Genomic DNA, 112,483 nt, shown 5'->3' with positions numbered 1-112,483 from the left:
AGCCGGCCCAGGACCCGTCCAACAACGCGCCGTTCTCCACCCGTCGGCTGCTGGAGTGCTACACGGTCGGCGCCCGCGAGTTCGGCTGGCAGCGCCGCAAACCGAAACCGCGCTCCACGCGGGACGGCGACTGGCTGATCGGCATGGGCATGGCCTCGGGCGTGTACCACACGGCAGTCTCCCCGGCCCAGTCCCGGGCCCGCCTCGACGCCGACGGCACGGCGGTGATCGAGTGCGCCACCAGCGACATGGGCCCGGGCACGTACACCTCACAGACCCAGGTCGCCGCCGACGCGCTCGGGCTGGCCGTGCGCGCGGTCGACTTCCGGCTCGGCGACTCCCGCTACCCGCCGACCCCGCCGCACGGCGGTTCCCAGACCATGGCCAGCGTCGGCTCCGCCACCCTCGACGTCTGCAACCAGCTCCGGCGGCAGGCGATCCGGCTGGCCGTCGAGGACGAGGAGTCCCCGCTGTACGGGGTGTCGCCCGACGACATCGTGGTCCGGGGCGGCCGCCTGCACGTGCAGGGGAACCCGGCGCGCGGCGAGTCGTACCAGCGGCTGCTGACCCGCAACGGCCGCGCCCGCCTCGAAGCGGACACCTCCTTCACCCCGCCGAGGGGCGAGCGGTTCTCCATCAGCGGCTACAGCGCGACCTTCACCGAGGTGGCGGTGGACGCGACGCTGGGTCTGGTACGGGTGCGGCGGATGCTCTCCGTGTACGACGCGGGCCGCATCATCAGCCCCAAGCTGGCGGACAGCCAGGCCATCGGCGGCATGGTGGGCGGCATCGGCCAGGCGCTGCTGGAGCACACGGTCACCGACCACCGTGACGGACGGGTCGTCAACGCCAACCTCGCCGACTACCTCGTCCCGGTCAACGCCGACATCCCCGACCTCAGGGCGATCTACCTCGACGGGGAGGACTACGACGCCGACCCGCTCGGCGTGAAGGGCCTTGCCGAGCTGGTGATCTGCGGCGTCGCGCCCGCCATCGCCAACGCGGTCTTCAACGCCACCGGCCGCCGCGTCCGCGAACTGCCCATCACGGCAGAGGCGTTGCTCTGAGGGGCAGGGAGAAAGGCCCATGCTGAACATCGCGGACACACTGCACCGTTGGTGCCGCGAAGCTCGTCCCTTCGCGTTGGCCACCGTCGTCGACGTCACCGGCAGCGCACCGCTGCCGGCCGGCACGTCGGTCGCGGTGGACGAGGACGGCAACGCGGCCGGCAGCATCTCCGGCGGCTGCGTCGAGGGCGCGGTCTACGAGCTGTGCCGACAGGTGCTCCACGACCGGGGAGCTCCCCAGCGCGCCCGGTTCGGCTACTCCGACGACGACGCCTTCGCCGTAGGCCTGACCTGCGGCGGCGAACTCGACGTCCTCGTCCAGCGCGTCGACCCCGCGACGCACCCGCACCTCGCCACCGCCCTCGCCGAGGTCGTGGAGGGCCGTTCCGCCGCCGTCGCCCAGGTCGTCGAGGGCCCGGAGGAACTGCTCGGCGGGATGCTGCACGTCGACGCGGCGGGAGGCGTCCGGCACGGCACACGGCACAGCCCGCTGACCGGAGCACTGCGCCGGGAGATCGGCGCACAGGCGCGGACGCTGCTGCGGGCCGGACGCACGGCCCGGGCGGAGATCGGCGGGGACGCCGGCACCTGCCCGGAACGACTCTCGGTGCTGGTCCACGTCCACGCCTCCCGCCCCCGCCTGCTGGTCTTCGGCGCGATCGACTTCGCCGCCGCCCTGAGCCGGACCGGGGCCTTCCTCGGCTACCGGGTCACCGTGTGCGACGCCCGCCCCGTCTTCGCCACCCCCGCCCGCTTCCCGCACGCCGACGAGATCGTCGTCGACTGGCCCCACCGCTACCTGGAGAACACAGAAGTCGACGCCCGCACCGCGATCTGCGTCCTCACCCATGACGCCAGGTTCGACATCCCCCTGCTGCGCCTGGCCCTCGGCCTGCCCGTCGGCTACGTCGGCGCGATGGGTTCCCGGCGCACCCACGACGAACGCCTGCGCCTCCTGACCGAGGCAGGCGTGACCGAGGAGCGGCTGGCCAGGCTGCGCTCCCCGATCGGCCTCGACCTCGGCGCCCGCACGCCCGAGGAGACGGCGATCTCCATCACCGCGGAGATCGTCGCCCACACCAACCAGGGAACGGGCCTGCCCTTGTCCCACCTGTCCGGCCCGATCCACCGGGACCGGGCGCTCGTGCCCTGATACGGCTCACAGCCGGTTCGCAGCCGTTTCCCGCCCGCGGAGGGCCCCGGGGCAGGCGGCCGAATAGGATGTGGACTCATGTCGAACCCTGATGAGCTGCTCGTCGCCATTTCCGCCGCGGTGGAATCCGAGCGAAGCAATCAGATGTCACTGACCGTGGTCGTCGGCGGTGCCGTCATCACCGGCCGGCTGGCTCCCGAGGCCGTGTGGAGGGAGCGGGTGGCGGAGGTCCTGAAGGACTCGGACCACCTCGGCCCGTTCTCCGACGTCTTCACCCGCGGCCCGCGCCAGAACCGGCCCGGCCACGGCGAGACCCCCACGCACCTGCACTTCCACCTCGCCCGAATCCTCCAGGGCAGCCTCGGCATCCCCGAGACGGGTGGCATGTACCGGGTCGCGATCAAGGACGTCAGCGCGTGGACCGTGGGCGATTTCAGCTACGACCAGTGAGTCGCGGCACTCGCCCCCTTGCTCGACCGGGAGTTTCCCGGCGGATGCTCATCGCGCGAGAGCCGGGACCGGCGGGCTGAGCGGAACCCGGGGTCCCGGCAGCGGCTGCGGTTGTTCACACACGTAACCGGCCAGGTCCGGCCAGTGTGCCGTGAGGTAGAAGTGGTCGCCGCCGGGGAAGACCCGCAGCCGGAAGGGGCCACGCGTGTGCCGCTCCCAGGCGGCCGCCTCGGGGACGTCGACGACGGGGTCGGCGTCGCCCACCAGAGCGGTGACCGGCGCGGTCAGGGGCCGGCCGGGGCGGTGGCGGTAGGTCTCCAGGGCCGTGTAGTCGCTGCGCAGGACCGGCAGGGCCATCGCCAGGACGTCGGGGTGGCGCAGCAGCCGGGGGTCGGTGCCCCGGGTGCTGCGCAGTTCCTCGACGAGGCCGTCGTCGTCCCGGAGCCGGACGGCGCGGTCGCGTACCCGGTCGGGGGCCCAGGCACCGGAGACGATCAGGTGGGCCGGGCCGGTACCGGCGTCCTCCAGACGCCGGGCCACCTCGTAGGCCACCACCGCGCCCATGCTGTGGCCCAGCAGGGTCAGCGGCCGGTCCGCGAGCGGGAGGACCGCCCGGAACGCGCGTTCGGCCAGCTCCGCCAGGTCCTCCACGCGTTCCTCGTGGATGCGTTCCTGACGGCCGGGGTACTGGACGGCGAGCATCTCGTAGGGCCCGGTGCGGTGGGTGCGCGTCGCGTCGGCCAGGGCGGCGGCCAGCGGCCGGTAGGCGCCGGCGCCGCCGCCCGCGTGCGGGAAGCACACGAGGCGGGCGGCGGGCTGCGCCGGCTCCGGGCCGAGCCGGCGCAGCCAGGGCTGTGGCGTGTGCCTCGCTTGTCGGCGGGCCAGGGTGGCCGTCACCGTTCCGGCGTCACATTCCACGGGTGTAGCCTCCATCGATCGTCAGGCTCTGCGCGGTGATCGCGCCGGCCCGGTCCGACACCAGGAAGCCGACGAGGTCGGCGGCCTCGCGTGCCTCGACGAGCCGCCGCAGCGGGATGGACTTGCGGGCCTGGCGCAGCATGCGTTCGGGGTCCGCGCCGATCTCGTCCGCCTGGGCGGCGATCTCCCGGCGCAGCATGGGTGTGTCGGTCCAGCCCGGCAGTACGGCGTTGACCGTGATGTTGCGGGAGGCGAGGTCCAGGGCCAGGCCCTTGGTGTAGCCGATCAGGCCGTGCTTGGAGGCGCAGTAGGCGGTGTTGCGCATCTTGCCGGCCTTGCCGAGGATCGAGGACACGTTGACGATCCGGCCGCCCGCCGCCAGGTGCTCCAGGCAGGCGGCGGTGACGGCGAAGGTGCCGTGCAGGTTGATGTCCAGCACCCGCAGCCAGGTGTCCTCGTCGTCGGGTGCGTTCTCGTCGGCGACGCCGGCGCTGTTGACCAGGATGTCCAGGCGGCCCAGGGACCGCAGGGCGGCGCGCAGTTCCGCGCGGACGCGGTCGCGGTCGCGCAGGTCCACGGCCAGTGCGGTGGCCTGTGCCCCGAGGTCGCGTACCTCCTTGGCGACCGTCTCCAGCCCGTGGGCGTCCCGGTCGAGCAGGACGAGGTGCGCGGCACCGGATTCGGCGAGGACGAGGGCCACCTCACGGCCGATGCCTCCGGCGGAGCCGGTGACGACGGCGGTCCTGCCCGCCAGGTCGCCCGGTGCGGGGCGCCGGCCGAGCGGGGGAGTGTCGATGTCGTTCATGTGCCGGTCCCCTTTCACGCCATCTTCAGGCCGCCGTCGATGTGCAGCACCTCGCCGGTGGTGTAGGTGTTGCGCGGGGAGGCGAGGTAGGCCACGGCGTCGGCGATCGTCTCGGGCTCGGCGTAGCTCTTCACCAGCAGCCGGCCCATGATCTCGTCCTCGGCGCGGCCGCGGATGGTCTCCGTCATGTCGGTCCGGATCACGCCCGGGGCGACGGCGTTGACGAGGATGTTGCGGGAGGCGAGCTCCACGGCCATCGCTTTGGTGAACGACTCGAGCCCGCCCTTGGCCGCCGCGTAGTTGGACTGGCCGCGACCGGGCTTGGAGGCGGCCGCGGAGGAGAGGTTGACGATCCGTCCGTAGCGTTGGCGCAGCATCACGCCCGCCGCCGCCTGGACCATGAGCATGGGGCCGACGAGGTTGGTGTCCACGACGTCCCGGATGTCTTTCAGGCTCTGGTTGACCAGGAGTTCGTCTCGGGTGATGCCGGCGTTGTTGACGAGTACGTCGAGCCGGCCGAAGGCGGCGCGGACGCCGGAGACGACTTGGCGCGGTACGTCCGGGTCGGAGACGTCGCCCTGGATCAGCTCGACCCTGCGGCCGAGCTTCGCTATCCGTTCGGCGACCTGTCGCGCCTCGTCGGTCGCGCTGCGGTAGTTGAGCGCGATGTCGCATCCCTCTTCGGCGAGCTTGACGGCGATGGCCCGTCCGATGCCGCGGCTGCCGCCGGTCACCAGTGCCACCTGGCCCACGAATTGCATGTCGCTGATGTCCTCTCGAGTCGGGCTCACACCGAGTGCGCGCTCTTGTAGTCGGCCAGCCGCAGCCCGTGCGCGTCGGCCAGCGCGGCGATGTCGATGACCTGCCGGCGGGTGATGTTCCCGTAGGAGTAGTGCCGGTCGAGCCCGGCCAGACCCATCAGCGCGGTCTCCGCCATGCAGGCGAACAGCTGGCCCGCCCGCAGGAAGGCGCGTGCCGAGGGGTGCAGGCTCTCCCCGCCCGGGGTGGCGACGATGCCGCCGAGCATGTACGCCAGGTCGGGGCGCTGCTCGGTCAGCTCCGGGACGGCGTTGTTGGGCACCGCGATGTCGCAGACCACGGCGTCGGGGGCGAAGTGCTCGCCGGTCAGGAACGGTTCGGGGCTGTTCGAGGCGGCCAGCACCAGCCGGGCCTCGCGCACCGCGTCCGTGCTCTGGCTGATGGTCAGGAACGGGTCCTCGCCGTACCGTTCCTCCAGGTACTGCGCGATGGCCCGGCCCCGCTCGGTCTCGGCGGGCGGCTCCTCGGCGAGCCACTTGGTGATCAGCGGCTCCTCCGCCAGCCGGGCCGGGACACCGGTCAGTTCACCGCCCTCGGCGATCCGCGACCAGCACTCCCCGTAGATGCCGTACACGGTGTTGCGCAGTCGCCGTACCGAGCCGTCGCGGCCGCTGCCGACCAGGACGATCCTGTGCAGCCGCTCGGCGAACAGCTGGCTGTAGACGGACGCGATGTTGCCGGCCGCGCCGACCACCGCCAGCGTGGTGTCGGCGAGGGCGAAGCCGCGGTCGCGCGCGCCGCGCTCCATGGCCTGGACGCCCATCGCGACGGTCAGCGCGTTGCCGGAGGTCAGCGCGATGCCGGGGACCTTCAGCGAGGTGCAGTTGTTGGTCACGATGGAGGTGTACATGCCGAGGCCGGCGACCTCGCAGCCGTCCTCGCGGGCCGCCCGTACGCGCTCCTCGACGTCCGCGCGGATCCCGGTGACGTCCCCGGAGGCCAGGTAGCGGCCCATCTGCTCGGAGCCGACCATGAGCGGGTAGAGCGCGAAGTCCACGGCGCTGCCCAGCGGCGAGGTGATCCGCACCGCCGGGTAGGGCGCCGCCTGTTTCACCGGCTCCATGCCCAGGACGAAGGAGCGCAGCGCCGTGTCGCCGAGGTCGGCGAGCGCCGGGTCGACCTGCCGCAGATGGGCCGGTGTGATCAGGTGGTTGACGAAGGCCACCTTGCGCACGGGCCCGCTCACCGGCCGCGGCTCGCCCTGCTCGTAGGGGGCCACCGCGCCCCGGAAGTCGCGGATCTCGGCGCGCGGCTTGGGGATCGTACGGTCGGTCGCGGGGTGGACGAGGTGGAGCGTGTCCTCGTAGCGCAGGATGCGGCACAGCCGCTCCAGGGCACCGCGCAGCCACTCGATCTCCTCGTCCGTGAGGTACGCCGACGGCTGGATGCGCAGGACGTTGCCGGCGCTGCCGGTCGGCGCGATGCGGATGCGCTCCTCGCGCAGCAGATAGCCGGAGAGCAGATAGCCGAGCGCCCCGGTGTAGGCGCCGCCGCGCAGCACCATCGAGCGGGCCTCGCCCTGGTCGCGCAGCTGGAGGCCGATGAACAGCCCCTTGCCGCGGACCTCCTCGATGACGTCCGGGTACTGCGCCCTGAGGTCCTCCAGCATCCGGGTCAGCCGTTCGCCCCGCTCGGTGACCTGCCGGTACACGCGGCCGTCGTCGGCCTCCAGCATTTCGACGACCTTGCGGGCGACGGACGAGGAGAAGTCGTCCATCGCGAAGGTCGAGCTGTGGATCAGGTCGAACTCGCCCTGGTAGAGCGACTTCCGGACGAGCATGGCGGAGATCTTGGCGAGTCCGCCGCCCAGTGACTTCGACAGGGTGTAGTAGTCGCCGCGCAGCCCGATCAGGGAGCTGGCGAGGAAGGCGCCGCAGCGGCCCATGCCGCTCTGCACCTCGTCGATGATCAGCGCCGTGCCGACGCGGTTGCAGAACAGCCGTACGGCCCGCCCCTGTTCGGTGGTCAGCGCGTGGATGCCGCCCTCGCCCTGCACGGGCTCCAGCAGGAAGGCGGTGACGACCGGCAGGTCCCGCTCGACCAGGCGCACCCGGTCGTCCACGACCTCGGCGTCGAGCAGTGTGACCCGCTCGTCCTCGGCGATCCGCTCCAGGGTCTCCGGCCGGCCGAGTTCGTCCATGGGCACGAACCGGACCCGGGTGCCCAGGTTCTGGAAGGGCGCCCGGAAGCCCGCGTTGTAGGTGAGCTGCACGCTGCCGACGAGCTTGCCGTGGAAGGAGCGCTCCAGGGCGAGGAACAGCGGCCGGGTCGCCAGGGCGGCCGTGTTGTGGGCGCCGACGGCGGCCAGCAGCCCGTCGATCCCGTCGGCGGGGGTGGCCCGCCCGCGCACGCCGGGCTGCTCGAAGGCGTCGGCGTCGATGCGCGCCTCGCCCCGGCGGACGGCCTGACGGGCTTGTTCGGCGTGCGCCGCGACCTCGTCGGCGAGCACCGTCGCCCGGCGCACCCGGACCAGCTCGGCGTGCTTGACGGCCGCCTCGACGGCCTCCGCCCCGCTGTTGCCGAAGGTGGCCACGTAGGGCTCCTTGGCCGAGGTCTCCCGGCGAACGACGTCGCTGAGCGCGGCGCCGAGCCGGCCCGCCTCCTCACGCAGCGAGAACTGGGCGTGCACGGCGCGGTTGCCGTCCAGCAGCGCCTTGGCGTGCGCGACGAGCTCGGGGTGGTTGTGCCCGAGGATCAGCGAGCCGTAGCCGCCCATCAGGTCCAGGACGGGCACCAGCTCCCCCCGCTCGTCGCGGTGGTACATGGTGTTGCCCTCGGCGCGTTCGTACTCGACGTCCAGTCCCAGGGCGGTGAACACCCGGCCCATCCGGGGCTGCACGTAGTCGGTGAACTGTGACATGGCTGGTGTGCCCCCTCAGATGGTGTGCGGCCGCTTGGCGAGCAGGGCCCCCGCGAACCCGTTGAACGTGCTGTGCAGGCTCAGGACGGAGTCGATCCGCCGCTTCCGGGCGCTGCCGGTGACGAAGTCGGTGCCCTCGTCCGGGGAAGTGCTCAGGTGCGCGATCGGCGGCAGCTCGCCTGCTGCGAACAGGTCGGGTGCCAGGGCGAGTTCGGCGAGCGGACCGGCCGCGCCCAGGGTGCCGACGATCGGGCGTACGGAGCTGACCGGGACCCGGCTGTCCTTCAGCAGGGTGCGCAGCAGCTCGATCTCCGCCGTGTCGTGGTGCACGGTGCCCTTGCCGTCGGCCAGGACGGCGCCCAGCATGTCGGGCGTCATGCCGTGCGCGGCCAGCAGCGTCCGGGCGCTCTCCGCGAGGTCGGCCGGGCCGACGCCGCCGTCGAGTGCCGGCCGCAGCCGGGTGCCGACGACCTCGACGAGCGGACGGGCACCGCGGGCGACGGCGTCCTCGGCGCGTTCCAGCACGAGCGCCACCGCGCCCTCCCCGACGACCGTGCCGTCCCGGTCGGGAGCGAAGCTGCGCAGCGAGTCACGGCCGTGGCCGCCCGCGCTGAGCTGCCCGGCGCGGTACAGCCCGGCCAGCTTCAGCGCCTCGTTGTAGCTGCCCGCGCCGACCACCACGGCGGTGTCGCAGTGCCCGTTGCGCAGGCTGAACTGGGCCCGCTGGAGGGCGCTCAGGGCCGCGCCGGCGTCCTGGACGAAGGCCGCGCAGTCGCCGCGGAACCGCTCGGCGATGCTGACCAGGGCGAGGGTGTTGTTGTTCAGGGCACGGATGACGGTGAACGGGTTGAAGGTCGCCGCGTTGCCGAACGCCTCCGCCACCACGCGCTGGAGGTCGGCACCCACCTGCGCGGAGGCGTCCGTCCGTGCCTTGTCGAGGGCCTTGGTGAAGGCGGCGGCGCTCAGGTCGGTGGAGTCGTCCTGGGCGACGTACAGTCCACGCCGTTCCTCGGGGATCGCCTCCCAGCTCTTCCCCGCCTGCCGCTGGGCGTCCTGAACGGCGAGCACGGCGTTGAAGGTGAACGGTGTGCCGAACTTGCGCAGCTTGTGCGGCACGCTGTCCCGGCCCTGTTTCTGGAGCTCGTCCGGGACGTGCCCGAAGTGGGTGATCCTGCGGGAGCGGACGTACGGGTCGCGGTAGGGCGAGAGCGCCGGCCGCGCCTCGCGCCAGGCCGTCCACAGGGCCTCGGGACCGCGCCCGGTGGGCAGGACGGCACCGATGCCGGTGACGACGATCGCGTCGGGAATGTCAGTGCTCATGACCACGCACCACCAGACTGGCGTTGAGGCCGCCGAAGCCGAAGGAATTGCTCACTGCCACCGACACCTCCCGGTACCGCGCCTTGTCCGGCACGTAGTCCAGGTCGCAGGCCGGGTCCGGGTTCTCCAGGTTCAGCGTCGGGGGGACGACGCCGTCGCGCACGGACAGCACGGTGGCGATCAGCTCGGGAGCGCCGGCGGCCGCGATGAGGTGCCCGAGCATCGTCTTGTTGGCGGTGACCGCCAGCTTCCGGTAGTGCTCGCCCGAGGCGAACACGTCCTTGATCGCGCGGGTCTCGATCGGGTCGTTGAGCGGGGTGGAGGTGCCGTGGGCGTTGACGCAGTCCACCTGCTCCGGGGCCACCCCGGCGTCCGCCAGCGCCCGGCTCATGGCCAGGGCGGCGCCCTTGCCCTCGGGATGCGGGGCGGTCACCTGGTGGGCGTCCAGCGAGCTGCCGAACCCGGCCAGCTCGGCGTACACACGCGCCCCGCGCCTCCTGGCGCTCTCCTCGCTCTCCAGCACCAGCATGGCCGCGCCCTCGGCGGCGACCAGCCCGCTGCGGTCCCGGTCGAAGGCCCGGCACAGCCGGTCCCCGAACAGCTCGGAGGTGGAGGGCGCGCCGAGCAGGTGCAGCCCGGTCATGGTCGGCAGGTTCAGCACCGAGTCGGCCCCGCCGACCAGCATCGCGTCCACCTCTCCGCGGCGGATCATGCGCAGGCCGTGGCCGATGGCGTGGGCGGCGCCCGCGCAGGCGGTGGAGAAGTTCAGCGCCGGGCCGCGCAGCCGGTGGCGTCGGGCGATGGAGACGGCCAGCGCGTCGTTGGTGCACAGCAGACCGCCGGCCGGGTCGAGCCCGGCGCGCCGTGCGTACAGCGTCTGCCAGCTGGGTTCGCCGTCCTCGCTCACGGCGTGCAGGAGTTCGTGGGCATCCCGCTCGGGAACACCCGAACCGACGGCCGTACCGACGCGGCCCGGTGAGCCGGACGCGTCGAATCCGGCGTCGGCCAGCGCCTGACCGGCGGCCGCCAGCCCGAACCGGGCCCGGCGCTCCATGGGCCGGTTCAGCTCCTCGTCGGCGCCGTAGCGCTCGGCGAACGCCTCGTCGTCGACCGGTGCCGCGTAACGCACCGGGAAGTCGTCGACGCCGGGCAGCCGCCAGGCGCGGATCGCCGAACGGCCCTGGCACAGTCCGTCCCACATGGTCTGCCAGTCGAGGCCCAGTCCGCAGACGGCGCCCAGTCCGGTCACCACGACGCGGCGCGTCATGTCCCCACCCCTTCCAGTACGACGGCGCACGCCTGACCGCGCACACCGCAGGCCAGCACCAGCGCCCGCGGAACCGGCAGCTCCTCCTCGCGTACGGTGCCGCCCTCGGCGGCCAGCCTGCGGCCGGTGGCCAGTCCGGTCAGCGCCAGCACCGTGTGGGCCAGCGGGTGCGCGGGGCCGAGCACGCCGGTGGCGCGCGCGCTGGTGCACACCACGGGCGGGTGGGCGGCCTGTGCGAAGACCCGGTCCAGCGCCGCCTTCTGCGCCCGCTCGGCGGACGTGGCCCACGCGGCGTCGGGCAGTACCCAGCCGATGCCGTCGGCGTCCGTGCCGGCCATCTCCAGCGCCGCCTGGACGGCTTCGGCGATCGCGTCCGCGCGGTCGTCCTCTCCGGCGTTCGCACCGTCCTCACCGGCGCCGAAGGCCCGGCCGTAGCCGGCCGGACGGACACCGGGCGCCGCGTCCCCGGCGCGGCGGGCGAGCAGGAAGGCCGAACCCTCCCCCGGGACCGCCCCGTTCCACCCGAGGTGCTCGTACTGCGCGAAGAGCAGCGGGTGCACCTTGGGGCTGACCGCGCCGATGACCGCCGCCTCGTTCTCGCCCTCGGCGACCGACAGCACACCGTCGATGAGGGCCTGGAGCCCGGCGTCGGAGAACGGGGAGTACGCGGCCATCGCGCCCATCAGCCCGAAGGCCGCCGAGATGTGCGCGGCCGCGGTGCTGTTGAGGTGGGAGAGCCCGCTGAACGGGGGGACCTCCCGGCCGAAGAGGGCGGCCACCTCGCCCGGCTGCCCGGCGACCTTGTGCAGGCGCTCCAGCGCGTCGAACCGCAGCAACTCCTCGTCCACCGTGGGCAGTCCGAGGTACAGCCCCCAGTCGGGGCCACCCACGGGCCCGTCGGCCGCCGGTCCGGCCAGCGCCAGCCGGGCGCCGTACAGGGCCATCCGGGCCTGCTTCTCGGACGTGCGCAGCACCCTGCGGTGCACGCCGAGCGTGGCCGCGTCCGGGTCGTCCACGAGGAAGGCGTTGCGGAACGGGGGCCAGGGTCCGGCGAGGTGCTCGCAGGGGCTGCTGGTGTCCTTGCCCGCCACCAGGGCCTCCCACAGGGTCGCGGGGTCCGTGCCGGCCGCCGTGTACACGGCGGGTGCGCTCAGGCGCACCGTGTCCAGAGGCGTCATGGCCGCGCTCACCCCGCCTTCGTCAGGACCAGGGAGCAGTTCTGGCCGCCGAAGCCGAAGGAGTTCGACAGGACCGCGCTCACCGGTGCGTCGCGTCGTTCGGTGACGATGTCGAGCCCGCGGGTCACCTCGTCCGGCTCGGTGAAGTTCAGCGTGGGCAGGAGGGTCTGCCGCTGGATGCTGAGGACGGACAGCACCGCCTCCACCGCTCCGCTGTTGGCCAGGGAATGGCCCATGGCCGACTTGTTGCCGGTGATCGGGACCCGGTCGGCCCGGTCCGCGAACACGGTGTGCAGGGCGGCCGCCTCGCAGGCGTCGTTGGCCTGCGTCGAGGTGCCGTGAGCGTTCACGTGGTCGATGTCGCCCGGGGTGAGTCCCGCGTCGGCGAGAGCGGCCCGGATGCACGCGGCGTAGTCCGAGCCGTCCCGTGAGCTGGCCGTCATCTGGACGGCCTCGGTGACGCCCGCGTATCCGGCGATCCTGGCCAGGACACGGGCCCCGCGCGCTTCGGCGTGGGCGCGCGACTCCAGGACGAGGAAGGCGGCACCGTCGCCGATCACGAAGCCGGTGCGGTCCTTGTCGAACGGGCGGCTGATGCGCGCGGGTTGCTGACCCTTCGCCGGGGCGAGCGCGCCGACCTGGTAGAACGCGGTGACGGCGGCGAGCGTCGTGAGGCTCTCGGCGCCACCCACGAGCGCCACGTCGAGGGCGCCGGTGCGGATGTGGCGGTACGCGCTGCCGATCGCCATGCCGCCGGCGGCGCACGCGTCCGCGCGGGTCTCCAGGGCGCCGGTGGCGCCGAAGTAGTCGGCGAGGGCGGCGGTGGCGGTGTCGGGCTGGATCCGGGTGTAGCGGTGCGGGTCGGGTCCGCCGTCGGCGTCGAGGTAGGCGTCCAGGTCGAGGGTGCCGGTCTCGTGGTCCACGTGGGCGGCCACGTCGACGAGTTCGTCCGGCTCCATCAGCATGCGGTTGCAGGCGAGGAAGACGCCGCCGCGTTCGCTGTCCAGCCGCCGGGGCAGTCCGCTGTGTTCCCAGGCCTGGGCGGCGGCGTGCCAGGCGAGGACTCCGGCCGGTCCGAGGGATCCGGCCTCGTCGGGCAGGGCGTCGTGCAGGGCCCGGTGGACGCCGGGGTCGATGTGGGCCGAGACGGCGCAGGGGACGCCCCACTCCGCGTGGCGGGGGTGTTCGGTGATGAGGCTGCGTCCGTCGGCGAGATGGTCGAACAGCGCCTCCGGGTCTGTCAGAGGGCCGGCGACCAGTCCTAATCCGGTCACCACGACCTCATGGTCGGCCGCGGTGGCTGTGGGGGGAGTCACTTGCGTTCCTTTCGGGGGAGGAGCGACGACGTACCGTCAGCCGACGGGCTGGGCGTTCTCGATCTCCTTCAGGGCCACACGGACTCCCTCGGCCAGGACCTCGTCGCCGGTGGCCGCCTCCACCGCCGCGCCGCAGCCCGCGCACACGGCCCGGCCGGAGACGGCGATCTCCGTCTCGCCGGCGCCGCACTCGGTGCAGGTCTCGGGCAGGCGGTCGAAGATGGCGTGGGTGAAGGAGGCCCAGTGGGCGCTGGTGGCCGCGGCGGCGACCTCGTAGGGCCGCATGCCGGCGTGCACCTGCTCCTCGGTGTAGCCGAAGGCGCTGCGGCGCAGCACCTCGGCGGCCAGCTCGGTGATGCCGCCGCGCTCGTCGTACAGCCGCTCGGAGCTGCCGAGTGCGGTCGCGAGCTCGTCGAGCACATTCGACTTGGGCAGCGCCACGCCGAGCCTGGTCTCCATTTCGTAGCGGAACTCGACCAGGTCGAGGGATTCGGCGCCGAGATCGGCGACGAGTGTGGCGTCGCCCGTGATCTCGCTGACAGGGGTGCCCAGGACCTGGGCCAGACCCTCGCGCACTATGTCGTGGATCTGCTCTTTCTCGAAGGGATTCCGCATGGCTATCTCCTTTGTTCCGGGTGTTTCCCAATACCGTGATCAGGCCGTTCAACGGCAGAAAAATCTCCAGGAGAACGGCAGCTGAACTATTGTTTCGGGTGCGCGGAGGGCAAAAGGGAATGCGAGATCGGCTGTTGGGTCGAGAGCGCCCGACGGCATGCCGACATGCCGCCACAGGGGCGAAGAAGTGGTTCCAGGGAAGAAGAATCACCTGGTCATGGGCGCGAGAAGGCGCTACTCAGGCATACATCGCAAAGGTCAACCCCCCGATGCCGACACACGCGAGAACAGGCGCGCTGCCGCCGCCGGCCACGCTGCCAGGCGTATACGGAAAGCCCGCCCCGCCTCTCCGTGAGGCGCTTCAAAACGCTATCAGATATCTGGCGGGCAGTCATTCGTGTGTGCGATAGGTCACGCGACCGAGTGACTGCGAAATGAGGGCCACCGATAAGGTGCCCGTATAGCTGAGAATTAACTCGCCGGTAAGGATGGGATTCACGCCACCGATTAGCAGATTTCAGCCACGGAAGGCTGCTCCTGGAGCCTCCTGGCATAGACGGCCAGCAGCCGGCCCTGGTTCACACTCACGGCGCCGACCAACCGGCCTTCCCGGTAGTGCGCCTCCATCACCGCGTCCGTGGCCGGGTCCCCGGCCTCCACGGCCACCCGGTCGCCGGTCCCCGGCAGGCCGACCGACCTGATCCGCAGCCCGAACGCCGAGGTCCAGAAGGACGGCACGTGCGCGTACGGCTGTGCCGTGCGTGGACCGGCCAGCAGGTTGCGTCCCGCCAGCTCACCCTGCGCGGCCGCGTTGCTCCAGTGTTCCAGCGGCACCGGGCCGTCCGCCGAGCGCACCGCGTCGCACCGGGCCACGTCGCCGGCCACCACGATCCGCGGATCGCTCTCCCCGGCCGCCCCCGGTCTGCGGGCGAACAGCCGCTCGTCACAGCGGACGCGCCCGGACGGCAGCGCGAGTCCCGAGCCCCGCAGCCACTCGGTGGCCGGCACCATCCCGATGGCGACCACCACCAGCCGCGCGGGCAGCACGGACCCGTCGGCCAGCTCGACGCCGCGAACCCGCTCACCCTCCGCCTGAAAACGGCGCACGCCCGTGCCCGTGCGCAGCCGCACCCCGGCGCGCCGGGCCGCCTCGGCCACCAGGCCGGGGACCGATCCGCCCAGGGCCCTGAGCGGCGGTCCGAACGGCTCCACCAGCGTCACCCGCACGCCCAGCGCGGCCAGCGACGACGCCAGTTCGACCCCCACGAATCCCGCGCCGACGACGGCCACCTCGCGAGCTCCGCCGGCCAGGCCCGCCCGCAGCCGACGCACATCGGCCAGCCCACGCACGGTCAGCACACCTTCGGGCGGCACCTTCCCGGGCCAGGACCGGGCCCGCGCCCCGGTCGCCAGGACCAGCCCGTCGTACGGCAGTTCCCCGCCGTCGGCCAACCGGACCCGGCGCCGCTCCCGGTCCAGTCCGGCGGCCGCGACACCCCGGATCCAGCGGGCGTCGAGCTCCGCCGCGCCCGGCAGCCGGATGTCGGCCTCCGTGAGGGTGCCGGCCACCAGCTGTTTGGTCAGCGGTGGCCGGTCGTAGGGCGGTTCGGGCTCGTCCGACACCAGGGTCAGCGTCCCGGAGAACCCCTGCGCGCGCAGTGCCTCGGCGGCGCGCACGCCGGCCAGGCCCGCCCCCACCACGACGACCTCGCGCACGGTTTCAGGCCCCTTCGACCGATATCGCCCGCACCGGGCAGGCACGCGCGGCGGCGGTCACCTTCGCAGCGAGTTCCGGCGCCGGGTCCGGCGCGACCTCCAGCCGCTCGTCGTCGTTCAGCTCGAACACCTCGGGCGCGACCAGGGCGCACTGTCCCAGCGCGTCGCACAGCCCGTGATCCACCGTGATCCGCACAGCCGATCCCCCTTGCTCCTTGCGTGTCCGTGATGGCCCGGTCCAGTCGGTGATGGCCCGGTCGTGTCGGTGATGATCCGGTCCGTCTCAGCGCGCGTACCGCAGCGGCAGTTCCTCCAGGCCGCGGATCGCGTCCGAGGCCAGCCACCGCACCTTGTCCTCGGGCACCGCCAGCTCCAGCGTGGGGAAGCGGTCCAGGATCTCGGTCAGCGCGATCGTCGCCTCCTGGCGCGCCAGCCGCTGGCCGAGGCAGAAGTGCGGCCCCATCCCGAAGGCGACGTGCTGCATGGTGGCCCGTCGGATGTCGAAGGTGTGGGGGTCCGCCCGCAGTTCCGCGTCGCGGTTCGCGGCGTTCAGCAGGAACCGCACCAGTTCCCCCCTGCGTATCGTGACGCCGCCGGCCTCGATGTCCTCCAGCGCCACCCGGTTGACCGTGGTCATCGCCGAGCCCCGGAACCGTAGGGCCTCCTCCACGGCGTCGCCGACCAGCGACGCGTCCTGGCGCAGGGCGGCCAGCTGCTCGGGGTGCGTGAGCAGGTCGTAGAGCGCGTTGGCGAGCAGGTTCGTCACGGTGTCGTGGCCGGCGATCAGCAGCACCGCGGCGAACGAGGACAGTTCCTCGTCCGTGAGTCCGGTCCCGTCCTCGAAGCGGGCCGCGATCAGTTCGCTGAGCAGGTCCTCGGTGGGCTGCCGCCGTTTGGCGCCGATCAGCCGGATGCAGTAGGCGAACAGCTCGGCCGCGGCCGTCTGCATCGCCTCCGCCGACGGCGCGGCCGAGATGTCCATGGCCCACTTGCGGAACGGCTCCCGCTCCTCGTCCGGCACACCCAGCAGGTCGCAGATGACCTCCAGCGGCATCGGATAGGTGAACGCGCCGACGAAGTCAGCCGTTCCGCTGTCCCCGAGGTCGTCCAGCAGCCGCCGGGTCGTCGCCACGATGCGCGGCTCCAGCTCCCGCACGGCCCGCGAGGCGAAGGCCGCGGTCACCAGGCGGCGGTAGCGGGAGTGGTCCGGGTCGTCCTGTTCGAGGAGCATCACGGACATCCCCGGGACCAGCGCCCCGTGCGGGGCGTGGGTGTGGACGTCGTTGGACAACCGTGGATCGCTCAGCAGCTGACGGGTCGGTGCCGCGCCGAGCACCGTCCAGGTCTCCTGCCCGTTGAGCTGTCGCGTGCGGATGATGCCGTGGCTCCTGGCGAGCCGGTCCAGCTCCTGCTCGAGATCCGCGGTCGCCGCGAGTTCGGCGAGATCCCGCACCTCGGACATGAGGCAACTCCCCCTGACGATAGGAAACTTCGGGTACGCCGGCCCGCACCGTCACACGCGGGCCGGTCTCTCCCGTGAAAACCCCACCCGGACGCCGGCCGGCCCGTCGGCCGGCCGGCGTCCGTCAATCGCTGAGCATCCGTACGGCCTGCCGGGCGAGCTCGGCGTCCATCGCCGCCGACCGGGTGCCGGCGATCCCCGACCGCAGCAGGGCGGCCCCCTCGACCAGTGCCACGAACGTCTCCGCCCGGGCCCGGCAGAAGTCGGCCGGCCATTCGGCCCGGTTGAGCTGGACGAGGGCCGCCACGTGGGTGACGTACTTCTGGTAGAACTCCCGGACGACCTGGGCGGTGTCTTCGTCCCTGGCCGCCAGTGCCCACACCTCGACGTAGAGCCGGACCAGCCGTGGATCGTCCTGCTCGGCCAGGACCACCGCCACGACGTCGGCGGTGTCCGCCCGGCCCTGCGGGGGCTGGATGTCCGACGGCGCGTCCGGGGTCACCCGCAGTCCCGTCGCGTCGGCCAGCCGCTCCAGCGAACGGTCCAGCGCGCGCTCCAGCACGGCCTTGATCAGATCGGCCCGGGTCGGGAAATAGTGCTGGAGATGCCCGATCCGGATGCCCGCCGCGTCGGCGATGGTCCGCAGCGACGCGCTCGCGTTGCCCTTGGCGACCAGCACCGTCTCGGCGGCGTCCAGCAGGCTCGTACGCCGGATGCTGCCCTGCTGGGTCAGCTGCGGCTTGCCGCCCGCGGCCTTCTCGCCTTTGACGGGACCGCTCATGACACCGTCACCTCGACGCCCGCCTTCTCCAGGGCGGGGATGACCTCCCGGGGTGCCGGCGTCTGCTCCGCGAAGACCACGCCCTCCGGTGCCGGGGAACCGTCCTCGCCGAGCACCCGGCGCAGCCCCAGCAGCCCGCCGAGCGCGGTGAGGTGGGCTTGCCCCGCGGTGTCCCGGACCATCGCGGTACGACGGCCGCCGTCCCGGCCGCGCACGTCGATCCGCAGCAGGGCCTCGCCGCCCTCGCCCGGCGAGTACAGCAGCGACCGCCGTACCGACTCCAGCCGGTCGCCGCGGCCCCAGCGGAAGAAGCCGGTCTTCTTCAGGGCCAGCAGGGCGGACGTCGAGGAGTTCGCGCTGAAGCCGATCCGCGTGACCGCCGTGTCGACGCCCAGCGTCAGGGGCAGCGTGAACTGTTCCGGGGTGTCGATTCGGGCGACCTTCGTCCGGTGTGGGCCGATGGTGACGTACCCGGCGCCGCTCAGCGGCATGATCATCCGCCGCTGTCCGTCCTCCATCACCTCGAAGTCCAGGCCCAGGCGGTCCATGAACTCCACCGAGTCGGTGCCCGCTCGGTCCTTCAGGTCGTACCGGATGGCGACGTCCACCGCCGCCGCCCCGCCGAGGTCGGCCGCCAGGGCCGCGGCGACCAGCGCGCTGACCCCGCCCATCCAACTGGACGACAGCAGCACCGGAGCCTTCGGCGGCGTCAGCGCGGTGATCGCGGCGGCCCGCTGCAGCCGCGCCGTCCACCGCGTGATGTCCACGTACGGCACACCGCCGCGCAGTGCGGCGCGCAGCACTCGGTCGTCCGGGTCGTTCACCGCGCTGATCACGGCCCGGACCCGCGCAGAGAACGGCTCCGGGTCGCCCAGGTCCCAGCGCCGCACCGACGCCCCGACCTCTTCGGCCAGCGCCCGGCCGCGCTCCGGGCTGCGCCCGGTGAGCAGCAGCGGCCAGGAGGGTGCGGCGAGCCGGGCCAGATCGCCGCCGACTGTGCCGTAACCGCCGACCACGAGTACGGGTCCGGTCACATCAAGCTGGATGTCATCGTCCACGCCGGGGATACTAGGTCACGCGACCTAGAAACTCAAACAGCCGCAGAGGCACGGAACTTTGGCCCCGGAACCGCCAACGAACCTGAAATGAAGGAGAGTTGAACCACGACATGCTCATCGAACGCCTCCTGCCGCCGACCGCCGTCGGCGAGGATGCGCACGGCGACCCGCCACCCGCCGCAGGACAGCAGGCGCTGTTCCCCGCCGAGGAGCGGGAGATCGCCGGCGCGGGCGACAAGCGCCGCCGGGAGTTCACCACCGCCCGCCGATGCGCCCGGCGCGCCCTGACCCGGCTGGGCCTGGCCCCGGTCCCGATACCCACCGGTTCCACCGGAGCCCCCGCCTGGCCGGCCGGCGTCACCGGCAGCATCACCCACTGCGACGGCTACCGCGCCGCGGCCGTGGCCCGCACCGCCGACCTCACCGGCCTCGGGATCGACGCCGAGCCCCACGCCCCCGTGTCCCCCGCCGTCCGGCGTGGGATCACCTCCCCGTCCGAACGCGCCCACCTCGACCGCCTGCATGCCGTCCGCCCCGGCATCCACTGGGACCGCCTGCTCTTCAGTGCCAAGGAGTCCGTCTACAAGGCCTGTTCGTCCAGCACGCCCCGCGCCCTCCGTTTCGAGGACGCCGAGGTCACGTTCTCCCCGGAGACCGGCACGTTCACGGCGCACCTGGCGGCCGAGCCCCTGGTCCTCACGGGGCGCTGGCTGGTCTGCGGCGGCATCCTGCTCACCGCGACGGCACTCCCGGCGACCGTCGCAATCCCGACCTCATAGCATCTTCTGATTCGCGATGATTGATCCCGTCGCTGTCCGCCCGTTGACCTCATATCAAGCAAACCGGTCGAAAAATTCATATCTAGGACGTAGCAGGTGCTTTCGCGAATAAACGACAGAAGTCCGTTGACTGCTCGGCATCAGTGGCGAGTGATGCTGTGGGTCACTGTGGCTGTGGCGGCTCTCGGACTCGTTGTCGCACTGGAGATCGCCGCACGCCGCTACGGTCAGCCGGGGCCGGTCGCCGACCAGCTGAAAGACGCGGTGTTCGCCCCGAAACCGGGGCCGCTGTACGGCGGGCTGGTGTTGATGTCGGTGGTGCTCACCTGGCCGCAGCGGATCATCGCGGTGGGCGCCGCGATCGGCATGGACGGCGTCCTCCTGCTGGTGCGGTGGTCGGCCGGCGTCACAGTGGCCGACGCCCAATTCTTCGGCAACGGCGCGTTGCTGGTGATGCTGGGCTGTGCGGTCATCGCCGTCACGCGCCGCACCGGCCGGGAACGCGTCCTGCTGTTGAAGGGCGTCGGGCTGGGCCTGCTGCTCGTGGCCGGCCGCAAGTCCGGCGACGCCTGGCTACTGATCACGTCCAAGACCCGCCCGGCGGTGCTCGACCAGTACGTGGCGACCGCCGACCACGCGCTGGGCAACCCCTCGTGGCTGGCGGGCCGCATGCTCCAGGCCACCGGCCCGATCGGCATCAACGTTCTCGACCTGGTCTACGCGAAGCTCGCGGTGGCCGCGATCGTCGTCGGGCTGTACCAGCTGCGTCACGTAGCGGTCGAGCGACGCTTCCCGAGCCATCATCTGGTGCGCACGTTCCTGGTGATCGGCCTCCTCGGGCCGGGCATCTACATGCTCTTCCCGGTCGTCGGACCGGTCTTCGCCTACGGCCCGGGCGCTTCCGGTACCGGCGGCGTGCAGTGGGCGGCGGCCGATCTGTGGCCGCACACGCCGCTGCCGATCACCACGCCGCACCTGATGTCGTACGACGACATCACCCCCCGGAACTGCATGCCCAGCCTCCACACGGCCTGGGCCACCGCGATCTTCGTCCATACCCGCAAGGGCCCCCGGATCCTGCGCTTCGCCGGTACGTTCTGGCTGGTCGCCACGCTCGCCGCGACGCTCGGTTTCGGCTACCACTACGGCGTGGATCTCATCGCCGGCGTGGTGTTCGCGCTCACCATCGAGGCAGCACTGCGTGCGCTCGACCGTGGCTGGGACCGGCCGGCGATCCAGCTGGTCGTCTACGGCACCACGGTCTTCGCCGCGCTGCTGGTGTCGTACCGCTACCTCCCGATGGAGATGGCCAGGCACCAGGAGGTGTCCGGATCACTTCTCCTCCTGGCGATGATCTCGGTGGTCTACGGCTACGTACGGACCACCAGACTGTGGGAGCCGACGGCTGTCGCAACGCGGCGACCGGAACCGCAACCCGAACCGGTCTGACGGGCCGAGGCGATGCCTCGGCTCTCACGGCCGAGCCCCCGCCTCGGTCGACGGGCGGCCTCGAGCCGACTCCCGCGCCAGGAGGGCCGGCAGCGCCGGATAGCTCTCGTCACGGGTGGTGACCGAGAACGGGGGTGCTGGCACGGCCAGAAGACCCGCCCGTTCCGGGTCACTCTCCGGCCGGCCGTTCCAGCGCCACCGGCGCACGCGCAGAGCGCGCCGACCTGAAGGGGGGACTGCGTGCGGGGCGGCCGCCGTGGGACCTCTTTCCTCCGTGACGACGCGACCGAGGGCGGCGCGATGCCGTCTCGGCGGTAGGGATTTCCGCTCGGCCTGTAATAACTCGGCCGCCACGCGCATTCCTCGGTGACAGAGCCGATACGAGGAGACGGCGCGTGACCCAAGCTCAACGCTTCCGGGACCTCTACGAGGAGTGCTATCCGCGTGTACTCGCCTACGCCACGAGCCAGGTGGGGCGGCAGGTCGGTGAGGACATCACCAGCGAGACCTTCACCGTGGCGTGGCGGCGGATGCGGGACGTTCCCCAGCCCGCGCTGCCCTGGCTCCTCGGCGTCGCCCGCAACCTGGTGCGGGAGTTACGTCGCCGGGACAGCCACCAGTACGCCCTCGCCGCACAGGAGGCACAGCGCATCAGTACCGCCGCCGGGACCGAGGCGCAGGACGTGGCCACGGGCGTGACCGACCGGGAGGCGGCGCTCCAGGCCCTGGCCAGCCTGTCCGGCGCCGACCGGGAACTGCTGACCCTGATCGCCTGGCACGGGCTGAGCCCCAAGCAGGCCGCACGCGTCCTGGGCTGCACCACCGCGACCCTGACCGTCCGGCTGCACCGGGCCCGTCGCCGGCTGGAGCGGGCCGTGGAGGCCGTGTCCGCACCACCCGCGCCGGCAGTGCGCCGCGCTGACGGCCGCACCGACCGTGAAGGAGCACTCGCATGAGGAAGACGTACGAAGGGTCCGCGCGGCGGCGCGACGTCATGAAGACGCTCGCGGACGCCCGGCCCGCCGAGCTGGACCCGTCCCGGCTGGCGGGTTCCCGGCGGCAGCGCGAGGACCTGGCCCGGATCACGGCCGCCACGCGGGACAGGCCCACCGGAGGCTCCCTGGCATGGCTGCGTCCCCGGCTCCTGCCGCTCGGGGCCGTCGCGACCGTCGCGGCGTCCGCGATCGTGGTGGGCACCCTCGTCCAGCAGGACTCGCGCGGCAGCACGAGCGCGCAGCCGGGCACCCGCCCGCCGTCGGCCACCGCGACGGGGCTCGACGGCCGCATGGAACTGCTCGGCGTGGCGAAGGCGGCGGAGGCTTCGGCTGCCGAGGGAACGTACTGGCAGGTGACCACGCGGGCGGAGAACGTGGACGTGGCCGGTGAGCCGGGACGGTACTTCGCCGTGCGGAGCACCGAGACGCAGGAGTGGTCGGTGGGGGTGCGTCCGGGAACCCGGAGCCTGATGGTCACCGGCCTGGACGCCGAGACCGAGCCGCGCACCGCGGCGGACGAGGAACGCTGGCGGGCCGCCGGTTCACCGCGGCAAGTGGTGAGCCCCGCACGGGCCGACGGCGGGGTCCGTACCGCCTTCACGATCGGAACAGGGCGGCCCACGGTCATGCGCACCGACAACGACAACAAGATCTACGCCCTCGGCCCGGACAGCGTCTCCTACCAAGACCTGCGTCAACTGCCCACCGAAAGTGCGCAGTTGCGCCGACAGTTCCAGCGGCTGTACGAGCGGGACGGCGGCGCCGAGCACAGCGGCGACCGTACGGCCTGGATGCTGCGCCAGGCGGCCAACCTCATCACCATGCCGGTGAAGCCCGGCACCCGGGCCGCCGCGTACCGCCTGCTCGCGGACCTGCCGGGCATCCGCGTCCAGGGCTCCGCCACCGACCCGCTGGGCCGCGAGGGCATCGGCATCGCGCTCCCCGGCAAGGCCGAAACCCCGCTGGGGAGTGTCGAGCAGCGGCTGGTCGTGGACCCTTCCACCGGCGCTCTGCTCGCCGAGGTCTCCGTTCTGGCCGAACCGTCGGCCACCGCGCGGCAGGCGGGGCTGGACGCGGGCACGAAGGTGTCCTGCTCGGCGACCACCCGGATGGAGTGGGCCCAGCGGCAGATCACCGTGCCGGAGAACGCGCGGCACTGAACTCCCCCCCGCGGGCCCGGCACCGCGGGGCCTTTCACGGAATCACCCCCAGAAGAAGGAGCGACTTGATGAGTACCCGCGCAACCCGCGCAACCCGCGCAACCCGCGCACAAGGTTCCGCCTCACGCGGCATCCGCGTGGCCACCGCGTTCGCGGCCTGCGCCCTCGCCCTCACACCGTGGGCCGCGCAGGCGCAGACCGAGACCGAGCCAACGGCACAGACGCCCTGGAAGCTCGCGATACCGCTTTCCGAGACGGATGCGAGTGTCTTCATGGATGTCGACGCCAGGCACAGAAACGACGCCTGGGCGGTCGGCAGGAAGACGGACGACTCCTTCTCGGCGGCCCCGCTGGCCAGACACTGGGACGGCAAGCGGTGGAGCGACGTCCCGCTCGCGGCGACCGGAGGCAGGCCGGCACAGCTGGACGCGGTGGCCGCCTCCGGCCCCGACGACGTCTGGGTCGCCGGGACCTACACCGACGTGGAGATCGCCGCCAACTCCTCGGCCCGGCTGCCGGACCGCCTGGCGGACCGTCTCTCCGACGCTCCCGCGGACCGGTCCCGCGGCGGCGCCGCGCGTCCCGCGGCCGCCAGCCCGATCGTGCTCCAGCACTGGGACGGCACCCGATGGAAGCGGGTGCAGCGTCCCGCACCCGCCGAGGGCTGGATCCGCTTCGTCGGCGAACTGACCACGCTGGGCCGGGACTCCGTGTGGCTGACCACCGTGGACTGGAACCCGGTGACCGGTGCGTACGCCGGGAAGCTGGAGCAGTGGGACGGCCGTACGTGGCGGCAGACGGCCCTTCCCCCAGCACCGGACGGCAGCCCGGTGGAGCCCTGGGACATCACCGGCACCGGCCCCGACGACGTGTGGGTCACCGCCCAGGCCGGTTCCGACGGCACCACGACGCCCCTGCTCTACCACTTCGACGGCCGGCGCTGGACGGTGGACACCGTCCCCGTCCCGTACGAGTACGGCGCCGGCTGGGTGGCCAACCACGTCGTGACGACGAAGCGCGGCACGGTCCACGTGTTCGGCAAGACCAACGACCCCGGGGTGGCCGACGGACTCCTCGCCACGCGCTGGGACGGCCGCACCTGGCGGCCGGTGCCCACGCCCGGCGTCGAAGAGGTGAGCGCCGCGGGCACGGACGGCTCGGGAACGGTGTGGGTCACGGGCTGGCCGGTGGGCGGTAGCCATGCGGTGCTCTCCCGCTGGAACGGCGCCTCCTGGACCGACGAGGGGCTCCCGGAGGAGATCTCGGCCCGGGTGGGCAGCACGCTCCTCGACCTCGACGGTGTCCCCGGCACGCGCGCCGTACTGGCCGTGGGAGACGTCGCCTGTGAGAGCACGACGGGCGGGTGCGGTCTGGTGCTTTCGCGAGGGATCGGCTGACGGGCGAGCCGGCGGGAGGCGGGCTCGAACCGGACCGTGGCCTTCGCAGGGACTCCCGCAAGGGGCTGACGACCCGGACGCCCGCTCCCGCCCGCGCTCAGCCGGCCCGCCAGGCCGCCTCGAGGGCCGTCCGGTTGGCGCGCAGAAGCTCGTCCAGGTCCGTCTCGTAGAGCGAGTCCGGCACGTTGTCGGAGAAGATCTCCAGGACGCAGGGGCCGCGGTAGCCGACGCTGTAGGCGGCGTGCAGCAGCCGGCCGACCGGGATGTCGCCGGTGCCGACTCCGCGCCGGTCCATCCGCGAGCGGGGTGTGCGCCAGTCGCTGGCCTGGAGCAGGAACAGACGGTCGGGGGCGTCCGCGAGGCGGGGGACGAGATCCGGGTCCTGCCACAGGTTCCACAGGTCGAGGCAGACGCCCACGTTCTCCCGGTCGACCTCCTGGACGATGTCGAGCGCCTGCCCGTAGGTCCAGATGGCGGTCTCCGCGTTGAGCAGGACGGGGTTGAGGGGTTCCAGCGCGATGCGTACGCCGTGGTCGGCCGCGATGTCCGCCAGTTCGCGGTGGTGGGTGACGACCTGACGGATCGCCTCGTGCAGGTTCCCGTCGGGCGCCGGCCCGGTGTTCGTGACGAACACCGCGCCCGGGGCGAACGGTGCGATCAGCTCCACGCTGCGGCGGAAGCGGTCCAGCCGGTCGCGCCGGGCGGCGGGGTCCGGCTGGGTCTCGCTGGGGAACACGGTCCGTACGAGGGGCTGGACAGAGCTGACCGGCAGTCCCGCCTCGGCGACAGAGGCGAGTTGGGCCTTGGCACGGTCATGGTCGTCGTCGAGCTTGGTCTCGCACAGCTCGATCGCCTCGACGCCGAGGTCGGCGTAGTGCGTCAGGTCCTCCTCGAAGGACCAGGGCATGGTGGTGAACTGGTTGACGCCGTAGGGGAAGGCGAACGGAGGTGTGGGGCTGTTCATACGAGCACCTCCGTGTCGGTCTCGCTGCCGGTCAGGAAGCCGGTGACCGTCCGGTGGAACTTCTCCGGCTCGTCGAAGAACAGCCCGTGGCCGCTGTGCTCGAAGAAGACGGTCCGGGCTCCCGGGAGCGCCTCGCCGACCCAGGCGGGGCCCTGCCATGGGAAGACCTGGTCCTGACGTGCCACCAGGACCAGGCTGGGCAGCCGGATCGTGGGCAGCAGGTCGCGCCAGTCGTGGCGGGTGTGGTCGGTCATCAGCGCGTTGCGTGCGTACGGGGGTGACTTGGCCATCTCGGCCAGCAGCAACTCCCGCTCCTGCGGGGTGGGTTCGCCCTCGAAGACGGTGTGGATCTGGTCCTCGTCGAAGGCCGGGGGATCGCAGGTGAGCTGTGTCCGCAGGGCGGCCAGGGAGGGTTCGTCGTAGCAGGTGGCGTGCGCGTGCGGCCAGTCCGGTGCGTAGTACTGGCGCGGTGCCTGCTCGACGTACACCGCGCGGGCCAGGCGGTGGCTGCCGAACAGTTCCAGATAGCTCCAGATGACCGGGCAGCCCAGTGACCAGCCCAGGACGGTGACGTCGCGCAGATCGAGTTCTTCGAGGAGGTCGAACAGGTCCTTGGCCAGCCTCGACACGCGGTAGCCGTGGCGGGGTTTGCCGGACTCGCCGTGGCCGCGCAGATCGACGGTGATGACGCGGGCGTGCTCGGCGAGGGCGTCCAGATTGCGGGTGAAGAAGCGGCCGCTGAAGCCCCAGCCGTGGATCAGGACGAGAGGGGGACCGGTGCCCTGTTCCTCGTAGTGGACGGTGACGTCGTCGCTGGTGGTGATGGTGCCCATGGGTCTCCTTCTGCGTGCCTTCTACCTGAGTGGGCCGGTGAGGCCCTCACCGAGCGCGGCCACGGCGGCGGCCCCGTGCCCGGCCGCGAGCAGCGGCGTGCGGATGTCCTGTTCCAGGTCGGGCAGGTAGCCGATGAGGACGTCGGCGGGCCCCTGGATCCGTACGCGGCCCAGCGCGGCCGGCAGCAGCAGGCTCCGGGCCCGCCCGAGCCGCTCGGAGTGGCCACCGGACTCCACGATGACCGGGTCACCGGCGTTGCTGACGACCAGCGCGGTGGAGAAGTCGTGCACCAGCGGGGCGGTGGTGCACGCCCGCCACCGCTCCAGCGCGAAGTACGGGCCGGCGCACAGCACCGTGCGCTCCACTCCGTCGTCGACCTGGACGCTCAGGCCGGACTGGAACTCGGGGCGTGGATCGGGACGCCACTCGTCGAGGAGCCGCCCGAGGTTGGTGTGCCACTCCTCGTCGTCCAGTTCCGAGCCGTCCTCCATGTGCCGGCGCATGGCGTGCTGCTGGATGTCGGAGGTCTGCTCGATCTCGTAGACGAGGGTGCCGGGGCCGAAGCTGTGCAGGGTGCCGCCGGGCACGTAGACGGTCTGCCCGGCCCGCACCGGAAGCCGGCGCATGACCGCGTCGAAGTCCTGCGCGAGCAGGGCCCGGTGCAGTGTGTCCCGGTCCACACCGGCCTTCACCCCCACCAGGGCGGTGGCTCCCGGGGCCGCGTCGAGGACGTGCCACGCCTCGGTCTTGCCGTGGGGCTCGTCCTCCAGCCGGCGCGCGGTGTCGTCGTCGGCGTGCAGATGGACCGGGAGGGTACCGGTGCCGTCGATGAACTTGGTCAGGACCGGGAAGCGCGGGCCGCGCCACCCGCGCCCCACGAGTTCGTCGGGGTGATCCTCGACGAGCCGGCGCAGCGTGCGGCCGGCCAGCGAGCCGTCCGCGACCCGTGCTCCCTCGCCGTCCACATCACTGACCTCCCAGGTCTCGGCGACCGGGCCGTCGGGCAGGCCGGTACGGCCCAGCCGTTCGGTGAGGGCCCGGCCGCCGAAGACGTGCTGCTTGACCGGGGTGGTCAGCCGCAAGGGGTACCAGTCCACGGTCACTCCTGATTCCTGATGGCGAAGCTTTGCTGACGGAATGTCAGAGGATGGGCTGGCCGCCGGTGACGGCGATGCGCGCACCCGAGACGTACGCGGCCTCGTCCGAGGCGAGCATGACGTACACGGGGGCGAGTTCGGCCGGCTGTCCGGCACGCCCCAGCGGTGTCTGGCCGCCGAAGTCCTCGACCTGCTCGGGCGGCATGGTGGCGGGGATCAGCGGCGTCCAGATGGGCCCCGGGGCGACGCTGTTGACCCGGATGCCCCGCTCGGCGAGCGACTGGGACAGGGAGCCGACCATGTTGGCGATGCCCGCCTTCGTCGCGTTGTACGCCAGCAGGCCCGGCGGCGGCGAGTCGGAGTTCACCGAGGTGGAGGCGATGATCGACGCACCCGACTTCATGTGCGGCACGGCCGCCTTGCAGAGGTGGAACATGGCGCTGAGATTGGTCGCCAGCGTGTGGTCCCACTCCTCGTCGGGGATCTCCTCGATCGAGTCGCGGAACATCTGGAACGCCGCGTTGCTGACCAGGACGTCGATGCGGCCGAACGCCTCGACGGCCCGGGCCGCCACCTCCCGGCAGTGGGCGGGATCGCTCAGATCACCGGGCACCAGAACCGCCTCGCGGCCGGCCTCCTCCACCCAGCGCGCCGTGTCGCGGGCGTCGTCCTCCTCCTCGTCCAGGTGCGAGAGGAGCACATCGGCGCCCTCGCGGGCGTAGGCGATCGCGACGGCCTTGCCGATACCGCTGTCACCACCGGTGATCAGGGCTTTCTTCCCGGCCAGCCGACCTGATCCGCGGTAGCTGTGCTCACCGTGGTCGGCCTTGGGCCGCAGGTCCGCTTCGGTGCCCGGAGGCTGCTGCTGTTGGGCGGGCTTGGACATGGGGAAATCCCCCTCTTCTCTCATCGCGGGGATCGCTGCACCGGCTGGAGGCGGTAGCGCCGCCGTACCCGAACGAAGGGCCGCGTCAAAGTACGGCAAAGGGATGGGCGCCGGTGCGCCTGTCACGCCGACCGGGGTACCCGGGGCGCTTGGCCGGAAACCAGCCCCTACGGCAGGCGTACGACGCAAGGAGAGCCGATGGCCCCGCCCCGCAACCGTGCACAGGACGACCACCAGGGGAGGGGGCAGAGCCGCCCCGGGAAGGGTCGCCCCGGGAAGGGCCACACCGTCCGCGGGCAACCGGACGGGCGCGCACTGCTCACGGACCCGCTGAGCAACAAGGGCGTCGCCTTCACCCAGGAGGAGCGGGAACGCCACGGCCTGGTCGGGATGCTGCCGCCCGCGGTGCTGTCGCTGGAGCGCCAGGCACGTCGCGCCTGGGAGCAACTACAGGCACAGCCGGACGACTTGGCGAAGAACGTGTACCTGGAGCAGCTCCACGACCGCAACGAGGTCCTCTACTTCCGGCTGCTCTGCGACCACCTCACCGAGTTGCTGCCGATCGTCTACGACCCGACCGTGGGCGAGGCGGTCAAGCGCTACAGCCACGAATACCGGCGCCCGCGCGGCGTCTACCTCTCCATCGACCGCCCCCAGGACATCCGCCCGGCGTTCCAGGCGCTGCACCTGGGCCCCGACGACGTCGACCTGCTGGTGGCCACCGATGCCGAGCAACTCCTCGGCATCGGCGACTGGGGCGTCGGCGGCATGCAGCTCGCGGTCGGCAAGCTGGCGGTCTACACCGCCGCCGCGGGCATCGACCCGGGGCGGGCCGTCCCGGTGATGCTCGACGTCGGCACCGGAAACCAGGCACTGCTCAACGACCCGCTGTACGTCGGCAACCGGCACAACAGGGTGCGCGGCGAGGCGTACGACTCGTTCGTCGCCGCCTTCGTGGAGGCGGTGGGTGAACTGTTCCCGCAGGCGCTGCTGCACTGGGAGGACTTCGGCCCCGGCAACGGCCGCCGCATCCTCCAGCGGTACGGCGAGAAGATCTGCACGTTCAACGACGACATGCAGGGCACCGGCGCGATCACGCTGGCCTGCGTCATGAACGCGGCACGGGTCACCGGCACGCCCATGCGGGATCAGCGGATCGTGGTCTTCGGCGCCGGGACGGCGGGCGTGGGCATCGCCGACCAGCTGCGCGACGCCATGGTCCGCGACGGACTGGATCACGAGGAGGCCACCCGCCGCATCTGGTGTCTGGACCGCCAGGGCCTGCTGCGGCAGTCCACCGAGGGACTGCGCGACTACCAGCAGCCCTACGCGCGACCGGACGACGAGTGGCCCGACGACAGGCCGGCCGACCTGCCGACCGTGGTGGACCACGTGCAGCCGACCGTGCTGGTGGGAACCTCCACCCGGCACGGGGCCTTCACTCAGGACGTGGTGCGCTCCATGGCCCGCCACGTGGACCGGCCGGTCGTCCTGCCGCTGTCCAACCCGACGGAGAAGATCGAGGCCATGCCGGAGGACGTGCTGCGGTGGACCGGCGGCAAGGCCCTGGTCGCCGCCGGCATCCCGGTGCCTCCGGTGGAGCTGGACGGCACCACGTACGTCATCGGCCAGGCCAACAACGCCCTCGTCTACCCGGGGCTGGGGCTGGGCGCCGTGGTGGCCCGCGCCGAGCGGATCACCGACGGCATGCTCCAGGCCGCGGCGGAAGCCGTCGCCGGCCTCGCCGACCTGTCGGAACCCGGCGCCCCCCTGCTGCCGGAGGCGCGGAACCTGCGCACCTCCTCGGCCGTGGTCGCCACGGCCGTCGCCCGCCGCGCCGCCGAGGAGGGTGTCGCCCGGGCCCGCCTCGACGACGTGATCCAGCAGATCCAGGACGCCATGTGGCAGCCCGAATACGGCTGACGGGGACGGTGCGGGAGCCGCGCTCGGTGGTGGCTGACAGACGTCCGGGCCTTGCAGCGCGCTTGACACACCGTCCGAACATCGTGCCCGGAACGGACAGATCACGCGTGGGCTCCGTGCGGGGCGTCGGAGATATTCGATGGACCGGTGATCGCCGAGGTCGCCGATACCGAAACCCATTGGGGAAGAGCATGTCGCTCCTGAAGACCATCGATACCGATCCCTCCTTCGCGCCCCGCGAGTCCGGCCCGCTGCCGGAGCGCCTGATTTCCGGCGACCCGGCGTACAAGACCTGGGCCCAGGACTCCGCGCGCGGGGAAACGATCAATACCGGTGTCTGGGAAGCCACGCCCGGCGAGACGCGCTCCATCAAGGGTGAGGTCTTCGAGTTCTGCCACATCCTTTCCGGCGTCATCGAGATCACGCCGGAAGGTGGCGAGCCGGTGGTCTACAAGGCAGGCGACAGCTTTGTCATGAAGCCGGGCTTCGTCGGTGTCTGGAAGACCATCGAAACCGTGCGCAAGATCTACCTGACCGTGTCGTAACGCCGGTGCCGCAGGGTTCACCGATGGGCGGACAGCACTGCCGCGAGGCCCTCTCGCAGATCTCTGACGAAATACTCGGGAACCTCCAGCGACGGGAAGTGTCCCCCCATTTCAGGCGAGTTCCATCGGACGATCTGCCGGTACCGCTGCTGTGCCCAGGGCCGCGGACATTTCTCGATGTCGCGGGGATACATACTGATCGCCGACGGGACGTCGACCCGGAGTTCGGGGTCCAGCGAGTTGTGGCTTTCGTAGTAGATGCGGGCCGACGATGCGCCGGTCCGCGTCAGCCAGTACAGGGTGACGTTGTCGAGAACCCTGTCTCTTGAGATCCTCTCGAACGGGCTGTCTTCGGTGTCCGACCACTCGGCGAACTTGTCGAGGATCCAGGCGAGAAGCCCGACCGGTGAGTCGACGAGCGAGTAGCCGATCGTCTGCGGCCGGGTCGCCTGCTGCTTCGCGTACGCCGCGCGGTGGCGCCAGAAATCGCGGGTTTCCTCGGTCCACTTGCGCTCGACGGCCGTCAGCCCGTCCGTTGTCAACCCGGGCGGCGCCTCCGCGAACAAGGTGTGAATGCCGAGAACGTGCGCCGGGAACCTGCCGCCGAGAACCGTGGTGATATTGCCTCCCCAATCGCCGCCGTGGGCTGCGAACTTGCCGTAGCCGAGCCTTCCCATCAGCTCCACCCAAGCGGCCGCGATCTTTTCGGTTCCCCACCCGGTGACGGTCGGCTTGTCGCTGTAACCGAAGCCTGGTAGCGACGGGGCCACGACGTGGAACGCCGGCGCGTCTGCATCTTTCGGACCCGCCAGCTCGTCCACTACATCGACGAACTCGGCAATGCTGCCCGGCCAGCCGTGCGTCAAGAGCAGAGGAGTGGCATCCGCGCGCGCGGATCGGCGGTGCAGGAAGTGGATTCCCAGATCATCAATGGTCGTGCGGAACTGTCCGATACGGCTGAGGCGCTCTTCGAACGACCGCCAGTCGTACCCGGTGCGCCAGTAGTTCACGACATCGACGAGGTCGGCGAGCGGAACGCCCTGTTCCCATCGGCGAGGGCCGGGCGCGGCGCGATAGACCGTCTCGGCCTCCGGCAGTCGCGCCGCGGCCAGCCGCGCGCGCAGATCGTCGAGGTCGGCGTCGGTTGCGTGGGCTTCAAATGCTTGCACGTCGCTGGTCGGACGGGGCATGGGACCTCCTGGCCGTCGCGGAACCGGCTGCGAACTATCGCGAACCGGCTTAGACGGTTCTACCACGCCTTCATCCCGACATGGAACCTGCTAAGGTGGTTCCATGCGTACTGGGTTCCCGGACTTCCGCCTCGGCAACGTGCTGGCGACCAGCTTCACGGGGACTCTGTCGGAGCGTCATGGCAACGCTGTGGAGCGCATTCCCACGCCGCAGCGACTCGCCGACTGGCTGGCGGTGAGCGGCCTCCCCGTGGACTCCTGCACCACTGCCCAGCTCGACCTCGCCCGGGAACTGAGGGAGTCGATTCACGCCGCCGCGACAGCGGCCGCGCTCCAGGACGCTCTCCCTGCGGCTGCTGTCCGAGTCATCAATGACTTCAGCGCTCAGGGTCGGGCCGCGGCGATCCTGACGCCCGAGGGCAAGCGGCGATGGCGGCTCAGCTCGGCTTCCTGCGTGGAAGATGCCCTCAGCGTGATCGCCGCCGACGCGATCGGCATCATCGCGGGCGAACGAGACGGAAAACTGGCCTTGTGCGCATCACCGACCTGCCGAGCAGCCTTCTTCGACACCAGTCAAAGCCGCACCCGCAAGTGGTGCGACATGAACACGTGCGGGAATCGTCAGAAGAAGGCGCGCTTCAATGCCAACCAGGCCGGCAAGCGGATCCCCGGTGCGTCATAGGGCTTCGGTCCGTACCCACGACGACAGTCCGCGAAAGAGCGGAACCCCAGCCGGGACGCGGCTGGGGTTCCTCGATGCGGTGAGGATCGGTCGAGCGCCTGCCCGTAGGTCCGGATGGTGGTGGCGCTCACCGTGGATCAGGCGGGTCAGCGCTGGAGGGTGAGCAGGCCCGGCCGGTACGGCAGTTGCAGGTAGCCGGTGCCCGGCGGTGTGTCGGGGGAGTGGCCCTGGTAGAGGAATCGCAGGTTGCAGGGGTCGATGGTCATGGTCTGGTCGGGGTTGTCGCGGACCAGGTCACCGTGGCTGATGTCGTTGGTCCAGGTGGCACCGCTGTTGGCCTTGCCCGCGAAGGGGTTGCTTTCGGTGGCGGCCTGCGGGGTCCACGATCCGTTCAGGCTGGAGGCCGTGAACGAGCGGAAGAAGCGCTGCTCGGTCGCACCCCGGGCCTCAACGATCATGAGGTACTGGTTCTGGCCCTGGACCTTGTAGACCTCCGGCGCCTCGAACAGGTTCTTCGCCGTGTCGCTCATGACCGTCGTGTACGACGAGCCGAAGCTGCTGGGGAAGTTCCCGAGCGGCATGCTCGACCTGTAGATCTTGCCGTTGTCATCGGCGAAGAACAGGTACATGTTCTGGTCGTCGGCGATCACGGTCGGATCGATCGGGGTGCCTCCCGAGCCTTCGGGGAGGCTGCCGGTGAACAGCGGCTGCGGGGCGGACCAGCCGTTGGGGTTGGTGGGGTCGCTGGACGTGCGGTAGGCGAAGGGCCATGCGGTACCCCACCCATTTGAGACCAGCACCCAGATGTTCTTGGTCGAGAGGTGGAACAGCTTGGGCGCCACCGCGAGCTGGTTCATCCCGGTCTGGGTGGTCGTCGCCATGTCCGACCAGTTCGTGAACGGACTGAACGCCATCGAGCCCCACGACGATCCGTCGGAGGTGGTCCCGTAGACCAGGTGCCTGCCGTTGTACGTCACGGTGGTGAAGTCCTTCAGCGCGACCCAGCCGTTCGACGGCTGCGCCAGCGGACCAGTCGAGGTCCACCGGTAGGTCGACGGAAGAGCACACGTGCCGCCCGGCCCGGACGGGCCGGTCCACTTCTGGTTGCTGGCGCCGTTGCACGACCAGATCTGCACCGCCGTGCCGTTGGCCGTACCGCCGCCCGAGACGTCCAGGCACAGCCCGGACTGGACGCCCACGATCGTGCCGTCGGAGTTCACCCGCCACTGCTGGTTCGCACCACCGTTACAGGTGTAGATCTGCACCCGGGTCCCGGACGTGGTGGCGTGGCCCGGGACATCCAGGCACTTGTTGCCGTACACGGTCAGCTGGTTGCTGTCCGTCAGCGTCCACTGCTGGTTGGTTCCGCCGTGGCAGTCCCAGACATGCACGTTCGAGCCGTCGGTCTGGCTGAAGCCCGCCACGTCGAGACACCGGCCGGAACCAACACCGCGCACGGAGCCGCTGGTGGCCGCCTGAGCCGGGCCGGCGACGAGCAGCGCCGCCAACGCGGCCAGGGCCGCGACCGCGGCGGCGAGCACCGCGGAAGGACGTCTGCGGCTGAAACTACGTCTGCGCATAAGGACCTCGTCATCCTTGAGCAGGCGGCTCCGGTATCCCCCGTCAGAGGCGGTCCGGATGCCGGTGGGGTGCGACCCCTGGATGTCCGACATGCCGAACAAGGGTCGAAGTGTCGAGCAACTGGATGATAGGGATCCTGTGATCAGCGTCAATACCTCTCGCACAATTCGCGAGCCGAAACGTTCGCTGCTGAACCAGGCGGCTTCAACTGCCGTGGTTGACGGGTCTTCGGCGTTTTCTCTGGTCTGGTCGGTCTGTGGCCCACCAGCCGAGGCCTGTGGTAATGCTTCCTCATGGAACCTGTCAGCTTGGCAGTCAAAGGCGTCAGCGTGCTCCTCGGTCTGGGTAGGACTTTCCACCAGCGTCGACGGAAGCTTAGAGTTACGGTTCACCGTGGGTATTTCGTCAGACCGGCTTCCAGCGCTAGTACGCCAATTACTGCTTCGCCGCCTGTTACAGGTGCGGGGTCCGCTGACGGCGCAATCGAGCCATCCCCAGAGCAATTTTTTATCAAGATGACCAATCTTTCACCGCAACGAGAGCTGGAGGTTACGCATCTCTGGTTCGAGACGCAGCCTCGCTATGACTACATGAGCACAGAGAGGCCTCCGCCATTCCGGTTGCGCCCAGATGAAACCGTTGAAGTCTGGGTGGCGGTCTCAGAAGTCGCACACCGCGATAAGCTTGAATATCAGGTACGCGTTCGGCTCTCGAATGGAAAGGTTGTGAAATCTCGAGTAGATAGAAAAATACCTCCCATGGGTCTCATTTCCGGTAGAGGGATTTCCTAGATCTCGGTCGTCTGCAAGCGAAGCTGACGGGCTCCCGCGTACTGGGAGTTCGATCGAGCGGCTCTCATACGGCCCTCGCAGTCCTACCTGCATGGCGTGTGCGGTCACTCGTGGAGGCATGCGAGCGCGCCGGGCAGTCCTCGGAGAAGGCCGCGCTGATCTATCAGCGAGTCACCGTCCGGAAGGCTCGGGAGGAGGCTGTCCAGAAGACCACCGAGAAGCGTTCTGGCACGGATCTGGCACGGCCAGTGGTCACAGCGGACAGCAAAACGGCCCAGGTCGCTCTGGGCACGACCCGGGCTCCGAGGGGCGGAGAGTCGCGCTCGGCGGCTGACGGTCGTCCGAGCTCCAGAAGCGGTCGCTTGCCGAAGGCGACGTTGCAGGAGCATACGGCAAAGGTTCCAGCGGCAAATTCGGACGCGTCCTGGCCAAGACCGGCCCCGCGACCGCATCCAGGCCGTGATCTTCGCCTACGACCTCGGACTCGTCCGCCTGGCCGCGCTCGCGGCGGTGCGGGATGGCCATGCCGGTGCCCGGGTAGCCCCCGCCGAGTCCGTACGCATGTGACGTTTGAGCATGCAGGTGCGCTGGGTGTTGGGGGCGGCCTGTGGCGGCTGTGCTCAAGTCACGGGAAGTGGGGGATGAGGGTGGCTCTGCGTGCAGCAGGTCATCGGCGTTCGGTGAAGCGTCGTGTTCTTGCCGGGGCTTCCGTCGCCGCGGCGGCCGGAATCGCGGTCACCGCGACGATGGCCATGAACGCCGAGGCGGCGTGGACGTCGACGTGGAACGTGTCGGCCTCGGGCTGGACCCCTGACGATTCCCCCACGGTGTCGGTCGACCGGCAGGGCGACGCCCTGCTGGCCTGGAACGCCTGCGATTTGTCGACGCCGGGCTGCTACTACCGGATCCAGGCCAGAGTGAAGACCGCGAGCGGTACGGTGACAGCGATCCGCACCCTGTCGCCCGACGGTGCCGCGCCGTCCTGGCCGGAGGCCGCCTCCGACGACACCGGCGACTCGGCGGTGGTCTGGCAGCAGGACAGCCAGGTCGTGGGCCGCCGGCTCTCGGCCTCCGGCAGCCTCGTCGGACCGCTGCAGAAGCTGTCCACGTCGGCGCCCGCGACCACCCCGGTGGTCGCTGTGACCCCGGGCGGCACCGCGATGGCGGCGTGGACGGAGATCCGCGACGGAAGCTGGTACGCGGTCGCCCGCCGCCTCAAGCTCGACGGGACGGTCGGCGCGGCCATCACCCTCGGCTCGGGCTCGGCCGAGAAGCCGGCCATCGGCGTCGACCGCAACGGCCAGTTCGTCGTCGCCTGGGCGCGGGCCTCGGACGTCGTGGCCAGGCGGATCACGTCGACGTCCGTCTCCTCGACGAAGGTGCTCACGTCGCCGATCGCGTCGTACGGCGGTTTCGGCATGGTGCGGGTCGGAGTGGACCGGGACGGCGACGCGGTCATCACTTACCACTCCGGCGGCGGCTCCGTCTCGCAGGTCTGGGCGTCCCGCTGGAGCCGCACCGGCACCCTGGCGGCTCCCCTGCGCATCTCGGCCTCCACGGACAACGTGGGCTTCCACCACGCCCTCGCGACCGACCTCGACGGCGACTCGGTGATCGTGTGGACCCGCTACAGCAGCGGCAAACTCGAGTTGCTCGGCCGCCGCCTCTCCGCGGCCGGTGCCCGGGGCGCCGTCACCAGCCTGGGTCCCGGCGACCGCCCCGACCTGGCCCTCGACGACGACGGCGACGGCATGCTGGTCTTCCACACGGTCGTCCCCAAGTCGACGCCCCCGTACAGCTACACCAAGGCCGGCGCCCGCCTGATCAGCCGTTCCGGCACCTTCGGCACCGTGAAGACACTCACGTCGGACGGCCGGGTACCCCAGGTCGACACCCGCCCGACCTCCCGGTTCACGGTGATCTGGCAGCAGGAGAGCTTCCCGTACACGATCAAGTCGGTCACCGGTCCCTGACCGGCTTCACCTGCCCCGCTGCTCCCGTTCGGCGGGTTCCCACTTTTCACTCTGTGAAGGAGACACATGCGCAAGCGCGCTGCCTTTGCTCTGCTCAGTGCCGTCGCCGCGCTGGCCGGCTTCGCCGTCCCCGGTGCCTACGGCGACGAGAGCCAGACCGACGTCCAGATCAGCAACGTCTCCTTCGACGGTGGCAAGAACATCGTGGTCGGTCTCTACGCCAAGACGATCACGGTTTCAGGGACCTTCACCCACCCGTCGGGCATCCAGGACGCGGACTTCGTCCTGTGGCGCGGACCGGACGGTGCGAACCCCTACGAGACCTACGACGACCGCATCGTGTCGAACGAGTACTACTCCCACGCGGACTGCGTCGCCTCGAGCGCCACCACCTCCACCTGCTCGCAGACGATCTCCCTCGAACCGGACTGGAAGTACGGCGGCACCGCGCTCACCAACGCCCATGCCGGCACCTGGAAGGTCAGTGTGCAGGGGGTGGCCAATGACGACAGCTGGACCCAATCGGCGAGCTACACCACGACCCGTCTGCAGCGGCAGTCCAACCTCACCGTGAACGCGGGCCCGGAACCGATTGCCAGGGGCAAGACCCTCACCGTCACCGGCAAGCTCACCCGGGCCGACTGGGACAATCTCGATTACCGGGGTTACACCAACCAGCCGGTCAGGCTCCAGTTCCGCAAGGCCGGCACTACGACCTACGCGACCATCAAGACCGTGTACACCTCCAGCACCGGCAACCTGACGACCACTGCCACCGCCTCCGAAGACGGCTACTGGCGCTGGAACTTCGCAGGGACCTCCACCACCCCGGCCGTCAAGGCGACCGGCGACTTCGTGGACGTGCAATAGCCCGAACGTCGCTCTGAGCTTCCGCGGGTGGTCAGGTGTGCTGTCCCGGGACGTTGGTGACAGGGGCGCCGGGCTCGCGCGGTCGTCGGTCTCCCGGACGGCTTCCGCTTCTACGATTCCGCCACACCCTGTCGACCCGTTCCGGCGCCACCCTCAAGGACACGATGGGCGTGCCGGGCAGTCCTCCGAGAAGGCCGCGCTGATCTACCAGCACTCCGACGAGGAGCGGCAGCGGGAGACGGCGGCCGGGCTCGACGACCCGGTGCGCGCCGAGCGTGCGAAGTGCCACACGGACGACCCCGCACACCACAGCGATGAGGCTGCCGAGAGCTAATGGTGCGGTTGTGGTGCGCGACCGGCTCGCCGGGCTGGGCAACAAAGAACCCCCGGGTCTCCGACCTGGGGGTTCGCATGGAGCGGGTGACGAGAATCGAACTCGCGCTCTCAGCTTGGGAAGCTGATGTTCTACCATTAAACTACACCCGCGTAAGACGCCGACCGGAGTCGGTGTCCGAATGCCCGATCACTCTACCTCATGACAGGCCTCCGGTGTTCAAACCGTGAGGCCTCCGCGCGTTTCAGGGGGTGGGATCGGGCTGCGGGTGACCGGAGTTGGGGCGTACGGTGGGGGCGCGGGCGAGGGCCCGGACGGGACCGGAGTGCCGCCTGCAGGGCCGTCCCTTTGATCCCGTACTGTGGCTTTTGTCGTCAGGCAAGCAGCAGCCCGACGCGGCTCTTGGGGAAGGGACTCTTGGACTTGATGGAGCGCACCGTCGTCCGTTGTGCGGATGGGCACGTGTTCACCACCGCTTCGTTCCCGATGCAGCAGGCCGAGCGGCTCGGCCCCGGCCGGCTGCTTCGGTGTCCGCGATGTGCGCGGCTCCGGAGCGTGGTGCCCGTGAGCTACCAGAAGCGGTAGCGGCACCGCCGCCACAAGCACGCAGGCAGGCGCGCGGAGACGTCCGGTTGTGGTCGCTCCGCGCGCCTTGCGTATCCTCGGGGCGTGCTTCTCTCAGACAAGGACATCCGGGCCGAGATCGACGCCGGGCGGGTACGGATCGATCCCTATGACGACGCGATGGTGCAGCCGTCGAGCATCGACGTGCGGCTCGACCGCTACTTCCGGGTGTTCGAGAACCACCGGTACCCGCACATCGACCCCTCGATCGAGCAGGCCGATCTGACCCGGCTCGTCGAGCCGGAGGGGGACGAGCCGTTCATCCTGCATCCCGGGGAGTTCGTCCTCGCCAGTACCTACGAGGTCATCTCGCTGCCCGACGATCTCGCCTCCCGGCTGGAGGGGAAGAGCTCGCTGGGGCGGCTCGGGCTGGTCACGCATTCGACGGCCGGTTTCATCGACCCCGGGTTCAGCGGGCACGTGACCCTTGAGCTGTCCAACCTCGCCACCCTGCCCATCAAACTGTGGCCGGGCATGAAGATCGGGCAGTTGTGCATGTTCAAGCTGAGCTCGCCCGCCGACTTCCCGTACGGGAGCGAGCGGTACGGGTCGCGGTACCAGGGGCAGCGGGGGCCGACCGCCTCCCGGTCCTTCCTCAACTTCCATCGGACCCAGGTGTGAGTGACCCGAGCATGAGCGACAAAGGCATGAGTGGCGTCCGGGAGAACCTGACCTACGAGCAGTTCGGCGTCGCCGTGCGCGAGCTCGCGCAGACCATCGCCGACGACGGGTACGAGCCCGACATAGTGCTCAGCATCGCTCGCGGCGGTGTCTTCGTGGCCGGTGGGCTCGCCTACGCCCTCGACTGCAAGAACATCCACCTCGTGAACGTCGAGTTCTACACGGGCGTGGGGACGACCCTCGACATGCCCGTCATGCTCGCTCCCGTCCCCAACGTGATCGACTTCTCCGAGAAGAAGGTGCTGATCACCGACGACGTCGCCGACACCGGCAAGACGCTCAAGCTGGTCCGCGACTTCTGCCTCGACACGGTCGCCGAGGTGCGCAGCGCCGTCGTCTACGAGAAGTCCCAGTCGCTCGTGAAGTGCGAGTACGTGTGGAAGCGGACCGACGAGTGGATCAACTTCCCGTGGTCCGTGGAACCGCCCGTGGTGCGGCGGGCCGACCAGGTGCTTGACGCCTGAGACCACTCCAGGAGAGACATCGAGAAAAGGGGCTCCCCTTCCGGGGAGCCCCTTTCTCACGTCGTGCGGAGCCTCAGACCGTGCCCAGCTTCACGATCGACAGCAGCGCGATCAGCTGGATCGCCGACGCGCCCAGCGCCTTCGGCCAGGGCAGGTCGTGGGAGCGGCTGACCATGAGGGTCAGCAGCGCGCCGCCCGCGATCCAGGTGGCCCAGCCCAGCAGCTGGACGAACGTCGCGTCGCCGCCGGCGAACATCGCGAAGACCAGTCGGGGCGCGTCCGTGATGGACATGATCAGCATGGACAGGCCGACCGTCGGCTGCCAGGCGCCGTCGCCGCCGAGCTGGCGGGCCAGGGTGTGGGTGACCACGCCCAGGATGAACGCGCTGATCACCATCGCGACCGCCGTCGTCAGGACGATGGGGATGGCGTTCGAGAGTGTGGCGTTTATCGCATCCTTGCGGGCGCCGTCGAAGCCGAAGACGGCGAGCAGGCCGTAGAGGAACGTCACGATGAGGGCGGGGCCCCACATCGTGTAGTCCCGCATCTGGAGGAACGTCTGCCGGGGGGCGAGGACGATACCTCTCAGCAGGGCCTTCCAGTGCAGACGCGGGCCGACCGGACCGGGCGGCGGGGCGGCGGAGCCGGCGCGGTAGGTGTCGCCCTGGGTGTAGGGGTCCTCGCCGACCGAGAAGGCCTGGGTGTGGCCCGGGTTGTTCGCCGCGTACGGGTCGGGCGGGCCCTGGGGGCCGGGCGGGTACGCGCCGTCGCCGAAGTACTCCGGCTCGCCCTGGTCGCCGTAGCCGCCGCCGGGCCGCCCGGCGTTCGGCTGCGGCCAGGCGGGGCCGCCGCCGTTGCCGTACGGCGGCTGCTGCTGCGGGTACGGCTGCGGCGCCGGCGGGTAGCCGTACGACGGTCCCTGCGGCGTCTGCTGCCCGTACGGAGGGTTTTGCGGTCGCGTCTGAGGCGCGCCGTTGTTCCGGCCGCGTCCGATCCTGAATCCAGCCACGTCTTCGAACGTACCTGGTCCCGCGCGGTGGTGTGCCGGGCCCGGGCTTCCGGGCCCGGCTTTGCGGCCGAGCTGTGACATCCCTTAGGGGGAAGGGGCCTTGGGCGTCCGTGGGCCGTCAGGGTTCCGCCGTACGGGCAGCATCACGGCCCCTCGGGGCGGCGTCAGCCGAGCATGTCCTGGCCCAGCCTCAGGTAGCCGGTCGTCGACATGCCGAGCGAGCCGGGGCCGAAGCTGATGGCGTTCTTCGTCGTCACGCCCGAGGCCGAGCCGCGCAGGCTGTAGACGGCGCCGGAGGGGTGGTTCTCGCCGTCGGCGCCCACGGACAGGTCCGCCTTGCCGTCGCCGTTGAGGTCGGACAGGCGTACGGACGCGCCGAAGCGGTCGGCGGACTCGGCGGTGCCGGGGACGCCGGCCGTGTTCTGGGCGAACGACTGGGCGCCGGCGGTGGTCAGTCCGGTGGCCGAGCCGCGCAGGACCGTGACGCCGCCGGCGATGTCCGCGGTGCCGACGTCCTCGTGGATGGTGCCGACGGCCAGGTCGCCGTAACCGTCGCCGTCGACGTCCGCGATCGAGAGGTCGTTGCCGAACCAGTCGTCCTCCTCGTCCGCGCCGGGGACGCCGGGGGTGTCCTGGTCGATCGTGGTCTGGGGGCTGGTGCGGGCGCCGTCGGGGCCGCCGGAGTACACGCTGACCGAGCCGCCGAGGCTCTTGGCGTCGCCGCCGTAGTCCGCCGTGACGACGTCGTCGTAGCCGTCGCCGTTCAGGTCGCCGACCGTGGCCAGCTCCCAGCCGCCGCTCCTGAGGAACGTCTGGCGGGTGAGGCCGGAGGCGGCGCCGAGGAAGACCATGGCACCGTCCTCGTAGTCCGACGCCTGGCTGCCGGTGGCGACCAGGTCGTCGGTGCCGTCGCCGTCGATGTCGCCGGCGGCGAGGCTCTGGGCGCCGGCGAGACCGGCGCCGCCCCGCAGGCCGGTGGCGAGCTCGGAGCGGGACGTCGAGCCGGAGGTCTTGGTGAAGCTCCGGTGGATCCAGACGTCGCTGCCGGTGCTGCCGGCGGCGAGGTCGGGGCGGCCGTCGCCGTCGAAGTCGCCGACGGTGAGGGACATGCCGTACTCGTCGTGGGCCGACACGGCCGGGTCGGGGACGCCCTTGCCGCCGGACAGGCCGCTCTTGCCGCCCCACACGACCGTGACGGAGCCGCCGTCGGCGTCGGAGCCGACGTCCTCGCCGGTGCTGCCGATCACGAGGTCGGCGTACCCGTCGGCGTTGAGGTCGCCGGAGGTGAGGGACTTGCCGAAGCGGTCGCCCTGCTCGGCGGTGCCGGGGATGCCGGTCGTGTCCTGGGTGAGGATCGTGCGGCGGGCGGCGCTGATGCCGTTCGCGGAGCCGTAGGTGACGACGACCGCGCCCGCGTCGGTCTTGCCGCCGACGGGGGTGTAGGGCGCGGCGGTGGCGAGGTCGCGGTAGCCGTCGCCGTTGAAGTCGTCGGCGTACTTGGCGGGTGCCGCGGCGGCCGGTACGGCGGTGAAGAGGGCGGCGCCCAGCGCGGCCGCGGTGGTCAGGGCCGCGAGGGCGTGGGGGGTGCGGTGAGGCATGCGTGGTCCTTGTGAGGTGGAGTGAGCCGGCCCGGCCCGGAGCGGCCCTGCCCCGGGCCGGGCCCGGGCAGGTCAGTCGGGAAGCGAGCCGCCGAGCTCCGGCAGGACGACGGCTCCGGTCTTCGTCGGCGCCGTGGCCGTGCCCCGCATCAGCAGCGCGCCGTTCGCCGCGCCCACGGCCAGGTCGGCCTTGCCGTCGGCGGTCAGGTCGCGCAGGCGGACGGTGTAGCCGAAGGAGGCGTGGGAGTCGGCGGGGCCCAGCACCGTCTGGGCGATCCACGAGGAGCGGGCGCCGCTGAGGCCGCCGGAGCCGCCACGGAACACGTGGACCCCGCCCTGGTCCTCCAGGCCCTCGACGTCCTCGTGCGGCACGCCGACCGCGAGGTCCGCGTAGCCGTCGCCGTTGGCGTCGGCGGCCGAGATGGCGTAGCCGAAGTTGTCGTCGGCCTCCGGGCTGCCGGAGACGCCCGAGGTGGCCTGGGTGAACGTGGTCGACGTGCCCGGGCCCGACGCCGTGCCGCGCCAGATGGTGACCGCGCCCTTGCCGTTGTCCTTGTCGGGCACGCCGAGGGCGATGTCGCCGTAGCCGTTCTTGTCGAAGTCGCCGATGACCGGGCTCGGGTAGAGGCCCTGCTGCTGGTCGCTGAGGGTCCTGGAGGCGCCCGAGGCGAGGCCGGTGGACGTGCCCTTGAGGAACCAGGCGCGCTCGCGGATGTCGCTGCCGTTGATCTCCGTGCCGATCACGACCAGGTCGGTCTTGCCGTCCCCGTCGACCTTTCCGGCCCCGAGACCGGAGGAGTACCAGCCGGCCGACCCCTTGTCGATCTTGCTGACCTTGCCGGTCGTGCCGGACTTGGTGAACGGGCCCCGGTACAGCCACGTCTCCCCGCCGCCGATCACGGCCAGGTCGGGCGAGCCGTCGCCGGTGAAGTCGCCGGTGGCGAGGTCGCGGCCGAAGTAGCTGCCCGCGCCGCCGGCGGGCGTGAGGTTGGTGCCGCCGGACAGGCCGGACTTCGAACCCCAGACGACGGTGACCGTGCCGCGGTAGTCGGTGCTGCCCACGTGCTCCATGGAGTTGCCGACGACGAGGTCCGCGTAGCCGTCCTTGTTGAGGTCGGCGCTCGCGAGGGACTCGCCGAACCGGTCGTCCTCCTCACCGGCTCCGGGGATGCCGGAGCTGTCCTGGTGGAGGAACTTCGGGTGGGCGGTGTCGAGGCCGGTGGCGGTGCCGTACACGACGGTCACGGTGCCGCCCTCGCGGTCGACGTCGTCGTAGCCGCCGTAGGCGAGGTCGCGGCGGCCGTCGCCGTTGAAGTCGTCGTAGTGCTTGGCCACCGCCGCGGAGGCGGGACCGGTGAGGAACACGGGGGTGACACCGGTCGCCAGCAGGGCGGCGACCAGAGCGGTCGTGGTGGATCTGCGCATGGGAGTCTCCCTGGTTCGTCAGCCGGTGAGGCCGGTGCCGAAGGCACCGTAGGAGCGGGTCTGGCCGAGGCTGCCCGGGCCGAAGGAGCGGGCGCCGGCGGTGACGGGGCCGGTGGCCGAGCCGCGCAGGGCCGTGACGGAGCCGATGCCCTCGTCCTCGAAGCCGGCGCTGACGGTGAACTCGGCGCGGCCGTCCTTGGTGACGTCGGCCAGCAGCACGTCCGAGCCGAAGTAGTCGATGGCCTCGGCGGTGCCGGGGACACCGGCGGTGGCCTGGGTGAGGGTGCGGCCGCCGGTGCGCGAGACACCCGAGGCCGAGCCGTTCATCAGGACCGTGGAACCGGCGTCCTCGAGGGTGCCGACGTCCTCGAAGACGACGCCGATGGCCAGGTCGCCGTAGCCGTCGCCGTTGGCGTCGCCGATGGAGACCGAGCCGCCGAAGCCGTCGTTCGCCTCGTCGGCGCCGGGGACGCCGGTGGAGGCCTGGGTCAGCTCGGCCATGGGGGCGTCGCCGTTGACCGGTCCGCCCTCGGAACCGCGGATGACGACGACCTCGCCGCCGAGGCTGCCGCTGTGGTCGTCCTCCTTCGTGAAGACGTTGCCGAGGGCGATCTCGTCGTAGCCGTCGCCGTCGATGTCGCCGAGGGCGAGGGAGGTGCCGCCGTTCAGGGGGCGGGGGACCGAGGTGTCCGGGCCGGTGGGGGAGCCGAGGTAGGCGACGCCCTTGGACCAGCTGCCCGACTCGGACGAGTCGAGGCGGACGCGGTAGGTGAGGACCAGGTCCGACTTGCCGTCGGCGTTGGTGTCGCCCGCCTTCATGGCGTCGACGCTGTACGCCGTCTCGGGGGTGTTGACGCGCTTGGCGGTGCCGGTGGTGCCGGTCTTGGTGAAGCCGCCGCGGATCACGTAGGCGTGGGAGGAGCCGGTGCCGACGGCCAGGTCCTTCTTGCCGTCGCCGTCGAAGTCGCCCGCGGTCAGCAGCCGGCCCCAGTGGTCGTGCCCGGAGACCGCCGGGTCCTTGACCGAGGTGCCGTTCTTCAGGCCGCTCGCCGAGCCCCACAGCACGGTGACGGAGCCGCCGTCGGTGTCGGTGCCGACGTCCTCGCCGGAGGAGCCGACCGCGAGGTCGGTGTAACCGTCGCCGTTGAGGTCGGCGACGGCGAGCGCGTCGCCGAAGGTGTCCTCGGCCTCGGCGGCACCGGGCACACCGGTGGTGTTCTGGCTGACCACGGTCCGCTTGGCCGGGTCGAGGCCGGTGGAGCCGCCGTAGACCACGGCGACGTAGCCGGCCATGCCCTTGCCGTCGACCTTGGCGTACGGGGCGGCGAAGGCGACGTCGCCGTAGCCGTCGCCGTTGAAGTCGGCCTTCGGGCCGGTGGCGGGCGCGGCGGTGGCCGCCGTCGCGGGCAGGGCCGTGAGCAGGCCGGTGGTGAGGGCCGTGGCCAGGAGGAGGGTGCGCTTGCGCATCTGCGGAGTCCCGGGGGTCGTGATCAGGAGCGATCAGGAGTTGAGTGCGGTGCCGTAGCCCGGCGTGCCGGCCGTGGAGACGCCGGTCGTGCCCGGGCCGAAGCTGACGGAGCCGGTGGCCGTCGGGCCGGTGGCGGTGGCGCGCAGGGACCAGACGGCGCCGTCGCCGGCGTTCTCGCCCGGCGCGGAGACGGACAGGTCGGCGCGGCGGTCGCCGGTGTGGTCGGTGAGGGTCACGCGGGCGCCGAAACGGTCGCCCTGCTCCGAACTCCCGGGCACACCCGCGGTGTTCTGGGTGTACGACGTCGCGCCCTTGGTCGTCAGGCCGGACGCCGCGCCGAACAGCACGGTGACGGCACCGGCGGCGGAGTTCTCGCCCGCGGCGCCGATCGCCAGGTCGGCGAACCCGTCGCCGTTGACGTCGCCGAGCGAGACGCCGCTGCCGAAGCGGTCACCCTTCTCGGAGGCGCCGGGCACACCGGCGGTGTCCTGGGTGAGGACGAGCGGGGCGCGGCTGGTGTCCCGGCCGTCGGGTCCGCCGTAGACGACGGTGACCCGGCCGCCGAGGGCGCCCTCCGGGTCGGCGGACGTCTCCCGGTCGTTGCCCACGGCGATGTCGTCGTGGCCGTCGCCGTCGATGTCGCCGACGGACGAGACGTACCCGGCGGGCAGGTCCTGGAGCCAGTCGTTGTAGTTGCCGATCTTCAGGTCCGCCAGGGCGGTGACGGCGTCGTCGGTGCCGGCGGCGCGGCCGTGCAGGACCACACGGGGGTGGCCGTCGCCGGTGATGTCGCCGGAGGAGAGGTGTGTGATGCCGTACGAGGTGGACCACATGACGTTGCGTGAGCCAGAACCCCCGTTGTTCGGGCCGGTCTTGGTGAGCGGTCCGGAGACGAGGGAGAGGGTGACCGGGCCGGTGGAGCCGACCGCGACGTCCGCGTCCCCGTCGGCGTCGAAGTCGCCCGCGGCCAGCGCCTGGCCGTAGCGGTCGTAGTCGGTGCTGAAGAAGCTGAACAGCGTACGGGCGCCGGACAGGCCGGTCGCCGAGCCCCAGACGATGGTGACCGTGCCGTCGTTGCTGTCGCTGCCGTCCTCGCCGGGCGTGCCGATCAGCAGGTCGGCGTAGCCGTCGGTGTTCAGGTCGGCGGAGGCGAGCGCGGAGCCGAAGGCGTCGTCGGCCTCGGCGGCACCGGGCAGGCCGGCCGTGTTCTGCGTCAGGAGCGTGCGCGTGGAGCTCTTCGGCCCGCTGGTGCTGCCGTAGACCACCGACACGGCACCGGCCCTCGCCTGCCCGGCGACGGTGGCGCCCGGCGCGCCGATCGCGAGGTCGGTACGGCCGTCGCCGTTGAAGTCGTAGGGCGCGGCAGGCGTCGCGGCGTGCGCGGCCGGGGCGGAGAGGGTGAGGGCGAGCGGGGTCAGGGCCGCCGCGAGGACGGCGGCGGTGATACGGGTGCGCATGAGGGCTCCGGGAGTGAGCTGACGGGATGTCACTGGGCGATCACCGAGCCGAAGCTGTTGCCTGCCTTCAGCGAGACGCCGGCGGCGGTCAGGCCCGTGGAGCCCGTGGTGGTCGGGCCGGTGGAGGTGCCGCGCAGGGTCCAGACGCCGCCGGAGCCGTTCTCGCCGTCGACGCCGATGACCAGGTCCGCCTTGCCGTCCTTGGTGAGGTCGGTCAGGTCGACGGCGGAGCCGAAGCGGTCCCAGGCCTCGGCGGTGCCGGGGACGCCGCTGGTGTCCTGCGTGTAGGACGTGGCGCCGCTGGTCTTCAGTCCGGAAGCGGAGCCGAACAGGACGGTCACGGAGCCCGCCTCCGCCACCGTGCCGAGGTCCTCGCCGTGAGCGGCGACCGCGACATCGGCGTAGCCGTCGCCGTTGATGTCGCCGGTGCTGACGGCCGAGCCGAAGCCGTCGTCGGTCTCGCCCGCGCCGGGCACGCCGGTGGTGTCCTGATGCACGACCGTCGGCGTCTGCGCCGGGTCGGGGCCGTTCGGGCCGCCGTACCAGACGGTGATCTGGCCGCCCTTGTGGCCGCCGGGCTTGAGGTCGTACGGGTCCGTGGAGTCACCGAGGACGAGGTCGCCGTAGCCGTCGCCGTTGATGTCGCCGACCGAGCCGGGGAAGCCGTCGGCGTTCGGCAGCTCGGCGAACTTGTAGCTCGTGCCGGTCCAGCGGTAGTACCAGATCTGGCCGCCGGAGTCGCCGTCCACGGCGTGCGGGTGGACGCGCTCGGCAGCGCCGTCGCCGGTCATGTCGCCCGCGATCACCTCGTACCCGCCGCCGAGCTCGCCGACGCGGTAGTGGCTCAGCGGGCCGCCGGTGCGGGTGAAGGGGCCCAGGTACACGCGGATGTGGCTCTGGCCGGTGAGCGTCACGTCCGTGTCGCCGTCACCGTCGAAGTCGCCGGTCGCGATGCCGTGGGAGAAGCCGCCCCACTCGCTGAGCGTGGACGGCTGCGGCAGACCCTTGCCGCCGGACAGGCCGGACGCGCCGCCCCACAGGACGGTGCCGGAGCCGACGCCGTCCCGGTCGCCGATGCTCTCGCCGGGGGAGCCCACGACGAGGTCGGAGTAGCCGTCGCGGTCCAGGTCGGCCGCGGCGAGGGCGGAGCCGAACAGGTCGGTGGACTCGGCGGTGCCCGGGACGCCGGGGGAGTTCTGGGTGATGATCGCCTTACGGGTGGCCGACACACCGGACGACGAGCCGTACAGCACGACGACCGCGCCGGCGCAGGAGGCCGAGCCGACGTCGGAGCAGGGGGCGCCGGCCGCGACGTCCCGGTACCCGTCGCCGTTGAAGTCCCCGGCGAGGCCCGAGGGCGCGGCGGAGGCCGGGGTGATGGTGAGCAGGCCGGTGGTGAGCGTGGCGGCCAGGAGGAGGGTGCGCTTGCGCAAGGTGGGGCTCCGGGTGGGAAGCGGCGGGCCGGGCCTGAGGGCCGGTCCCGGGTGAGGAGAAGGGGGCGGCTCAGGCGGTGCGGCAGGCCTGCGGGGCGGAGTCCCGGTGTGTCGCCGTGCCGGTCGCGGACACGGACGGCCCGCCCGTCGGCGTGGCCGGGCCGACGGCCGTCGCGAGGGCGGGGCGCGGGTGCGGGCGGGGGCGCCCGTGGGCGCGTCGCCGGTGCAGTGGCTGGTGCTGATGCATGCGGGGGTCTCCTGCGGCATGCGGGATGCCTGGCGGGCATCCACAGTCGATGAGGCGCCGGGACCGTCCGTGTTCCCTGGGAGTTGTCCGGGCGTTCACGGGTGGTCGGCGATCAGGAGACCTGTGTGGGGGCGTAAGGGTTGTACGTGAGTTCGGTTAATTCTTGAGGTGGAAGGGGCGGAGGGGGCGAAGGGGGGCTGTGATGGGGAGACTCAGCCGGACGGCACCGGCCGGTACCGCACGTCGAGCGCGGCCTTGGCGTCGTTCCCGACGAGCAGCTCCAGCCGTACGGGCGCACCCCCGGGGTTGTCGAACAGCCGGATCCCGTCGCCGAGCAGCACGGGCACGATGTGCAGGTCGATCTCGTCGATCAGCCCGCGCTCCAGGAGCTGCCGGCCGATGGTCGGCGAGAGCACCTCGACGTTCTTCCCGCCGGCGGCCTCCCGCGCGATCCGGACCGCCTCGGCGACGTCACAGCTCAGGAAGGTCACGCCCGGGGCGGGCTGCGCGTCCTCGGGGTGGTGCGTGAGCACGAACACGGGTCCCTGCCAGGCGCCGCCGTAGATCCCAGTGGGGTCGGGGTAGGCGTCCCAGCCGGCCCGGCCGCCCAGCACGGCGCCGGTCGTCTCGGCGTACTCCTCGCTGAGGCCGGGTCGGAAGGTCGCCCCCGTCATCCAGTCCATCGTGTGATTCGGCCCGGCGACGAATCCGTCCAGCGACATCGAGAAGTGCCAGAGCACCTTGCCGGCGGCGGTCTGCGGTTCCACGTCGTCCATGTCGGTCGGCCTCTCCTCGTAGGTGGTCACGGCTGCTTGCGGACCCGGTAGCGCAGGTGCAGCACACGGTCGCCCTGGATCACGATGTGCGGGTCCTCCAGCAGGTAATGGGCGTCCACCGACCCGAAGTACCGCTTTCCCGAGCCGAACACCACCGGCACGACGTCCATCGCCACCTCGTCGACCAGCCCGAGCGCGAACGCCTGCCCGCCGACGTCCCCCGCCGCCACGCCGACGTTCCGGTCCTCCCCGGCCAGCTCCTTGGCCTTGGCGATGGCCTCCTCCACACCGTCGACGAAGTGGAAGGGAGCGTCCGGGTGCCGGCCCTCGGGGCGGGGCCGGTGCGACACGACCACCAGGTGCTCACCGGTCGGCGGCACGCCGCCCCACCCGTCGGTCATGTCGAACACATGCCGCCCGACCACCAGCGTCCCGATCTTCGCCATGGCCGGCCGCACGTAGCCGGCGGAGGTCCTGGACACCTTGGCGTGCTCATTGAGCCGGACGTCGCCGTTGCCGTACCAGTCGAAGAGCGGCCCGACCTGATCGTCCGCGTCGGCGACGAAGCCGTCCACGGAGACGACGTTGTGCATCACGACGGTGGTCATCGTGTCTCCCGTGCGTCAGGGGACCGAGGGCGGCCCTTGTGCATCCATAGACCGGCCGCACGCCGAATACTCATCGCACACCGCTCCTCGGACCCCGCCCCTTCGCCCGCACCGTCGGACTTCCGGCTCTCGCGCGGGAATTCACTGCGGGCCGGCCACCTGCGGTCGGGCAACGCAGGGGACAGAGGCGCCAAAATGTTCCGGTTTTTCCGGATTATGCGCTTTGGCTCTTGAGTGAGTGGTTACGCGTGAGAGAGCTACAGAAACGAGGAGAATGCTAATGATCACTCGCGACCAGATCTCCACAGTGCTGGATCATCCCGTCTACGACGCGCGCGGCAACAAGATCGGTGAGGCCAAGCACGTCTTCTTCGACGATGTGACCGGCGAGCCCGAGTGGGTGAGCGTGCAGACCGGCTTGTTCGGCACCAGCGAGTCGTTCGTGCCGATCCACGACGGGACCGTGGTGGAGGACCACCTGGAGGTGCCCTTCGCCAAGGACACGGTCAAGGACGCACCGAACGTCGACGTCGATGCCGGAGGCCATCTGTCCGTAGAGGAGGAGCACCGTCTGTACGAGCACTACGGCATCGACTGGGACACGGCTTGGCAGCAGGCCAACCAGCGAGACCAGGGCGGCTGGGCCCAGACCGGCACCGGCACCGCCGGGCAGACCGGGATGGCGGCCGGGAGAGAGCCCGCCGGCGACGACGCGATGACGCGCTCCGAGGAGCAGATGCACGTCGGTGTCGAACGCCGCGAGATCGGCCGGGCGCGCCTGCGCAAGTACGTCGTCACCGAGGAGGTCCAGAAGACCGTCCCCGTACGCCACGAAGAAGTCCGCGTCGAACGCGAACCGATCACCGACGCCAACCGGGACGCGGCGATGTCCGGCGTCGACATCACCGAGGCCGAACACGAGGTGATCCTCCACGCGGAGCGTCCGGTCGTGGAGACGGAAGCCGTCCCCGTCGAACGCGTCCGCCTGGAAACCGAGGAGCGCACCGACGAAGCAACCGTTCGTGGCGAGGTCCGCAAGGAGCGGATCGAGACCGACGTGTCCGACGAGACGGGTGTCGCCGACGAGACCGGCCAAAGTGATCGGTGACGGAAGGGCAACCGAGTCGGAAACCGAGTGGCACAACGTCGAAGGGCCCCACTGCGTGCAGTGGGGCCCTTCGACGGCAGCAGGGACAGCTGCTGGGGCAGCGTGCGGGGCAGTTGAGTCGCGCGGGCTGGAGGCGCTTCCGGGCCCCGGACCGATCATGCGTGGTCCGGGGCCCGGGGCGCCTGCACGGTTCTCAGCCGGGGCCTGAGGGCCGCCGGGTTTCGCCGGCGACCTGCTGCCCGGAGTCGCGTGCCTGCTCGGCTACCCGGCCGGCCTGGCCGCGGGCCTCGTCCTGCGTGGTGCGGGCGGCCTCCGCGGCGGTGTCCTTCACCTCCTGCGCCGCACTCTGGGCGACCTCCTTGGCCCCCTCCTTCAGGTTCTGTGCCGAATCCTGGGCGGCCTGCTTCACGGGTTCCAGCGCCTCGCCGCCGCGTTGCATCAGGTCGGTGGTCTTCTCCTGCTCCATCTGGGAGACGGGCAGCATCGAGGCCGCCAGCATGCCGGCGCCGAAGGCGATCAGACCGGCGGCCAGCGGGTTGCCCTGGGTCTGGCGCATCGCCTGTTCCGGAGCCTGCCGTACGGCTTCACCGGCCTGGCCGGCAGCCTCCCGCGCGGTGTCGGCCGCCTGCTGGGTGCCCTCCTGCAGCGATCCGGCCATCGACTGCGCGCTGCCGCTGACGCCCTGGGCGGTCTGGGAGGCGGATCCCATGACCCGTTCCCGCATGCCCGAGACGGTGCCGCGCATCCTGCGGGTGCGGCGACGGGCGATACGCCGGGGGCTGGTCCGGTCCGCGAGCCGGTCCATGTCGGCGGACAGGCGGTCCCGCGTGGCGGTGATCTCGGCCCTCATCTGGTCGGGTGACGTGCCCATTGCGCATTCTCCTTCAGCGTCTCGACTGTCTGTCCTGGCTTCGGCGTCACGGTGCGCATCCGGGTACGGCCCCGTGCGTACAGCACCGCCGCGACCACGGCCCACACCGCGGTGACGATCAGGGCGGCCCAGCCGCCGTCCATCACGTTGGCCAGGCCCAGCACCGCGGCCAGTGACAGGAACAGCAGAACCATGTAGCCGGCGAACCCGGCGCCGCCGTACATGCCGGCCGCCTTGCCCGCCTTGGTCGCCTCCTGCTTGACCTCGGTCTTGGCCAGCTCGACCTCCTGCCGGAACAAGGTCTGGACGTCGGAGGTCACGGCGGACAGCAGCTCGCCCACCGAGGCGTCCCCACCGCGTGCCTCCACTCGGCGGGACTGGATCGAGGCCATCGCTCACACCTCCGGGTACGGACGGGCCGACGCACCGCCCGGGGGCATCCCGACGGACGGCTGCATCTCCGGGGGAGGACCGGACGGCAGCGCCGTGGGCTGTCCTTCGTCCGGAGCCGCAGGCTGCTGTGTGCGTTCAGAGGACCCGTCGGACTTCCCCGCCGCCTTCGCCAGCCGCCCGACGGCCAGCCCTGCCAGCAGCGCGCCGCCCAGGAATACGCCGGGGCGTCGGCGGGCGAAGTCCTGCACATCGGTGAGGACGCCGTCGACTCCCTGTCTGTCCAGATAATCGGCCGCCCGGTGCCCACCGTCGGCCGCCTGAGCCGCGAGGCTACGGGCAGGCGAGTCGCTCTGGGCGTTCTCCGCCAGCCCGGCCAGGTCGTCCGCCCACCGGTGCAGCGAGCCTGCCGCCCGCCTGGTCTGCTCCTCAACCTCGCTCATCGCTCGGCTCCGCAGGTCCTGGGCGGCCGCGCCGACCTGCTGCCGGGCCTCGCCCGCCACGGTCTTGGCCTGGTCCACGGCGGTGCCCGTGACCTCTCCCGCGGCCTGCCTGGCCTGATCGGCGGTGGCCGACGCCTCCGCTCTGGCCGTCTCCCCGGTCTGCCGCAACCTCGTCGTGCCGCCCTGCGCTGCCTCGCTCATCAGCCACTCCTCCTCACAAGATCACTTCACTTGTGGTCCGCTATGTAGGCGAGTGACTGTTTCGTTACTGTTCACACCCTTGAAGGGCGATTTATCGAGATTAATTGCCAACCGCCTCCGTCCAACGGAAGCGATGGGCGTCGGCGGACGGCAGCGGGCGGGTCCACCTCTCCGGTTTGTCGGCTCCCGGCAGATCCGGGGATTCAGCTGCTCTGCTGAGCTGGCCACCTCGGAAAGCCGACCGTGCGTCCGAAACCACCGAGAAGATGCGCGAGCCCGACCGGAGCGGCACGGGCCGACCGCGGAAGTGCTGCACTCCCACACTGTCTCGCAGTGTCGTAACGCTCATGCCACTTCTCCCAGTTCAGGGCCGCGGCCTCACGGGGGGCTGCAAATCGGCGGCGACGACGGCCCTCGCCTGGGAAGCTACCGATCATGACAATCCCGTTACCGCCGCACCCCACCGGCCTCCCTTACCACCGCATGGGCCACAGCACCGGCCGGCACAGCTGGTGGCGGCCAGTGCTCGGCACTCTGCTGGCTCTTGGCGCCTACGTCGTACTCAACCTCCTGCTGTTCGCCCTCTCCTACGGCTTCGGGGCGGCGGCCGGACTTCGCGAACTGCCCGACGGCGGCTACGACTTCGGTACACCCGTCAACACGGCCCTGGACCTCACCTTCATCGCGATCGCCCTGCCCGTGATTCTGCTGGCCGTGTGGTGGCCGGGGCGGCGACCGCCCGGCACCCTGTCGTCGGTCACCGGACGGCTGCGGTGGCGCTGGCTGGTCCGGTGTCTGCTCGCCGCGGTGCTCCCCGTGGCCGTGCTGGCGGTGTCCGCGCTCCTTCTGCCCGACAGCGCAGGCGACTCGGGGGAGTCCGACGTATGGGTGGGCTGGCGTTCGTTCCTCACCTCACTGGCTGTCCTGGCCGTCTTCGTCCCGGTGCAGGCCGCGGCCGAGGAGTACGTGTTCCGGGGCTGGCTGACGCAGGCGGTCGGCGCCTTCTTCCGTTCTCCGTGGTTCGCGGTGATCCCGCAGGCCGTGCTGTTCGCCGCCGCCCACGGCTGGGGCACCAAGTGGGGCTTCATCGGCCTGCTGGTCTTCGGTGGGGTCTGCGGTTGGCTGACCATCCGCACCGGCGGCCTTGAGGCCGCTGTCGCGCTGCACGTCCTGAGCAACCTGCTGGCCTTCGGCGCCGCGGCCGCTTTCGTCGACGGGCTGTCGTCCGACGAGACCGCCGCCGACTCACCTTGGCAACTCGCCCTCGTGGACGTGGCGACGACACTGATCTACGCCGCGCTCGTGCTGTGGCTCGCCCGGCGCCACCACCCCCAGCGCCTCTCACCCCCGGTGTCCGGGCCCGCCTCATGGCCCGCGCCGCACCAGCAACCGCCGATGTCCAGTCCCCTTGGTACGGTGCGCCGATGTCAGTGATCAGGAAGTTCCAAGTCACCTTTGACTGCGCGGAACCTGAGCGTCTCGCCCGTTTCTGGTGCGAGGTGCTGGGATACGTCGTACCGCCGCCACCACAGGGGTTCGCCACTTGGGATGATTTCAAGGGTTCGCAGCCACCTGAGCAGCAGGATTCGTGGTTCGCCTGCATAGATCCCTCAGGTGTTGGCCCGCGGCTCTACTTCCAGCGCGTCCCCGAAGGGAAGACCGTCAAGAACCGGGTGCATCTTGATGTGCGGGTCGGCACCGGACTCGTGGGTGAAGAACGCCTCGCCGTACTCGAGGCCGAATGCGCACGACTTGTCGCGCTCGGCGCAGTACACGTGCGAACGCTGTACGACGGCAATGATTCGTGCATCCCGATGCTGGACATCGAGGGCAACGAGTTCTGTATCGACTGAGCGTACGGGGCGGGAGTCATCCCGTGAGGGCGCGGCGGCAGTCGCGAAGGATCGCCCTTGAATGTCAGAAGCCGCGCGGAGTCACCAGACCGGACTCGTAGGCGAGGACGACCAGTTGAGCGCGGTCGCGGGCGTGGAGTTTGGTCATGGCCCGGTTGATGTGGGTCTTCGCGGTCAGCGGGCTGATCACCATGCGGTCGGCGATCTGGTCGTTGGACAGGCCCTGCGCGACCAGCGCGACGGCCTCGCGCTCGCGGACGGTCAGCTCGTCCAGCCCGGTGCCGGCGACGGTGGGGAGCGGCTGGGTGACGTACCGGTTGATCAGCTTGCGGGTGATGGACGGGGCGAGCAGCGCGTCACCGCGTGCGGCGACGCGTACGGCGTGCACGAAGTCGTCCGGCACGATGTCCTTGACGAGGAATCCCGCGGCGCCGGCGCGCAGCGCGCCGAGGACGTACTCGTCCATGCCGTAGTTGGTGAGGACGACGACGTGCACCTGGGCCAGGGCGGGGTCCGCGGCGATGCGCCGGGTGGCCTCGATGCCGTCGACGACCGGCATCTGGATGTCGATCAGCACGATGTCGGGCAGGTACTGCCTGGCGAGCGCCAGGCCCTCCGCGCCGTCGGCGGCCTCGGCCACCACCTCGATGTCGTCCTCGAGGTCGAGGAGCGCACGGAATCCGCTGCGGATGAGCGGCTGGTCGTCGACGAGCAGGACACGGATCATGACGTGTGCTCCACGGGGAGTTCGGCCTGGACGGTGAAGCCGTGCTCGCAGCCGTGCTCGTCGCGGGGCTGAGCACGCAACAGGCCGCCGAGGGCGGTGACGCGTTCACGCATGCCGAGCAGTCCCAGGCCCGGCGTCGGCACCGTGTCCGGCGTGGCCTTGCCGTCGTCGTCGACCTGGACGACGACTGAGTCGGCCCGGTAGCCGATGCGGACCGACGCGGTCGCGGCGGAGGCGTGCCGGGCGATGTTGGTCAGCGACTCCTGGACGATCCGGTAGGCGGTCCGGCCCACCGCGGCCGGCACGTCGGACGGCTCACCCTCGATCGTCAGCGTCGCGTCCAGACCGGCCCTGCTTGCCTGTTCCACCAGCTCCGGGATGTGGTCGAGCCCGCGGGGCGGGGTGGTGTCGTCGTCGCGCAGCGCCTCCAGGGTGGCGCGCAGTTCCCGGGTCGCCTCACGTCCGGCCTCCTGGATCGCCAGCAGGGCCTCGGGCACCTGTTCCCCCCGCCGTCGGGCCACGTGGACGGCGACTTCCGACTGCACCTTGATGATCGAGATCTGGTGGGTGAGCGAATCGTGCAACTCCCGGGCGATGCGCAGCCGTTCCTCGTCGGCACGGCGCCGCGCGGTCTCCTCCCGGGTGCGTTCGGCTTCGTCCGCCCGTCGCTCGGCCTGGCGCAGCGCCTCCCCGGCGGCGAACGCGGCGATCAGCCAAGCGATCTCGAGGACGTGCCGGGCCTGCGCCAACGCCTCGCCCGCAGGCCCGTCGTGGAGGACCAGCGCGGTGAGGGGAAGAACAACCAGCATGGTCACGGACGCCGCCACCGTGAGAGCACGGTGCCCGGCCCGTACCGCGCCGTACACCGCAACCAGGTACGAGACGGCCAGCACGTCGAAACCGGCCGCCTCGTACCCCACCGCGCACAGGCCCGTGGCGCCCAGGACGGCCAGCGGAGCGCGGCGGCGTGCGGCCAGCGCGAGACCGCCGGCCGCCAGCAGCGCGTAGCCGAGCACGCCGGGGTCCGCGCCGGGGTGCTCCCCGGACAGCCCGGTGCCCAGCATCAGGGCAGCCACGCCGAGGGCGATCCCCCAGTCCCTGACCGCGGCCGGGACGCCGAACCGTCCTTTGTCCATGCGCGCACCTTAGCCAGGTGCCGCCGCGGGCGAGTCCCGCTCGCGGACGAGCGGCCGGCTACCGCGCCCGCGGTATCCGCGCGGATTCTGCCGCGTCCGCAGCAGGAGCCTGCGCCATGGGCGGCAGCGCGAAGTGCCTGCGCCTGCGGGACGACCGGCGGCGGGGCCGGCGGACACGATCGGGACGTATCCGAATCCCGGAAACCAAATGCCTGTGAAGGAGAGCGACATGAACTCCCCGGAAGCCCTGACGATGTCGATCCGGCTCGTGACCGCCGCCGAGGGCTACAGCGTCCAGGGGCGAGGTCCGTCCATCGTGGCTGATCTGGTGGCGCTGGCCAGTGTGGCCATCGGCGCGCGGGCGCTGACCCGCGCCAGAGGACGTACAGGTACCAGTAGCGGGCGAACCGGTGCCGTCGTGGCCATGGCGGTCGGTCTGACCGGCGTGATCCTCGCGGGGGTGGCGCTGGCCATCGCCGACGGCGGTCCCGGCACCGGGAACGGGGTGGTCGGATCCGCCTTCGCCCTCGTGCTGGGGCTGTTCGGCATGATCCTCGGGGGTCGGGCTCGGGCGCGCTCGCGCCGGACCGGCCTGCCGGCTGACGGGCTGACCGGCTGACCGGCTGACCGGCCGTATTCACTTGGTCGGCGGAGGGGCGTCCCACGGACACGACCACTCCTCAGACTTTGGTCGCCGTCGAGTCGACCATCGGCGGATTACGCGGCCGTCCAGGGCAGCGACAGACTTGCGGATATGAACGTCCGTCAATATCCGGCTTCCCATGGCCGATGCCACCGCGGTTGCTAGGACCAGGAGCGTGGGAATGAAGACGCCACCCGATCCACCGACCGCCAGGGATACCGCTCAGGTCGGCCCGGGTGGCCGTCGGCACCGGGTGGCCCCGGTGGTGACGCTGTTCTTCATGGCTCCCTTGCTGGGCGAGGTGGTGGGCGCGGCGTTGCGCCTGAGCTATTTCGTGGAGCCCCTGCGGGTGGTCTCGATCCTGTGCTTCTACGGCGCCGGTGTCGTCCTGGTGCGCGAGATCGCGCTGCGCCTGCGGCTCAACGGGTGGGGGATGGTTCTGCTCGGTGTCGCCTACGCGCTGATCGAGGAGGGCCTCGCCCTGCAGACGATCTTCAATCCGCAGGGGATGGACGGCGAGACGATGTACGGCCGCGCCGCCGGGGTGAACTGGTTCTGGGCCGTGCTCGTGTGCGGGTACCACGTCGTCTGGAGCGTGCTCATTCCCATTGGCGTGGTGCACATCCTGTTCCCCCGGGAGAGCGGGTCCCCGTGGTTGTCGCCACGGAAGCTGCCGGTCTTCGGTGGGGTGTTCGCCCTCGGCACGGCGCTCTTCGCGCTGATTTCTCTCCTGCGGTCGGATTTCCGCCTTTCCCTCGTCGAGATCGGCGCGGTGCTCGCGATCGTGGGATTGCTGATCGGTGCCGCGTCGCGCTGCCGGGCCCGGGACACACCGCGTGTACCGCGGCGGCTGCCCGGGACGGTGCCCGCCGGGTGGACGGGGCTTGGCTTCGGACTGGTCTGGTTCGCCTTCCACCTGATGGCATTCATCGGTGGCGGCATATCGTTCGTATGGTGGGTGCTCGCGGCCGTGCTGGTCGCCATCGCCGCCGCGGCGATCGTGGCCCGTTGGATGCGGCACGGCTGGACGGCGCGGCACCAGTTGGCGGCATCCTTCGGCGCGGTGCTCGCCGCCGGACTGTTCGGACTGCTGCTGGTTTCCCTCGGGGACCGCTTGGTGGATGTGGTCTTCGAGGTGATCGTGATCGGCGGGCTCGTCGCCGGCTACGTCTGGACTCGCCGGCGAGCCGGCCCAGGCTGAGGGCTCTGCTGCACAGCACAAGAGTCGTGAGCGACTCCTGGCATGCCGGCACACGCCCTGTCCTCAGTTCGGCAGCTTGCCTGCGCGTCAGCTGCCAATAAGGCGGCTGTCGAAGCCGGCCCGCAGCAGACGCTCGTACGCGTCGTAGACCTCGCCTGGTACGTCCTGCTCGACGGCGAAGCCGAGCTTCGGATACTCGATCACCCGTTGCAGGTCTCCGACCAGCATGTCCACTACGAGTTTCTCGTCGCCGATGGACTTGATGTAGTCGTCCAGCTCCAGCGGCTCGGAGGCGCAGACGACGTCGGCCTCGGGCCACAGCTTGCGGCAGGTCGCGTACGAACGGCGCTCCATGTACGGCTTGGAGATCAGCAACAGCGACTCGACCTCGGTGCCTGCCTCGGCCAGCAGCTCCCGGGAGAAGGTGATGTTCTGGCCGGTGTTCGCGGCCTTCGACTCGACGAGGATTGCCTCGTCCGGAACCCCCAGGCTCAGGGCGTGCTCGCGATAGTGCACGGCCTCGCCGCGCGGGAACCGGGCGCGGGTGGTGGGGCTGTTGCCGCCGCTGAACACCACGACGGGGAAGAGGCCGGAACGGAACAGGTCGGCGGCTGTGGTGGCCACTCCGAGGTCGTGGCTTCCCAGGCCGATCGCCGCCGAGCAGGGCCGCACTTCATGTCCCATCCGGTGGTAGTCCCAGATCAACGTCGCGTCGTGGAACTGCTCGTCAGTGATCTGGCGCTCCGGCACTGGCACTCCCTGGCTCATCCCTGCTGGGCTCCTCGGATGCCCTCGATGCTGCGCAACTGGTGGCTCAGCCCGTACCGGCGGGCCACCTGTGCCGCCTGGTCGAGGACGGACAACCCATCATTCCGGGTCGCCGCATCCGACAGAAGGATGTGCCCATAGGCGGTGTCCAGCCGCACCCGCTGCATCGGGGAGTCGACCGTACCCGTGGTACGCGCGACCTCGATGCAATGCAGGGCCTGGTCCAGCTCACCCGCGCCTCGGTGAGCCAGAGCCAACTTCTGATGAGCCACCGACCAGTCCTCCGGTTCACCGAGCATTTCGAACTCACGCGTGGCAGCCGTCATGACCTCCGTGGCGTACGCATTGTTGCCTTCCTTGCTCAGGGCCGTACCCACCCACAGTCGCGCCCGTGCGCGGTCGCGCGGTCCGAGGCGTTCGTCGTGCGCGAGCTGCTCGTAGCGGCGGGCCGAGGCTTCAAGGCGGCCCGACATCTCCTCGACGACCGCGAGGCACAGGTCGATCTGGGCGACGCGGCGAGGAATATCGAGGTCGGTGAACATGTCGCGCGCGGTCAGGTAGGAATGGTGGGCGGACAGCGGGCCGAGGATCGCGCCCTGGTCCCGGTGCAGATCGCCGACGAGCGCTAGAGAACGGCCGTACAGATACCGACCCTTGTCGTCGAGGCTGTGGGGATCGTGACGTCCCAGCCAGCGGTTGAGCAGGATCGAGCCGAACGCGAAGTCCTGGCGACTGACGCAGACCACGGCGCGCTCGATGTCCTCGGTCCACGTTTCATGGTCAGCGGGCCGTGCCGAGTTCTGCCGGTCGGCAGACAGCATCACCTCGAAGCGGCTCTGCACAGCGGCGTCGGCTCGTGCCAGCGCGGTGTCGAGGATGGCCTGTGTGTCCGGACGCGGACGAGTCTGGACACCCAGACTTTCCCACTTGGCGACGGTCCGGAGAGCCACACCGAGATGTTCGGCAAAGGCCCGCGTGCTCATACGCAACGCCGCCCGCAGGGCACTCGCCTCCCGCCCTGTCCACTGTTGCACGCCGACCACGATCGACCTCCCTCCGTTCGTATGTAAGCACTGTCCGTGACGACGCGAGGCGGGAAGTGCGACGGAAGTGCAACAGCAGGTCATTTCGAGGCCGCTCGCGCTGCTCGACGCTATGGGCCATGCACGACGCACTCATCGCCGAACGCCACCCTGTAGCCGGCCTCCATGTCTTCGGATATCTGCGCCGCGTCACAGGTGGCATGACCGACCTGCTTCGCCTTCTCCTCCCCTACCGCGCGAACATGTTCATCGACGGCACCTCGACTGTGGCCGTGGCCCCTTACCTCGTCGCCCACCAACAGCGGCAGCAGTGCCGTGAACCGCGCGCCCTCGACGGTATGGAGGCCGCCTGATGAACACCGGCCCGCGTCGCACGCTGCGGCTCCTGCCCTGGACCGGCCCAGAAGCCAAGCCGTGTTTTCTGATCACCGACGAGGGGGGCGGACGCGTATCCCGTCTGGCCGACATCACCGAAGCGACCCAGCTCGACATGGGTGCCCAGCTCCTCGCCCACGCCGACGACCTGCTCCCCGACGCCACCGAGGCGCAACTCCGCTTCCTCGCCGAGCGGCTGGTCGAAGCCCTGCGGGACATCCTCCGTGTCGCGGAAGGCCGAGGGCAGAGGTGCAAAGAGGAGCGTCTCTTCCCATGACGCCCGCCGCCGACCAGTCTCCCGCGTCACCCGAGTGCACCCTCGCCGCCCGCCCCGGCTACCAGGACCTGCACACCGATTGCCGTCAGACGTGCGACCTGCCCCTCCCCTTCGCCCTCGGCATCCTGCTCCAGCCCCGCTGCGGCTGCCCGTGCCACCCGTACGGCAGCGGGAGCGGCAACGGCAGCCGTGGAACGCCGACGCCCCCCGCCCGATGACTCGGACAGGGGGCGTCAGGAACAACCCGCGGCAACCGCCTACTTGACCGGCTCCGGCTCCGGCGCATTCGCGGAGTCCGCCGTCCCCGCCGGCGGCTCGCCGCCGTCGTCGTCCTCGCCCTCCGCGGGCACCGGCGTCTTGACGGAGTCCAGCAGCAGCTGGGCGACGTCCACGACCGTGATGGACTCCTTCGCCTTGCCGTCGTTCTTCTTGCCGTTGACGGAGTCCGTGAGCATGACCAGGCAGAACGGGCACGCCGTCGACACGATGTCGGGGTTCACCGACAGCGCCTCGTCGACACGCTCGTTGTTGATGCGCTTGCCGATCCGCTCCTCCATCCACATCCGGGCGCCGCCCGCGCCACAGCAGAAGCCCCGCTCCTTGTGGCGGTGCATCTCCTCGTTGCGGATGCCGGGGACGCTGGCGATGATCTCGCGCGGGGGCGTGTAGATCTTGTTGTGGCGGCCCAGGTAGCAGGGGTCGTGGTAGGTGATGATGCCCTCGACCGGGGTGACCGGGATGAGCTTGCCCTCGTCCACCAGGTGCTGGAGCAGCTGCGTGTGGTGGATGACCTCGTAGTCGCCGCCGAGCTGCGGGTACTCGTTGCCGAGCGTGTTGAGGCAGTGCGGGCAAGTGGCGACGATCTTCTTCGCGGACTTCGGCTTCGCCGACTCGGGCGTCACCTTGCCGTCGTCGTCCATCTCCTCGCCGAACGCCATGTTCAGGGCCATGACGTTCTCCATGCCGAGCTCCTGGAACAGGGGCTCGTTGCCGAGACGCCGGGCGGAGTCACCGGTGCACTTCTCGTCGCCGCCCATGATGGCGAACTTGACGCCCGCGATGTGGAGCAGCTCCGCGAAGGCCTTCGTGGTCTTCTTCGCGCGGTCCTCCAGGGCGCCGGCGCAGCCGACCCAGTAGAGGTACTCGACCTCGGACAGGTCCTCGATGTCCTTGCCGACGACCGGGACCTCGAAGTCGACCTCCTTGAGCCACTCCAGGCGCTGCTTCTTCGCCAGGCCCCAGGGGTTGCCCTTCTTCTCCAGGTTCTTGAGCATCGTGCCCGCCTCGGACGGGAACGCGGACTCGATCATCACCTGGTAGCGGCGCATGTCGACGATGTGGTCGACGTGCTCGATGTCCACCGGGCACTGCTCGACGCAGGCACCGCAGGTGGTGCAGGACCACAGGACGTCCGGGTCGATGACGCCGTTGTCCTCCAGCGTGCCGACCAGGGGACGCTCGGCCTCCGCGAGGGCGGCGGCGGGCACACCGGCCAGCTGCTCCTCGGACGCCTTCTCCTCGCCCTCCATCGTCTTGCCGCCGCCGGCCAACAGGTACGGCGCCTTGGCGTGCGCGTGGTCGCGCAGCGACATGATCAGCAGCTTGGGGGAGAGGGGCTTGCCCGTGTTCCACGCGGGGCACTGCGACTGGCAGCGGCCGCACTCGGTGCACGTGGAGAAGTCCAGCAGGCCCTTCCAGGAGAACTGCTCGACCTGGGAGACGCCGAAGACGTCGTCGTCGCCCGGGTCGGTGAAGTCGATCGGCTTGCCGCCGGAGGTCATCGGCTGGAGGGCGCCCAGCGCCGTCCCGCCCGTCGCCTCGCGCTTGAACCAGATGTTCGGGAAGGCCAGGAAGCGGTGCCAGGCGACACCCATGTTGGTGTTCAGGCTGACCGTGATCATCCAGATCATGGTCGTGCCCAGCTTGATCATCGCGAAGAAGTAGACGAGGTTCTGAAGCGCCGCCACGCTCAGGCCCTTGAAGGCCAGGACCAGCGGGTACGAGGCGAAGTACGCGGCCTCGTAGCCGTCCACGTGGTGGAGCGCGCCCTCCAGGCCCCGCAGGACGTAGATGGCCAGGCCGATCGTGAGGATGACGTACTCGACGAAGTACGCCTGGCCCATCTTCGAGCCGGCGAAGCGGGACTTGCGGCCCGGCCGCGACGGCAGGTTCAGCAGGCGGATCACCATCAGCGTGGCGATGCCGAGCGTCGTCATGGCCGCGATGAACTCGATGTAGAGCTCATAGGGGAGGAAGCCGCCGAGCACCGGCAGCGTCCAGTCGGCCTGGAACAGCTGGCCGTACGCGGTGATGATCGTCGGCGGCAGCGTCAGGAAGCCGATCGCCACGAACCAGTGGGCGATGCCGACGATGCCCCACCGGTTCATGCGCGTGTGGCCGAGGAACTCCTTCACCAGGGTCACGCTGCGCTGGTAGGGGTTGTCGGTCCGGGTACCGGCGGGCACGGGCTGGCCCAGCTTGAAGTACCGGACGAACTGGCCGATCGCGCGTGCGAGCAGCGCGACGCCGACCACGGTCAAGACCAGCGACACGATGATCGCGGCGAGTTGCATGGGGGCTCCTCGGGCCTGCGAGGGTCTGTCGGGGGAAACCTGTCGTTATCGAGGGTTCCCCGAGATTACTAAGCGGTAACTTATGCAGTCCGTCTGAGACTACCCCTATCTTCCGCCGCACTGTAGCCGGGTGGGCAGTGATCTGAATCGCTGAGGGTTGCCTCAGGAACCGTCCGGATCCGCACCGCGATCCCGCCGTGTTATTCATACCGAATTGTCATAGTGACGCCTAACTTATATCCGTGCTCTATGGGATTACCGCCGCCGCCACCGCCCTCCTCCTCACCGCCCTGCTCGCGGCCCTCCTCCGGACCCCCGCCCGGCGGCTGCGGCTGGTCGAGCGGCGGCGGCAGCGGGAGGTGCCGTTGTCGGGGGGTGTGGCCGTCGTGGCCGTCGCCGGGTCGGTCGTGGGTGTCAGGGAGTGGGGCTCGGTCGGGAGCGGGATCGGAGGGCTGCTCGTCGCCGGTGGTGCGGTCGCCCTGCTCGGGCTCGTCGACGACGTGTGGCGGCTGCGGCGGCGGGTGCTGGCCGCCGGTACGGGCGTGGCGGCCGCGTGTGTCGTGCCGTACGCGGAGGCGGGGGTGGGGACCGGGCTGCTCGGGGTCCTGTGGGTCGTGGGGGTGACGTTCGCCTTCCGGGGGCTCGACCACGCCGACGGGCTCGCGGGGGCGGCCGGGGTCGTCGCCGCCTTCGGGGTGGCGGCCTGTGCCGCCGTGGACGTGATGGACGGGATCGCGGCGCTGATGAGCGTGCTGGCCGCCGCCCTGACCGGGTTCCTGCTGCACAACTGGCACCCCGCGCGCGTGGCGCTGGGCAGTTGCGGGTCCATGTCCGCGGGGTTCGTGATCGCCGTGGCCGCCGTGCACGTCCGCGCCGGGTTCGGCGTGGCGGAAAGCGCCGGGGTGCTCTTCGCGCTGACGGCCGTGGTGTGTGCCGACGCCCTACTGGTGCTGCTGTCGCGGCGGTTGGGCGGGCGGGCGGTTCTCCGGAGCGGGCCGGATCACCTCGCGCACCGGCTGCGGCGGCTCGGTCTCACCGTGCCCGGGGTCACGCTGCTGCTGGCGGCCGGGGCGGTCTCCGGTGCGCTCGTCGGGGTACTCGCGCATGCCGGCCGAGTCGGCGGCGACGCCCTGTGGTGGGTGGCCGGAGTGGCTCTCGTGGCCGTGTTCGTTCTCTCCCGTGTTCCTGTGTACGCCGATCGACGCACCGTATCGCCGCAGGTCAGAGCGTCGTTGCGTGTAAGGAACGGATAAGACTTGAGCCAGGTCGACTCAGCTCTGTTGACCGGTGGGGAGCCGTCGTGCACACTTGAGTCCGTTCCACTCAAGTCAGCTGGAGGAATCAACCATGGCACGTGCGGTCGGCATCGACCTGGGCACGACTAACTCCGTCGTCAGCGTTCTGGAGGGCGGCGAGCCCACCGTCATCACCAACGCCGAGGGCGCCAGGACCACGCCGTCCGTCGTCGCCTTCGCCAAGAACGGTGAGGTGCTCGTCGGAGAGGTGGCCAAGCGTCAGGCGGTCACCAACGTGGACCGGACCATTCGCTCGGTCAAGCGGCACATGGGCACCGACTGGAAGATCGAGCTGGACGGGAAGCCCTTCAACCCGCAGCAGATCAGCGCCTTCGTGCTCCAGAAGCTGAAGCGGGACGCCGAGTCCTACCTGGGCGAGAAGGTGACCGACGCGGTCATCACCGTCCCGGCGTACTTCAACGACTCCGAGCGCCAGGCCACGAAGGAGGCCGGTGAGATCGCCGGTCTGAACGTGCTGCGCATCGTCAACGAGCCGACCGCGGCCGCGCTGGCGTACGGCCTCGACAAGGACGACCAGACCATCCTGGTCTTCGACCTCGGTGGCGGTACGTTCGACGTCTCGCTGCTGGAGATCGGCGACGGTGTCGTCGAGGTGAAGGCCACCAACGGTGACAACCACCTCGGTGGTGACGACTGGGACCAGCGCATCGTCGACTACCTGGTCCAGCAGTTTCAGTCCGGCCACGGCGTGGACCTGGGCAAGGACAAGATGGCCCTCCAGCGTCTGCGCGAGGCCGCCGAGAAGGCGAAGATCGAGCTGTCCTCGTCCACCGAGACCTCGATCAACCTGCCCTACATCACCGCCTCCGCCGAGGGCCCCCTGCACCTCGACGAGAAGCTCACCCGCGCCCAGTTCCAGCAGCTGACCGCGGACCTCCTGGAGCGCTGCAAGACGCCGTTCCACAACGTCATCAAGGACGCCGGCATCTCCATCAGCGAGATCGACCACGTCGTCCTGGTCGGCGGCTCGACCCGTATGCCCGCCGTCGCCGAGCTCGTCAGGGAGCTGACCGGCGGCAAGGACGCCAACAAGGGCGTCAACCCGGACGAGGTCGTCGCCATCGGCGCCGCCCTCCAGGCCGGTGTCCTCAAGGGCGAGGTCAAGGACGTCCTGCTCCTCGACGTCACCCCGCTGTCCCTCGGTATCGAGACCAAGGGCGGCATCATGACCAAGCTCATCGAGCGCAACACCACGATCCCGACCAAGCGGTCCGAGATCTTCACGACGGCCGAGGACAACCAGCCGTCCGTGCAGATCCAGGTCTACCAGGGCGAGCGCGAGATCGCGGCGTACAACAAGAAGCTCGGGATGTTCGAGCTGACCGGTCTGCCCCCGGCGCCCCGCGGCGTCCCGCAGATCGAGGTCTCCTTCGACATCGACGCCAACGGCATCATGCACGTGACCGCGAAGGACCTGGGCACGGGCAAGGAGCAGAAGATGACCGTCACCGGCGGCTCCTCGCTGCCGAAGGACGAGGTCGACCGCATGCGCCAGGAGGCCGAGCAGTACGCGGAGGAGGACCACAAGCGCCGCGAGGCCGCCGAGGCCCGCAACCAGGGCGAGCAGCTCGTCTACCAGACGGAGAAGTTCCTCAAGGACAACGAGGACAAGGTCCCCGGCGACATCAAGACCGAGGTCGAGGAAGCCGTCGGTGAGCTGAAGGAGAAGCTCAAGGGCGAGGACACGGCCGAGATCCGCACCGCCACGGAGAAGGTCGCCGCCGTCTCGCAGAAGCTCGGCCAGGCGATGTACGCCGACGCGAACGCCGCGCAGGCCGCCGGCGGCGACTCCGCCGGAGCCGGCGCGGGTGCCGGTGCCGGTGACGCGAAGGCCGACGACGACGTCGTCGACGCCGAGATCGTGGACGAGGACCGGAAGGATGGTGCCGCGTGACGGAGGAGACCCCGGGCTTCGACGAGCAGCAGCCCGACGTCCCTTCCGGCGCCACCTCCGACGACGCCGAGCCGAAGGCCGCCGACTCCCCCTCGACGGAGGAGGGGGCGGCCCCGGCCGGGGACACGGGCCAGGACGCGGCTCTGGTGGCCCAGCTGGACCAGGCCCGCACGGCGCTCAACGAGCGCACGGCGGACCTCCAGCGCCTCCAGGCCGAGTTCCAGAACTACCGCCGCCGGGTCGAGCGCGACCGGATCGCGGTCAAGGAGATCGCCATCGCGAATCTCCTGACCGAGCTCCTGCCCGTGCTCGACGACATCGGCCGCGCGCGTGAACACGGCGAACTCGTCGGCGGCTTCAAGTCCGTCGCCGAGTCGCTGGAGAGCACGGCGGCCAAGATGGGCCTCCAGCAGTTCGGCAAGGAGGGCGAGCCCTTCGACCCGACGATCCACGAAGCCCTGATGCACAGCTACGCACCGGACGTCACCGAGACGACGTGCGTCGCGATCCTGCAGCCCGGGTACCGGATCGGCGAGCGCACCATCCGCCCCGCGCGGGTGGCGGTGGCCGAGCCCCAGCCGGGGGCACAGACGGTCAAGGCGGACGAGACCGCCGAAGCCGACGACAAGGAGAGCGGTGGCCCGGAAGAGGGCTGACGTCATAGCGGACGAAGGGAAGGAGGGGCGTCGAGGATGAGCACCAAGGACTTCATCGAGAAGGACTACTACAAGGTCCTCGGCGTCCCCAAGGACGCCACCGAGGCCGAGATCAAGAAGGCGTACCGGAAGCTCGCCCGCGAGTACCACCCGGACGCCAACAAGGGCAACGTCAAGGCCGAGGAGCGCTTCAAGGAGATCTCCGAGGCCAATGACATCCTCGGCGATCCCAAGAAGCGCAAGGAGTACGACGAGGCACGCGCCCTCTTCGGCAACGGCGGCTTCCGCCCGGGGCCCGGCGCGGGCGGCGGCTCCTTCAACTTCGACCTGGGCGACCTCTTCGGAGGCGCCCCGGGCGGCGGCCAGGGAGCCGGCGGTTTCGGCGGTGGACTCGGTGACGTCTTCGGGGGCCTGTTCAACCGTGGCGGCGCGGGCCCGGGGACGCGCACGCAGCCCCGGCGCGGCCAGGACATCGAGTCCGAGGTCACGCTGAGCTTCACGGAGGCGATCGAGGGCGCGACCGTCCCGCTGCGGATGTCCTCGCAGTCGCCCTGCAAGGCCTGCTCGGGCACCGGCGACAAGAACGGCACCCCGCGGGTGTGCCCGACCTGCGTCGGCACCGGGCAGGTCGCCCGGGGCAGCGGCGGTGGCTTCTCCCTCACCGACCCCTGCCCGGACTGCAAGGGCCGCGGCCTGATCGCGGAGAACGCCTGCGAGGTCTGCAAGGGCAGCGGTCGGGCCAAGTCCTCGCGGACCATGCAGGTGCGCATCCCCGCGGGTGTCAGCGACGGCCAGCGGATCCGGCTGCGCGGCAAGGGAGCGCCGGGCGAGCGCGGCGGCCCGGCGGGCGATCTGTACGTGGTCGTGCACGTCGACTCCCACCCGGTGTTCGGCCGCAAGGACGACAACCTCACCGTCACCGTCCCGGTGACCTTCGCCGAGGCGGCCCTCGGCGGCGAGGTCCGGGTGCCGACGCTGGGCGGCCCGCCCGTCACGCTGAAGCTCCCGCCGGGCACGCCGAACGGCCGTACGATGCGTGCCCGGGGCAAGGGCGCGGTCCGCAAGGACGGCACCCGCGGCGACCTCCTGGTCACCGTCGAGGTGAGTGTTCCGAAGGACCTGACGGGGAAGGCTCGTGACGCGCTCGAGGCGTATCGCGAGGCGACCGCGGGTGAGGATCCGCGGGCGGAGCTGTTCCAGGCCGCGAAGGGAGCATGACTGAGATGGACGGTCGTCGACGCAACCCGTATGAACTGACCGAGGAGACCCCGGTCTACGTCATCTCGGTGGCGGCCCAGCTGTCCGGCCTGCACCCGCAGACCCTGCGCCAGTACGACCGCCTGGGGCTGGTGTCTCCGGACCGCACCGCGGGCCGGGGCCGCCGCTACTCGGCCCGGGACATCCAACTGCTGCGCACCGTCCAGCAGCTGTCGCAGGACGAGGGCATCAACCTGGCGGGCATCAAGCGCATCATCGAACTGGAGAACCAGGTCGCCGCGCTCCAGGCCCGGGTGGCCGAGCTGGAGGACGCGCTCGACGGCGCGGCGGCGGCCATGCGGCAGCGCGAGGCGGCGGTGCACGCGTCGTACCGCCGTGATCTCGTGCCGTACCAGGAGGTCCAGCAGACCAGCGCGCTGGTCGTGTGGCGGCCGAAGCGGCAGCAGCAGTCCGACTGACGCGCGCACGCCTGCGAGAAGGGCCGGGAGAACACTCCCGGCCCTTTTCATATGTCTTGGGGCGTTTTCGCCGGGCCTCCTGCCGATGACCGGATGGTGCAAGTCACTTGGAGATGATTCCGCAGAGTCTTCACAACCGCTGCGGAGCGTGGTGTTGTCATCTCGTTAAGTGGTTCCGCTTGACGCTGGGGGGCGCGTCCGCGTTGGCTTTTCAGTCACATGGGCCACAAAGTGTGCCCACGTCCCAATCACACGCGAAGTGAGCTCCGCATGCGTCGTCGTATCTCCATATCCGTGGCCGCGGCCGCGATGTCCGTCACGCTCGCCGGCTGCGGCGTGCTCAACGCGACCGGGAGCAGTGACGACGCGAGCCCGACGAAGGGCAACGACATCACGGTGGGCCTGCTGCTCCCGGAGAAGGCGAACACGCGGTACGAGAACTTCGACTACCCCATCATCAAGACGAAGGTCGAGTCCCTCACCAACGACCAGGGCCGCGTCGAGTACGCCAACGCGGAGGCGAGCGCCGACAGGCAGGCCGACCAGTTGCAGCAGATGATCGACGACCGGGTCGACGTGATCCTGCTGGACGCCGTCGACTCGCACGCCATCGCCGACGGGGTGAAGAAGGCCAAGGACGCCGGCATCCCGGTCATCGCCTACGACCGGCTGGCCGAGGGCCCGATCGACGCGTACATCTCCTTCGACAACGAACTGGTCGGCGAGGTCCAGGGGCGCACCCTGCTGGAGGCCATCGGCGAGGACGCGAGCCTCTCCGACAAGATCGTCATGATGAACGGCTCGTCGACGGACCCGAACGCCAAGCAGTTCAAGGCCGGTGCGATGTCCGAGCTGAACGGCAAGGTGACGATCGCCCAGTCCTTCGACACCAAGGACTGGAAGCCGGAGAACGCGCAGGCCAACATGGCCGAGGCGATCGAGAAGATCGGCAAGGACAACATCGACGCGGTGTACTCCGCCAACGACGGCATGGCCGGCGGCATCGTCAAGGCGCTGGAGGCCGCAGGCGTGACCGACCTGCCGCCGATCACCGGTCAGGACGCGGAGCTCCCGGCGGTGCAGCGGATCATCGCCGGCGAGCAGTACATGAGCGTGTACAAGTCGTACCCGCAGGAGGCCGAGAACGCCGCGGAGATGGCCGTGGCCAGGGTCCAGGGCCGCGACATCCAGTTCGCCGCCCTCACCCGCGACAAGGTCGACAGCCCCACCCACAAGGCCATTCCCGCCCAGCTCGTGCCGGTGGTCGCCCTGACGAAGTCCAACATCAAGGACACGGTCGTGGCCGACGAGGTCTACAAGCTGGCGGACATCTGCACGGCGAAGTACAAGGCGGCCTGCGAGGCGATCGGGCTGAAGTAGGCGGCCCACGGGCGGGGGGCTGACGGGGGACCGCCAACCTCCTTGCCGCGCGTCCTGGCGTCCGCCGACGACCTGGCCGCCGCCCGGAACTGCCGTGCCGGGGACAACCCGACGAGGTCGCCGGCGAGCGGAGGCGGGCGACCGGGATGATGTGGGGGCGTGGAAGCTGCTGAACGACCGCCGCTTCGACGAGTGGCGGAGGCCGTTCGGCGCGTGGACCGACGTGCGGACAGGAGCGAGCGTGACCGACCGAACCGGTGCCGAGCAGCCGGGCCCGCAGCCCTACATCGCCCTGGTGGTGATGGAGGCGACCACCGCTTCCCCCGCGGCCGGGGCAGAGGAGCAGCCCCTGTACCAGGAGAACATCGTCCTGGTACACGCGACCGACGAGCGGTCCGCCAGGGAGCGGGTCGAGCGGCGGGCGCACGAGGCGGAGACGAGCTACGTGAACGACCGGCAGGAGACGGTCACCTGGCGGCTCCGGGCGATCGTCGACGTGAAGGAGGCCGAGGACACCGATCTCGGCCGTGACGCCGACCTGTACACGCGGCACTTCCGCGACTGGGCGGCGTACGAACGGGTGGAGTCACTGCTCGCCCGCGACGGCGGCAGCGACGGCGCCTAGCCGCGAACAGCCGCTCGGCCCGGGCCGGGCACGGGGACGGACACCGTTCCCCGTGCCCGGCCCGGGCGCGTTTGGCGGGGTCACCGTCACCGGTACGGAGTCGGCCCGGCTCAAGTGGGGCTCGAACAAGAGGGAACGGAACGCTGCCGCGGTGGAGCCGTGTTGCGGAGCAGGGGCAGGCCGCGCATAGTTGCGGCTGCGGCAAGGCGGCGAAACCGGGGGTGGGATGGGCGATGGCCGGGCACGGGGCGGAGGAGCATCCTCACGGTGCTGACCGGCTGTGCGAGGCGGGGGACCGTGTGTACTCCCGGGCCGTACGCCGGGGCCGTGTGCCGCGCCGGGACGCGGATCCGGTGCCCTGCCTGCTGGAACTCGCCCTGCTGCACCCGGATCCCGACGACATGGACTGGCTGGTGCCGACCTCCCCGCAGGAGGTCATGACCCGGCTGCTGCGCGGGATGTACGACGAGGTCAGCGCGAGTCAGCGGCGGGTGGGTTCGGCCGTCGCGGCGTTCGAGTGGTACGCCGGGCTGGGGCGTCAGGTGCAGCCGGCCCCGTCGGCGGGCGAGGGCTCGGCGATCCGGGTGCTGGACGGCCTGGCCCGGATCCAGGCCGCGATGGACGAGGCGACCCAGGCGTGCACGACCGAGGTGCTCACGGTGCAGCCCGGCGGCATCCGGCGCGAGGCGGAACTCTCCGAGGGGCTGCACCGGGCGCTGACGCTGCGCGGCCGTGGCGTGCGGATGCGGGACCTGTACACGCATGTCGCCCGGCACGGGCAGGGGCTGCTGAACTACCTGGAGCTGATGGGCGACGCGGTGGAGGCGCGCACGCTGGACGAGGTGATCGACCGGCTGATCCTCTTCGACCGGACGGTGGCCTTCATCCCCGCCAACACCGACCGCACGATGGCCCTGGAGCTACGGCACCCGGCGATCGTCGAGTACCTGGTCACGGTGTTCGAGCGGCTCTGGCGCCTGGCCATCCCGCTGACCGCCCCGCTCCCGGACACCGGCATCGAGGGCATCTCCCACCGCGAGCAGTCCATCGCCGCGCTGCTGGCGGAGGGACACCAGGACGCGGTGATCGCGGAACGGCTGGGGATCAGCGTGCGGACGTGCCGGGCGCACATCGCCCGGCTGTCGGAGACGCTGGGGGCGGCGAGCCGTACGCAGTTGGGTGTGCGGATCGCCCAGGTGGGCCTGGACGGCCCCCCGCAGCCGGCGGCCTCCCCGACCCTCAGCGCTCCTGGTCAAGAATCCCGGACTGCCCGATGAGATAGCCCAGTTGAGCCCTGCTCTGACTGCCCAGCGTCGCGGCGAGCTTGGCGATGTGGACGCGGGCGGTGCGGATGTTCATGCCGAGCCGGTCGGCGATGACGGCGTCGGTGTGGCCTTCGGTGAGGAGGGCGGCTATGGCGCGTTGGCGGGCGGTGATGCCCTCGGGGGAGGGCTCGGGTGCGGCTTCGGGAAACATGGGGGTGGCCAGGCGCCAGAGGCGGTCGAAGGTGGTGGCCAGGTGGTCGACGATGGCCGGTTGCCGGATCTCCAGGGCCAGCCCGCCGTCCTTGTCGGCCGGCACGAAGGCCACGGCGCGGTCGACGAGGATGAGACGGTCGGGGACTTCGTCCAGCGAGCGCGCTTCGACGTCACCCTTCAGACGCTCGTGACGGGCGGTGATCGTCGGGAAGTGGCGCATCGTGTGCGGGTACAGGGTGCGCAGGCGGCAGCCGCGGTCCAGCGCGGCCTGATCGCGGCCGAAGGCCGTGGCGTCGGCCACTTGCCCGCGTTCGCCGGTGAGTCCTGCGCGGGGCTGGACGCTGGCTGTCTCCTCAGAGGCTTCGGCCATGGCTTCGGTGATGGCCTGGTTGATCCGCTCCGTGCCGGTGAGCAGCCGGATCGTGGGGGTGTCGGTGACCGCGGGGTGCGGGCCGGCTGTCCTCATCAGGGAGCCGAACGTCTCGGCCAGTCGTGCCTCACGCCGCCGCTCGCTCGCGATCCGCTCCTCGGAGGTCCGCAGCAGCCGGTGCAGCGCGACGACCGGGGCGACGGGCTCCAGCCGGATCGGTTCGTCGACGGCGGGGTGCAGCAGCCCCAGGTCGACGAGGCAGGGGGCCGCCTGGGCCTCCTCGGCCGACAACCGCCCCTGTCGCAGGGCCCGTTCGTACAGCTCCGTGCCCGCGGAGCACAGGTCCTCCATGCCGTGCTCGCGGTGCGGCGCGCTCACTCGGGCGCTCCCTCCCGCTCCAGGATTCCCGACTGCGCGATGAGATAGCCGAGTTGGGCCCGGCTGCCGCTGCCCAGGAGCGAGGCCAGTTTGGCTATGTGGGCTCGGCATGTCCGCACGTTCATGCCCAGACGGCGGGCGATGGCCTCGTCGACGTGACCCTCGACGAGGAGCTTGGCGATGGAGTACTGGATCTCAGTGATGCCGTCCGGCGCGATCTCGTAGGGAGTGCTCTCGCTCAGCGGGACCGCGCGGTTCCACATGAACTCGAACACCTTGATCAGGTAGCGGATGATCCCCGGGTGCCGCAGTTCCAGCGCGACCTGCTGGTCGTCGCGGGTGGGGATGAAAGCGACGGTCTCGTCGCAGATGATGAGGCGTTCCACGAGCTCGTCGATCGTGCGGTATTCCGCCTTGCCGTCGGCGAGCCGGGCGGAGTAGGCCAGTTGCTCCGGGTTGTACCGGGCGGTGTGCTGGTACACCGTGCGTATCCGCACACCGCGTTCTATCAGCGGCCGGTCGCGCATCATCCCCTGGAGGAGGCTGTGTTCGGACACGCGGTCGCTCGGTTGCAGCGTGAGCATCTCGCTCTGGCACTGGGACGTGGCCATATTCAGCGCGGCGTTGATCCGCTCACCGCCTTCCAGGACGGTGATGGAGTCGCTGGTCGTGGCCATTTGCGCGCCGAGCGTCATGAACGGCTGAAAGGTCTCCGCGAGTTCGACCGCCCTCCGCCTGCGCGCCGCTATCTCCTGTTCCAGGGGGTTGAGCTGCCGTGAGAGGGCCACCACGGGGGGAACCGGCCGCAGCCAGGTCGGATCGTCGGGATCGGGGTGGAGCAGGGCCAGCTCGATCAGACAGGGAGCAGGGTCGGCGTCCTCGCGCGCCAGGCGTCCGGCGCGCAGCGCGATGGTGTATAGACGGCCGCCTTCCTCGCACAACTCCGTAATCGGATGGGGATGTGTCGCATTAGTCTGATTCGATCCCAAATCTCCACCCCCCAGGGTCCTGAACATGCAGGAACATGATGCATTGATTCTGTGGCCATGACGTGCCCGAATGAGCCATCGTCGTACCTGACGGGGGAAAAGGGGACCTTCAAGTGAGGACGAAGCCGACTATGTGCAGCAGAATGCTTCGCTCGGTGCTTGTCGCCGCCTTCTCCGCCGCCGCGGCCCTGGGTGTGCTCGGGGGCTTCTCCGACGCGAAGGACGAGGTGCGGGCGAACAGTACCTGGCCTTCGGTGGCGGTGAACGCCGACGCCGCCAGCAGTGGAAACTCCGCGGGTTCCGCTGCTGACGAAGCCGGGAGCTGACCGTGACCACTCCACCCGACGACCGCTCCTTCCGTCGCGAAATGGCCACCGCCTACCGCTCCGGCTGGCACTTCATCGACCTGGTCACCGCCATCCCCCACAGCGGCGACTCGTTGATGGTGACCGTTTTCGGCGAGCCGGTGGTCGTCACGCGGGACGAGGACGAGGACGTACGGGCTTACCGGTGTCTGCGGCGGCCTCGGGGGGCGCCGCAGCCCGTGCGGTGTGCCGTACGGTACGGAATGATCTTTGTGAACCTGGACCAAAGGGACCACGAGCAGGTGGAGGCCGACTCTCCTGCCCCGAGGACCATCTCTGCCACCCCCCGCAGTGCCTGACGCGATTCCCCCGTCGTAACAGATCGCTCAGGCGCTTCCCCCCGCAGCGGCGTCACCGTGACCTGAACACGGTGACGCCGCTGCAGTTTCTGGCGACATTTCCGGTTATCGACGCGGTCACGCTGTGGCTGGATCCAATCGATCACCGGTGTGGATTTTCACTTCGGCGAACTGTGGCGTCGGCCTAGCCTCGCCCCATCGCCCGCGTCAGCTCGATCTCGATCACCACGCGTGCGGGATTCGGTGAGGGCGTCCGTCCGTAGCGCTCTGCGTAGCGGCGTACCGCCTCCGCGACCCGGTCCGGCTCGGTGCGGACGAAGGCCCGGCCCTCCAGTGTCGCCCAGCGCCGGCCCTCCATCTGGCAGACGGCGACCGCCGCCCCCTGCTCCCCGGCGGCCAGCACGTGCCGCGCCTTGGCGCTCGCCTTGTTCGTGATCACCCGAGCAAGCCGGGCCGCGGGATCGTATGTGACCCCGACGGGTACCACGTGCGGAGTGCCGTCCGGGCGGGGAGTCGTCAGGGTGCACACGTGCCGTTCCCGCCAGAAGCTGAGGTACGGCTCGTCCGGAGCGCCGGGATCGACGGAGTACTTGGTCGCCATGCCCCGGAACTTAACCCCTGCGACCCTCCCCGAATGGTCCTTGAGTGGACTAGACTCAACTTTGTGTAAGTCGTTCGGGTCAGTGCAAGGAGGAGAACGCGAACGTGGACGCCGAGCTGACCAACCGGAGCCGGGACGCGATCAACGCGGCCAGCAACAGGGCCGTCACGGAGGGGCACCCTGACCTCACCCCCGCCCATCTGCTTCTCGCGCTGCTCCAGGGACAGGACAACGAGAACATCACCGATCTGCTCGCCGCGGTCGACGCCGACCAGGCGGCCGTGCGCGCCGGAGCCGAGCGCGTGCTCGCCGGGCTGCCCAGTGTGACCGGATCCACCGTGGCGCCGCCCCAGCCCAACCGCGAGATGCTCGCCGTCGTCGCCGACGCGCAGGCCCGCGCCAAGGACCTCGGGGACGAGTACCTCTCCACGGAGCACCTCCTCCTCGGCATCGCCGCGAAGGGCGGCGCGGCCGGCGAGGTGCTGTCCCAGCAGGGCGCCGACGCCAGGAAGCTCCAGGACGCCTTCCAGAAGACGCGGGGAGCGCGCCGGGTGACCACGGCAGATCCGGAGGGCCAGTACAAGGCCCTGGAGAAGTTCGGGACGGACTTCACCGCCGCCGCGCGGGAAGGCAAGCTCGATCCCGTCATCGGGCGGGACCAGGAGATCCGGCGCGTGGTGCAGGTGCTGTCCCGCCGTACCAAGAACAACCCCGTGCTCATCGGTGAGCCCGGGGTCGGCAAGACCGCCGTCGTCGAAGGGCTCGCCCAGCGGATCGTCAAGGGGGACGTGCCGGAGTCCCTCAAGGACAAGCGCCTCGTCGCCCTCGACCTCGGCGCCATGGTCGCCGGGGCCAAGTACCGGGGCGAGTTCGAGGAGCGGCTGAAGACCGTCCTCGCGGAGATCAAGGACTCCGACGGGCAGATCATCACCTTCATCGACGAGCTGCACACCGTCGTGGGGGCCGGTGCCGGCGGCGACTCCGCCATGGACGCCGGGAACATGCTGAAGCCCATGCTCGCGCGCGGTGAGCTGCGCATGGTGGGTGCCACGACCCTCGACGAGTACCGCGAGCGGATCGAGAAGGACGCCGCCCTGGAGCGGCGCTTCCAGCAGGTGCTGGTCGCCGAGCCGAGCGTCGAGGACTCCATCGCGATCCTGCGCGGTCTCAAGGGCCGCTACGAGGCCCACCACAAGGTGCAGATCGCCGACAGCGCGCTGGTCGCCGCCGCCGCCCTCTCCGACCGGTACATCACCTCCCGCTTCCTGCCCGACAAGGCCATCGACCTCGTCGACGAGGCGGCCTCCCGGCTGCGCATGGAGATCGACTCCTCGCCCGTCGAGATCGACGAACTCCAGCGCGCCGTCGACCGGCTGAAGATGGAGGAGCTGGCCATCGGCAAGGAGACCGACGCGGCCTCCCGCGAGCGCCTGGAGAAGCTGCGCCGCGACCTCGCCGACAAGGAGGAGGAGCTGCGCGGCCTCACCGCCCGCTGGGAGAAGGAGAAGCAGTCCCTCAACCGCGTCGGTGAGCTGAAGGAACGCCTCGACGAACTGCGCGGCCAGGCCGAGCGCGCCCAGCGCGACGGCGACTTCGACACCGCCTCCAAGCTGCTCTACGGCGAGATCCCCGCCCTGGAGAAGGAACTGGAGGCCGCCTCCGAGGCCGAGGAGGAGGTCGCGAGGGACACCATGGTCAAGGAGGAGGTCGGCGCCGACGACATCGCCGACGTCGTCGCCTCCTGGACCGGCATCCCCGCCGGGCGTCTGCTGGAGGGCGAGACGCAGAAGCTGCTCCGTATGGAGGACGAGCTGGGCAAGCGCCTCATCGGCCAGACGGAGGCCGTGCGGGCGGTCAGCGACGCCGTACGGCGGTCCCGCGCCGGGATCTCCGACCCCGACCGCCCCACCGGCTCCTTCCTCTTCCTCGGCCCGACCGGCGTCGGCAAGACGGAGCTGGCCAAGGCCCTCGCCGACTTCCTCTTCGACGACGAGCGGGCGATGGTCCGCATCGACATGTCGGAGTACAGCGAGAAGCACAGCGTGGCCCGGCTGGTCGGCGCCCCGCCCGGATACGTCGGCTACGAGGAGGGCGGCCAGCTCACGGAGGCGGTGCGCCGCCGCCCCTACTCCGTCGTCCTGCTGGACGAGGTGGAGAAGGCCCACCCCGAGGTCTTCGACATCCTGCTCCAGGTGCTCGACGACGGGCGCCTCACGGACGGGCAGGGCCGCACGGTCGACTTCCGCAACACCATCCTGGTGCTGACGTCGAACCTGGGCAGCCAGTTCCTGGTCGACCCGCTCACCAGCGAGGCGGAGAAGAAGGAGCAGGTCCTGGAGGTGGTGCGGACCTCCTTCAAGCCGGAGTTCCTCAACCGCCTGGACGACCTGGTCGTCTTCGCCGCCCTCACCAAGCCCGAGCTGGAGCGCATCGCCAGGCTCCAGATCGAGCGCCTGGCCAAGCGCCTCGCCGAGCGGCGCCTCGCCCTGGACGTCACGCCCGAGGCCCTGGCCTGGCTCGCGGAGGAGGGCATGGACCCGGCGTACGGCGCCCGCCCGCTGCGCCGCCTCGTCCAGACCGCCATCGGCGACCGCCTCGCCAAGGAGATCCTCTCCGGCGAGATCAAGGACGGCGACACGGTCCGCGTCGACCGCTTCGGCGACGAACTGCTGGTGGGACCGGCTGCGGGCAAGACACTGTAGGGCCGAAGGATCCGTCACATCGTGAACGCCGAGAAGCGCACCCGCGCCGTCCCGGCGTTCACGTACTCCACCCGCACCTGCACCACGTGTGCCCCGGCCGTGGCGGGCAGGCCGTCCTCGTGGCTCACGTCGAGACAGAGCGCCCCGCAGGAGGCGTCCGAGCGAGCCTCGGGCGCCTTCGGATACGTCTCGCGCAGCCAGCCGCGCACGTCCTCGCGCGGCATCCGCAGCACCGCCGTGTACGCGGTGTCGATGCCGTGCTGCATGGTGCAGTCCCCGACCTGGGCGTGCGCCGGGGCCGAGGCACCGCCGAAGGCCAGCGCCTCCGCGCAGGTCACCTTCTTCAGGGCCCCCGCGCGGGGGTCCCCCTCGTCCGACAGGGCCCAGACGAAGAGTCCGGCGGTCAGGAACCCGAGGACGAGCACCGGCACGGCCAGGACGGGCAGGATCAGCCGCCACCGCGTGTAACCCCTGCCCGGTTCCGCCACCGCTGCCCCCTCCGTCCGTCATTCAGGAGGACGGCGTGCGGCACCTGGAGGTTGCGGTTGACCGGATCGTGTCAGCCATGGGCTTAGCGGGGTAGTCGGGGCTTGCCACCCCCCTCCCCGCATGGGGGAGGATGGCGGGATCCGTACGAAGGGAAAATCACGGTGACCATCGACCCGTCCTCGATTCCGAACTTCGGGGGCCAGCCCGAGCCGCAGCCGCAAGGACCGGCGGGCCCCGTCGTCCCGGATCAGGACCTCGTGAAGCAGCTCCTCGACCAGATGGAGCTCAAGTATGTCGTCGACGACGAGGGAGACCTCGCGGCGCCGTGGGAGCAGTTCCGCACCTACTTCATGTTCCGGGGTGAGGGAGACCAGCAGGTCTTCTCCGTGCGGACGTTCTACGACCGGCCTCACGAGATCGAGGCCAAGCCGCAGATCCTGGAGTCCATCGACGACTGGAACCGCCGCACCCTGTGGCCCAAGGTCTACAGCCACACCCACGACGACGGTACGGTCCGCCTGATCGGCGAGGCCCAGATGCTGATCGGCATGGGCGTGAGCCTGGAGCACTTCGTCTCCTCGACGGTCAGCTGGGTGCGGGCCGCGATCGAGTTCGACAAGTGGCTCATCGAACAGCTCGGTCTCGAGGAGGAGATCAACGAGGCGGAGAAGCCCGAGGACGAGGAGTAGGCCGCAGCAGGCCCCGCCCCAGCGGCGCGTCGGCGCGTACGAGCAGAGAGGTACGTGCTGTACGCGCCGTACGCCTTTTCAGGCCCCGCCGACGTCCTTCAGGCGGCGTACGGCCTCCTCCAGCACGCCCGTCCGCTTGCAGAACGCGAACCGTACGAACGGGGCGCCCTCCTCGCGGTGGTCGTAGAAGACCGCGTTGGGGATCGCGACGACACCGGCGCGTTCCGGCAGGGCACGGCAGAAGGCGAAGCCGTCCGTCTCGCCGAGGGGGCGGATGTCGGTGGTGACGAAGTAGGTCCCCGACGGCCGGAAGACCCGGAAACCGGCCTCCTCCAGGCCCGCCGCCAGCAGGTTCCGCTTGGCCAGCATGTCGTCCCGGAAGGCCGTGAAGTACGACTCGGGCAGTGCCAGGGCCTCCGCGATCGCGTACTGGAACGGCCCCGACGCCACGTACGTCAGGTACTGCTTCGCCGAGCGCACCGCCGTGACCAGCTCCGGCGCCGCCGTCACCCAGCCGACCTTCCAGCCGGTGAACGAGAACGTCTTGCCGGCCGACCCGATGGTGACCGTGCGTTCGCGCATCCCCGGGAACGTCGCCAGCGGCACGTGCTCGGCGTCGTCGAAGACCAGGTGCTCGTACACCTCGTCCGTCACCACGAGCAGGTCCCGCTCCACCGCCAGCTCGGCGATCGCGGCCAGTTCCGCCCGGGTGAGGACCGTGCCGGTCGGGTTGTGCGGCGTGTTGATCAGCAGCAGGCGGGTGCGGTCGGTGACGGCGTCGCGCAGTTCGTCGAGGTCGAGGCGGAAGCTGCCCTCGTGCGGCCGGAGCGTGACCGGCACCCGGCGCCCGCCCGCCATCGCGATGCACGCCGCGTACGAGTCGTAGTACGGCTCGAATGCGATCACCTCGTCACCCGGCTCCACCAGGGCCAGCAGCGAGGCGGCGATGGCCTCGGTGGCCCCGGCGGTGACCAGGACCTCCCTGTCGGGGTCGCAGGACAGGCCGTAGCGCCGCTGCTGGTGGGCGGCGACCGCGGTACGCAGCTCGGGGACGCCGGGCCCCGGCGGGTACTGGTTGCCGAGTCCGTCCCGCAGCGCCCGCACGGCGGCCTCCCTGACCTCCTCGGGGCCGTCGGTGTCGGGGAAGCCCTGCCCGAGGTTGATGGCACCGGTGCTCAGGGCCAGGGCGGACATCTCGGCGAAGATCGTCGTCCCGAACTCGGCGAGCCGGCGATTGAGGAGGGGGCGCGCGCTGGAGGTCATGCGGGTCATCCTCCGCCGAAGCTCTGGACTTCCTCAACTCTGCTTTGGGCCGCACGCGAGGCGGGCATCTCCCGGTCACGCAAGAGCGAGGCGCCCACGGGGGGCCGCTTCGGGGGAACGGAAGGAGGGTGACGCCATGATCGTCGGCATCATCCTGGCGGTGATCGGAGTCGTCCTGGTCGGGGCGCTGGTGTCCAAGGCCCGCAGCGGCGGATCCGGAAGGACGGCCCGTCGCGGGGCGGGGGCGTCCAGCGGATCGGGCGCCGGTGGCGGTAGCTGGTGGGCCGGGGGCGGAGACTCCGGCTCGTCCGGCGGAGACAGCGGGGGGCACTCCTGCGGCGGCGGGTCCTCCTGCGGCGGTGGAGGAGGAGGCGGCTGCGGCGGCGGAGGCAGCTGACGTACGTCGTCCGCACTCCCGACGGGGGAGCCGCAACCGCTGAACGCGGGGTCCGCACTGGAGCGGGCCCCGCGTTCGCGTGCCGGCCGGAGGGGGCCCGGGGTTCCCGTCCGGAGGATGTAATCGACCTCTGTCGGGCAACTCGGAGGGTGTTCCGGCAAGTTCGCATGCCTGTAGGACAACTGCCGCCGGGAAGTGACGGAACGAGGCGTGACTCCGGCAACTGCGTCCGTCAATCGGGTACTTCAGGAGGGCGGCGAAAGCCCGGGTGCCCGCCCGTTCTGGATCACGGCGTGAGTCACGGCGCACCGGCGCACGCCGTAGTTGAACAGTTGAGCTGTGGAGCCCTCTGAGGGATGGAAACCCTACGAACTTGGGTAAAGACGCTGTTGCGGCGTCACAGTTCATGATTCCCTCTAAAACACCGACGCAGCCCCTCGGACGTTCTGCGGACGACTTCCCGAAACCGGCCGACCGGTTTTGCCCCGGGCCGAATCGCCCGGTGCGACCGGGGTGCAGCGGTCCCATCTACCTCTCCTTGTGCGCTTGCGGAGCCGATCCATGCTCACGACCCTGAACACCTCCTACACCGACACGCGTGCGGCCGATCTCGCCTGGGCCCTGGGGCGCGAGCCGCTTCCCGCACTGGCCACGCTCGACCTCGAACTGACCGGCATCAAAGTGCAGTTGCGACTTCTCGGCGCGTCCCACCAGGTTCTGCTGGAGGGAGAGGGGGGCGTCTGCTCGGAGACGGTGGCGTGCATTCCCGGCAGCAGCACGCCGCTTCCGCTGGGCGTCGCCAAGCGGGTGGGCGACTGGGAGTACGAGTTCGCGGCCCGGGTCGAGGTCCTCTCGCCCGGCTCCTTCGCGGGCCGCGCCCAGGAGTTGCTGGCCCTCGTCTCCGACCATCCGCACGGCCTGGTCGGCGTCTTCCCCGGCAGCCCGCACGCCTTCACGGCACTGCTGGCCCAGCACCACGAGGGACAGGTGCACTGGCGCACCTGGCACGCGTACCCGCAGGACGGACAGTTGGTGGCGACCCGCTCGAAGGTGGGGGTACGGGTGCCGGCGCCGGCCGCCGCCACCTGAATCCCCCCGGCACCTCACCCACTCGGCGAACCGGATCTCATACCGTTGCCGGGCCGCTGTAAACCAGCACCACACGTGTGGGTGACGAACCGCAGTGGAGGCGTGACGTAACGTCGCAGCGTGATCGAGCCGCACGCGCCCGCCCCGCCCGGTTCCCCGCCGCCCTGGAGCGCTCCGGGCGGCCCCGGCGGCCCGGCGCGGCTGCCCGTCCGGCCGGGCACCGGACGGTTCCTGGTCCTGACGGGCGTGTTCGTCTGCGCGGCCTGCGGACTGGTGTACGAACTCGAACTGGTCGCCCTCGCCTCGTACTTGATGGGCGACTCCGTCACCCAGGCGTCCGTCGTGCTGTCCGTCATGGTCTTCGCGATGGGCATCGGCTCCCTCGCCGCGAAGCGGCTGCGCGGGCTCGCCGCGGCCGGCTTCGGCGCGGTCGAGGCGACGCTCGCCCTCGTCGGCGGGTGCAGCGCGATGGCCCTGTACGCCGTCTTCGCCTGGACCGGCGACTGGGGCGGGATGTGGGCCAGCGGGCCGCGCTGCCTCCTGGTCGCCTTCTCCCTCGCGACCGGGCTGCTCATCGGCGCCGAGGTCCCGCTGCTGATGGAGCTGATCCAGCGCATCCGCCGCCAGGACGCGGGCGGCGCGGTGGCCGACCTGTTCGCCGCGGACTACGTCGGTGCGCTCGTCGGCGGACTCGCCTTCCCCTTCCTCCTGCTGCCGTTCCTCGGCCAGCTGACCGGCGCGCTGATCACCGGCGCCGTCAACGCGGTCGTCGGGGGCGCGCTGGTGCTCGGCCTGTTCCGCCGGGACCTGACCCGGCGCGCCCGCTGGCTGCTGCTGCTCGCCAACGCGCTCGTGCTGGCGATCCTCGCCTCGGCCGCCGTCCTCGTCGACGACTTCGAGCGGGCCGCCCGGCAGGCGGTGTACGGCGGGGACGTACGGGTGGCGCTCCGGACCGGCGTGCAGGAAGTGGTCCTCACCGGGGGCACGCGCGGACGGCCCCTCGAACTGTTCCTCGACGGCCGGCTGCGGGTCAGCGGGCGGGACGAGCCGCGCTACCACGAGGCACTCGTCCACCCGGCCATGACCGGGCCGCACGCGCGCGTGCTGATCCTCGGCGGCGGTGACGGACTGGCGGCCCGCGAGGTGCTGCGGCATCCCGGGGTGGACCGCGTCGACGTCGTCGAACTCGACGAGGAGGTGGTGCGGCTGGCCCGCACCGACCCGGCCCTGTCCGCGCTGAACGAGCACGCGTTCGGCGACCCGCGCGTGCGGGTGACCATCCAGGACGCCTTCGGCTGGCTGCGCGGAGCGCCCCCGGCGTCGTACGACGTGGTCCTCTCGGATCTGCCGGACCCGGGCATCACGGCCAGTACGAAGCTGTACTCGCAGGAGTTCTACGGGCTCGCGCGGCGGGTGCTCGCCCCCGGCGGCCGGCTCGTGGTGCACGCCGGGCCCGTCGTGCCCAGCCCGCGGGTGTACTGGACGGTGGACGCCACCCTCCGCGCGGCCGGTTTCCGCACCGCCCAGTACCGCACGGGCGGCCGCCATGACGGTTTCGCCGCCGGCCCCGACCGCACCCCCGACGACCGCTCCCGGGCACCCCGGGACTGGGGCTTCGTCCTGGCCGCCCGAACGGAACCGCGGCCCCGCCTCGGCCCGGACGGTCCACGCCCGCACGTCCTCACGGACGCGTCCCTCGCGGCGGGGGAGCGGGCGGCGCGGGGCACGCGGATCGCGGGGCTGCCCGCGTCGACGCTGGTGCATCCGCGCTACTGAGCGGGCGCATCCGCGCTGCTGACCGGGCCCGGGGCTGCCTGGTGGGGGCGGTGAGGATACGCCTGGTGGGGGCGGATCGGGGGCTAATCCCGAAGGCGGGGGTGCGTTTCGGCGCGTGCTGGGTAGAGTCCGTCCACATGGAGCACGAGGTGTTCGTTCCGGTTCCGGCCGAGCGGCTCAGGGAGGTGCTGGACGACCCCGCGCGGGTCGCCCGGGCGGTTCCGGGGCTCCAGCAGGACGCCGGCGCCGAGCCCGTCACCGGGCGGCTGAAGATCCGGGTCGGCAGCCACTCCGTCACGTACCGGGGTGCCGTACGGGTGTCCCGGGCGGAGGACGGGGCGTACGCCGTCGAGGGCGACGCCACGGAGGCCCGCGGCAGCGGCTCGGTGAAACTCGCGCTGCGGATCGCCCTGCGGGACGCGGAGGACGGCACGACGGTCGTGTTCGGCGGTACGGCCGCCGCGGACGGACGGATCAAGGACCTCCCGTCCGACGCGGTGGAGGGCGCCGTCACCCGCCTGCTGAACCGTTTCGCGGAACACCTGGCCGCGGCAGCCCCGGAAACGACCGCGCCCCTCGCCACCCAGGACTTCGAGCCCCGCGCCACGACCGACCACGAGACGACCCCGGACGCGGACGACGCGGCTCCGCCGCCTCCGCCTCCGGCGGGGGCCGAGGGGGGCGTGATGGCCGAGGCCGACGAGGAGGCCGGGGTTTCGTCGGCCCCGGGACACGTCGGCGAGGCGTCGGCTCGTGGTCACGCCGACGACGCTCGCGCCCCTGGAGCCGGAGACGAGTCCTCCGCGCCGGGTGACGCCGACGAGCCCCCCGCCCCCGCAGCCGACGACGACGCTCCCGCCCCCGCCTCCGAGCCCGCCACCCCGGCCCCCGAGCCCCCCGCCGTCTTCGGGAGCGATATTCCGCCGTCCTCTCTCGGTCCCTCGCACGAGGAAGACGAGGAAGACGAGGAAGACGAGGACGACGAGGACATCGCCGAGGCGGCGCACGCGCGGCGGACGATGATCGGGCGCAGTGCCGAGGAAGTCGATCACGCCCCGCCGCGAGGCCGGTACGCGCCGGTGCCCGCGCCGCAGACCGTGATGCCCGCCGCCCCGCTGCGCTGGGCGGCCCCCGCGGCGGCGCTCGCGCTGGCGTCGGCCATCGTGGCGGTCCGGGCCCTGCGCAGGCGCCGCTGAAAAGCCCCGCACCGGGTGATGCCCTCTTGATCCCCCAGTAGGGTCGTCCCGTGAGTGACGAAGACATCACGCTGACCGCGGGCGACGCGGAGGTGACCGTGCAGCCGGGCAACGGCGGCCGGATCGGAGGGCTGCGGATCGGCGGCGTCGAGGTGCTCCGGCAGGGGGAGCGGTTCGGCTCCTTCCCGATGGTGCCGTGGTGCGGGCGGATCCGCGACGGGCGTTTCCTGGACGGGGCCGCCGTACGGCAGATGCCCCTCAACGCCCCGCCCCACGCCATCCACGGCACCGCCCGCGACGGCGCCTGGCGCACCGCCCGCACGAGCACGGCCGAGGCCGTCCTCACCCACGAGCTCGTCGACCCCTGGCCCCACCCGGGCCGCGTCACCCAGGTCGTCGCCCTCACCGAGGACGCGCTGACGCTGACCATGTCCGTGGAGACGTACGAGTCGTCGTTCCCGGCGCAGATCGGCTGGCACCCGTGGTTCAACCGGAACCTCGGCGGCGAGGACGTGCGCATCGACTTCGACCCGGCCTGGCAGGAGGAGCGCGGCGACGACCACCTGCCCACCGGCAACCGCGTCGAGCCGAAGCCCGGCCCCTGGGACGACTGCTTCGGCATGCCCGGCGGCGTCGACGTGACCCTCACCTGGCCCGGCCAGCTGGAGCTGAAGGTGGCCAGCAGGCAGGAGTGGGTCGTCGTCTACGACGAGCAGGAGGCGGCCGTGTGCGTGGAGCCGCAGACCGGCCCGCCCAACGGGCTCAACAGCATGCCGCGCCTGGTCACGCCCCTGGAGCCGCTGGAGGCCACCACGACCTGGAGCTGGCGCCGCCTCTAAGCTGGGCGGCATGACGGACACACGCGGCGCGCTGCTGCAGCAGATCAAGGACAAGGCCGTGGTGCACGGCAAGGTGACGCTGTCGTCGGGTCTGGAGGCCGACTACTACGTCGACCTGCGCCGCGTCACCCTCGACGGCGAGGCAGCGCCGCTGGTCGGGCAGGTGCTGCTCGACCTGACCGCCGACCTGGAGTTCGACGCGGTGGGCGGCCTCACCATGGGCGCCGACCCCGTCGCCGCCGCCATGCTGCACGCCGCCGCCGCGCGCGGGAAGCGTCTGGACGCCTTCGTCGTGCGGAAGGCCGCCAAGGCGCACGGCCTCCAGCGCCGCGTCGAGGGCCCGGACATCGCGGGCCGCCGTGTGCTGGTCGTCGAGGACACCTCCACCACCGGCGGCTCCCCGCTCACCGCCGTCGAGGCCGTGCGCGAGGCCGGGGCCGAGGTCGTCGCCGTCGCGACCATCGTCGACCGGGCCACCGGTGCCGCGGAGAAGATCCAGGAGGGCGCCGGGGTGCCGTACCTCTTCGCGTTCTCCAAGGACGAGCTTGGCCTGGACTGAGCCCGGAACGACCAGGGCGTGGACGGTGGCCTGGACCTTCCGGCCAAGTCTGGAAGGATGGGGCCGACGATGACGTCGCACCCCAAGGTCTAGGTCAGGGCCGAGAACGCAGAACGCCAACCCGCAGATACAAGGAGCGGACGCATGCCCATCGCAACTCCCGAGGTCTACAACGAAATGCTGGACCGGGCGAAGGCAGGAAAGTTCGCCTACCCGGCCATCAACGTGACCTCCACCCAGACCCTGCACGCGGCCCTGCGCGGTTTCGCTGAGGCGGAGAGCGACGGCATCGTCCAGATCTCCACGGGTGGCGCCGAGTTCCTGGGCGGTCAGTACAGCAAGGACATGGTGACCGGCGCGGTCGCCCTGGCCGAGTTCGCGCACATCGTCGCCGAGAAGTACCCGGTGAACATCGCGCTGCACACGGACCACTGCCCGAAGGACAAGCTCGACGGGTACGTACGCCCGCTGCTGGCGCTGTCCAAGAAGCGCGTCGAGGCCGGCCTGGCCCCGCTGTTCCAGTCGCACATGTGGGACGGCTCCGCCGAGACCCTCGCCGACAACCTCTCCATCGCGCAGGAGCTGCTGGAGCAGGCCCGCGCCGCGAAGATCATCCTCGAGGTGGAGATCACCCCGACCGGTGGCGAGGAGGACGGCGTCTCCCACGAGATCAACGACTCCCTCTACACCACCGTCGACGACGCGATCCGCACCGCCGAGGCCCTGGGCCTGGGCGAGAAGGGCCGCTACCTGCTCGCCGCCTCCTTCGGCAACGTGCACGGCGTGTACAAGCCGGGCAACGTCGTCCTGCGTCCCGAGCTGCTGAAGGAGCTGAACGAGGGCGTCGCCGCCAAGTTCGGCACGGCCTCCCCGTTCGACTTCGTCTTCCACGGCGGCTCCGGCTCCTCGGAGGAGGAGATCCGCACCGCGCTGGAGAACGGCGTGGTCAAGATGAACATCGACACGGACACGCAGTACGCCTTCACGCGCCCGGTCGCGGACCACATGTTCCGCAACTACGACGGCGTCCTGAAGGTCGACGGCGAGGTCGGCAACAAGAAGACCTACGACCCGCGCACCTGGGGCAAGCTGGCCGAGGCCTCCATGTCCGCGCGTGTCGTCGAGGCCTGCGGCCACCTGCGCTCGACCGGCACCAAGATCAAGTAAGTCCCGGTCCGCTCGCGTGGAGCCCGGCACCTCCTGTGGTGCCGGGCTCTTCCGTATGCTCCCTGCATGCCCGATGTGCGGCTGACCTCACCCCAGGGCCGGTGGATCCTGCTCACCACCGTCCTCGGCTCCAGCATGGCCCTGCTGGACTCGACCGTCGTCAACGTGGCGCTGCCCCGCATCGGCCGTGACCTCGACGCGGACATGGCGGCCCTCCAGTGGACCGTCAACGCGTACATGGTCACGCTGGCCGGGCTGATCCTGCTGGGCGGGGCGCTCGGTGACCGTTTCGGGCGCCGGAAGGTGTTCGTCGTCGGTGTGGTGTGGTTCGCGGTGGCCTCCCTGCTGTGCGGGATCGCGCCGAACGCCGGGGTGCTGATCGCCGCGCGCGCCCTGCAAGGGGTGGGCGGTGCTCTGCTCACCCCCGGTTCGCTGGCGCTGATCCAGGCCTCCTTCCATCCCGACGACCGGGGCCGCGCGGTGGGCCTGTGGTCCGGCTTCGGCGGGGTCGGGGCGGCGGTCGGGCCCTTCGTCGGCGGCTGGCTGGTGGACGGGCCGGGCTGGCGGTGGGTGTTCCTGCTGAACGTTCCCCTGGCGCTGCTGTGCGTCCCCGTGGCGCTGCGGCACGTGCCCGAGTCGGGCGGCGAGGGGGCCCGGGGCCGGTTCGACGTGCTGGGGGCGGTGCTGGGCGCGTCGGCGCTCGCGCTGCTGACGTACGCGTTGATCGAGGCGGCCGGTGCGGACGGCCTGGTGGTGGCGGTCACGGCGGTGGCGGGGGCGGGCGCGGCCGTGGCGTTCGTGGTCGTCGAGCGGCGGCGGTCCGAGCCGATGATGCCGCCGGACATCTTCGCCTCCCGCCAGTTCACCGCGGTCAACCTCGTCACGCTGTGCGTGTACGCGGCCCTCGGCGGGTTCTTCTTCCTCGCCGCGCTTCAGCTCCAGGTGGTGGTGGGCTATTCGGCCCTCGCGGCCGGTACGGCGCTGCTGCCGACGACCGCGCTGATGCTGCTGCTGTCGGCGCGGTCCGGCGAGCTGGCCGACCGGATCGGACCGCGGCTGCCGCTCACGGTGGGGCCGCTGCTGTGCGCCGCGGGGATGCTGCTGATGCTGCGGGTCGGGCCGGGGGCGTCGTACGTGGCTGACGTGCTGCCGGCGCTCCTGGTGCTCGGGCTGGGCATGGTCACGCTGGTGGCGCCGCTGACGGCGACCGTGCTGGGGTCGGTGGACGTGTCCCGGGCGGGGCTGGCCAGCGGGATCAACAACGCGGCGGCCCGGGCGGCGGGGCTGGTGGCGGTGGCGGCGTTGCCGTTGCTGGCGGGGATGGGGGAGGAGGCGTACCGGGAGCCGGCTGCGTTCGACGTCGCCTTCGGGAAGTCGATGGCGTGGTGTGCGGGGGTGCTGGTGGTGGGGTCGGTCGTCGCGGCCGCGACGGTACGGAGGCCGCCGCCGGGCTGCAAGCGGCCGGAGTGCCTGAGACAGGGCGGTGTGACGGCACCGCCGCTGGAGGGGGAGCCGGTGCGGAAGCGGTTGTCGTAGGACCGGCCGAGCCGCGGGCAGTCGCCCGTGCACCCCGAAGCACGGCGTTGTCCACCCCGGCACTGCACCGCAGCCGTCCTCATGGCGCAGACTTGACCTCATGTCCATTCACGAGAACCTCCTCGGGGGCCCGCCCCCGACCCACCTCCCCGACGACCCCGGGCCACGGGAAATGCTCGCGTCGGGTACCGCGCCGGTCGACGTCGCCGCCGCACACCCCACCTCCTCGCTCGCCTGGGCGCAGCTCGCCGACGAGGCGTACGAGCGGGGCGCGACCGTCGAGTCGTACGCCTACGCCCGTACGGGCTACCACCGCGGCCTCGACGCGCTGCGCCGCAACGGCTGGAAGGGCCACGGCCCGGTCCCGTGGGAGCACGAGCCGAACCGCGGCTTCCTGCGTGCCCTGCACGCCCTCGCCCGTGCCGCACAGGCGATCGGCGAGCAGGAGGAGTACGAGCGCTGCTCCCAGTTCCTGAAGGACTCCTCGCCGGAGGCGGCGCAGGTCCTGGGCTGACGGCGGACACCGCCCGGGCCCGTCCGCCGAGCGGGCGGGCCTTGCGGTTTCGGGGGACGATTGCGGAGTATGCCCGTGGGGACCGGGGCCCCCGTGCCGGCATCGGCAGGGGCGGACCGCTACCCGGAGTTACACAGCAGGAGACAGCGATGTCCCACGAGGCTCACGAGCCCGAGACCCCGCATCTCGATTTCCACGGCACGACGCCGTACGAGGACTACGTCAGGGCGGACGTCCTCACCCACCTCCAGCACACCCTCTCCGACGACCCCGGAGAGATGGTCTTCCTGGTCACGACCCAGGTGATGGAGCTGTGGTTCACCGTCATCGTCCACGAGTGGGAGACGGCGGCACACGCGCTGCGCGGCGACGACGTACCCACCGCGACCGCCGCGCTGAAGAGGTCCGTACGCGAGCTGGAGGCGCTCAACGCGTCCTGGAAGCCGCTCGGCCAGCTCACGCCGGCCCAGTTCAACTCGTACCGGTCCGCCCTCGGCGAGGGCTCCGGGTTCCAGTCGGCGATGTACCGGCGGATGGAGTTCCTGCTCGGCGACAAGTCCGCGTCCATGCTGGTCCCGCACCGGGGCGCGCCGCGCGTGCACGCCGAGCTGGAGAAGGCGCTGCACGAGCCGAGCCTGTACGACGAGGTGGTGCGGCTGCTCGCGCGGCGCGGGTACGACATCCCGCAGGCCGTGCTGGGGCGTGACGTGTCGCAGCGCTACGAGCCGTCCCCGGCGGTGGAGGCCGCCTGGACGGCCGTCTACTCGGGTGACGAGAGCGACGAGCTCGCCCGGCTCGGCGAGGCGTTGAGCGATGTCGCCGAGCTGGTGTGGCGCTGGCGCAACGACCACCTCGTCGCAACCCGGCGCGCGATGGGCGCCAAGACCGGCACGGGCGGCTCCGCCGGAGTGGCCTGGCTGGAGAAGCGGGCGCAGAAGCAGGTGTTCCCCGAGCTGTGGACGGCGCGGTCCCATGTCTGAGCTGGAGATGCGCGCGGAGAAGCTGGACGCCGCCGACGACCTGCGCGGCAAGCGGGAGGCGTTCGTCCTCGATGACGTGACCTACCTCGACGGCAACTCGCTCGGCGCGCTGCCGGCCGCCGTCCCCGGGCGGATCGAGGACGTCGTACGCCGCCAGTGGGGCGAGCTGCGCATCCGGTCCTGGGAGGAGAGCGGCTGGTGGACCGCGCCCGAGCGGATCGGTGACCGGATCGGCCCGCTGGTCGGGGCGGCGCCCGGGCAGATCGTGGTGGGCGACTCGACCAGTGTCAACGTCTTCAAGGCACTTGTGGGTGCGGTGCGGCTGGCCGGGGAAGGCCGGGACGAGATCCTCGTCGACGCCACGACCTTCCCCACCGACGGGTACATCGCCGAGTCCGCCGCCCGGATGACCGGCTGCACGCTGCGGCCGGTGACACCGGCGGACGTGCCGGGCGCGCTGGGCGACCGTACCGCCGCCGTCCTCCTCAACCACGTCGACTACCGCACCGGCCGGCTGCACGACCTGCCGGCGCTGACGGCCGCCGTGCACGGGGCGGGCGCGTACGCCGTGTGGGACCTGTGCCACAGCGCGGGCGCGCTGCCGGTGGGGCTGGACGGGCACGGCGTGGATCTCGCGGTCGGCTGCACCTACAAGTACCTGAACGGCGGGCCGGGTTCACCGGCGTACCTGTACGTGCGCCGGGAGCTCCAGGACCGCTTCGACTCCCCGCTGCCCGGCTGGAACTCCCACGCCGAGCCGTTCGGCATGCGGAGCGGTTACGAGCCGGCCCCGGGCGCCCTGCGCGGCCGGGTCGGCACACCGGACATCCTCTCCATGCTCGCCCTGGAGGCGGCCCTGGAGGTGTGGGACGGGGTGCCGGTCGAGGCGGTGCGAGCCAAGTCGCTCGCGCTGACGGACTTCTTCCTGGAGTGCGTGGCCGCGTATGTGCCCGAGGGCAGGGTCGAGTGCCTGACGCCGGTGCCGCACGCGGAGCGGGGCAGCCAGATCGCCTTGCGCTGCGACGACGCCGGTGACGTGATGAAACGGCTCGTCGAGCGGGGTGTGGTCGGCGACTTCCGGGCGCCGGACGTGCTGCGCTTCGGCTTCACACCGCTGTACGTGGGCTTCGCCGACGTGGAGCGGGCGGCGCGGGTGCTGGCTCGGACGCTGGGGTGAGCTCCCGGGCCGAACGGCCCCTGCCGCCGCGGGGGCCGTTCGGCCTTCACCCAGCGTGACATCCGCGTGTCCGTCCACGTCACCTGCCTGATACCGTCCCGGCCAACGGCCGGATCCCCACCTGATCCGCCAAATACGTTTGATCGCTGAGAGGTTGGAGCATGACGGACGACGTCGCAGCAGCACGGGCCGCCGCCGAGGAGAAGTCGGCGTTCTCCCACGCGCCCGTCGCCCCCGACGCCACCGCCGCCTACGGCGACCACCCCGACCAGGTGATCGACTTCTACGCCCCGCGCCGGCAGGGCGGCCCAGGCGGGCCAGCCCCGGTCGTCCTCGTGCTGCACGGCGGTGCCTGGCGGGCGCCCTACGACCGGCGTCACATCAGCCCGTTCGCGGACTTCCTCGCCCGCCGCGGGTTCGCCGTGGCCAGTGCCGAGTACCGGCGCGGTGGTGACGACGACGCCGTCGCGGGCCGCTGGCCCGACACCTTCGACGACGTCGCGGCCGCGCTGGACGCCCTTCCGGCGCTCGTCCGGGAACTGCTGCCGCAGGCCGACCCGCGCCGTACGGTCCTCACCGGGCACTCGGCGGGCGGGCACCTCGCCCTGTGGGCCGCTGCCCGGCACGTCCTGCCGGCCGGCTCGCCCTGGCGCGCCGACAGCCCGGCGGCTCTGCGCGGTGTGGTCGCCCTCGCGCCGATCGCGGACCTCGCGGTCGCCGACAAGCTGGACGTGTGCGGCGGTGCGGTACGGCAACTCCTGGGCGAGGACGAGCACTTCGCCGAGCGGCAGCCGTACGCGGACCCGGCGCTGCTGCTGCCCACCGGCATCGCCACCACCCTCGTCCAGGGCCGCACGGACCTCGACGTGCCGCAGGTGGTCGCCGAGTCGTACGCGGACGCGGCGGCGAAGGCCGGGGAGATGGTGGGAGTGACGCTGCTGGAGGACGTGGGGCACTTCCCGCTCATCGACCCGGCGGCGGACGCGTGTGCCGTGGTGGTGGAGGAGATCGCCCAACTGGCGTGGTGAGCGGGCCTCCCCCTTAGGTCATACCCGTAGTACCTGAGAGCCAGGCCGCAGGTGAGCTCCCCGGTGTGACGCGAACGACGAGTCCTGATCCGTAACTTCCCTTCCGTGCGGACCCGATGGCCGGGTGCGCCGGAGGGGGACGACCATGGGGTTCGCAGCGAAGTACCGCCGTGAGGACGGCGGTCGGCACCGCGGCGGCCGATGGCGTCGAGCCGCGCTCGCCGTTCTCATCACCGGCGCGGTGGTGTTCCCTCTCTCCGCGGCCGGGCGCCCGGAGATCCCCGCGCCGGCCCCCGCCTCCCTCGCACCCCTCAGCGTTTCGACACTCGACGAGGCGTACGCGGCCAACCGTGCCAACGCCGCCGAAGCGGCCCGGATGGCCGCCGCCCACCAGGACCGGGACCGTGCCGCGACGGACCGTGCGCTGGCCGCCCCGGCCCGGCGTCTCCTCGGGTTCGACGGCCGCGGCTCCGGCCGCCTGACGGAGGTCCTGGGCGACCTCGCCCGCGCCGACCGCATCGCCGTCCTGGTCCCCGGCTCCGACACCAGCCTCGACACCTACGGCCGGTTCCACGCGGCCGCCACCGCCCTGTACGGGCAGCTCGTCCGGCAGGCCCCCGCGGGCACGCGCACGGCGGTCGTGGCCTGGCTGGGCTACGAGACGCCGGGCACGGTCAGCGCGACGGTCACGACGACCGGCAGGGCGGAGCAGGCGGCCCCGCGGCTGCGCGCGCTCGTCACCGACCTGCGTGCCCTGGGGCGTGTCCGCAAAGTCCCGCCTGCCCCGCGACGCCAGGGCCCGCCCTCCGGGCGGGCGACGGGACTTTCGGGACACGCCCCAGCGGGCGGCGGACCGCGCATCTCGCTGCTGTGCCACTCGTACGGCTCGGTCGTCTGCGGCCGTGCCGCCGCCGGGCTCGCCGTCGACGACATCGCACTGGTCGGCAGCCCCGGCACCGGCGCCGACTCCGCTGCCGCCCTGCACACCCGCGCCCGCGTCTGGGCGGCCCGCGGTGGCGACGACTGGGTGGAGAACATCCCGCACCTCAGCGCGGACCTGTTCGGCACCACCGTCGGCTTCGGCACCGACCCCGTCTCCCCGGCCTTCGGCGCCCGGGTCTTCGCGGCCGGCGACGGCGGCCACAGCGACTACTTCAGGCCCGGCTCGACCTCCCTGACCAACCTGGCCCGGATCGTCCTGGGCGAGACCAAGGCGGTGACGCATGACTGACGTCGGAGTACTCGGAGGACTCGGCGTACGAGGTGTCCGGCATGCGGTGCGCCGCGGCGCCGAACGGGTCGGCGCCGCCACCCCGGCCGGCCGCGACCGGGCCGTGGACGCCCTGCGCGCCGCCGCGGTCCTCGGTGTCGTCCTCGGGCACTGGCTGGTCACGGCCCTGGTCGCCGACAGCGGCACCCTGCGCACGGCGAGTCCCCTCCAGCACATGCCCTGGCTGACGCCCGTCTCCTGGATGTTCCAGACGCTCGCCGTGTTCTTCCTGGTCGGCGGGCATGTCGCGACCCGCAGCCTGGCCTCGTCCCGGGCCCGTGGCATCCCGTACCGCCACTGGCTGACGGCCCGGCTGACCCGGCTGTTCGCACCGGTCGCCGCCGTCCTCACCCTGTGGACGATCGCCGCGCTCGCCCTGCTGCTGTCGGGCGCGGAGTTCGGGACGGTCCGGACGCTGGTGAAGCTGGCGCTGTCCCCGCTGTGGTTCCTGGTGGTGTTCGCGGGCCTGACGGCGGCGACCCCGCTGCTGACCCGGCTCAACCCTCTGTGGCCGCTGGCCGTCGTACTCCATGTGGATCTGCTGCGCTTCGGCCTCGGCGGCCCCTCCTGGCTGGGCTGGGTGAACGTGGCGGCGGGCTGGCTGGTGCCCTACACGCTGGGCGCGGCCTGGACCCGGGGCGAGCTGGAGCGCCGCCACGCGGGCTGGATCCTGCTCGTTGGCGGTGCCGTGGTGACCGCGGGGCTCGTCGTGTGGGCGGGCTATCCGGCGTCGATGGTCGGCGTCCCGGGCGAGGGCATGTCCAACCTGGACCCGCCGACGCTGGCCGTCGTCACCTTCGGGCTGGCCCAGTGCGGTCTCGCCCTGCTGCTGCGCGAGCGGCTGCGGCGGGCGATGCGCCGGCCCGTGGCGTGGGCGGCGGTGGCCCTCGTCAACCTCTCCGCGATGACCGTCTTCCTGTGGCACCAGACGGCCCTGATGGCCACGACGGCCACCGGCCTCCTCGTCGGGCACCTCCCCGGCCTGCACACGGTGCCCGACAGCCTCGGCTGGGTCGGGGCCCGGCTGCTCTGGCTGCCCGTGTTCGCCCTGGTCCTCGCGGTCTGCTGGGCCGCCTTCCGGTCCTTCGAGCAGGGCGCGGGCGGCCGGGGCCGCAGGTCGCGGGTGGTGCGGGCGCACCGTCCGTCCGACCGGGGCACAGCGGCGAAGGCGCGCCATGTCTAGGCTGGGGCGCGTGACGGACACGGGGGTGGGCCGCGCGCTGCGGGCGCGCGTCGAGGGCTGGCTGCGGGTGCTGCGCGAGGACCTGTGGACCGCCCGGGCGGATCCGATGCCGCCCTCCACCTGGCTGCGCTGGCTGCCGCACGGGCTGGTGTGCCTGGTCGCGTTCGGTGTCATCGTCGGCGCGGTGGGGCAGCTCGTCGACAACGGCGGGGTGGGTACGCAGATCGCCTTCCCGCTCGGACTGGCGCAGGGCAGTGCCATGGTGCTCGCGCTGTGGCGGCCCATCCCGGCGTGGTGGCTCTCGACGGCGGCCATGCTGCTGTGCGCTCTCGAGGTGCGCCGCCAGTTGCTGGCCGGTGGCGCTTCCGACTTCACCTGGCCCTGGACGTCGGCGGGGATCATCGGACACATGGCGGTGCTGCTGCTGCTCGCCCTGCGGGTGCGGACCCGGGTGTCCGTCGAGGCGCTCGCGCTGACCGCGCTCCTCACCTACGTCGTCCAAGGGCTGCTGGGCGCGGGCGGCTATTCGTCCACCGGGGTGCTCGCGGTCACCCTGTTCGCCGTCGTCGTGGTCGTCGGCACCGCCCTGCGCGGCCGCCGCGAGGCCCGCGCGCAACTCGTCGAGCAGACCACGCTCACCGCCGAGGAGCGCACCCGGCGCACGCTGCTGGAGGAGCGCAGCCGCATAGCCCGGGAGCTGCACGACGTCGTGGCCCACCACATGTCGGTCATCTCCATCCAGGCGCAGGTCGCCCCGCACCTGGTGGAGAACCCGCCCGACGAGCTCAAGGAGAACCTCGCCGGCATCCGGCAGAACGCCCTGGAGGCGCTGACCGAGCTGCGCCGCGTGCTGGGCGTGCTGCGCTCGGAGCACCCCGGGCCGGGGGAGCCCGCCGGCCCGGACGGCGACATCGCCGGCCATGCCCCGCAGCCCACCCTCGACCGGCTCGACGCGCTGGTGGAGAACACCCGGGCCGCCGGCCGCGAGGTCATCACCGAGATCAACGGCGAGCGGCGGCCACTGCCGCCCGGCGTGGAGCTGTCCGCGTACCGGATCGTGCAGGAGGCGCTGAGCAACGTCCTGCGGCACGCGCCCGGCGCCAGAGCCACGGTCCGTCTCACGTATCAGCCGGACGGGCTGGAGGTGGAGGTCGTCAACGGCCGGCCGACCGGGCCCGCGCCGCCCTCGACGGGAGCGGGACACGGGCTGCTCGGCATGCGGGAGCGGGTCGCGATGCTCGGCGGCACCATGACGGCGCACCCCTGGCACTGGGACGGCTTCAAGGTCACCGCGTTCCTCCCGGACGTCCCGCCCGCCGACGCCCCGGCCACCGCCCGCTCCACCGAAAACGCCACCGATCCCCGGGGAGGGACTTCATGACGAGCAGCTCCGGCCGACCCATCCGGGTTCTCATCGTCGACGACCAGGCGATGGTCCGGCAGGGCTTCACCGTGCTGCTCGGCACCCAGCCCGACATAGAGGTCGTCGGCGACGCGAAGGACGGAGAGGGCGGTGTCGCGAAGGCCGCCGAGACCGCCCCGGACGTCGTCCTCATGGACATCCGCATGCCCGGGATCGGCGGCATCGAGGCCACCGAGCGCATCACGACCGCCAACCCGGACATCAGGGTGCTGGTGCTCACCACCTTCGACCTCGACGAGTACGTGTACGACGCGCTGCGCGCCGGAGCCTCCGGGTTCCTGCTGAAGGACGCCTCGTCGGAGCAGCTCGCCGAGGCGGTCCGGGTGATCGCGGCCGGCGACGCGCTGCTCGCCCCGGTCATCACCCGCAAGCTGATCGCCGAGTTCTCCCGGCTGGACGACCGGCCCCGCGCCCCGCTCAAGGAACGGATCGGCGACCTGACCGAGCGCGAGACGGAGGTGCTCGCCCTGATCGCGCAGGGCCTGTCGAACGCGGAGATCTCCAAGCACCTCTTCGTCGCCGAGCAGACGGTGAAGACCCACGTGGGCCGGATCCTGGTGAAGCTCGGTCTGAGAGACCGGACGCAGGCGGCGGTGTTCGCCTACGAGTCGGGGCTGGTCCGTCCGTCGGGGTACTGAGGCCGGGCCCCGGGGGCTCCGTAGTACCTGAGAGGGACGCTGTGGAACCCCTCTCACTGGGGACGACCGGGCCCCGGGGTGCGCATACCGTTCTGTACGTGACCGAGACGACTCACTCGCAGACCGTGCCACCGGGGGGCGGGGCCAAGCCACGCAGCCCGGAGTACCGGCTGGCCGTGGACGCCCTGCGCGGGCTGCGGCAGGACCTCATCCACGACGCGTTCGCCTACCGCCAGCTGCCGCGCATGCGCGTCGACGGCCCCCTGACCAGGAGGCTGCCCGGCCGTCTGCGAGAGCTCGCGGCCTGGACGACGCACGCCGTGATCTGCGCGGCCGCCCTGATCGCCCTGTCCATCGCCACGGTCGACCAGGGCATGGCCCTGGTGCTGGGCCTGCTCGCCGCGGCCCCGGTCCTGCTGACCCTGGTCCGGCCGGTCGGCGCGTTCTGGGTGTCCATGGCGGCCACCCCCCTGGCTCTCCCGTTCGGCGACGACTGGGGCGACTGGCCCTGGCTGCCGGGCAGCTTCGCCTGTCACCTGACGGTGCTGACGATCGTGGCCATACGCACCAGGCCGCGCACGGCCGCCTGGATGTGGGCGCTGACCGCGGCCTACGGCATCCTCGCGGAGACGCTCTTCGGCACGGCGGGCCGTTACGGCACCAACACCGGCCCCATGCTGGTCGTCTCCGCGTTCGTCCTCCTCGCCGTCACCGTCTGGCACATCCGCCGCCACGCGGAGCAGGAGGTCACCGCCCAGCAGACGGTCACCGCGCACGAGCGCTCCCGCCGCACCCTGCTGGAGGAACGCACGACGATCGCCCGCGAGCTGCACGACGTGGTCGCCCACCACATGTCGGTGGTCGCCATCCAGGCGGAGGCCGCGCCCTACCGGGTGGAGAACCCGCCGCCGGAGCTGGAGAAGGCCTTCGCCACCATCCGGGAGAACGCGGTGGCGGCCCTGACCGAGCTGCGCCGCGTCCTGGGCGTCGTCCGCGCCGAGGACTACGAGGCCCCGGACGCCCCGCAGCCCACGCTCGCCGACCTGGAAGGGCTGCTGGCCAATGTGCGGGAGGCCGGACTGGGTGTCGAGAAGGTGGTGACCGGCGCGGTCCGCGAGCTGCCGCAGGGCGTGGAGCTGTCGGCGTACCGGATCGTGCAGGAGGCCCTGAGCAACACCCTGCGGCACGCGCCCGGTGCGAGTGCCCGCGTCGAGATCGGGTACGTTCTCGGCGGCCTGGGCCTGCGCATAGTCAACGGCCCGCCGCCGAACCCCGGCCTGATCAAGCCCTCGCCGGGCGCCGGGCACGGCATCACGGGCATGCGGGAGCGCGTGACGATGCTGAACGGCGAGATGACGGCGGGCCAGACGGACGACGGAGGCTATGAGGTGGCGGTGTTCCTGCCGGTCGCCCTGCCGGACGAGGACGACGCATGACCATTCGCGTGCTGATCGCGGACGACCAGATGATGGTGCGCGAGGGCTTCTCGGTCCTGCTGAACGCGATGCCGGACATCGAGGTCGTCGGCGAGGCGGTGAACGGCCGGGAGGCCGTCGCGAAGGTCCGCGAGCTCGCCCCGGACATCGTGCTGATGGACATCCGCATGCCCGAGCTGAACGGCATCGAGGCGACCCGCGAGATCGTCGCCGCCGACGGCGCGGCGAAGGTGCTGGTGCTCACCACCTTCGACCTCGACGAGTACGTCTACCAGGCGCTGCGCGCGGGAGCCTCCGGGTTCCTCCTCAAGGACGCCTCGGCCCGCCAGCTCGCCGACGGCGTGCGGGTCGTGGCCGCCGGTGAGGCCCTCCTGGCCCCCTCGGTGACCAGGCGCCTGATCACCGAGTTCTCCAAGCTCTCCGAGACCCCCCGCCTCATGCCCTCGGCGCAGGCGGCGTACGGCGACCTGACCGACCGGGAGACGGAGGTGCTGGTCCTCATCGCGCAGGGCCTGTCGAACGCGGAGATCGCCGAGCGGCTGGTGGTCGCCGAGTCGACGATCAAGACGCACGTCAGCCGGATCCTGGTGAAGCTGGGGCTCAGGGACCGGACGCAGGCGGCGGTGTTCGCGTACGAGGCGCGGCTGGTGACGCCCGGCTAACCGGGGGGTCCGTCGCGAACACCCCTGGTCAGACAGGGGGGTGTGGAGCTAGCGTCCGTCCATGGCAGCTGCTTTTGACCTCGCGTTCGACCCGTGGGACCCGGCGTTCCTCGCCGACCCGTACCCCGCCTACGCCGAGCTGCGTGCCGGGGGCCGCGTGCACTACTTCGAGCCCACGAACCAGTGGCTCGTACCGCACCACGCGGACGTCTCGGCGCTGCTGCGGGACCGGCGCCTGGGCCGGACGTACCAGCACCGGTTCACGCATGAGGAGTTCGGCCGCACGGCGCCCCCGCCGGAGCAGGAGCCGTTCCACACGCTCAACGACCACGGAATGCTCGACCTGGAGCCGCCGGACCACACCCGGATCCGGCGCCTGGTGTCGAAGGCGTTCACGCCACGCACGGTGGAGCGGCTGAAGCCGTACGTGCGGGGCCTGGCGGACGAGCTCGCCTCGGCCCTGGCCGAGGCGGGCGGCGGCGACCTGCTGAAGGACGTCGCCGAGCCTCTCCCGGTGGCGGTGATCGCCGAGATGCTGGGCATCCCGGAGTCCGACCGGGCCCCGCTGCGCCCCTGGTCGGCGGACATCTGCGGGATGTACGAGCTGAACCCGTCCGAGGAGACGGCGGCGAGGGCGGTCAGGGCGTCGGTGGAGTTCTCCGACTACCTGCGCGAACTGATCGCGGCCCGCCGCAAGGAGCCGGGCGAGGACCTCGTCTCGGGCCTGATCGCGGCCCACGACGAGGGCGACCGCCTCACCGAACAGGAGATGATCTCCACCTGTGTCCTCCTCCTGAACGCCGGCCACGAGGCCACGGTGAACTCCACGGTCAACGGCTGGTACGCCCTGTTCCGCAACCCGTCCCAGCTTGAGCTGCTGCGCGCGGACCACACACTCATCCCCTCCGCCGTGGAGGAGCTGATGCGCTACGACACCCCGCTCCAGCTGTTCGAGCGCTGGGTCCTGGACGAGATCGAGGTCGCCGGCACGACGATCCCCCGCGGCGCGGAGATCGCCATGCTCTTCGGCTCCGCCAACCATGACCCGGCGGTGTTCGAGAATCCGTCCGCCCTCGACCTGACCCGCCAGGACAACCCCCACATCTCCTTCAGCGCCGGCATCCACTACTGCATCGGCGCACCCCTGGCCCGCATCGAACTGGCGGCGTCTATGGGGGCGCTGCTGGAGAGGGCACCGACGCTGCGACTGGCCGCCGAGCCCGAGCGGAAGCCGAACTTCGTGATCAGGGGGCTGGAGGGGCTGGCCGTCGAGGTGGGGTGACCGGTGCAGGTGGCTTGTCGAGCAGTACGTCGACCGATCACGTGGTCATGTCCCGCCTCCGCAACCCCGCCAGCCCCCCGGCCACCAGCACCACTGCCAGCCCGGTCAGCACCACCACCGGCCCCCACTCCATGGATCCTCCCGGCAGCTTCGGCAGATGCCCGAACGGCGACAGGTCCAGCACCGCCTGCGGTACGTCGAGCGCGGGGCCGACCCAGCCGATCAGCAGGACCGCCCCGGCCACGCCCCAGGCCGCCGCTGCCGCCCGGGGCAGCAGGCCGTGCAGCAGGACGGCGAGGCCGCCGATCACCCAGATCGCCGGCAGCTGCACCAGGCACGCCGCCACGATCGGACCGGTCTCCTTGCCGTAGCCGGCGGCCAGGCCGAGGCCGGCCAGGAGCATGATGAGCGCCGAGCCGCCGAAGGCGATCACCAGGTGGCCCGCCGCCCAGCGCAGGCGCCCGACCGCGTTCGCCAGGACCGGTTCCGCCCGGCCGGAGGTCTCCTCGCCGTTGAGGCGGAGCACCGACGCCACGATGTACAGCGCCGCGACCAGTCCGAGCATGCCGGTCATCGACGCCAGGAACGCGTCCGTCAGCCCGGACCGGCCGCCCATCCGCTCGAAGATCCGCCGGGCGTTGTCGTTGTCGCCGACCAGGTCGGCCGCGCCCTCGGTCATGCCGCCGTAGACGACCCCGGCCAGGAGGAAACCGATGCTCCAGCCCAGGACGCCACCCCGCTGCAACCGCCAGGCCAGCGCCCCCGCGCTGCCCAGGCGCCCGGTCGCCGGGCCCGGCCGGGTGGGCAGGAAGCTCATGCCCAGATCACGCCGGCCGGCCAGCCCGTACGCCACCGCGCCCTGGACGAGGGCCGCACCGGCGAGCAGCGCCAGCACCCACCAGCGTTCCTCCGCGTACGGGCGCAAATTCTCCAGCCAGCCGAGCGGCGACACCCACGTCAGCACCGACGAACCGTCGTCCGTCGCCGAGTCGCCCGCCGCGCGCAGCACGAACGCGGCGCCCAGCACCGCCGCCGTCAGGCCACGCGCCAGCCGCGCGCTCTCCGTCAGCTGGGCGACGATCGCCGCCATCGTGGCGAAGACCATCCCGACTCCGGCGATGCCGAGGCCCAGGGCCAGCGCCCCGGTCGTGCCCTGGCCGGACAGGCCGGCCGCCAGCAGCAGCGCCAGCACCCCGTTCGCGACCGCCGCCGCCAGCAGGGCCGCCGTCAGGGAGGCTCGGCGGCCCACCATGCCGGAGGCCACCAGCTCCTGACGGCCGCTCTCCTCCTCGTCCCGGGTGTGCCGTACGACGACCAGCAGGCTCATCACGGCGGCCAGGGCGCCCGCGTAGACGCCGGCCCGCCAGGCCGTCAGCGCGCCCAGCGAGTCGCCGAAGACCGGGCCGACCATCGCGCGCAGCGAGGAGTTGGTCTCCATCTGCCGGATCAGGTCGGCGCGTTCGGCCGGGGTGCCGTAGAGGCCCTCCAGGGTGTTCGGCATGGACAGGACCATCAGGGCGTTCACCGCGATCCACACCGGGATCATCAGCCGGTCCCGGCGCAGGGCGAACCGCAGCAGCGTGCCGGTCCCGGCCAGCTGTTGTGAGCTGCCGGGCCGCACCGCGAAGGCCGTCATCGGGCCGCCTCCTCCTGGTAGTGGCGCAGGAACAGCTCCTCCAGCGTGGGCGGCGTCGAGGTCAGCGACCGTACGCCCGACTCGCTCAGGGACCGCAGGACGGCGTCCAGCCCGTCGGTGTCGACCTGGAGCCGGACCCGGCGCCCCTGCACGTCGAGGTCGTGGACGCCGGGCAGGTCCGCCAGCCCGTCGGGCGGACCCGCGAGTTCGGCGACGACACTGGTGCGGGTCAGGTGGCGCAGGTCGGCGAGCGAACCGCTTTCGACCGTGCGGCCCTTGCGGATGATGCTCACCCGGTCGCACAGCTCCTCGACCTCGCTCAGGATGTGGGAGGAGAGCAGGATCGTGCGGCCCCGGTCGCGCTCTTCCGCCACACAGCGCTGGAAGACCTCCTCCATCAGCGGGTCCAGGCCCGAGGTCGGCTCGTCCAGGATCAGCAGGTCGACGTCGGAGGCGAAGGCGGCGACCAGGGCGACCTTCTGCCGGTTGCCCTTGGAGTAGGTGCGGCCCTTCTTGGTGGGGTCGAGTTCGAACCGCTCGATGAGCTCCGCGCGGCGCCGGGGGTCGAGCCCTCCGCGCAGCCTGCCGTACAGGTCGATGACCTCGCCGCCGGAGAGGTTGCGCCACAGCGTCACGTCCCCGGGGACGTAGGCGATACGGCGGTGCACCTCCACGGCGTCCGTCCAGGGGTCGTGGCCGAGGACCTGTGCGGAACCGGAGTCGGCGCGCAGCAGGCCGAGCAGGACCCGGATGGTCGTGGACTTGCCCGAGCCGTTGGGGCCGAGGAAGCCGTGGACCTCGCCGGAGGCGACGTCGAGGTCGAGCCCGTCCAGCGCGTGGGTCCGCCCGAAGGACTTGTGCAGTCCGGAGACGGTGATGGCCTTCATCATGCTTCAGAAGGTACGGAGAGTTCAGAAATTTGTGAAGTTAAGGAAGCGTATGAATCCCGAATAGGATGCCCCACATGACGGGATCAGCCGGGAACGCGCGGAACGCGGAGGCAGTGTCGAGGTTCGTGGAGTCCTTCGCGGCGCACCTGGTCGAAGCCGGGATGCCGCGGATGCCCGCCCGGGTCTTCGCCGCGATCCTCTCCTCCGACGAGGGCTCGATGACCTCCGCCGGACTGGGAGAGCAACTGCGCGTCAGCCCCGCGGCGGTCTCCGGGGCGGTGCGCTATCTGGCCCAGGCGCACATGGTCTCGCGCGAACGCGAGCCGGGCTCCCGCCGTGAGCGCTACCGGGTGCGCGGCGACCAGTGGTTCGAGGCCCTGACCAACCGCGACGCAATCCTCAAGCGCTGGGAGGCGGCCCTGCGCGAGGGTGTCACCAGCCTCGGCGCCGACACCCCGGCCGGCCGCCGCATGTCCGAGACGCTCGCCTTCTTCGAGTTCCTGGAGAGGGAACTCGCGGAGCTGATGGAACGCTGGCGCGTGCACCGGGAGAAGACGTTCGGCCAGGAATGATGGGCGGGTACGGTTCACGGCGCCGCCGGCACCGTCAGCCCCCAGGCCCCCTCCCGGACCACCCACGTCCGGGTCCGTACCGGCCCCGACACCACCGTGTCCGCCCGGTAGCGGAAGTGGGCACCCGACACCGTCACCGTCCGGCCCTCCGCGAGCAGGGGTGAGGCCTCGGCGCCCACCGACACCGGGCGGACCTCCACCGCGGCCACGCCGGAGGCCGAGGGCGACACCGACACCGCCTCGACCGGCTGGTTCAGATCGACGAGCGTTTCGCCGTCGACCTCGACGCGCAGCCGGGACGGGCCGGGCTCGGGAGCGGAGGCGAGCCGGGACGGGCGGGCGGCCGGGACCAGGGTGCGCACCAGGGACTGGCAGGTCCGCAGCCAGGGGCGGCCCGGCACGGCTTCGGGGTCCGGCGCCTCCGTGCCGGCCTGCAACGGCGGTATCCGCAGCGCGCCGAGCACCACCCCGTCGCTGTCGTCGACCATCAGGTCCATCCGCCGCTCGACCCCGTCGAGCACCGCCCGGGCCGCCGCCACCGTCCCCGTCGGCACCCCCAGCGACCGGGCGAGAGACAGCACGCTCCCGACCGGTACCACCGACAGCGCGCATCCGGTCAGCTCCCGATGCCGGTGCAGGAGCGACACCGCGCGGATCAGGGCCCGGTCGTCGCCGATCACGACCGGGCGCCGGGAGCCCCGCCGGGCCAGCGCCCGGGCGAACTCCTCCGGCCCCTCCGGCAGGCACAGCTTCACGGCCGCACCCGCTCGGAGCACGTCTTTCGCGATCCGTACGGACTCGCCGTCGGACCGGCGGGCGACCGGGTCGATGACCACCAGCAGCTGCTCGGATGTCGCGGAAGTCACCACCTCGGCCATGCCTCGCTTCCTCGGGTAGCATCTTTGTGCAAGAGCCCCTTGCGCTATTGCGCCAGGGGCTTCGTCTATTCCGGGGCATCCGGTCCGACGGTTGGCGGCCAACGGCGGTCGCGGTGTACGCGGCTTCATACCTCCGCGTTCGCCCTCGACCATGGACATGCCCCACCCGGAAGGGGTGTACGCGCGTGCCCGCACTTGTGCTGCTCGGTGCTCAGTGGGGTGACGAAGGCAAGGGAAAGGCCACCGACCTGCTCGGTGGATCCGTGGACTATGTAGTGCGCTACCAGGGCGGCAACAACGCCGGCCACACGGTGGTCGTCGGAGACCAGAAGTACGCACTGCACCTCCTCCCTTCCGGAATCCTGTCCCCCGGCTGCACGCCGGTCATCGGTAACGGTGTCGTCGTCGACCCGTCGGTCCTGCTCTCCGAGCTGAGCGGTCTGAACGAGCGTGGTGTCGACACCTCCAAGCTCCTCCTCAGCGGTAACGCGCACATCATCACGCCGTACAACGTCACGGTCGACAAGGTGACGGAGCGTTTCCTCGGCAAGCGGAAGATCGGCACGACCGGGCGCGGCATCGGCCCGACCTACGCCGACAAGATCAACCGTGTCGGCATCCGCGTGCAGGACCTGTACGACGAGTCGATCCTCACGCAGAAGGTCGAGGCGGCCCTCGACGTCAAGAACCAGATCCTCACCAAGCTCTACAACCGGCGCGCGATGGCCGTCGACCAGGCCGTCGAGGAGCTGCTGGGCTACGCCGACAAGCTCGCGCCGTACGTCGCCGACACCGTCCTGGTCATCAACCAGGCGCTGGAGGAGGACAAGGTCGTCCTGTTCGAGGGCGGCCAGGGCACGCTCCTCGACATCGACCACGGCACGTATCCCTTCGTCACCTCCTCGAACCCGACCGCGGGTGGCGCCTGCACGGGCGCGGGCGTCGGCCCGACGAAGATCAGCCGCGTCATCGGCATCCTCAAGGCCTACACCACCCGTGTCGGCGCGGGCCCGTTCCCGACGGAGCTCTTCGACGAGGACGGCGAGGCGCTGCGCCGTATCGGCGGCGAGCGCGGGGTCACCACCGGCCGTGACCGCCGCTGCGGCTGGTTCGACGCGGTCATCGCCCGCTACGCGACCCGCGTGAACGGCCTGACCGACTTCTTCCTCACCAAGCTCGACGTCCTCACCGGCTGGGAGCAGATCCCGGTCTGCGTGGCGTACGAGATCGACGGCAAGCGGGTCGAGGAGCTCCCGTACTCCCAGACCGACTTCCACCACGCGAAGCCCGTCTACGAGATGCTGCCGGGCTGGAGCGAGGACCTCAGCAAGGCCAAGTCCTTCTCCGACCTTCCGAAGAACGCCCAGAGCTACGTCAAGGCGCTGGAGGAGATGTCCGGCGCCCCGATCTCCGCGATCGGCGTGGGCCCGGGCCGGGACGAGACGATTCAGATCAACTCGTTCCTGTAGGACGCACAGGCATGGCGCCCCGGTGGTCGAGCGACCGCCGGGGCGCTTCACGTTGCCCCCGCTGGAGTACTGGGCGGGCAAAGTGCGCATATCGCCCATAGCGTGAGCTCGTACAGCTCAACGGCGACTGGAAGAAGGTGAGTGGCATGCGCGTGCTGCTGCAGGCTCATATGGACACGGAGAAGGCGAACGAGGTCATCCGCAGCGGCAGGATGCCGCAGGTGATGCAGGAGATCATGGAGGGGTTCAAGCCGGAGGTCTCCTACTTCGGCCCCGACAACGGGGTCCGCACCATGTTCCTGGTCTTCGACATGCAGGAATCCGCACAGCTGCCACCGCTCACCGAGCAGCTCTTCCAGGTCTTCGGCGCGAAGGTGGACTACACGCCGGTGATGAACCTCGAGGACCTGCAGAAGGGCCTGTCCCAGCTGAAGTAGGTCAGCTGAACACGATCATCGACCCCTGGGCCAGACTCCGCGTCACGGCCGCGTGCAGGCCCAGCCAGACGTGGCGTTCCCGGGCGAACGGGCTCGGATCGTAGGGGGCCGGGACGGCGGGTTCCTCCAGTTCCGTGGGCACGAGCGGCGGTTGCGGCGCGGCCGGCGGGTTGGCCGGGTCGATCCCGATGACGGGGGCGACCACCTCCAGCTCCCGCAGCAGGGCGTGCGAGGAGCCCAGCGGACCGCCGCCCGCGAGGAGCTCGTCGTCGGCGAGCGGGCTGGGGAAGTCGACGGGGACGTACGCACCCGCGTGGTCGTAGTGCCAGACGAGGTGCGACTGCTGGGCCGTCGACTCGAACATCTCCAGCAACTGCTCGTAGTCGCCGCCGAGTTCGTCCACTGGCGTCACCGGCAGGCCGCACACCTGGAGCAGATAGGCGCGGCGCAGGAAGTGCAGCGCGTCGTAGTCGAAGCCCGCCACCGGGGCGACGTCGCCCGACAGGCCCGGCATGTACTGGTACACCGGCACCGGCGGCAGCCCCGCCTCGGCGAGCACCTTGTTGTATTGCGCGAGTTCCTCGGCGAACGGGTTGTCCGGCGTGTGGCACAACACGTCGACGAGCGGTACCAGCCACAGGTCACAGGCCAAAGAAGGCTCCTCGCTCAGCTCGGTGGGTCAGGTGGCACGGTGGTCAGGGAAGGGTATCGGTGCGGCACGGAAAGCGGATCCCGCCGTGCATGTCCCATACCCACACGGACAGATGCGACGCAGGTCATCCCGAGGCGAGGCGCTCGATCAGGGCGACGGAGTGGGCGTTGTAGCCGGCGATGATCGACCGGGCGGTTTCGTTGTCGCGGGCGATCAGGGCGTCGACCAGCTCGGTATGCCCGGCCCACAGCTCGCCGCGCAGGTCGGGGAGCCGGCGCAGGTACTGCACCGCGCACACCCAGGTCTGAAGCCGCAGCCGGTTCAGGAAGTCGGCGAGGTAAGGGTTGCCGAAACAGGCGCCGAGCTCGCGCCAGAAACGCAGGTCGTAGCCGATGAGGACGGTGAGATCACCGGCGGCGGCGGCCCGCTGCGCCTCCTCGCCGCGCCTGCGGACCCCGGCGACGACGGGGGCGGCCCGGGGATCGTCGGGCCGCACGGCGCCGGGGTGCCCCTCGGTCAGCGCGAGGAACATCCCCTCGATGACCAAGCCGCGCGCCTCGATCATGCCGCGGAAGTCCTCGACCGAGTACTCGTGGACGCGGAAGCCGCGGTGCTGGTCGGCGTCGAGGAGCCCCTGCGCTGAGAGGTCGACCAGCGCCTCGCGGACCGGCGTGGCGGACACCCCGTACTGCTCGGCGATCTCCTTGACCGTGAACTCCTGCCCCGGCTGGAGCCGCCCCGCCAGCACCTCGTCACGGAGCGCGTCGGCGATCTGCTGCCTCAGGGTGCTGCGCGTCACGGCGCCGTTGCCGGAGCTGCGGGGCATGGTCAGGGCGTCTCCCTCGTCGCGTTCGGGTGGCGTGCACGTATATGTCGGCGTGCACGTATATGTCTACGGGCACGCCACCTTACGCGTTCGAATGAGGGGCCAGAGGGTCGGATACTGACGGGTTGTGGTCGGCTACTGGCCGGATGACGGCTGTTTACTCCGTGTACTCGTCCGCCACCGAGAGCGCCGCGTCCAGGGCCGCGAGACCCTCCTTGAGTTCCGCCTCGGTGATGTTGCAGGGCGGCACCACGTGCGTCCGGTTCATGTTCACGAACGGCCACAGCCCGCCGCCCTTCGCGGCGGCGGCGAAGGCGGCCATCGGCGCGTTCGCCTCCCCGGCCGCGTTGTAGGGCACCAGCGGCTCCCGCGTCTCACGGCTCCGGACCAGCTCCAGCGCCCAGAACATGCCGACACCGCGCACCTCGCCCACGCTCGGGTGCCGCGCGGCCAGCTCCCGCAGCTCCGGCCCGAGGACGGACGCGCCCAGCCGGGCCGCGTTCTCCACGACGCCCTCCTCCGCCATGACGTCGATCGTCGCGACGGCGGCGGCGCACGCCAGCGGGTGCCCGGAGTACGTCAGACCACCGGGGTACGGCCGCTTCCCGAACGTCGCCGCGATCGCGCCGGAGATCGCCACACCGCCCAGCGGCACATACCCGCTGTTCACGCCCTTGGCGAAGGTCAGCAGGTCGGGCGTCACGTCGAACAGGTCCGCCGCGAACCACTCACCGGTCCGCCCGAACCCGGCCATGACCTCGTCCAGGACGAAGACGATCCCGTACTTGTCGCACAGCTCCCGCACCCCGGCGAGATAGCCGGGCGGCGGGACCATGATCCCGGCCGTCCCGGGGATCGTCTCCAGGATGATCGCCGCGACGGTCGAGGGCCCCTCGAAGGCGATCGTGGTCTCCAGGTGCTCCAGCGCCCGCGCGCACTCCTGCTCCTCGGTCTCCGCGTAGAAGCGGGAGCGGTAGAGGTAGGGCGCCCAGAAGTGCACGACACCGGCGGTGCCGCTGTCGGAGGCCCAGCGGCGCGGGTCGCCGGTGATGTTCACGGCCTGCTGCGTACCGCCGTGGTACGAGCGGTACGCCGAGAGCACCTTCGGGCGGCCCGTGTGCAGCCGGGCCATCCGGATCGCGTGCTCGACGGCGTCGGCGCCGCCGTTGGTGAAGAAGATCTTGTCCAGGTCGCCCGGTGTCCGCTCGGCGATCAGCCGGGCCGCCTCCGACCGGGCCTCGATCGCGAACGCGGGCGCGAAGGTCGTCATCCTCGCCGCCTGCTCCTGGATCGCGGCGACGACCTTGGGGTGCTGGTAGCCGATGTTCGTGTAGACGAGCCCGCTGGAGAAGTCGAGGTAGCGCCGGCCGTCGTAGTCCCAGAAGTACGACCCCTCCGCCCCGGCGACGGCGAGCGGGTCGATGAGCTCCTGAGCGGACCAGGAGTGGAACACATGGTCACGGTCGGCGGCCTTGACGGCGGCACCGGCTTCGGGGTTCGGCTGAGGGGTCATGCGGGCGAGGGTAGGCGCGGGGGACAGGGCGGTGAAATCGGCGGCCTGTCTGCCGTCGGCGGCATTCCGCGACAGGTTGTCCAGACGGGGCTCCGCGCATTGACAGCACTCTGTCTAAATGTCAGGATGCTGTCATACCCCATCGGGTTGGAGCTCGGGTCCCAGGAGGAGCCATGAACGCCAGCGCAGACCGCAAGCCCGTCCATCTCGCCGTCTACGACACCCTCGCCGACTGGGAGACGGGCCACGCCACGGCCCATCTCGCCCGCGCCGGATACGAGATCCGGACCGTCGGCCCGTCCACCGACCCGGTCACCACCATCGGCGGACTGCGCATCCAGCCCGGTGCGGCCCTGGACGACGTACGGCCCGAGGACAGCTCCCTGCTGATCCTCCCGGGCGCCGACCTCTGGACTGAGACATCAGCCGCTACCGCGGCGGGGTCCGGCGACCTGGCGCCCTTCGCCCGCAAGGCCCGGGCGTTCCTGGAGGCCGGCGTGCCGGTCGCCGCGATCTGCGGTGCCACCGCCGGGCTCGCCCGGGAGGGCCTGCTCGACGACCGGTCCCACACCAGCGCGGTCTCCTTCTACCTGGCCGCGACCGGCTACGCGGGCGGCGAGCGCTACGTCGAGACCGACGCCGTCACCGACGGAAACCTCGTCACCGCCGGCCCGACCGAGCCCGTCGCCTTCGCCCGGGAGATCTTCCGGCTGCTCGGGGTGTACGAGGGCGAGGTGCTCGACGCCTGGTACCGGCTGTTCCACGACTCCGACGCGGCGGCGTACGCCGTGCTGGAGAAGGCCGGGGCGGCATGAGCCGGGAGCGGCAGGACCTGTTCAGCCGCAGCGCCCTCGGGGTGTTCCGGCTGAACGGCCAGTTCCTCGCCGTGGCGGAGGAACTGGCCCGGCCCGCCGGACTCACGGCCGCCTGGTGGCAGGTGCTCGGCGCGGTTCTCGGCGAGCCGCTGCCCGTCTCCGGCATCGCCCGCTCCATGGGCATCACACGGCAGAGCGTGCAGCGCATCGCCGACCTGCTGGTGGAGCGCGGGCTCGCCGAGTACCGGCCGAACCCCGCGCACCGCCGCGCCAAGCTCCTCGCGCCGACCGGGGAGGGGCGTGCGGCGATCGCCCGTATCGGCCCCGGACACGCGGCGTTCGCCGACCGGCTGGCGGAGGCGTTCGGGGAGGCGGAGCTGGCGGAGGCGGTGCGGGTGCTGGAACGGCTGTCGAAGGTGCTCGACCAGGAGGGGCTGCCCGTCACGGAACCTCCGCCCGGCACTCCGCCTGCGCCTGTTACGGAACCGTAGAGCTCGCTCGGCTCACCCCGCCCGGACCCCGCACTATCCTCGGTCTGTTGCTCGCGTGTGGGGGGAAGGCGGCTGAGCGATGGAGAAGCTGGGACCTGGGGATCCGCAGCGCATCGGTGCCTACCGGTTGTTGGCCCGGCTCGGGGCGGGCGGCATGGGGCACGTGTATCTGGCCCGCTCGGAACGGGGCCGTACGGTCGCCGTGAAACTCGTGCGCGAGGAACTGGCCGCGCAGGAGGAGTTCCGGGAGCGGTTCCGGCAGGAGGTGCGGGCCGCGCGGCGGGTCGGCGGGTACTGGACGGCGCCGGTGCTGGACGCGGACACCGAGGCGGCCGTGCCGTGGGTGGCGACCGGTTACGTCGCCGGGCCCAGTCTCCAGCAGGTCGTCGGACACGACCACGGTGCCCTGCCCGAGCGGACGGTCCGCATCCTCGCGGCCGGGCTCGCGCACGCGCTGAAGGACATCCACGCCGCGGGCATCGTCCACCGCGACCTCAAGCCGTCCAACGTCCTGGTCACCATCGACGGCCCGCGCGTCATCGACTTCGGTATCGCCCGGGCCCTCCAGACCGTGACGGACGGCGGACTCACCCGCACCGGCGCGCTCGTCGGATCGCCCGGTTTCATGGCGCCCGAGCAGGTGCGGGGCGACCGCATCACCCCGGCGTGCGACGTCTTCTGCCTCGGCTCGGTCCTCGCCTACGCCGCCACCGGCGCCCTGCCCTTCGGCACCGCCAACAGCGGCGTGCACGCCCTGATGTTCCGCATCGCCCAGGAGGAACCCGACCTGGAGGGCGTCCCCGAGGGCATCGCCGACCTGGTCCGCGACTGCCTGCGCAAGGACCCCGCCGCCCGCCCGTCCCTCGACCGCGTCCTGGAACGCAGCGGCGCGGACGACACCGTCGCCGACGGCCGCGCCCTCGACCCCTGGCTCCCGAGCGCCCTGGTCGCCCAACTCGGGCGGCACGCGGTGCGGTTGCTGGACGCGGAGGACCCGGAAGGGGAGGCCGCGGGGGAGCGTGAGGCCGCGGGGGAGCGGGCCGGTGCCGCCGGCCTCCCTGTCCAGCGGCAGGATTCCGGTTCCGGCGAGAGCCACGGGAGCGGGAGCCCCGGCCCCGGCCCGACACCCGAACACGCCCCCGCCGCCGACGAATCGTCCCCGAGCCCCGCGCCGGCCCCGGCCCCCGCGACGGTGCCCGCCGCACCCCCGGGTCCGCCCCCGCCGGGCCGCCCGGGCGAGGGGCCGCCGCTGAACCATCTGCCCACCATGGTCGCGGGCCAGAGCACCGCCCCGGCGCCCCAGCAGCCCCCGGGCGCCCCGTCCCACCCCCCGCCGCCCCCGCCCCCC

Annotated in this window: 108 protein-coding genes, 1 tRNA gene and 1 pseudogene (1 of these 110 cut by a window edge); 61 read left to right on the top strand and 49 right to left on the bottom strand. The window is 71.3% G+C overall.

Features of this window, described 5'->3' with window-relative positions:
* From QC385_RS29195 to QC385_RS29185, 3 genes are all read left to right on the top strand, one after another.
* On the top strand, positions 1-1,067 hold the final stretch of the coding sequence (locus QC385_RS29195; RefSeq protein WP_279544385.1) for a xanthine dehydrogenase family protein molybdopterin-binding subunit. It extends 1,129 nt beyond the left edge of the window; only the last 1,067 of its 2,196 coding nucleotides appear in the window; its start codon lies beyond the left edge, outside the window; the stop codon is at positions 1,065-1,067.
* A 19-nt stretch (positions 1,068-1,086) separates the two neighbouring features.
* Positions 1,087-2,220 carry an XdhC family protein gene (locus QC385_RS29190; RefSeq protein ID WP_279544384.1) on the top strand — a complete coding sequence of 378 codons (1,134 nt, stop codon included), beginning with the start codon at positions 1,087-1,089 and terminating at the stop codon, positions 2,218-2,220.
* Between the two features lie 78 nt (positions 2,221-2,298).
* Positions 2,299-2,670, top strand: coding sequence for a hypothetical protein (locus QC385_RS29185; protein ID WP_279544383.1), 372 nt, complete (start codon positions 2,299-2,301; stop codon positions 2,668-2,670).
* A 48-nt stretch (positions 2,671-2,718) separates the two neighbouring features.
* Here the strand turns inward: QC385_RS29185 and QC385_RS29180 are convergent, their stop codons facing one another.
* From QC385_RS29180 to QC385_RS29115, 14 genes are all read right to left on the bottom strand, one after another.
* Positions 2,719-3,588, bottom strand: a complete 870-nt coding sequence (locus tag QC385_RS29180) for a thioesterase II family protein (protein WP_279544382.1) — start codon at positions 3,586-3,588, stop codon at positions 2,719-2,721.
* Positions 3,578-4,393 (bottom strand): SDR family NAD(P)-dependent oxidoreductase, encoded by an 816-nt coding sequence (locus QC385_RS29175; protein ID WP_279544381.1) that lies wholly within the window; start codon positions 4,391-4,393, stop codon positions 3,578-3,580. The genes QC385_RS29180 and QC385_RS29175 overlap by 11 nt, the downstream gene beginning before the upstream one ends.
* Before the next feature lie 14 nt (positions 4,394-4,407).
* Positions 4,408-5,184, bottom strand: coding sequence for a 3-oxoacyl-ACP reductase family protein (locus QC385_RS29170; RefSeq protein WP_279544380.1), 777 nt, complete (start codon positions 5,182-5,184; stop codon positions 4,408-4,410).
* Positions 5,181-8,072, bottom strand: coding sequence for an aminotransferase class III-fold pyridoxal phosphate-dependent enzyme (locus QC385_RS29165; protein WP_279544379.1), 2,892 nt, complete (start codon positions 8,070-8,072; stop codon positions 5,181-5,183). The genes QC385_RS29170 and QC385_RS29165 overlap by 4 nt, the downstream gene beginning before the upstream one ends.
* 15 nt (positions 8,073-8,087) lie before the next feature.
* Complete coding sequence (locus QC385_RS29160; RefSeq protein ID WP_279544378.1) at positions 8,088-9,392, bottom strand: beta-ketoacyl synthase N-terminal-like domain-containing protein; 1,305 nt, start codon at positions 9,390-9,392, stop codon at positions 8,088-8,090.
* Positions 9,382-10,659 carry a beta-ketoacyl-[acyl-carrier-protein] synthase family protein gene (locus tag QC385_RS29155; RefSeq protein ID WP_279544377.1) on the bottom strand — a complete coding sequence of 426 codons (1,278 nt, stop codon included), beginning with the start codon at positions 10,657-10,659 and terminating at the stop codon, positions 9,382-9,384. Before QC385_RS29155 ends, QC385_RS29160 begins: the two co-directional genes overlap by 11 nt.
* On the bottom strand, positions 10,656-11,837 hold the full coding sequence (locus QC385_RS29150; RefSeq protein ID WP_279544376.1) for a beta-ketoacyl synthase N-terminal-like domain-containing protein: 1,182 nt from the start codon (positions 11,835-11,837) through the stop codon (positions 10,656-10,658). The genes QC385_RS29155 and QC385_RS29150 overlap by 4 nt, the downstream gene beginning before the upstream one ends.
* Before the next feature lie 8 nt (positions 11,838-11,845).
* Positions 11,846-13,153 (bottom strand): beta-ketoacyl-[acyl-carrier-protein] synthase family protein, encoded by a 1,308-nt coding sequence (locus QC385_RS29145; RefSeq protein WP_279544375.1) that lies wholly within the window; start codon positions 13,151-13,153, stop codon positions 11,846-11,848.
* A 36-nt stretch (positions 13,154-13,189) separates the two neighbouring features.
* Positions 13,190-13,768, bottom strand: coding sequence for an acyl carrier protein (locus QC385_RS29140; protein WP_279544374.1), 579 nt, complete (start codon positions 13,766-13,768; stop codon positions 13,190-13,192).
* Positions 13,769-14,275: 507 nt separating this feature from the next.
* A complete protein-coding gene (locus QC385_RS29135) occupies positions 14,276-15,484 on the bottom strand; it encodes an NAD(P)/FAD-dependent oxidoreductase (protein ID WP_279544373.1) in 1,209 nt (402 codons plus the stop codon).
* A 4-nt stretch (positions 15,485-15,488) separates the two neighbouring features.
* Positions 15,489-15,680, bottom strand: a complete 192-nt coding sequence (locus tag QC385_RS29130) for a ferredoxin (protein WP_279544372.1) — start codon at positions 15,678-15,680, stop codon at positions 15,489-15,491.
* Positions 15,681-15,767: 87 nt separating this feature from the next.
* Entirely contained in the window at positions 15,768-16,946 is a 1,179-nt protein-coding gene (locus tag QC385_RS29125; protein ID WP_279544371.1) for a cytochrome P450 family protein, read from the bottom strand.
* Between the two features lie 124 nt (positions 16,947-17,070).
* Entirely contained in the window at positions 17,071-17,727 is a 657-nt protein-coding gene (locus tag QC385_RS29120; RefSeq protein ID WP_279544370.1) for a TetR/AcrR family transcriptional regulator, read from the bottom strand.
* Positions 17,724-18,785, bottom strand: a complete 1,062-nt coding sequence (locus QC385_RS29115; RefSeq protein ID WP_279544369.1) for a saccharopine dehydrogenase — start codon at positions 18,783-18,785, stop codon at positions 17,724-17,726. The genes QC385_RS29120 and QC385_RS29115 overlap by 4 nt, the downstream gene beginning before the upstream one ends.
* Positions 18,786-18,895: 110 nt before the next feature.
* Here QC385_RS29115 and QC385_RS29110 point away from each other — a divergent pair, with 110 nt between their 5' ends.
* The 5 genes from QC385_RS29110 (at position 18,896) to QC385_RS29090 (ending at position 24,565) form a co-directional block, all read left to right on the top strand.
* Positions 18,896-19,564 carry a 4'-phosphopantetheinyl transferase family protein gene (locus tag QC385_RS29110; protein ID WP_279544368.1) on the top strand — a complete coding sequence of 223 codons (669 nt, stop codon included), beginning with the start codon at positions 18,896-18,898 and terminating at the stop codon, positions 19,562-19,564.
* 153 nt (positions 19,565-19,717) lie between these two features.
* Positions 19,718-21,013 carry a phosphatase PAP2 family protein gene (locus tag QC385_RS29105; protein ID WP_279544367.1) on the top strand — a complete coding sequence of 432 codons (1,296 nt, stop codon included), beginning with the start codon at positions 19,718-19,720 and terminating at the stop codon, positions 21,011-21,013.
* Positions 21,014-21,408: 395 nt separating this feature from the next.
* Complete coding sequence (locus QC385_RS29100; RefSeq protein ID WP_279544366.1) at positions 21,409-21,969, top strand: RNA polymerase sigma factor; 561 nt, start codon at positions 21,409-21,411, stop codon at positions 21,967-21,969.
* Positions 21,966-23,168 carry a CU044_5270 family protein gene (locus tag QC385_RS29095; RefSeq protein WP_279544365.1) on the top strand — a complete coding sequence of 401 codons (1,203 nt, stop codon included), beginning with the start codon at positions 21,966-21,968 and terminating at the stop codon, positions 23,166-23,168. Before QC385_RS29100 ends, QC385_RS29095 begins: the two co-directional genes overlap by 4 nt.
* Positions 23,169-23,236: 68 nt before the next feature.
* The gene (locus QC385_RS29090; protein ID WP_279544364.1) at positions 23,237-24,565 is read left to right on the top strand and encodes a hypothetical protein; all 1,329 of its coding nucleotides are present in this window, start codon (positions 23,237-23,239) and stop codon (positions 24,563-24,565) included.
* Between the two features lie 97 nt (positions 24,566-24,662).
* On the opposite strand, the gene QC385_RS29085 is transcribed toward QC385_RS29090, so the two are convergent.
* The 4 genes from QC385_RS29085 to QC385_RS29070 are packed head-to-tail and all read right to left on the bottom strand — an operon-like array spanning position 24,663 to position 28,346.
* Positions 24,663-25,529, bottom strand: a complete 867-nt coding sequence (locus tag QC385_RS29085) for a sugar phosphate isomerase/epimerase family protein (protein WP_279544363.1) — start codon at positions 25,527-25,529, stop codon at positions 24,663-24,665.
* On the bottom strand, positions 25,526-26,362 hold the full coding sequence (locus QC385_RS29080) for an alpha/beta fold hydrolase (protein ID WP_279544362.1): 837 nt from the start codon (positions 26,360-26,362) through the stop codon (positions 25,526-25,528). The genes QC385_RS29085 and QC385_RS29080 overlap by 4 nt, the downstream gene beginning before the upstream one ends.
* Before the next feature lie 21 nt (positions 26,363-26,383).
* Positions 26,384-27,460 (bottom strand): class I mannose-6-phosphate isomerase, encoded by a 1,077-nt coding sequence (locus QC385_RS29075; RefSeq protein WP_279544361.1) that lies wholly within the window; start codon positions 27,458-27,460, stop codon positions 26,384-26,386.
* Between the two features lie 43 nt (positions 27,461-27,503).
* On the bottom strand, positions 27,504-28,346 hold the full coding sequence (locus QC385_RS29070) for an SDR family oxidoreductase (protein WP_279544360.1): 843 nt from the start codon (positions 28,344-28,346) through the stop codon (positions 27,504-27,506).
* Positions 28,347-28,544: 198 nt separating this feature from the next.
* Between QC385_RS29070 and QC385_RS29065 the strand changes: the two genes are divergently transcribed.
* Both QC385_RS29065 and QC385_RS29060 read left to right on the top strand, forming a co-directional pair.
* Entirely contained in the window at positions 28,545-30,269 is a 1,725-nt protein-coding gene (locus QC385_RS29065) for an NAD-dependent malic enzyme (RefSeq protein ID WP_279544359.1), read from the top strand.
* A 191-nt stretch (positions 30,270-30,460) separates the two neighbouring features.
* Positions 30,461-30,814, top strand: a complete 354-nt coding sequence (locus tag QC385_RS29060; RefSeq protein WP_279544358.1) for a cupin domain-containing protein — start codon at positions 30,461-30,463, stop codon at positions 30,812-30,814.
* Positions 30,815-30,831: 17 nt separating this feature from the next.
* Here QC385_RS29060 and QC385_RS29055 read toward each other — a convergent pair whose 3' ends face one another.
* A complete protein-coding gene (locus QC385_RS29055) occupies positions 30,832-32,004 on the bottom strand; it encodes an epoxide hydrolase family protein (protein WP_279544357.1) in 1,173 nt (390 codons plus the stop codon).
* Positions 32,005-32,107: 103 nt separating this feature from the next.
* Here QC385_RS29055 and QC385_RS29050 point away from each other — a divergent pair, with 103 nt between their 5' ends.
* Positions 32,108-32,686 carry a CGNR zinc finger domain-containing protein gene (locus QC385_RS29050; RefSeq protein ID WP_279544356.1) on the top strand — a complete coding sequence of 193 codons (579 nt, stop codon included), beginning with the start codon at positions 32,108-32,110 and terminating at the stop codon, positions 32,684-32,686.
* 146 nt (positions 32,687-32,832) lie between these two features.
* On the opposite strand, the gene QC385_RS29045 is transcribed toward QC385_RS29050, so the two are convergent.
* Positions 32,833-34,266, bottom strand: a complete 1,434-nt coding sequence (locus tag QC385_RS29045; RefSeq protein WP_279544478.1) for a non-reducing end alpha-L-arabinofuranosidase family hydrolase — start codon at positions 34,264-34,266, stop codon at positions 32,833-32,835.
* A 1,472-nt stretch (positions 34,267-35,738) separates the two neighbouring features.
* Between QC385_RS29045 and QC385_RS29040 the strand changes: the two genes are divergently transcribed.
* The 3 genes and pseudogenes from QC385_RS29040 to QC385_RS29030 form a co-directional block, all read left to right on the top strand.
* Positions 35,739-37,031 carry a hypothetical protein gene (locus QC385_RS29040; RefSeq protein WP_279544355.1) on the top strand — a complete coding sequence of 431 codons (1,293 nt, stop codon included), beginning with the start codon at positions 35,739-35,741 and terminating at the stop codon, positions 37,029-37,031.
* A 66-nt stretch (positions 37,032-37,097) separates the two neighbouring features.
* The gene (locus QC385_RS29035; protein ID WP_279544354.1) at positions 37,098-37,901 is read left to right on the top strand and encodes a calcium-binding protein; all 804 of its coding nucleotides are present in this window, start codon (positions 37,098-37,100) and stop codon (positions 37,899-37,901) included.
* Between the two features lie 66 nt (positions 37,902-37,967).
* A pseudogene (locus tag QC385_RS29030) lies at positions 37,968-38,235 on the top strand (tyrosine-type recombinase/integrase); the annotation flags it as partial.
* Between the two features lie 78 nt (positions 38,236-38,313).
* Here QC385_RS29030 and QC385_RS29025 read toward each other — a convergent pair.
* Positions 38,314-38,387, bottom strand: a tRNA-Gly gene (locus tag QC385_RS29025).
* Between the two features lie 517 nt (positions 38,388-38,904).
* Between QC385_RS29025 and dcd the strand changes: the two genes are divergently transcribed.
* Positions 38,905-39,480, top strand: coding sequence for a dCTP deaminase (gene dcd / locus QC385_RS29020; protein ID WP_193500959.1), 576 nt, complete (start codon positions 38,905-38,907; stop codon positions 39,478-39,480).
* Positions 39,481-39,506: 26 nt separating this feature from the next.
* On the top strand, positions 39,507-40,004 hold the full coding sequence (locus QC385_RS29015) for a phosphoribosyltransferase (RefSeq protein ID WP_279544477.1): 498 nt from the start codon (positions 39,507-39,509) through the stop codon (positions 40,002-40,004).
* Positions 40,005-40,077: 73 nt separating this feature from the next.
* Here QC385_RS29015 and QC385_RS29010 read toward each other — a convergent pair whose 3' ends face one another.
* From QC385_RS29010 to QC385_RS28970, 9 genes are all read right to left on the bottom strand, one after another.
* Positions 40,078-41,094 (bottom strand): Yip1 family protein, encoded by a 1,017-nt coding sequence (locus QC385_RS29010; protein WP_279544353.1) that lies wholly within the window; start codon positions 41,092-41,094, stop codon positions 40,078-40,080.
* Between the two features lie 83 nt (positions 41,095-41,177).
* Entirely contained in the window at positions 41,178-42,611 is a 1,434-nt protein-coding gene (locus QC385_RS29005) for a VCBS repeat-containing protein (RefSeq protein ID WP_279544352.1), read from the bottom strand.
* A gap of 72 nt (positions 42,612-42,683) precedes the next feature.
* Positions 42,684-44,036 (bottom strand): FG-GAP and VCBS repeat-containing protein, encoded by a 1,353-nt coding sequence (locus QC385_RS29000; protein ID WP_279544351.1) that lies wholly within the window; start codon positions 44,034-44,036, stop codon positions 42,684-42,686.
* 18 nt (positions 44,037-44,054) lie between these two features.
* Positions 44,055-45,503 (bottom strand): VCBS repeat-containing protein, encoded by a 1,449-nt coding sequence (locus QC385_RS28995; RefSeq protein ID WP_279544350.1) that lies wholly within the window; start codon positions 45,501-45,503, stop codon positions 44,055-44,057.
* Positions 45,504-45,536: 33 nt separating this feature from the next.
* Positions 45,537-46,961, bottom strand: coding sequence for an FG-GAP-like repeat-containing protein (locus QC385_RS28990; RefSeq protein ID WP_279544349.1), 1,425 nt, complete (start codon positions 46,959-46,961; stop codon positions 45,537-45,539).
* A 29-nt stretch (positions 46,962-46,990) separates the two neighbouring features.
* The gene (locus tag QC385_RS28985) at positions 46,991-48,394 is read right to left on the bottom strand and encodes an FG-GAP-like repeat-containing protein (RefSeq protein WP_279544348.1); all 1,404 of its coding nucleotides are present in this window, start codon (positions 48,392-48,394) and stop codon (positions 46,991-46,993) included.
* Between the two features lie 70 nt (positions 48,395-48,464).
* The gene (locus QC385_RS28980; protein WP_279544347.1) at positions 48,465-48,641 is read right to left on the bottom strand and encodes a hypothetical protein; all 177 of its coding nucleotides are present in this window, start codon (positions 48,639-48,641) and stop codon (positions 48,465-48,467) included.
* Positions 48,642-48,853: 212 nt separating this feature from the next.
* A complete protein-coding gene (locus QC385_RS28975) occupies positions 48,854-49,447 on the bottom strand; it encodes a dihydrofolate reductase family protein (protein WP_279544346.1) in 594 nt (197 codons plus the stop codon).
* On the bottom strand, positions 49,444-50,025 hold the full coding sequence (locus QC385_RS28970) for a dihydrofolate reductase family protein (RefSeq protein WP_279544345.1): 582 nt from the start codon (positions 50,023-50,025) through the stop codon (positions 49,444-49,446). The genes QC385_RS28975 and QC385_RS28970 overlap by 4 nt, the downstream gene beginning before the upstream one ends.
* A 280-nt stretch (positions 50,026-50,305) precedes the next feature.
* Here QC385_RS28970 and QC385_RS28965 point away from each other — a divergent pair, with 280 nt between their 5' ends.
* Entirely contained in the window at positions 50,306-51,133 is an 828-nt protein-coding gene (locus QC385_RS28965; protein WP_279544344.1) for a PRC and DUF2382 domain-containing protein, read from the top strand.
* A 193-nt stretch (positions 51,134-51,326) separates the two neighbouring features.
* Here QC385_RS28965 and QC385_RS28960 read toward each other — a convergent pair whose 3' ends face one another.
* From QC385_RS28960 to QC385_RS28950, 3 genes are read right to left on the bottom strand one after another with little or no spacing between them, the layout of a single operon-like run.
* Complete coding sequence (locus QC385_RS28960) at positions 51,327-52,004, bottom strand: DUF3618 domain-containing protein (protein WP_279544343.1); 678 nt, start codon at positions 52,002-52,004, stop codon at positions 51,327-51,329.
* Entirely contained in the window at positions 51,980-52,396 is a 417-nt protein-coding gene (locus QC385_RS28955) for a phage holin family protein (protein ID WP_279544342.1), read from the bottom strand. Before QC385_RS28955 ends, QC385_RS28960 begins: the two co-directional genes overlap by 25 nt.
* 3 nt (positions 52,397-52,399) lie before the next feature.
* Positions 52,400-53,038, bottom strand: coding sequence for a hypothetical protein (locus QC385_RS28950; protein WP_279544341.1), 639 nt, complete (start codon positions 53,036-53,038; stop codon positions 52,400-52,402).
* Positions 53,039-53,473: 435 nt separating this feature from the next.
* Here QC385_RS28950 and QC385_RS28945 point away from each other — a divergent pair, with 435 nt between their 5' ends.
* Together QC385_RS28945 and QC385_RS28940 are read left to right on the top strand one after the other, a co-directional pair.
* Entirely contained in the window at positions 53,474-54,472 is a 999-nt protein-coding gene (locus QC385_RS28945) for a CPBP family intramembrane glutamic endopeptidase (protein WP_279544340.1), read from the top strand.
* Positions 54,463-54,891, top strand: a complete 429-nt coding sequence (locus QC385_RS28940) for a VOC family protein (protein ID WP_279544339.1) — start codon at positions 54,463-54,465, stop codon at positions 54,889-54,891. The genes QC385_RS28945 and QC385_RS28940 overlap by 10 nt, the downstream gene beginning before the upstream one ends.
* 64 nt (positions 54,892-54,955) lie before the next feature.
* Here QC385_RS28940 and QC385_RS28935 read toward each other — a convergent pair whose 3' ends face one another.
* Both QC385_RS28935 and QC385_RS28930 read right to left on the bottom strand, forming a co-directional pair.
* Entirely contained in the window at positions 54,956-55,618 is a 663-nt protein-coding gene (locus QC385_RS28935; RefSeq protein WP_279544338.1) for a response regulator transcription factor, read from the bottom strand.
* A complete protein-coding gene (locus QC385_RS28930; RefSeq protein WP_279544337.1) occupies positions 55,615-56,754 on the bottom strand; it encodes a sensor histidine kinase in 1,140 nt (379 codons plus the stop codon). Before QC385_RS28930 ends, QC385_RS28935 begins: the two co-directional genes overlap by 4 nt.
* Before the next feature lie 229 nt (positions 56,755-56,983).
* On the opposite strand from QC385_RS28930, the gene QC385_RS28925 reads away from it, so the two are divergent.
* Both QC385_RS28925 and QC385_RS28920 read left to right on the top strand, forming a co-directional pair.
* Positions 56,984-57,373 carry a DUF6223 family protein gene (locus tag QC385_RS28925; protein ID WP_279544336.1) on the top strand — a complete coding sequence of 130 codons (390 nt, stop codon included), beginning with the start codon at positions 56,984-56,986 and terminating at the stop codon, positions 57,371-57,373.
* Positions 57,374-57,578: 205 nt separating this feature from the next.
* Positions 57,579-58,598: a hypothetical protein gene (locus QC385_RS28920; protein ID WP_279544335.1), complete on the top strand. Its 1,020-nt coding sequence runs from the start codon at positions 57,579-57,581 to the stop codon at positions 58,596-58,598.
* A gap of 87 nt (positions 58,599-58,685) precedes the next feature.
* On the opposite strand, the gene QC385_RS28915 is transcribed toward QC385_RS28920, so the two are convergent.
* A complete protein-coding gene (locus QC385_RS28915; RefSeq protein ID WP_279544334.1) occupies positions 58,686-59,366 on the bottom strand; it encodes a YdcF family protein in 681 nt (226 codons plus the stop codon).
* On the bottom strand, positions 59,363-60,409 hold the full coding sequence (locus QC385_RS28910; protein ID WP_279544333.1) for a helix-turn-helix domain-containing protein: 1,047 nt from the start codon (positions 60,407-60,409) through the stop codon (positions 59,363-59,365). Before QC385_RS28910 ends, QC385_RS28915 begins: the two co-directional genes overlap by 4 nt.
* A gap of 119 nt (positions 60,410-60,528) precedes the next feature.
* Here QC385_RS28910 and QC385_RS28905 point away from each other — a divergent pair, with 119 nt between their 5' ends.
* The 3 genes from QC385_RS28905 to QC385_RS28895 are packed head-to-tail and all read left to right on the top strand — an operon-like array spanning position 60,529 to position 61,279.
* Positions 60,529-60,762: a hypothetical protein gene (locus QC385_RS28905; protein ID WP_279544332.1), complete on the top strand. Its 234-nt coding sequence runs from the start codon at positions 60,529-60,531 to the stop codon at positions 60,760-60,762.
* Entirely contained in the window at positions 60,762-61,061 is a 300-nt protein-coding gene (locus QC385_RS28900) for a hypothetical protein (protein WP_279544331.1), read from the top strand. The genes QC385_RS28905 and QC385_RS28900 overlap by 1 nt, the downstream gene beginning before the upstream one ends.
* A complete protein-coding gene (locus QC385_RS28895; RefSeq protein WP_279544330.1) occupies positions 61,058-61,279 on the top strand; it encodes a hypothetical protein in 222 nt (73 codons plus the stop codon). Before QC385_RS28900 ends, QC385_RS28895 begins: the two co-directional genes overlap by 4 nt.
* Before the next feature lie 39 nt (positions 61,280-61,318).
* Here QC385_RS28895 and QC385_RS28890 read toward each other — a convergent pair whose 3' ends face one another.
* Complete coding sequence (locus tag QC385_RS28890) at positions 61,319-63,634, bottom strand: (Fe-S)-binding protein (RefSeq protein ID WP_279544329.1); 2,316 nt, start codon at positions 63,632-63,634, stop codon at positions 61,319-61,321.
* 242 nt (positions 63,635-63,876) lie between these two features.
* On the opposite strand from QC385_RS28890, the gene QC385_RS28885 reads away from it, so the two are divergent.
* The 8 genes from QC385_RS28885 (at position 63,877) to QC385_RS28850 (ending at position 72,458) form a co-directional block, all read left to right on the top strand.
* Positions 63,877-64,887: an MraY family glycosyltransferase gene (locus tag QC385_RS28885; protein WP_279544328.1), complete on the top strand. Its 1,011-nt coding sequence runs from the start codon at positions 63,877-63,879 to the stop codon at positions 64,885-64,887.
* Between the two features lie 94 nt (positions 64,888-64,981).
* Positions 64,982-66,844, top strand: a complete 1,863-nt coding sequence (gene dnaK, locus QC385_RS28880) for a molecular chaperone DnaK (RefSeq protein ID WP_279544327.1) — start codon at positions 64,982-64,984, stop codon at positions 66,842-66,844.
* Positions 66,841-67,500 (top strand): nucleotide exchange factor GrpE, encoded by a 660-nt coding sequence (grpE, locus tag QC385_RS28875; RefSeq protein ID WP_279544326.1) that lies wholly within the window; start codon positions 66,841-66,843, stop codon positions 67,498-67,500. The genes dnaK and grpE overlap by 4 nt, the downstream gene beginning before the upstream one ends.
* A gap of 36 nt (positions 67,501-67,536) precedes the next feature.
* Positions 67,537-68,718 carry a molecular chaperone DnaJ gene (gene dnaJ, locus QC385_RS28870; RefSeq protein WP_279544325.1) on the top strand — a complete coding sequence of 394 codons (1,182 nt, stop codon included), beginning with the start codon at positions 67,537-67,539 and terminating at the stop codon, positions 68,716-68,718.
* 5 nt (positions 68,719-68,723) lie between these two features.
* Entirely contained in the window at positions 68,724-69,176 is a 453-nt protein-coding gene (locus QC385_RS28865) for a heat shock protein transcriptional repressor HspR (RefSeq protein ID WP_086844021.1), read from the top strand.
* 270 nt (positions 69,177-69,446) lie between these two features.
* Positions 69,447-70,556 (top strand): sugar ABC transporter substrate-binding protein, encoded by a 1,110-nt coding sequence (locus QC385_RS28860; protein WP_279544324.1) that lies wholly within the window; start codon positions 69,447-69,449, stop codon positions 70,554-70,556.
* A gap of 241 nt (positions 70,557-70,797) precedes the next feature.
* A complete protein-coding gene (locus QC385_RS28855; protein WP_279544323.1) occupies positions 70,798-71,181 on the top strand; it encodes a DUF4288 domain-containing protein in 384 nt (127 codons plus the stop codon).
* A 233-nt stretch (positions 71,182-71,414) separates the two neighbouring features.
* Positions 71,415-72,458 (top strand): helix-turn-helix transcriptional regulator, encoded by a 1,044-nt coding sequence (locus QC385_RS28850; RefSeq protein ID WP_279544322.1) that lies wholly within the window; start codon positions 71,415-71,417, stop codon positions 72,456-72,458.
* Here QC385_RS28850 and QC385_RS28845 read toward each other — a convergent pair.
* Together QC385_RS28845 and QC385_RS28840 are read right to left on the bottom strand one after the other, a co-directional pair.
* Positions 72,421-73,407, bottom strand: a complete 987-nt coding sequence (locus tag QC385_RS28845) for a helix-turn-helix transcriptional regulator (protein WP_279544320.1) — start codon at positions 73,405-73,407, stop codon at positions 72,421-72,423. The genes QC385_RS28850 and QC385_RS28845 overlap by 38 nt on opposite strands.
* Positions 73,404-74,423 (bottom strand): helix-turn-helix transcriptional regulator, encoded by a 1,020-nt coding sequence (locus QC385_RS28840; protein ID WP_279544319.1) that lies wholly within the window; start codon positions 74,421-74,423, stop codon positions 73,404-73,406. Before QC385_RS28840 ends, QC385_RS28845 begins: the two co-directional genes overlap by 4 nt.
* 128 nt (positions 74,424-74,551) lie before the next feature.
* Between QC385_RS28840 and QC385_RS28835 the strand changes: the two genes are divergently transcribed.
* Together QC385_RS28835 and QC385_RS28830 are read left to right on the top strand one after the other, a co-directional pair.
* Complete coding sequence (locus tag QC385_RS28835) at positions 74,552-74,722, top strand: hypothetical protein (protein WP_279544318.1); 171 nt, start codon at positions 74,552-74,554, stop codon at positions 74,720-74,722.
* A 2-nt stretch (positions 74,723-74,724) separates the two neighbouring features.
* Positions 74,725-75,060: a hypothetical protein gene (locus QC385_RS28830; RefSeq protein ID WP_086604769.1), complete on the top strand. Its 336-nt coding sequence runs from the start codon at positions 74,725-74,727 to the stop codon at positions 75,058-75,060.
* A 184-nt stretch (positions 75,061-75,244) separates the two neighbouring features.
* Here QC385_RS28830 and QC385_RS28825 read toward each other — a convergent pair whose 3' ends face one another.
* A complete protein-coding gene (locus QC385_RS28825; protein ID WP_150482153.1) occupies positions 75,245-75,661 on the bottom strand; it encodes a pyridoxamine 5'-phosphate oxidase family protein in 417 nt (138 codons plus the stop codon).
* A gap of 104 nt (positions 75,662-75,765) precedes the next feature.
* Here QC385_RS28825 and clpB point away from each other — a divergent pair, with 104 nt between their 5' ends.
* Positions 75,766-78,363 (top strand): ATP-dependent chaperone ClpB, encoded by a 2,598-nt coding sequence (gene clpB, locus QC385_RS28820; protein ID WP_279544317.1) that lies wholly within the window; start codon positions 75,766-75,768, stop codon positions 78,361-78,363.
* 14 nt (positions 78,364-78,377) lie between these two features.
* Here clpB and QC385_RS28815 read toward each other — a convergent pair whose 3' ends face one another.
* Positions 78,378-78,851: a hypothetical protein gene (locus QC385_RS28815; RefSeq protein ID WP_279544316.1), complete on the bottom strand. Its 474-nt coding sequence runs from the start codon at positions 78,849-78,851 to the stop codon at positions 78,378-78,380.
* 162 nt (positions 78,852-79,013) lie between these two features.
* Here QC385_RS28815 and QC385_RS28810 point away from each other — a divergent pair, with 162 nt between their 5' ends.
* Positions 79,014-79,541: a YbjN domain-containing protein gene (locus QC385_RS28810; RefSeq protein ID WP_010032094.1), complete on the top strand. Its 528-nt coding sequence runs from the start codon at positions 79,014-79,016 to the stop codon at positions 79,539-79,541.
* A gap of 78 nt (positions 79,542-79,619) precedes the next feature.
* On the opposite strand, the gene QC385_RS28805 is transcribed toward QC385_RS28810, so the two are convergent.
* Positions 79,620-80,813 (bottom strand): pyridoxal phosphate-dependent aminotransferase, encoded by a 1,194-nt coding sequence (locus QC385_RS28805; protein WP_279544314.1) that lies wholly within the window; start codon positions 80,811-80,813, stop codon positions 79,620-79,622.
* Between the two features lie 127 nt (positions 80,814-80,940).
* Between QC385_RS28805 and QC385_RS28800 the strand changes: the two genes are divergently transcribed.
* The 19 genes from QC385_RS28800 to QC385_RS28710 all read left to right on the top strand — a co-directional run bounded on the left by QC385_RS28800 (position 80,941) and on the right by QC385_RS28710 (position 100,956).
* Positions 80,941-81,201 carry a hypothetical protein gene (locus tag QC385_RS28800; protein WP_279544313.1) on the top strand — a complete coding sequence of 87 codons (261 nt, stop codon included), beginning with the start codon at positions 80,941-80,943 and terminating at the stop codon, positions 81,199-81,201.
* Positions 81,202-81,762: 561 nt separating this feature from the next.
* Complete coding sequence (locus QC385_RS28795; RefSeq protein ID WP_279544312.1) at positions 81,763-82,290, top strand: DUF2617 family protein; 528 nt, start codon at positions 81,763-81,765, stop codon at positions 82,288-82,290.
* Positions 82,291-82,410: 120 nt separating this feature from the next.
* A complete protein-coding gene (locus QC385_RS28790; protein ID WP_279544311.1) occupies positions 82,411-84,066 on the top strand; it encodes a polyamine aminopropyltransferase in 1,656 nt (551 codons plus the stop codon).
* A gap of 137 nt (positions 84,067-84,203) precedes the next feature.
* Complete coding sequence (locus tag QC385_RS28785; protein ID WP_279544310.1) at positions 84,204-85,262, top strand: SRPBCC domain-containing protein; 1,059 nt, start codon at positions 84,204-84,206, stop codon at positions 85,260-85,262.
* A gap of 50 nt (positions 85,263-85,312) precedes the next feature.
* Complete coding sequence (locus QC385_RS28780) at positions 85,313-86,101, top strand: aldose epimerase family protein (RefSeq protein ID WP_279544309.1); 789 nt, start codon at positions 85,313-85,315, stop codon at positions 86,099-86,101.
* Between the two features lie 10 nt (positions 86,102-86,111).
* Positions 86,112-86,660 (top strand): orotate phosphoribosyltransferase, encoded by a 549-nt coding sequence (gene pyrE / locus QC385_RS28775; RefSeq protein ID WP_104783174.1) that lies wholly within the window; start codon positions 86,112-86,114, stop codon positions 86,658-86,660.
* A gap of 144 nt (positions 86,661-86,804) precedes the next feature.
* Positions 86,805-87,827 carry a class II fructose-bisphosphate aldolase gene (gene fbaA, locus QC385_RS28770; protein ID WP_279544308.1) on the top strand — a complete coding sequence of 341 codons (1,023 nt, stop codon included), beginning with the start codon at positions 86,805-86,807 and terminating at the stop codon, positions 87,825-87,827.
* Between the two features lie 66 nt (positions 87,828-87,893).
* On the top strand, positions 87,894-89,363 hold the full coding sequence (locus QC385_RS28765; protein ID WP_279544307.1) for an MFS transporter: 1,470 nt from the start codon (positions 87,894-87,896) through the stop codon (positions 89,361-89,363).
* A gap of 100 nt (positions 89,364-89,463) precedes the next feature.
* Positions 89,464-89,877, top strand: coding sequence for a DUF3151 domain-containing protein (locus tag QC385_RS28760; RefSeq protein WP_279544306.1), 414 nt, complete (start codon positions 89,464-89,466; stop codon positions 89,875-89,877).
* Positions 89,878-90,026: 149 nt separating this feature from the next.
* Positions 90,027-90,857, top strand: coding sequence for a tryptophan 2,3-dioxygenase family protein (locus tag QC385_RS28755; protein WP_279544305.1), 831 nt, complete (start codon positions 90,027-90,029; stop codon positions 90,855-90,857).
* Positions 90,850-92,034: a kynureninase gene (gene kynU, locus QC385_RS28750; RefSeq protein ID WP_279544304.1), complete on the top strand. Its 1,185-nt coding sequence runs from the start codon at positions 90,850-90,852 to the stop codon at positions 92,032-92,034. Before QC385_RS28755 ends, kynU begins: the two co-directional genes overlap by 8 nt.
* Positions 92,035-92,195: 161 nt before the next feature.
* Positions 92,196-93,062 (top strand): alpha/beta hydrolase, encoded by an 867-nt coding sequence (locus QC385_RS28745; protein WP_279544303.1) that lies wholly within the window; start codon positions 92,196-92,198, stop codon positions 93,060-93,062.
* A gap of 145 nt (positions 93,063-93,207) precedes the next feature.
* Positions 93,208-94,293: an alpha/beta hydrolase gene (locus tag QC385_RS28740; protein WP_279544302.1), complete on the top strand. Its 1,086-nt coding sequence runs from the start codon at positions 93,208-93,210 to the stop codon at positions 94,291-94,293.
* A complete protein-coding gene (locus QC385_RS28735) occupies positions 94,286-95,515 on the top strand; it encodes an acyltransferase family protein (protein ID WP_279544301.1) in 1,230 nt (409 codons plus the stop codon). Before QC385_RS28740 ends, QC385_RS28735 begins: the two co-directional genes overlap by 8 nt.
* A complete protein-coding gene (locus QC385_RS28730; RefSeq protein ID WP_279544300.1) occupies positions 95,508-96,896 on the top strand; it encodes a sensor histidine kinase in 1,389 nt (462 codons plus the stop codon). The genes QC385_RS28735 and QC385_RS28730 overlap by 8 nt, the downstream gene beginning before the upstream one ends.
* Positions 96,893-97,576, top strand: coding sequence for a response regulator (locus tag QC385_RS28725; protein WP_059416415.1), 684 nt, complete (start codon positions 96,893-96,895; stop codon positions 97,574-97,576). The genes QC385_RS28730 and QC385_RS28725 overlap by 4 nt, the downstream gene beginning before the upstream one ends.
* Positions 97,577-97,674: 98 nt before the next feature.
* On the top strand, positions 97,675-99,012 hold the full coding sequence (locus QC385_RS28720; RefSeq protein ID WP_279544299.1) for a sensor histidine kinase: 1,338 nt from the start codon (positions 97,675-97,677) through the stop codon (positions 99,010-99,012).
* Complete coding sequence (locus QC385_RS28715) at positions 99,009-99,674, top strand: response regulator (RefSeq protein WP_086850233.1); 666 nt, start codon at positions 99,009-99,011, stop codon at positions 99,672-99,674. Before QC385_RS28720 ends, QC385_RS28715 begins: the two co-directional genes overlap by 4 nt.
* Positions 99,675-99,735: 61 nt before the next feature.
* The gene (locus QC385_RS28710) at positions 99,736-100,956 is read left to right on the top strand and encodes a cytochrome P450 (protein ID WP_279544298.1); all 1,221 of its coding nucleotides are present in this window, start codon (positions 99,736-99,738) and stop codon (positions 100,954-100,956) included.
* Positions 100,957-100,993: 37 nt separating this feature from the next.
* Here QC385_RS28710 and QC385_RS28705 read toward each other — a convergent pair whose 3' ends face one another.
* A complete protein-coding gene (locus QC385_RS28705; RefSeq protein ID WP_279544297.1) occupies positions 100,994-102,592 on the bottom strand; it encodes an ABC transporter permease in 1,599 nt (532 codons plus the stop codon).
* Entirely contained in the window at positions 102,589-103,482 is an 894-nt protein-coding gene (locus QC385_RS28700) for an ABC transporter ATP-binding protein (RefSeq protein ID WP_279544296.1), read from the bottom strand. Before QC385_RS28700 ends, QC385_RS28705 begins: the two co-directional genes overlap by 4 nt.
* Before the next feature lie 74 nt (positions 103,483-103,556).
* Here QC385_RS28700 and QC385_RS28695 point away from each other — a divergent pair, with 74 nt between their 5' ends.
* Positions 103,557-104,054 carry a GbsR/MarR family transcriptional regulator gene (locus QC385_RS28695; RefSeq protein ID WP_279544295.1) on the top strand — a complete coding sequence of 166 codons (498 nt, stop codon included), beginning with the start codon at positions 103,557-103,559 and terminating at the stop codon, positions 104,052-104,054.
* Between the two features lie 14 nt (positions 104,055-104,068).
* Here the strand turns inward: QC385_RS28695 and QC385_RS28690 are convergent, their stop codons facing one another.
* Positions 104,069-104,932 (bottom strand): diacylglycerol kinase family protein, encoded by an 864-nt coding sequence (locus tag QC385_RS28690; protein WP_279544294.1) that lies wholly within the window; start codon positions 104,930-104,932, stop codon positions 104,069-104,071.
* A gap of 185 nt (positions 104,933-105,117) precedes the next feature.
* Here QC385_RS28690 and QC385_RS28685 point away from each other — a divergent pair, with 185 nt between their 5' ends.
* A complete protein-coding gene (locus tag QC385_RS28685) occupies positions 105,118-106,401 on the top strand; it encodes an adenylosuccinate synthase (protein ID WP_279544293.1) in 1,284 nt (427 codons plus the stop codon).
* A gap of 146 nt (positions 106,402-106,547) precedes the next feature.
* Positions 106,548-106,838, top strand: a complete 291-nt coding sequence (locus tag QC385_RS28680) for a DUF3303 family protein (RefSeq protein WP_279544292.1) — start codon at positions 106,548-106,550, stop codon at positions 106,836-106,838.
* Position 106,839: 1 nt separating this feature from the next.
* Here QC385_RS28680 and QC385_RS28675 read toward each other — a convergent pair whose 3' ends face one another.
* The 3 genes from QC385_RS28675 to QC385_RS28665 all read right to left on the bottom strand — a co-directional run bounded on the left by QC385_RS28675 (position 106,840) and on the right by QC385_RS28665 (position 109,829).
* On the bottom strand, positions 106,840-107,490 hold the full coding sequence (locus QC385_RS28675; RefSeq protein WP_086604371.1) for a hypothetical protein: 651 nt from the start codon (positions 107,488-107,490) through the stop codon (positions 106,840-106,842).
* A 124-nt stretch (positions 107,491-107,614) separates the two neighbouring features.
* Positions 107,615-108,316, bottom strand: coding sequence for a GntR family transcriptional regulator (locus QC385_RS28670; RefSeq protein ID WP_279544291.1), 702 nt, complete (start codon positions 108,314-108,316; stop codon positions 107,615-107,617).
* 157 nt (positions 108,317-108,473) lie between these two features.
* Complete coding sequence (locus tag QC385_RS28665; protein ID WP_279544290.1) at positions 108,474-109,829, bottom strand: aspartate aminotransferase family protein; 1,356 nt, start codon at positions 109,827-109,829, stop codon at positions 108,474-108,476.
* A 173-nt stretch (positions 109,830-110,002) separates the two neighbouring features.
* On the opposite strand from QC385_RS28665, the gene QC385_RS28660 reads away from it, so the two are divergent.
* From QC385_RS28660 to QC385_RS28650, 3 genes are all read left to right on the top strand, one after another.
* A complete protein-coding gene (locus QC385_RS28660) occupies positions 110,003-110,644 on the top strand; it encodes a type 1 glutamine amidotransferase family protein (protein ID WP_279544289.1) in 642 nt (213 codons plus the stop codon).
* Positions 110,641-111,135, top strand: coding sequence for a MarR family winged helix-turn-helix transcriptional regulator (locus QC385_RS28655; RefSeq protein WP_279544288.1), 495 nt, complete (start codon positions 110,641-110,643; stop codon positions 111,133-111,135). Before QC385_RS28660 ends, QC385_RS28655 begins: the two co-directional genes overlap by 4 nt.
* A gap of 79 nt (positions 111,136-111,214) precedes the next feature.
* The coding region (locus QC385_RS28650) for a serine/threonine-protein kinase (RefSeq protein ID WP_279544287.1) at positions 111,215-112,483 on the top strand (1,269 nt) is incomplete at its 3' end.

The sequence above is a fragment of the Streptomyces sp. DH10 genome (genome assembly GCF_029813805.1).
Lineage (GTDB): Bacteria > Actinomycetota > Actinomycetes > Streptomycetales > Streptomycetaceae > Streptomyces > Streptomyces coeruleofuscus.
Note: the sequence above shows the minus strand (reverse complement) of the source record. Positions and strands in the feature narration are given on the sequence as shown.

Bases quoted from the DNA above. Each gene is read 5' to 3' on its own strand.
- QC385_RS28680 (WP_279544292.1), top strand. From the start codon at position 106,548: ATGCGCGTGCTGCTGCAGGCTCATATGGACACGGAGAAGGCGAACGAG.
- QC385_RS29150 (WP_279544376.1), bottom strand. From the start codon at position 11,837: ATGACGCCTCTGGACACGGTGCGCCTGAGCGCACCCGCCGTGTACACG.
- QC385_RS28710 (WP_279544298.1), top strand. From the start codon at position 99,736: ATGGCAGCTGCTTTTGACCTCGCGTTCGACCCGTGGGACCCGGCGTTC.
- pyrE (WP_104783174.1), top strand. From the start codon at position 86,112: ATGACGGACACACGCGGCGCGCTGCTGCAGCAGATCAAGGACAAGGCC.
- QC385_RS28990 (WP_279544349.1), bottom strand. From the start codon at position 46,961: ATGCGCACCCGTATCACCGCCGCCGTCCTCGCGGCGGCCCTGACCCCG.
- QC385_RS28890 (WP_279544329.1), bottom strand. From the start codon at position 63,634: ATGCAACTCGCCGCGATCATCGTGTCGCTGGTCTTGACCGTGGTCGGC.
- QC385_RS28900 (WP_279544331.1), top strand. From the start codon at position 60,762: ATGAACACCGGCCCGCGTCGCACGCTGCGGCTCCTGCCCTGGACCGGC.
- QC385_RS29140 (WP_279544374.1), bottom strand. From the start codon at position 13,768: ATGCGGAATCCCTTCGAGAAAGAGCAGATCCACGACATAGTGCGCGAG.
- QC385_RS28715 (WP_086850233.1), top strand. From the start codon at position 99,009: ATGACCATTCGCGTGCTGATCGCGGACGACCAGATGATGGTGCGCGAG.
- QC385_RS28895 (WP_279544330.1), top strand. From the start codon at position 61,058: ATGACGCCCGCCGCCGACCAGTCTCCCGCGTCACCCGAGTGCACCCTC.
- QC385_RS28860 (WP_279544324.1), top strand. From the start codon at position 69,447: ATGCGTCGTCGTATCTCCATATCCGTGGCCGCGGCCGCGATGTCCGTC.
- QC385_RS29005 (WP_279544352.1), bottom strand. From the start codon at position 42,611: ATGCCTCACCGCACCCCCCACGCCCTCGCGGCCCTGACCACCGCGGCC.
- QC385_RS28925 (WP_279544336.1), top strand. From the start codon at position 56,984: ATGAACTCCCCGGAAGCCCTGACGATGTCGATCCGGCTCGTGACCGCC.
- QC385_RS28670 (WP_279544291.1), bottom strand. From the start codon at position 108,316: ATGCCCCGCAGCTCCGGCAACGGCGCCGTGACGCGCAGCACCCTGAGG.
- QC385_RS28850 (WP_279544322.1), top strand. From the start codon at position 71,415: ATGGCCGGGCACGGGGCGGAGGAGCATCCTCACGGTGCTGACCGGCTG.
- QC385_RS29000 (WP_279544351.1), bottom strand. From the start codon at position 44,036: ATGCGCAGATCCACCACGACCGCTCTGGTCGCCGCCCTGCTGGCGACC.
- QC385_RS29050 (WP_279544356.1), top strand. From the start codon at position 32,108: ATGCGTACTGGGTTCCCGGACTTCCGCCTCGGCAACGTGCTGGCGACC.
- QC385_RS28980 (WP_279544347.1), bottom strand. From the start codon at position 48,641: ATGCATCAGCACCAGCCACTGCACCGGCGACGCGCCCACGGGCGCCCC.
- QC385_RS29060 (WP_279544358.1), top strand. From the start codon at position 30,461: ATGTCGCTCCTGAAGACCATCGATACCGATCCCTCCTTCGCGCCCCGC.
- QC385_RS28825 (WP_150482153.1), bottom strand. From the start codon at position 75,661: ATGGCGACCAAGTACTCCGTCGATCCCGGCGCTCCGGACGAGCCGTAC.
- QC385_RS28660 (WP_279544289.1), top strand. From the start codon at position 110,003: ATGAACGCCAGCGCAGACCGCAAGCCCGTCCATCTCGCCGTCTACGAC.
- dnaJ (WP_279544325.1), top strand. From the start codon at position 67,537: ATGAGCACCAAGGACTTCATCGAGAAGGACTACTACAAGGTCCTCGGC.
- QC385_RS28700 (WP_279544296.1), bottom strand. From the start codon at position 103,482: ATGATGAAGGCCATCACCGTCTCCGGACTGCACAAGTCCTTCGGGCGG.
- QC385_RS28745 (WP_279544303.1), top strand. From the start codon at position 92,196: ATGACGGACGACGTCGCAGCAGCACGGGCCGCCGCCGAGGAGAAGTCG.
- dnaK (WP_279544327.1), top strand. From the start codon at position 64,982: ATGGCACGTGCGGTCGGCATCGACCTGGGCACGACTAACTCCGTCGTC.
- QC385_RS28665 (WP_279544290.1), bottom strand. From the start codon at position 109,829: ATGACCCCTCAGCCGAACCCCGAAGCCGGTGCCGCCGTCAAGGCCGCC.
- QC385_RS28970 (WP_279544345.1), bottom strand. From the start codon at position 50,025: ATGACCACCGTCGTGATGCACAACGTCGTCTCCGTGGACGGCTTCGTC.
- QC385_RS29160 (WP_279544378.1), bottom strand. From the start codon at position 9,392: ATGAGCACTGACATTCCCGACGCGATCGTCGTCACCGGCATCGGTGCC.
- QC385_RS29080 (WP_279544362.1), bottom strand. From the start codon at position 26,362: ATGGGCACCATCACCACCAGCGACGACGTCACCGTCCACTACGAGGAA.
- QC385_RS28785 (WP_279544310.1), top strand. From the start codon at position 84,204: ATGGAGCACGAGGTGTTCGTTCCGGTTCCGGCCGAGCGGCTCAGGGAG.
- QC385_RS28725 (WP_059416415.1), top strand. From the start codon at position 96,893: ATGACGAGCAGCTCCGGCCGACCCATCCGGGTTCTCATCGTCGACGAC.
- QC385_RS28740 (WP_279544302.1), top strand. From the start codon at position 93,208: ATGGGGTTCGCAGCGAAGTACCGCCGTGAGGACGGCGGTCGGCACCGC.
- QC385_RS29035 (WP_279544354.1), top strand. From the start codon at position 37,098: ATGCGCAAGCGCGCTGCCTTTGCTCTGCTCAGTGCCGTCGCCGCGCTG.
- QC385_RS29120 (WP_279544370.1), bottom strand. From the start codon at position 17,727: ATGAGCGGTCCCGTCAAAGGCGAGAAGGCCGCGGGCGGCAAGCCGCAG.
- QC385_RS29095 (WP_279544365.1), top strand. From the start codon at position 21,966: ATGAGGAAGACGTACGAAGGGTCCGCGCGGCGGCGCGACGTCATGAAG.
- QC385_RS28695 (WP_279544295.1), top strand. From the start codon at position 103,557: ATGACGGGATCAGCCGGGAACGCGCGGAACGCGGAGGCAGTGTCGAGG.
- kynU (WP_279544304.1), top strand. From the start codon at position 90,850: ATGTCTGAGCTGGAGATGCGCGCGGAGAAGCTGGACGCCGCCGACGAC.
- QC385_RS28930 (WP_279544337.1), bottom strand. From the start codon at position 56,754: ATGGACAAAGGACGGTTCGGCGTCCCGGCCGCGGTCAGGGACTGGGGG.
- QC385_RS28935 (WP_279544338.1), bottom strand. From the start codon at position 55,618: ATGATCCGTGTCCTGCTCGTCGACGACCAGCCGCTCATCCGCAGCGGA.
- QC385_RS29070 (WP_279544360.1), bottom strand. From the start codon at position 28,346: ATGTCCAAGCCCGCCCAACAGCAGCAGCCTCCGGGCACCGAAGCGGAC.
- QC385_RS28965 (WP_279544344.1), top strand. From the start codon at position 50,306: ATGATCACTCGCGACCAGATCTCCACAGTGCTGGATCATCCCGTCTAC.
- QC385_RS28920 (WP_279544335.1), top strand. From the start codon at position 57,579: ATGAAGACGCCACCCGATCCACCGACCGCCAGGGATACCGCTCAGGTC.
- QC385_RS28865 (WP_086844021.1), top strand. From the start codon at position 68,724: ATGGACGGTCGTCGACGCAACCCGTATGAACTGACCGAGGAGACCCCG.
- QC385_RS28795 (WP_279544312.1), top strand. From the start codon at position 81,763: ATGCTCACGACCCTGAACACCTCCTACACCGACACGCGTGCGGCCGAT.
- QC385_RS29085 (WP_279544363.1), bottom strand. From the start codon at position 25,529: ATGAACAGCCCCACACCTCCGTTCGCCTTCCCCTACGGCGTCAACCAG.
- QC385_RS29010 (WP_279544353.1), bottom strand. From the start codon at position 41,094: ATGTCACAGCTCGGCCGCAAAGCCGGGCCCGGAAGCCCGGGCCCGGCA.
- QC385_RS28950 (WP_279544341.1), bottom strand. From the start codon at position 53,038: ATGAGCGAGGCAGCGCAGGGCGGCACGACGAGGTTGCGGCAGACCGGG.
- QC385_RS28800 (WP_279544313.1), top strand. From the start codon at position 80,941: ATGATCGTCGGCATCATCCTGGCGGTGATCGGAGTCGTCCTGGTCGGG.
- QC385_RS29015 (WP_279544477.1), top strand. From the start codon at position 39,507: ATGAGTGGCGTCCGGGAGAACCTGACCTACGAGCAGTTCGGCGTCGCC.
- QC385_RS28945 (WP_279544340.1), top strand. From the start codon at position 53,474: ATGACAATCCCGTTACCGCCGCACCCCACCGGCCTCCCTTACCACCGC.
- QC385_RS28915 (WP_279544334.1), bottom strand. From the start codon at position 59,366: ATGAGCCAGGGAGTGCCAGTGCCGGAGCGCCAGATCACTGACGAGCAG.
- QC385_RS28655 (WP_279544288.1), top strand. From the start codon at position 110,641: ATGAGCCGGGAGCGGCAGGACCTGTTCAGCCGCAGCGCCCTCGGGGTG.
- QC385_RS28940 (WP_279544339.1), top strand. From the start codon at position 54,463: ATGTCAGTGATCAGGAAGTTCCAAGTCACCTTTGACTGCGCGGAACCT.
- QC385_RS28955 (WP_279544342.1), bottom strand. From the start codon at position 52,396: ATGGCCTCGATCCAGTCCCGCCGAGTGGAGGCACGCGGTGGGGACGCC.
- QC385_RS28730 (WP_279544300.1), top strand. From the start codon at position 95,508: ATGTCTAGGCTGGGGCGCGTGACGGACACGGGGGTGGGCCGCGCGCTG.
- QC385_RS28735 (WP_279544301.1), top strand. From the start codon at position 94,286: ATGACTGACGTCGGAGTACTCGGAGGACTCGGCGTACGAGGTGTCCGG.
- QC385_RS28760 (WP_279544306.1), top strand. From the start codon at position 89,464: ATGTCCATTCACGAGAACCTCCTCGGGGGCCCGCCCCCGACCCACCTC.
- QC385_RS29165 (WP_279544379.1), bottom strand. From the start codon at position 8,072: ATGTCACAGTTCACCGACTACGTGCAGCCCCGGATGGGCCGGGTGTTC.
- QC385_RS29065 (WP_279544359.1), top strand. From the start codon at position 28,545: ATGGCCCCGCCCCGCAACCGTGCACAGGACGACCACCAGGGGAGGGGG.
- QC385_RS29155 (WP_279544377.1), bottom strand. From the start codon at position 10,659: ATGACGCGCCGCGTCGTGGTGACCGGACTGGGCGCCGTCTGCGGACTG.
- QC385_RS29110 (WP_279544368.1), top strand. From the start codon at position 18,896: ATGCTCATCGAACGCCTCCTGCCGCCGACCGCCGTCGGCGAGGATGCG.
- QC385_RS29045 (WP_279544478.1), bottom strand. From the start codon at position 34,266: ATGCGCAGACGTAGTTTCAGCCGCAGACGTCCTTCCGCGGTGCTCGCC.
- QC385_RS29190 (WP_279544384.1), top strand. From the start codon at position 1,087: ATGCTGAACATCGCGGACACACTGCACCGTTGGTGCCGCGAAGCTCGT.
- fbaA (WP_279544308.1), top strand. From the start codon at position 86,805: ATGCCCATCGCAACTCCCGAGGTCTACAACGAAATGCTGGACCGGGCG.
- QC385_RS28755 (WP_279544305.1), top strand. From the start codon at position 90,027: ATGTCCCACGAGGCTCACGAGCCCGAGACCCCGCATCTCGATTTCCAC.
- QC385_RS28805 (WP_279544314.1), bottom strand. From the start codon at position 80,813: ATGACCCGCATGACCTCCAGCGCGCGCCCCCTCCTCAATCGCCGGCTC.
- QC385_RS28960 (WP_279544343.1), bottom strand. From the start codon at position 52,004: ATGGGCACGTCACCCGACCAGATGAGGGCCGAGATCACCGCCACGCGG.
- QC385_RS29185 (WP_279544383.1), top strand. From the start codon at position 2,299: ATGTCGAACCCTGATGAGCTGCTCGTCGCCATTTCCGCCGCGGTGGAA.
- QC385_RS29175 (WP_279544381.1), bottom strand. From the start codon at position 4,393: ATGAACGACATCGACACTCCCCCGCTCGGCCGGCGCCCCGCACCGGGC.
- QC385_RS29125 (WP_279544371.1), bottom strand. From the start codon at position 16,946: ATGTCCGAGGTGCGGGATCTCGCCGAACTCGCGGCGACCGCGGATCTC.
- QC385_RS28690 (WP_279544294.1), bottom strand. From the start codon at position 104,932: ATGGCCGAGGTGGTGACTTCCGCGACATCCGAGCAGCTGCTGGTGGTC.
- QC385_RS28905 (WP_279544332.1), top strand. From the start codon at position 60,529: ATGCACGACGCACTCATCGCCGAACGCCACCCTGTAGCCGGCCTCCAT.
- QC385_RS28765 (WP_279544307.1), top strand. From the start codon at position 87,894: ATGCCCGATGTGCGGCTGACCTCACCCCAGGGCCGGTGGATCCTGCTC.
- QC385_RS29055 (WP_279544357.1), bottom strand. From the start codon at position 32,004: ATGCCCCGTCCGACCAGCGACGTGCAAGCATTTGAAGCCCACGCAACC.
- QC385_RS28840 (WP_279544319.1), bottom strand. From the start codon at position 74,423: ATGTTCAGGACCCTGGGGGGTGGAGATTTGGGATCGAATCAGACTAAT.
- QC385_RS28705 (WP_279544297.1), bottom strand. From the start codon at position 102,592: ATGACGGCCTTCGCGGTGCGGCCCGGCAGCTCACAACAGCTGGCCGGG.
- QC385_RS28995 (WP_279544350.1), bottom strand. From the start codon at position 45,503: ATGCGCAAGCGCACCCTCCTCCTGGCCACGGCCCTCACCACCGGCCTG.
- QC385_RS29090 (WP_279544364.1), top strand. From the start codon at position 23,237: ATGAGTACCCGCGCAACCCGCGCAACCCGCGCAACCCGCGCACAAGGT.
- QC385_RS29105 (WP_279544367.1), top strand. From the start codon at position 19,718: ATGCTGTGGGTCACTGTGGCTGTGGCGGCTCTCGGACTCGTTGTCGCA.